Raw genomic sequence first — 115,343 nt, 5'->3', positions numbered from 1 at the left:
TTTTCTGGATGACGATGCATCGCCGTCACCGGACGCCGATCATACACCAATTCATCTGCCGGATACGACTCATTCGGTGGATGTGATGCAAACAGCTCTCGCCTAAAAACAAAAAGAATGCGTGGGGGGACGCGGGATAATGAAATATGATGAACAGACTGACTTGCGGGTTATCTCGCAACAGTCACGGCAAGCGATGACTGCACGCGAGCAGGATCGAATCGAGTTTGATGCATTGCTTGCGGAAATGGAGAAGTCCATTTCACAAGTTGCTGTAGCGAGGATCTTTACTGATAGGGGGGTGCGGGAGACCCAACCGCCTGCAAGTATCGGCCTTGGCGAAAAAACGGCGCCTAAACCCGATCTGGGAAAGCCAGCTGAACCATCCAGCCGCAATGACACCAGCCCCAAGCCCGTCATACTCGATCCTGGCCTCGGTAAGGTCATAGAGGGGGATCGCGGCGTCCCGGCGCGGAAAGAAGTCGGCCCCGGCGGTAATGCCCCCAGCAATAATAATGCAGCTGGCAATGGCGGAACTTTTCACAAGCGCGTAGCGGCGGCGAGTTTTGCCGATAGTTTCAAGAACGGTGTAAATGCCGTTCGCCGAAACCTGATCATCGCCATGGGGTTCACAGTCTTCCTGAATGTGCTTGTCCTGGCTATTCCAATCTATCTGTTCCAGATATCAGATCGGGTTCTTACCAGCCGCTCGACCGACACGCTTGTCATGCTTACGGTGGTGATCATCGGTGCCGTGCTTGTGCAGGTAGTTCTTGATGCTATCCGGCGGTTCATTCTTATGCGCACAGCGGTCGAAGTTGCCGTGCAGCTTGGAGCGCCCATCTTGAGCGCCGCCGCGCGCGCATCCCTGCATGGAAATGGCAAGGATTATCAAGTGCTTGGTGATCTCCAGCAATTGCGGTCATTTCTGACGTCTGGCACTTTGCTGTCATTCTTCGATGCGCCCATTTCCCCTATATTCCTGCTTGCTGTATTCCTGATACATCCGCATCTCGGCTATATCGTTATTGTCTCCTCCCTGCTGCTGATCGTCATTGCCTTCATCAATCAGCGCGCTACTGCAGCCTCGTTCGCTGAGGCGACAAGCTTCCAAAGCCGGGCAATGCTTCATCTCGACTCCATGTCGCGCAACTCGCAAATCATCAATGCCCTCGCAATGATCCCGGAGGCCGTGCGCATATGGGGCCGCGACATGGCAGGCTCCTTGAAATCGCAGGTTCGCGCGCAGGACAGGAACATCATTTTCGCAACGATTTCCAAATGTTCCCGATTGCTGACACAGGTCGCCATGTTGGGATGGGGAGCGCATTTGGCTATTGACGGACAATTGACTGGCGGCATGGCGATTGCCGCCTCGATCATTGCCGGACGCGCTCTGGCACCCATCGAAGGAGCGATCGAAGGCTGGAACAGTTTCATCCAATTCCGCTCGGCCTTTGGCCGCATCCGAAACCTTCTCCAGAACTCGCCGCTGAATCTGGAACGTTTGCGATTGCCGGACCCGCAAGGCCGACTTGATGTGGAGCGAATTCTCTATGTTCCGCCGCCCAACAAGAAAGTTATCCTGAACGGGATTTCTTTCACATTGTTGCCCGGCGAATCCATGGCTGTCATTGGCAATTCGGGCGCTGGAAAAACGACACTGGGCAAGATGCTCGTTGGGTCGATCCTGCCGACTTCGGGGAGCGTTCGTCTGGACCTTATGGATCTGCGCAATTGGGATCAGCGTCAGTTCGGCGAGAATATCGGTTATTTGCCGCAAGATGTTCAGCTTTTCCCGGGCACCATCAAGGCAAATATCGCTCGAATGCGCGAAGATGTCAGTGACCAGGCCATTTTCGACGCGGCCGTGCTGGCGGATGTGCATGAACTCATCGCGACCTTTCCACAAGGCTATGAGACCGTTGTTGCGGCGGATGGCGCACCTCTTTCGGGAGGCCAAAAACAGCGCATTGCTCTGGCACGCGCATTCTTCGGCAATCCCAAGCTTGTGGTACTCGATGAACCAAATTCCAATTTGGATCAGCAGGGTGACGTCGCACTGACCAAGGCTTTGTTTCACGCAAAAAAACATAAAATAACCGTGGTCACCATTACGCAGCGTCCTGCGCTCTTGAGCTGTGTCGATAAGATCATGGTTCTGAATAATGGCACTGTTACAATGTTCGGCACGCGGGAAACCGTGATGGAAGCACTCTCCAAAAAGAGCAAACCCAAAGGACCTGTTCAGACAATTCAGGCCGGGGAAATAAAAGTGGGAGCAATGACATGACGACCGCCAATATTATGAACAGTCTCGAATGGTATGACGGTGTTCCGCGATCGATAAAACCATATAGCAAGTTTGGAATTGCCCTGGTTTTCGTTTGCTTTGGTGGCTTTGGAACATGGGCTGCAACAGCACCCTTGGCCGCCGCCGTCATCGCGCCCGGCAGTTTCGTTGCGACGGGAAAAAACAAGATCGTACAGCATTTGGAAGGCGGCATAATCAAGGAACTTTTGGTGCGTGAAGGAGATCACGTCCACGAAAACGATGACCTTGTCCGCCTTGACGAGACCTCTGCCAAGACCAACTCCCAGCAGCTGTTTTTACGCCAGGCGCGCCTGGAAGCTATCTTGGCGCGGCTGCATGCCGTCGTCAAAGGCGCCGAAAGGTATCAACCGCCCAAGATCATTCTGGATAATATGGGCAACCCGGAAATACGGGCCGTAAACGAAAGCCAAAGCGATAATTTCGATGCGGCCCATGCCAAATATGCCAATGAATTACAGATGATGGAGCGCAATATTTCCGCTCTTGAGTTCAGGCGTATCGGCCGGACAGCTCAAATCGAGGCGACACAGACTCAGGTAAGGCTGTTGAAAACCGAGTATGTATCAAAATACTCCCTTTTCAAGAAAGGTTTGATGGCGCGGTCCGAGGTCAGTGTGCTTGAGCGGGCTGTTGCCGATGGCGAAGGCAATATTGCTCGTCTGAACGCGGAAATCATGGAAGTGAACGCCCAGATCGAGAAATTCCAGAAAGAAATCATCCAGACCAAAGACACTGAGAAACAGGCAGCACTGGATGAAATTCAAAGTGCGGAGGCCGAGCTTGACACAGTTCGGGAACAGACCCGCCAGGCCGAAAGCGTTCTTAACCGGACCTTGATCAAGGCGCCCGTTTCAGGAACAATTATCCGGCTATATTACCATACGGCTGGCGGCGTTATTGAAAGCGGCAAGCCCATCGTCGAAATACTGCCAACGGGTGTCCCGCTCATCATCGAGGCGCAGATACCGCGCATGCAGATCGATGAAGTGAAAGAGGGACAGGAGGCTCATATTCGCCTCAGTGGCCTCAATCAGCGCACGACACCTATTATCAATGGGCGAGTGGATTATGTATCTGCGGATTCTATGGCCGACACCACGCCCGGCCAGAAGCAGGACATCTATATAGCCCGGGTCAGCATACCTGCTGATGAATTAAAGCGTATCCATGGATTTACCCCGACGCCGGGCATGCCGGCAGATATTCTCATTCAAACTCATGAGCGCACATTCTTTGAATATCTGGCCAAGCCGGTTATCGATAGTATGTCGCGGGCTTTCAGGGAATCCTGATCAGGAGCTGGGGATCATTTGCTTGGCACGTTGCGACTCCGATCGCGTGACTTCCTTATCGACATTTGTTTGCACCCGCCGTTTTGCCACCGGAAAGACGGCAACGGCTGCCGCGCCTGAAAGCACATAAAAGAGCATTCCCAGATCATAGACGGTGCTTACAAGAAAAGCGGCGATCAAGCTTGCCCCGAGACCCGAGCGTATGGCCCGTACGACGTGGCGCTCGACGGTGCCATTGCGGAAGACCGACCGGCGAAATAACGTCGAAAGAGTGAACACTGCGAAACACAAAAACCCAGGCAAACCGACATTGGAAAGCAGTACAAACAGATAGCTGGAAGCTCGCGCTCCACCGACCCCGACGCCCAAACCATAACTGTCGATGAAGTTTGACCAGGCCACCTCATTCCAGTGGCCACGCTCTCTGCCTGAAGCGCTATCCAGTTTGCCAAGAAGACTCTCATCCAGAAATGAGCCTATGGCTTCAACGAGGGTGGGGGACAATACGGCCACAAGCAGGATTACGGCGAGGGCGCTCAAGCCGCCCGCATATAATAGCAGAGGCTTGCGCATCTTCCCGCCCCATAATGTGGGGAGAACCGATTGGACCGTGAGCATGAAAAGAACAAAGATCAGTCCGACATAAGCAGTGCCCGATGTTGAAAGAGCGAGCAAAATCAGAAATGCCACGGCAAATAAGCCGGATGCAAGCGGCCGGACATGATCGAGATAAAGACTTGCAGATATGGCAAACAGAATGAGCGTGAAGCTAGCAAAGCTGGATGATTCCGGAAAGCTGGCCGAGATGCGCTTTAATCCACCCATCTCGACATTGGTCATCAATGAGTAATTGGCCGTATGGATGAAATTGAGGAAATCGATTGGTCCAGTGGCAAATGTGATGAGATCCGCCATGGCAAACAACACATTCAAGCCGCAGAGTATAAAGAATGCCGTGAGAAAATGCTGGTAAGCATCGCGCGTACAAAAATAGGCAAATGAGGCTGCAAAACATGCAATGCCGCCCAGCGCATAGACAGTTTGCGTGATGTGGGTACTGGAAAAGCTGAGCGGGTTGAGCGCAATCCGGCTAAGGCCAGCGGGCAATCTTTGCACCACCATCGTTTCGGTAATACCCGCCATCAGTCTTGGAAAGAACAGCGTGGCGATAAGACCATAGATGATCAGCAGTAGAAGCCAGAAGCCGGTGCTGGGATAAAGCAAGCTGCTGATTGCCGGATTTAACCCGGTGACGCGCGTGATCCGCAAAGCGAAGAATACCATGAAGGCATTGGCGACTAGAATGGAAGCTCCGCCCAATGCAGGCAGCGTCACGGCAGCGGCCGCACCAAACAATGTAAGAATAACCATGCCGTACAAGGCATAGCGATGGTGCATGAACTGTACCAGAACGCCAAACAGAATGACGCAAACACCGAAAAAATTGGTTGCCATGCTTATCCTTCGCCCGCCACGGTCACTGGCTCTGGGTTCCTGTTAGTCGGTCCTGCCCGATAATATCTTGAACGACTTTAAAGGCGGCTTTCGGCTCTCCGGCGCGCCAGCCATTCTTTTCGTCGCCGTCCAGACGAACAAGGCCCATATAGGCTTCAAAATCCGGCGCCCAGTATGTTTCGTCCATCAATTCATAAACATGAGCCGCTTCAATCGGGTAGAGCTCACGGAGGCGCTGGAGCATTTCCATCATCGTCTTCAAACCAGCGGCCTGGGCAGCCTCGCTTTCAATGCTGCCTTTGGGATGATTGAACTCTGTTACCCAGATAGGCTTCCCATATTCGGCCAATGCCTTGAATGCCCATTCCGGATCTTGACCATAAAGATGCCAGACCGAGATATCCCAGCTGATTCCGCTCTGCTTCATACGTTGAAAGGCGCCGATATGGCCCCAACCGGCGGTGCCCATGGCGGTACGATATTTTCCGCCAGCCTGCTTCATGCCAGCGTCAAGGCCATGCATGACGGCGGCGACTTTTTCCCAGCGTGGCCCGTAATAATCGAGCGGGTAGAGTCCTCCCGCAGGTCCCCAGTTGCAAGGATATTGCGTGCCGTCATCTCGCATTTCGCAAGGCTGGATGATTGCGAAATTTTCAAGTTCATTGCCCAGTTCCCATACTTTGATCTTTGCCCCCAGCATGGTCGCCGTTTCATAAGCAAGTGTTTTGGAGGTTGAATGGATTTCTTCGATTGTTGCAGCATTCAAATCTATCTTGGGGGTGAAGACGGGAAGGATCTCCACATTGTTCGCTTCAGCGAGATCAACCAAGGCTTTCAACTTTGGAAGCTGATCGATGCTTTGGACATCGACGCGATAGGAGCGCGCGCCCAAGGTCACAAGTGATGCCACCTGTTCCTCCAATGTAACGCCATGATAAGACGCAAGCGGATGACCGTTCACACCCCAGATGAAGGCTTGCTCATCTGCTCTTGTGACCAATGCCGTCCAGGCAAAAAATGCCGACACAACAACCACCATTGCGAGAAAAACTTTCTGCATCATGATGGTCCTTTCCGGGCTAGCCGCCTTGGAGTTCTGCTATGGGCATTACGAGTTGCGGTCCGAGGTGCAGATAGCGTGTCGCTTTGCGTTTTGCGCGAATATCACGCCAGACGCGAAGTACTTGATCCTCGCTCAGATGGGCGGATGCGGCGATTACCGCAGCGGGCAGTGATTCATTCAAACCGTAAAGGCACTGGTCCATCTGGTGATAAGGTAATGCAAAATAGAATTCTTCCTGGGTCTGCGCCAATTGGTAGGTATCCGTCGTTGGCGGCCGCGACGTGATCTCCTCCGGCACACCGAGATAGGCTGCCAGCTGGTAAACCTGTGACTTGTAGAGATGGGCGATCGGCTTTAGATCAGCCGCACCATCGCCATTTTTAACAAAGAAACCTTGATCATATTCCAACAGGTTTGGCGTGCCGATGACGGCATAGTTCATGCGATCCGCATGGTAATATTCGATCTGTTTGCGGGTCCGCTGTTTCATATTGGTTGCCGCGACAATCCCAAGATAGACGGAGCTTGGCATGCGCAGCTTTTCGGTTGTGCCGTCCGGGCGCTGCAACACAAGTGAGGAAATATTATAGCCTTCATTCGCCAATGCATTGGCAATGACGATCTTCGACGCCCATCCGGGGCCAAATTCCGGCTCGATTTGCTTGATGAAAGCGTCGCGCCGTTCGTAGCAACCCATTGCTTCAAGCGATGGGCCGATATCCTCAACGATGCTAGCCAGACCAAATGTTTCCGCCACCAATCGGCCCAGCGTCAGACTTTCAGGATCGGAGTCATTTTCAGGCATGAAAATGCATAGGACATTTTGTGCGCCAACGGCTCTTGCGGCAAGCGCAGCGCATACACTGGAATCCACACCTCCTGACAGACCTAAAACAAATCCGCGGCGGCGCAACGTGTGGCGGAGCTGCTCGCGCATTGCGGCAACGATCCGCTCTGTCTCAGCCGCAGGATCAATGGTCAGCGATATGGGTGAAACAGCACTGATTTCAGGGTTTATATTGTTCATGTCAGCTCTCCTGAGGCTCGGCGGCCAATCTACGGCTCACCTTGCCAGTGTCCGTTTTGGGAAGACTCGGACGAAACTCAACGGATTTCGGAACCATGAAATCTTCAAGGTTTTTTGCGCAAAAACGGATGATTTCGCGATCGGTCAGAGCCGGGTCGCTCAGGACGACGATTGCCCGTATGGCCTGTCCCAAAACAGGGTCATCCACGCCAATCACAACGGCCTCGGCAATGCCGGGGCAAGAGTGCAGCACGGCTTCGACTTCTTTGGGAGCAACTTTTTCGCCCCGCGTCTTGATGATGTCGTCCTTACGGCCGACAAAGTAGAGATAGCCGTCGCGATCCTTCGAAAAGAGATCGCCAGTATAAAGCACTTTTTCCCACGGATTGGGGCCGGGCCGCAGCATTCGGGCGGTTGCTTCCGCATTTTCCCAGTAGCCTTGCATGACGTGAGGACCGCGAATGACAAGCTCCCCCACAACGCCCGGTTCAACGATAGTGCCGTTGTCGTCGACGATAAATGCTTCAGTGTTAGGAATTGCAATACCCACGGAGCCGGGTCGTTGGTCCAGCTGTTCCGGCGGAAGATAGGTACAGCGCTTGCATTCCGTGAGGCCATACATGGAGTACAGTCGTACGCCCGGGAAGAGTTCGCGCAAACGCGCAATATGCGCGGGCGGCAAGGCAGCGGCGGTGTTGGTGATATAGCGCAAATCCGGCAGAAATCCGGGCTCTATGTCCCGCATCTGCAGGATCAGCGCTGCCATGGTTGGCACCAATGGAAAGCCAGTTACATGTTCACGTCGCATGACATCAAAAATTGCCTGCGGAAAGCCAAAGGACGCTTCCAGCACGAGCGTGGCTCCACTGCGTATTGTCATGAACAGCTGATAAAGCCCGTAGTCGAAAGCGAGGGGCAATACATTGAGAATTATGTCGTCTTCGCTGTTTTGCACATAGGTCGTGATCGAGGTGGCCGCCGCTTCGATATTGCGATGATTCATCATCACGCCCTTGGGACGTCCCGTCGATCCGGACGTATAGATCAGCATCGCCAGGTCGACATCAATGCCGCCATGAAGAATCGGATGCCGCGCCACCTGCAACATCTGCGTGAAGGAATGTGTTCCCGGTTGAGCGGCTTCTTCGCCGCGGCTGGCCACGATCAGCTCGCAGCCCGTATTTGATCCGATCGCTTCAACAGCAATGGGTGCCAGTTTTTCCTGTGCGATGACCATTCTGGCGCGGCAGTTCTCGATAATGTAAGCCAGCTTGTCCGCTTTTGTGGAGGCGTTAATCGGACTGAAAACAGCGCCAGCCTTCAGGATCGCGTAGATGGCAATCGTTGCTTCCCAGCAATTGCCCATAAATACCAGAACACGATCACCACGCATCACGCCCTGCGACCAGAGCGAAGCCGCGAGGCGATCCGACAGGTCGTCAAGTTCAGCATAACTCAGTCGCTTGTCGCCTGCGATGAGAACAGTCTTGTTGTCCAATCTTTTCGCCGTTTGACGAAGAATGTCCTCGATCCGCATGATTGGCTGCTCCTCGTTCGCTTAAGCAACCGACCGTTGAAGAATAGTCTTGCTTGCTACGTAGCTGGCTATGCTGGCGATTGAATCGAGGTTTGCCGGGACAATTTCGGAGTCATGCACACTGATCTGAAACGTGTCTTCCAGATATGTCACCAGTTCGAGGACCCCGGTTGAATCGATAATATCGGTTTCAATGAGCGATGTTCTGTCATCAAGTGGATGGCTTGTGTCGCCGAAGAGATAATTTTCGACAATGAAGGCTCTGATCTGTGTTGCGAATCCCGATGTCATTTTTCTTCCCTTTCATTCTGCGGCGACAGCGTGCCGCTGTATTTGTGTTGTGAATATCTGGTGCCATAGCTGTGTTGAAAGGATTCCAACGAAGGCCGAGTTGTCGCGATATCCCACGGGATTATCGCGCGCGCATTTCCCAACCAGTTTTTCGACAGCTACCGGGTTAAACAGGCCCGTATCGGATATGGCTGCCGCACTCATGGAATCCCGAACGTAATCCGGCATTCCACCCGCCGTAAACGAACGGCTGTCAGGTGCGCGATAGGGCTGTTTCAGTCTTGCAGTGATCGTTTGCGGCACGAGGTCGCGAACGGCCCGTTTCAGAATGTGTTTTTCAGCAAGGCCCTTTAGCTTCATCCCAACTGGGATGCGTGAGGCAAACTCGACGAGGCGATGATCCAGAAATGGGAAGCGCCCCTCAAGGCCATGCGCCATGGCCATGCGATCACTCTGACAGTTCAGAATATATCCAGGCAATAGCAGCGATGTTTCCAGATACTGCGCTTGATGCAAGGGGTGCCAGCGCGTGAAATCTTTTGGAAGCCCGGAAACGAGATCGGCGGTTGCGTCATAGCCGTTCAGCGCGGTTTGCAGGTCCTGGGAGAAAAACATCTTCGTTGCCGCAGTACCCCTAAAACGTGGGCGATGCGAATATAAGGGATCACGGATATCGTCGGCACCGGCGCCAAAAAATGCCGACAGATATTCTGGAGACTGCTGCTTCAGTCCACTGAGATAGGGGTATAGTTTTCGAAACAGTTGTGGGCGGATCCGCGACGTCGGCTGTGCGGCACAGAAGCGGCGCACTTTCGCTTCGCGAAACAGATCATATCCAGCAAAGACCTCATCAGCCCCTTCGCCAGTCAAGACCACTTTGTACCCTTCACTGCTGGCAAGACGCGATAGAAGATAGAGTGGCGCTGGAGCTGTACGAAGAACAGGCCGCTCCGTATGCGCAATCACCGAGGGGAAGATGTTTGCGATGTCGTTTGTGCTACAGGTTAATGCGGAGTGATCGGTGCCAAGTGCTTCGACCATCTGCATCTGGAATGCAGTCTCGTCATGTTCGGCAGATTCAAAACCGATTGAAAATGTTCGCAGGCGGTCCGGCACAATTTTGGCTGCAATTGCTGACACGGCGGAGGAATCCAATCCGCCTGAAAGATAGGATCCCACAGGCACATCAGCCCTTAGACGAATGCGCGTGGCATCAGTCAGGAGATGCAGTAATTCCTCGGCAACGTGATCTTCAGACCGTGGGGAGGCCGCACTATCGCGATCGGGGTATTGCAGTTGCCAATATGTCGCTGTCTTGAATGTCTCACCCTCAAGCAGCAGGAAATGCGCCGGCTGCAATTCAAAGATGTTCCTGAAGATCGTACGAGGCGCAATGGGTGCCCACAGCGTGAATATCTGGTCCAAAGCATATATATCGACTTCAGCTTCGATACCGGGAACGGTTAAAAGTGATTTGGCTTCCGAGGCAAAGAACATAGTGCCCTTGTGCCAAGTATAGAATAATGGCCGCACACCCATGCGATCCCGCGCAAGCATCATGCGGCGGCGCCTTTGGTCCCATATCGCAAAGGCAAAATCACCATTGAGTTTCTTGACGCAATCCGGGCCCAGCTCATCGTAAAGATGCAGGATGACTTCGGTGTCGCTTGATGTCTGGAAAACATGCCCCTGCGCAATCAAATCATCGCGCAACTCAACATAATTGAACACTTCGCCATTATAGCTGATGACGACATCACCACGGGCATTCTTCATAGGCTGCTGGCCGTCTTCCAGCCCGACGATGGAGAGCCTCATGTGCCCCAAGCCAGCATTCTGATCGACGTAGATGCCGTTTTCGTCAGGTCCGCGATGTGCAATTGCACCAATCATCGAGCTCAACACAGACTGACCGTCCTGAAGTGAGCCTTTTGAGGCGAAGTAGCCTGCAATTCCACACATAGTTGCCCCCAAACCACTGCAACTGCGGAGTATATTCCCCGCTTGGATACAGCTGTTGAAGCCTATAATATGGCCCTCAGGGGTCAATAAATAATTGGATTTAAAGGGCAGGGCAATACTAGTTACGTGTGTATCTAGGAGGGTATATTATGTTTTCCTGTGACGGGAATATTGGTAATCATGTATAATTTACAGATATGCTTATCTATCCCGCAAGCATGACTTTAAATTGTGGAAAAGTACCGTGGATACACCGAATTTATTACAATAAATCCATGATTGATTAATTGCCACCTACCCGCAGCTCCACGATAATAGTGCAAAATAATAAATTGTGGGATAGCAAATGGGCGTGAAATTTCCGTGGGCAATCAAGAGGTTTGTGCGCACAATAGCAGCAACGGCCATGGCGTTTTCATGTCTCGCTTTGCCCTTTTCCGCTTACGCCAATGGCGATTACAAGCTCGCTCCCTACACCCGGTTAAGATTGACTGTTCTTGAGTGGATTGCCTCGCGCGGAGAATATAGAGAGTGGACCGCGCTGAACGGCGAGTATGTTGTGTCAGATAGTGGAACTGTGCTTCTTCCACTCATTGGCACAATGGAGATAGCAGCCCTTGATGCCTCATCGGCGGCGACCGAAATTTCAAAGCGCATCCAGAAGGCGACCGGCTTGGTTACCATGCCGAATGTCGCCGTGCAGGTCGTGGAGTATCCTGCAATTTTCCTCGTTGGAAATGTTGAGCGGCCTGGTGAATACAGGTTCAGACCCGGCCTTACAGTCTTGCAGGCCGTTGCCTTGGCTGGCGGCAGATATCGCCCGCGAGAAGAAGCAAGGACGGTTGAACAGATTCAATATCTTGGAGAGCTGCAATCTGTCCACGGCGAAATGGTGCGGACGCTTGCTCGTGTGGCGCGCCTGAAGGCAGAGGTTGCCGGGACAACGGAGATTCAATTTCCGAGCGATCTTTCTGAGTTGGCCGACGGCATGAGCATTCAATCCATCACTGCTGAAGAGCGGGCAATCTTCGATACGCAGTCGAATGGTTTAAAGCGCCAGCTTGCAAACCTTGATGAACTGCGTGCGCTTTTCGCTTCCGAAATCGAGGTTTTGCAGGAAAAAGTAGCTGGCCAGGAAAAACAGATCAAGCTGATGGATGCGGAGCTTGAGACGGTCAAGCCGTTGGTGGAGCGCGGCATCGCCACAACATCCCGCCAATCAGATTTACAGCGGATTATCACAACCTTGCAGGCTGATCGGCTTGATCAGGTTACCGCCATCATGCGTGCCCGGCAGAATATCAGCCAGGCGAGCCGCGATGCCCAAAATTTGGTTAATCTCCGTCAAACCACCGCTACGACAGAGCTTCAAACAGCGCAGGCTGCGCTGGATCAGCTCAAGATAAGGCAGGACACAGCTGAAAGGCTGCTCGTTGCTGCGGGATCAATTTTGTCGGGCAAGGCAAAGCCCGGAGAAAAACAGGAGCCTGATCTCGTATTCACTATCACCAGGGCAACGACCGCCGAGCCAATCGAGATTGCAGCAAACGAGGATACCGTCCTGGTGCCTGGCGATGTTGTGCGGGCGGCACTCAACGTGCGGTTTTCCAAGAAGACAGCCGGTAACAGCCCGACAGAAATACCTGCTGAACCGGGCACGCCTGCGTCGCTACCCGTTCCGCTCAACGCCGCTGCCGCGCAAGTCAAAACGACCCAATAAGAACATTGTGGATAATAAAGATGGTCAGACATAAACATCACTCGACACGGACTGATGAACTTCATGCCGATGCCCATTTGATCGGTATGGCCGATATTGTCGGTTTCTTGCGGCGCAACTGGCGCTTTGTTGGCGCTTCCATTCTTGGATCAGTACTAATTGCCGTGGCCTATCTCCTGGTAGCGGAGCCGATTTTCACGGCCACGGCCCGAATAGTCATTGATCCCGAACAGGCCAGAATTGCCTCGCAGGATGCGGTTTCGGGGACGATCGTGATCGAAACCGGTGAGGTTGAAAGCCAGGTTGAAATCATCCGCTCTGAAGCCATCGCCAAAAGCGTCATCGAGCAGCTTTCGCTCACGGAGGACCCCGAGCTTCAAGGCGGCGATAGCCTCTTGTCCAGCCTTGCATTCTGGCGTTCGGACAAAGGCAAGGTGGCTGAACCTGAATTGATCATGCGCAAGACAGTTGCGGGCTTTCTGGAGCGATTGCGCGTCTGGCGTGTCGGGCAATCCTATGTGCTCGACGTTGCATATAATTCCACGGACCCGGCCAAGGCTGCAACGGTGGCAAATGCCACGGCGTTGGCCTACATCAAAGCGGGTCTTGATGCAAAATCATCGGCGGCAAAAAGCGGCGCCGGTTGGCTGGAAAGCAGACTTGCGGAGATTAGCGGGCAAGCGAATGCATCCGCTCGTGCCGTGGAGGATTTCCGTAACCAGAACCAGATATCGCAAGCTGGTGCAACTTCGCTGGATGAACAGCAACTCACCGAGGCGAATATCCAGCTTTCCAGAGCAAAAGCTGATACTTCGGCGGAGAAGGCAAAGCTTGCGATGATCAACAAGTTTCTCCAATCGGAGACTTATGTCGACGGATATGTTGACGAAGCACTTCGCAATCCGCAGATAACAGCGCTTCGTGAACGGCTGAATACGGCTTCCACCCAGCTTGATGAGTTGAAGGGGCGCTATGGCGAAAATGGAGCGGCGGTGCAAGCTGCCCAGCAGGAGATCGCACGCCTGAAGGGTGAAGTACGCCAGGAAATCGTTCGTATCGGGCAGGTTTATAAATCGAATGTCGAAGCGGCCGAGCGTCGCGAGCAATATGTCAATGACCAGCTGCAAGCGACGATTCAATCCGGTCTCAGCAAGGGCATGGCCCGCGTTCAGCTGGGCGAGCTTGAAAGCCGCGCAAATACCTATCGGCAAATGTATCAAAGTTTGATGCAGCAATTAATCAGTGCCTTGCAGCAGGAATCTTTCCCTGTAGGAGATTCCCGTCTGGTCTCCGCTGCTGCGATCCCGCTCGGCAAGACCTGGCCCAAGGGGTCGCTGGTACTCGCGCTTGCGAGCGTGCTTGGCGGACTGGCGGGGCTTGCCTATTCTGCCGTTCGAGAGGTTAGTGATCGTCGCATCAAAACAGAGAGCCGTTTGCGACGCGAACTTGGGTTGAACAGCCTTGGCACATTGCCATTTGTTTCGGCCAGAGCGATTTCAAAGGGCAATCCGCAAGAGCAGTATCAATTGCTGAATTTCGTACTGGATCATCCCAATCACCTCTTTTCAGACGCTGTTCGCAATACCAAGGCCTCGCTGGATCTGATAATGCGTCGGCAAGGTGCAAAAGTCGTGGGTATTACATCGGCGCTGCCGGGCGAGGGCAAGACAACAGTCGCCAGCAATTTGGCACAGCTTTATGCAGCGACGGGTTCAAGAACGATGCTGATCGATACCTGTGCCGCCAACCCGACGCTTACCCGGCTGTTCACGACAATGACCAAGCCCCATCAGGCTATCTCAACCGATGTTGTAGAAAACCACAGGAAAATTGAAGCAACCGAGGGCTCAAGCCGCCGCGACGCACGAACTATTCGGAAGGTCGATGAAATTCGGGCGGAGGAACCCTATGCTTCCGTATCCGTAATAACGCCGCCAGCTCTCATGAGCGTAGACGAGATAACCCATAGTTCGAGCCAGGCATATCGCTATCTCAATCTTCAGGCTCTGGAGAGCCACCTCGACAGATTGCGCGATCAGCACGATATCATCATCCTCGATCTGCCGGATTTGACGACAAGTGCAGATGCTCGAATAGTCAGTGTGATTGTCGACTGCGTTATTCTCACCGTGGGTGACCGGCAGAATGTAACGCTCGATGTCCTTGGCGCGGCGATTGCAAATTGCAGTGGCATCAACTCGGATGCGGTCGGCGTTGTTTTCAATACACCTCTACATCCCCGCACAGCCGCGCCGCTCGCTTTCCCGCCATCAAGCCTTCGGGCAGAAAGTTACAGCCGCTCACTTCAAAGGCGTTTCTCCAAATTTGCAGGTTCATTGGCAAGTTTCCGGTGGAGCAGGTTATGACGCGCGAACCAAAACAACGGCTCAAGATTGCAGTCGGCATACCGTCAACCGGCAGACCGAAAATACTGGCCGCCACGGTTCCCTTGATTGAACAGCAGAACCGGCTGCCCGATCAGATTGTTATCTGCACACTCAAGCCAAGCGATACTCCGGAAAATCTGGAGGCAGGGATGAGCGTTCCGCTGCTATCGCTGCAATCGACTTCCGGGCTGGCCAAGCAACGCAACGACATCATTCGAGCATTGCCGGATTTCGATATATTATTGTTTCTCGACGACGATTTTCTGATGGCTCCGAACTATATAGCCGAGGTCGAAAAGCTGTTCCTCGAACATGATGATATCGTCATATCAACGGGTAACGTTCTTGTAGATGGCATAGGAACAGCCGGAATACAGGTGAAAGAAGGTGCAAGTCTGTTGCAGGCTCTTCTGGATGATCCATCTTCGCGCCCCGACCTGTTGAAGGATGTCTATAACGGGTATGGCTGCAATATGACTTTGCGACTTGACGTGATGAGACGCAACGATATCTGGTTTGATGAAAACCTTCCACTTTACTGCTGGCTTGAGGACGTTGATCTGAGCCGGTCGCTTGCCAAACATGGCCGTATCGTCAAATCAAACAAGCAGCGCGGTATTCATCTTGGCGTGAAGAGTGGTCGGACCTCCGGGATAAAGCTCGGCTATTCCCAGATTGCCAATCCATATTATCTGGCCAGGAAAGGCACCATGGCTTTCTCCAAGGCTATCGCCATGGCATCCAAGAATTTGATTGCCAATATTTTTGGAAGCATTTCGCCGGAAGCGTGGATAGACCGGAAAGGACGATTAAAGGGAAATGGATTGGCTCTCTTCGATCTTCTCCGCGGAAGGATTTCGCCGTCGGGCGTATTGGATGTTGAAAAGGCTGATTGATTACCCGGCGTCGCATCATGCCCTTGCCTGGGTGCTATTGCTATTAATCATGGTGATGACAGTGGGGCCGATTACCTTGCGTCCGGCAACCTGGATCGGGCCAAATGTCGAGCGATTTTCGGCATTTCTGCTGCTTGGCATCACATTCAGCCTGACCTATCCGAAACGGCTGATTTTTGTGGCGATTATTATAATAGTGTCATGCGGACTCTTTGAATATGCGCAGCATTTCATGCAGAACAGACATGCGGATATTGCGAATTTTTTGGTAAAAATTGCGGGCGCCGCAATGGGTATGGCTGGCGTAAAACTGCTTCGTTAAAGTCAGTGTCTGCCGGATTGAAACATGGGCCCGCCGCGCCATGCGGGATAGCCATAACCATTGATAAGCACCAGATCGATGTCGGAAGCGCGCATGGCTATGCCTTCATTCATCAGCTTGTCACCCTCGGCAACAAGCCCGGCAATGATGTTCGTCATGATTTCATCCTGCCCGAACGAGCGACGGGTAATTCCCTTTTCATCCGAGATGGTTGCGATCAGGTCTGCAACGGTAGGGTCCACCGATTTTTTGCCGCCATCATACGCATAGTAGCCTTTGCCCGCCTTTTGGCCGAAGCGCCCTGCTTCACACAAACGATCAGCAATGGTGACATACCGTGCTGTAGGGTCGCGCTTGCCCGCATCACGCTTGCGGCGAGCCCAGGAAATGTCCAGCCCAGCCAGATCGGTTACAGCATAGGGGCCCATGGGAAAACCATATGCCTCGACGGCCGCATCAATTTCATGGGGCAATGCGCCATCTTCAAGCATGATGTCGCATTGATGCCGATAGGCCGTAAACAAACGATTGCCGATAAAGCCTTCGCAAACACCGCTGACGATACCAAGCTTGCCCAGACGCTTTGTGACGGCCAATCCCGCAGCCAGAACATCTGGCGCGATGTCTTTTGTTCGTACGACCTCAACAAGCCGCATGATGTTCGCTGGTGAGAAGAAATGCAGCCCAATGAAACGGCTGGGGTTCATGATCACAGAAGCAATGGCATCCGGATTCAGATAGCTCGTATTGGTTGCCAGAATGGCATCTGCCCGCACAATGGAAGAGAGCGATGCAAAGAGTTCCTGTTTCACATCCAGATCATCAAAGACTGCTTCAAGAACAAGATCGCATTGGGAAAAAGCAGCGCGATCAATATGAAAGCCAATACGGGAAAGCCGTTGTTCCTTGAGAGCAATATCAATCCGACCGGCCTTCACCATGCGATCGTAAATGGCTTCGATCCGCTTGCGGCCCAAATCCATAGACGGCTCATCACGTTCTACGATTGTGATATCATACCCAGCATCAGCAAAGGCGACGGCGATGCCAGCGCCCATGAGTCCGGCACCGGCAATGCCTACATTCTGTACAAAGCGAGGACTTATTCCCTCAAGATCAACGACTTTAGCCGCGAGACGTTCTGCAGCAAAAACATAACGAAGCGCAATTGCCTGTTCGGAATTGACCAGTTCGAGGAACTTTTCCCGCTCACGTTTCAAGCCTTGCTCGATTGGCAAACTGGCCGCAGAAAATGCGCTCCGCGCAGCTGCGCCCGGCGATATTTGCCCGCGTGCCTTGCGTTCTATCGCGGTGATCTGCGCGTCTACCGCCAGTCCATCGAATTCGCGCACAGGCAATGTCCCGGTTCGACGCGGCTCACGACCAGCAAGTATTTGTGCAAATGCAATTGCATCCTGGATCAGATCATTATCGGAGATGCGGTCAATCATTCCAAGATCAAGGGCCTGCGCTGCTGAAACCCGCTTACCGCTTGCAACCATATCGATTGCCTCTGGCATGCCAATCAACCGGGGTAGCCTCTGTGTTCCACCGGCGCCCGGGATAATTCCGAGCTTTACTTCCGGCAAACCAAGTTGGGTCTGTAGAGCCGCAATACGGCCGTGCGCTGCAAGCGCGATCTCCAAACCACCGCCCAAGACTGTTCCATGGAGCGCGGCAATAACAGGCTTTGCGGAATCTTCTATCAACTGCACCAGATCATTGAGGAAGGGCGCGCGCGGAGGCGTGCCGAACTCTTTCACGTCTGCACCCGCAACAAAGGTTTTGCCTTTGCACGCTATAATGATGGCTTGGATCGCCACATCCGCATTTGCTTCGGCCAGAGCAATAGCCAAACCCTCACGCACCGCATGGGACGTTGCATTCACCGGCGGATTATCGATCCAGATCAGACCGATATTGTCTTGGCGATTCCAGCTGACAGCCATGTTCAGTCCGGCACAACAGCGGTTGCCTGAATCTCGACAAGCGCTTCATCTTCGATCAGGCCCGACACTTGAACGACCGCCATTGCCGGGAAGTGCCGGCCCATGGTGGCTTTGTAGGCCGCGCCGATTTCCTTCAATGCTGCCGAATATTGCTTCCGGTCCAAAACATACCAGGTCATGGTGGTGACATGCTCGGGGCCAGCGCCGCCCTCACGCAATATGGCGAGGATATTCTCGAGAGTCTGCCGCACCTGACCTGGCAGGTCCTTTGCTTCAAATTTACATTGAGCGTTCCAGCCGATCTGTCCGCCGACAAAGACTGTTCGCCCGCGTGCTTCCATTCCATTGGAGTAGCCGATTGGTCGCGCCCAACCCTCTGGCTGCAAAACACGATTTGGGGTGCTCACGCTGATCTGTTCAACAGTTTTGGTCATGCTGCTTCCGGTCAATTGGAGAATGCCGCAATGCCGGTTATGGCGCGGCCAAGAATAAGGGCGTGGATATCATGCGTGCCTTCATAGGTATTGACGACCTCAAGATTGACGAGGTGGCGCGCTACCGGGAACTCATCGGAAATGCCATTGCCTCCCAGCATATCGCGGGCATTACGGGCAATTTCCAAGGCCTTCCCGCAGGAATTGCGTTTCAGGATTGATGTAAGCTCAACAGGGGGCGAGCCCTCATCCTTCATGCGACCAAGACGCAGGCAGCCTTGCAGTCCAAGAGCTATCTCGGTTGCCATATCGGCGAGCTTCTTCTGGATCAACTGATTTGCCGCAAGTGGGCGACCAAACTGTTTGCGATCCATCACGTAATCACGTGCTGTTTCGAAACATGATTCAGCAGCACCCAGTGCACCCCATGCAATTCCAAACCGCGCTGAGTTCAGGCAGGTGAACGGTCCTTTGAGCCCTGTCACATGCGGGAGCATGTTTTCCTCCGGCACAAACACATCGTCCATCACGATCTGGCCGGTGATGGAAGCGCGCAGGCCAACCTTGCCGTGAATAGCAGGCGCAGAAAGCCCTTTCCAACCCTTTTCAAGAATGAAGCCGCGGATCAACCCATCTTCCGTTTTTGCCCAGACCACAAAGACATCGGCAATCGGTGAATTGGAAATCCAGGTTTTGGAACCATTCAACAGATAGCCGCCATCCACCTTACGAGCACGACTTGCCATGGAACCGGGATCAGAGCCGTGGTCCGGTTCGGTTAGTCCGAAGCAGCCGATTTTTGTGCCTGCAATCAGACCCGGAAGATATTTCTGCTTCTGATCCTCGCTGCCGAAAGTATGAATCGGAACGATGACCAGTGAAGATTGCACGCTCATCATGGAGCGATAGCCGCTATCGATCCGCTCAATTTCCCGTGCGATCAAGCCATAGGAAACATAGTTTAGCCCCGCCCCGCCATACGCCTCCGGCACTGTCGGTCCAAGCAGTCCAAGCGCGCCCATTTCAGCGAATATGGACGGATCAGTCTTTTCATGGCGGAAGGCTTCCTGCACGCGGGGCAGCAATTTGTCTTCACCGTAGGCGCGTGCGGTATCACGCACCATCCGCTCTTCCTCGCTCAATTGTGCGTCGAGATTAAACGGGTCCTGCCAGTCGTAATATGCTTTTGATCCATGCATGGGAATTATCCTGCCTTCTTGCCAGCGCTCTTCATCAGCTCGCGGCCGATGATGAGTTTTTGAACTTCGGTTGCGCCCTCATAGATACGTAGGGCACGAATCTCGCGGTAAAGACGCTCGGTAATTTCGCCAACCCTTACCCCGCGCCCGCCAAAGAGTTGCAGCGCCTGATCGATGACCCATTGGGCATTTTCAGTGGCCGTCAGCTTTGCCATTGCGGCTTCGCTTGTTGTTGGGAGTTTCTGTATGTCCCGCCGCCATGCCGTACGGAATGTCAGCAGCGCGGCAGCGTCGATCGCCGTTGCCATTTCACCCAGTGTGCTTTGTGCTGTAGGCAGATCAGACAGGGTTGCACCAAACATCTTGCGGCTTCTGGCATGTGCTACGGCCTCATCAAGTGCCCGCCGGGCAAAGCCTATGGCGGCGGCAGCCACAGATGGGCGGAAAATATCAAGTGTTCGCATTGCGATCTTGAAGCCTTCGCCTGCCATTCCTAAAAGCTGGGAAGCCGGTATGCGGCAATTGTCGAAGCGAATGCGGGCCAGCGGATGGGGTGCAATGGTTTCAATGCGTTCGACAATGGAAAAACCTGGCGTATCAGCATAGACAATAAAGGCCGAAATACCGCGTGTCCCCGGCGCTTCACCGGTACGGGCAAAGACCGTATAGACATCGGCTATCCCGCCATTGGAAATCCAGATTTTTTCGCCATCCAGAATGAAATCTTCGCCATCGCGGCGGGCGGAACAACTGAGCGCTGCAACATCTGAACCGGCATCCGGCTCTGATAATGCAAATGCTGATATCAACTCGCCTCGCGCAATCTTGGGCAGGATTTGCTGCTTCAGCTCCTGAGAACCGGCAAGGCTTATCGCGCCAGTGCCAAGCCCTTGCATGGCAAAGGCGAAATCCGCTAGGCCATCCGTATAGGCCAATGTTTCCCTGATGACGCAAAGCGAGCGACTATCGATCTCTTGCGAAACGCCGCCAAAATCCTTTGGCACGCAATGGCGCAATATTCCGGCTGCGCCTAGCTGGGCGACCAGTTTTTTGCATGCGGAGTCGGCATCTGCATGATCGATTTCGCCCAACCCGCCGCCGGAGATGAAGCTATCGAGTTCGCTTGCCAGTATGTGTGCATCCTCGCCGAAAAACGGCCATTGCAAATGTTCGCGGGTCAGCATTCCTACGGGTTTAGCAACCATCCGCTAGTTCCCTTCGAACTGAGGTTTGGTCTTGGCCGCAAAGGCTTCGAATGCCCGGCGAAAATCGCCTGTCGCCATGCAGATTGCCTGCGCCTGCGCTTCGGATTCGATGATCTGGTCTATGCCCATGGCCCATTCCTGATCCAGCATCTTTTTGGTCATGGCATGGGCAAACCAGGGTCCATCCGCAACTGTGCGGGCAAAGCGCTGCGCTTCACCAAGCAAGTTGGGCCGCTCATGCAGGGCATTATAAAAGCCCCAGGCATGGCCTTCATTTGTCGTCATCGCACGGCCTGTAAAGAGCAATTCGCTGGCGCGGCCTTGCCCGATAATGCGCGGAAGAATGCTGCAAGCCCCCATATCGGCACCAGCAAGTCCAACACGGGTAAACAGGAAAGCGGTTCGCGTTTCAGGCGTTGCAATCCGGAAGTCAGCAGCCATGGCGAGAATGGCTCCCGCTCCAGCGCAAATTCCATCCACCGCAGCGATGATTGGCTGCGGACAGGCCCTGATCTGGCGCACCAGATCCCCGGTCATGCGTGTAAAATCCAGAAGGTCAGGCATTGCCATGCGCGTCAGCGGTTCGATAATGTCGAAGACATCGCCGCCGGAAGAAAAGTTATTATCCGCTCCCGTCAGCACCACCGCGCGCACATCACTTGCGCGGGCAAGCGAGCGAAACAGCTCGGTCAGTTCCTCATAGCTCTCGAAGGTGAGGGGGTTCTTCTTTTCCGGGCGATTGAGTGTAATCGTGGCAACGCGGCCGTCATCATCCGTCTCAAACAGAAAATGCTTGGCCTTGTGATCCTTGAAGGGACGCTTTTTATCCTGCATTGGATTGCTCATTCTGTTTAGCCTCCCATCACTTCGCCGCCGGCAACAGGGATTGCCTGGCCAGTTATTGCGCTTGCTTTTTCAGATGCCAGCCAAAGCACCGTATCGGCGACTTCCTGCGGTGTGACGAGCCTGCCTTGCGGGTTGGAACGGGCAAGGCTGGCGCGGGCATCATCAATTGAACGACCGGTTTTGCCGCTGATCATTTCGACCGCATTGTCGAGCAGGGGCGTATCGGTAAAGCCGGGGCAGACGGCATTAACCGTGATATCGGTTCGCGCCAGTTCCAGCGCAAGCGATCGTGTCAGGCCAATCACGCCATGTTTGGCTGCACAATAGGCCGAAACATAAGGATAGCCGGTTAGCCCTGCCGTGCTGGCAATATTGATGATCCGGCCATTGCCGGAAAGGCGCAGTGAGGAAAGTGCCGCCTGTGTTACGATAAATGTACCTGTCAGATTTACGCCGAGAACCCGGTTCCAGAGATCAAGGTCTGTCTTGTCAAAAGGTGCTGAGGGCGCTTCACCGGCGCAGTTAACAAGCACGCCGATTTCACCCGCAAAAGAAATGGATTTTGCGATGTTCTGCTCGACTGAGGCAGCCTCCGTCACGTCGAAACCGTCAAGAACCAAGGCTTCACCGCCCTTATCGACGATCAGGTTTTTGACCTCTGCAAGCGGCGCATGCCGCCGCCCGGCGAGCGTTACACGCATACCTTCCGCAGCCAAGGTCAGAGCTATGGACCGGCCGATGCCAGTGCCAGCGCCTGTGATGAATGCGTGCTTCTTTGCTTGGCTCATGGCTTGGCTGCCCGCGCCAGATTGTTCACATATTGCGCCTTGGCCGAATAATATTGCTTGGGCCAAGGCTGATCGGCATAGCCGATCTTTGCAGCCTCATGGATGACGAAGGATGGATCAGCCAGATGCGGACGAGCCACAGCGCATAGATCCGCACGCCCTGCGGCGATAATCGAATTGGCGTGATCGGCTTCGGAAATTGCGCCAACCGCAATTGTAGGAATTTGAATCTCATTGCGGATTTTGTCTGAGAACGGTGTCTGGAACAGGCGGCCATAGACCGGCTGTTCTTCCTTAACGACCTGACCGGATGAGCAGTCAATCATATCTGCTCCGGCCTTCTTGAACATCTGCGCAAAGATTGCGGCATCTTCAGGCGTATTACCGCCTTCGAACCAGTCATTGGTCGAAAGACGCACTGATATTGGCTTGTCTTCAGGCCAAACCTGCCGGATGGCGTGAAATATTTCTAACGGGAAACGTGCGCGACCTGCGTGGTCGCCGCCATACTCATCTTCACGATGATTGGTGAGGGGCGAAAGAAAGCTCGATAGAAGGTAGCCATGGGCTGCATGCAGTTCGAGCATATCGAAACCAAGATTACGTGCTCGTTGCGTTGCTTGCACAAAATCTGCCTTAACGCGATCCATATCATCCCTTGTCATGGCGCGAGGCGTATCGGAATTTTGCAGATAGGGCAGGGCTGACGCAGAGATAAGAGGCCAGCCGCCCTCGGCGACAGGCTGGTCAATGCCTTCCCATGCAACTTTGGTGGAACCCTTGCGGCCCGCATGGCCAAGCTGAATGCCGATCTTTGCTGACGTCTGTTGGTGCACGAAGTCAACAACCCGCTTCCATGCGGTTTCCTGTTCGTCGTTCCAAAGGCCAAGGCATCCCGGAGTGATACGCGCATCGGCGGAAACGCAAGTCATTTCCGGGAAAATCAGCGCTGCTCCACCCATGGCACGCGCGCCAAGATGCACCAGATGGAAATCATTGGGCAGGCCATCAGTGGCCGAATACATCGCCATGGGCGATACCATGATGCGATTATGCAGGGTCAGGCCGCGAATTTTGAACGGCGTAAACATAGGCGGGGGTACTGAACCGTTCGACGAGGGGTTGACCCCCGCGCGTTCTGCAAACCAGCGCTCGAAACCTTCCAGCCAGTCCTTGTCCCGCAGCCGCAGGTTTTCGTGGCTGATGCGCTGCGAGCGGGTCAGCATGGAATACATGAATTGTTCTGGTTCAAGAGTATCCGCATAGCGTGTGCCGACCACCTCGAACCATTCCATCGCATTGCGCGCGGCATTCTGGATGCGCGCGACATCAACACGGCGCACATCCTCATAGGCGGCTAGAACCGCAGGAATATTGGCCTTGTCATGGCCAGCAATATCAAATTGCCGGGTAAGCTCGATAGCATCGTCAATGGCAAGTTTAGTGCCAGAGCCAATGGCGAAATGGGCCGTATGGGCGCTGTCGCCCATGAGAACGACATGGCTTTTGCCGTTAAAATGGCTCCATTTCTCGCAGATCAGGCGGCCAAAATTAAGCCAGGCGGAACCGCGCAGATGGCGCGCATTGGTCATTAATTTGTGACCATCAAGCGTCTCGGCAAACAGGTTTTCGCAAAAGGCAATGGATGCGTCCTGATCCATCTTGTCGAGGCCATGGGCCTTGAATACTTCATCTGTCGTTTCAACGATAAAGGTGGATGTGTTCTCGTCGAACCGATAGATATGCGCCTGAAACCACCCATGTTCGGTTTTCTGGAAATCGAAGGTGAAGGCGTCAAAACGCTTATCCGTTCCCAGCCAGACAAAGCGATTGGGCCGAACCACCATATCGGGGCGGAAGATGTCGGTATATTTTGTGCGAATGCGCGAATTCACCCCATCAGAGGCGATGATCAGATCGGCGTCAGGAAATTCTTCGTCGCCATTTACGTCTTTTTCGAAGAGGAGTTCCACACCAAGTTCAAGGCAGCGATCTTGCAGGATGTTCAGCATTTTCTTGCGGCCGATACCGACAAAGCCATGACCGCTGGTGCGAATCTTCCGGCCTTTGAAAACCAGTTCAATATCGTCCCAATGATTGAATGCTACTTCAATTGTCTCCGCTGTCTGTGGGTCCCATTGGCGCATTGATTGCATGGTTGCATCGGAGAAAACGACACCCCAGCCGAATGTATCAAACGCACGGTTACGCTCCACGACAGTGATGTGGTGTTCGGGATGCTGGCGCTTCATGAGAAGAGCAAAATAGAGGCCGGCAGGGCCGCCACCAATACAGACAATCCGCATGCTTGTTCCTCCAAAAGACTGGCGATGCTTTCCCGCTTATGCGTTTGCGCTTCTCGTCAGCCGTTAAAACCCAAAATGAACCGGTTACAAATAAATTTCAAGCTTAAAATATATTTGTATGAGATGACATTCGTGGTCGCGATTTCACGCGCCAATCAAACGCCGAGAAATCTGTCTTGAAGTGCCGGTGTGAGTTGCTCGGGCGCGCCTGCAAAAACCGTCGTGCCTTTTTCCAGAACAAAACACCGATCTGCTACGGGCAGAAGTTCGGCAAGCGTTTTGTCAACGACGAGGATCGACTGTCCCGCAGCCTTCAGCTTTCTAATGGCTGACCATATGTCCTGCCGGATGACCGGGGCAAGACCCTCCGTTGCCTCATCCAGCACCAGCAGGCGCGGATTTGTCATAAGCGCCCGACCGATGGCGAGCATCTGCTGCTCGCCGCCCGACAATGTATTGGCAAACTGGTCGCGGCGCTCATTCAATCGCGGAAATAATTCGCCAACTTTCTGTACAGTCCACTCATTGCCTCTTGCCGCAGCTAAAAGGTTTTCAAGCACTGTCAGATTGGGAAAGCAGCGCCTGCCTTCCGGCACCAGTCCCAGCCCGAGCCGGGCTATCTTGTGCGGTCGCAGACTGGTTACCTGTTTGCCAGCAAAGCTGATGGTACCGGAACGCGCTTTGACAAGACCAAAGATCGAATTGATCGTTGTGGTCTTTCCCATTCCGTTGCGGCCCATCAATGCGACGACTTCGCCTTCATTCACGTCCAGATCAACACCGAACAATGCCTGCGAAGCGCCATAGAAAGTCTCAAGACCTTTGATGCTGAGAAGTGTCATGCGGCTTCTCCGAGATAGGCCCGGCGCACTTCGGGATCGTTGCGAATGTCATCAACTGTTCCCGACGCGATAATGCGCCCGTAAACCAGAACAGATATGCGGTCGGCAAGGGCAAATACGGCGTCCATATCATGTTCGACGAGCAGGATCGGTGCCTCGTGACGCAGGGCGTCGAGAAATCCGGTCAAGGCCTTGGAGCCTTCCGGACCCATGCCCGCCATCGGCTCGTCGAAAAGGAATGCTTTTGATCCAAGTGCCAGCGCAATGGCAATTTCAAGCTGGCGGCGTTCACCGTGGGATAGTTCAGCCGCAGGCAGGTTTGCACGCTTGGCCAAGCCAACGCGCTCCAGCATTGCCATAGCAGGCTCCTTCAAACTCTTGTCAGTCATCACGGGGCGGAAGAAACGAAGGCTTGAGCCCTGCCGCGCCTGCACGGCCAGCATAACATTGCGTAAAGCGGAAAATTCCGGAGCAAGCGACGATATCTGGAAACTGCGACCAAGGCCGCGACGGGCGCGCTCGGGCATGCCGAGCCCTACCATATCCTCACCGAGAAAGCGGATCGTGCCGCTATCCTGCCGGATGGAGCCGGATATCTGGTGGATGAGTGTGCTCTTGCCAGCGCCATTGGGTCCAATCAGGGCATGGATTTCGCCGGGGCGCAGATCAAGGCTCACGCCATCGGTCGCTTTCAAGGCACCGAAGCTCTTGCGTAACTCTCTAATTTCGAGGATTGGCTCAACCATGACGCGCCTTTCCTGCAAGAAGCCCAAGCAATCCGCCGCGCGCGAAAAGCACTACGCCGAGAAGAATGAGTCCGAGAAAGAATTGCCATCTCTCTGTAATGCCGCCGAGCGTATATTCGAATAGGACATACAGCATGGCACCGGCAAGGGGGCCAAAGAGCCTGCCTTTGCCGCCCAAGATAATAAGCACGATCAACTCGCCGGACATGTGCCATGACAGCATTGAAGGGCTGGCAAACCGGTTCAGATCCGCAAATAGTGCGCCTGCCAGACCGGTCACCATGGCCGAGATGATAAAGGCTATGAGCCTGATATTGAAGGGTGCAATGCCAACCGCAGCAAGCCGCGTATCATTCTGCCTTGCTGTTTGCAGCGCTGCACCGAAACGCGAGCCGCGGATGAGCGCAAATAGGCCCATCGCCAGAAGCAGCAATGCGTAACAGATGAGAAAAAAGGGCAGGGGCTTTGCCGTATTGATCAGCGGAAATGAGTTGCGAACGGATAGGGATAAGCCATCCTCGCCGCCATAGGCGGGCCATGAAATAGCGAAGTAATAGATCATTTGCGCGAAGGCGAGAGTGATCATGATGAAATAAACGCCTGAAGTACGCAGACTGATCGCGCCGATAGGCAGTGCCACCAGTCCACAGACAGTGAGCGCGATCAGCCATATCCATGGCATTGAAGTGGTGCCCTCAAAGCCAAAGAGCATGGGTTCCGCGTTGAAGGCGTGGGTGGCCAGAATACCGGCCGCATAGCCGCCTATCCCAAAGAAGGCCGCATGTCCGAAGGATACCAGTCCGCCAAGTCCAAGCGCTATATTCAATCCGACAGCGGCAAGGGCCAGAATGGCAACACGGGTCGATAGTGTGACGTAGAATGGTTCGCCGACAGCAATGGCGATCAGCGGGACAGCCAGCAATATCCCTGCCAAAACTAAATTAATGATGGTTTCGCGTGCGATCATGAGCTTGTGATCCTTACGCGGCAAACAGGCCGCGCGGCCGGAATGCGAGGATCAGGGCCATGACAATATAGATCAGCATGGAAGCGAGTGCGCCACCGACCATTCCGGCCTGTGCAGCGGGAAGGATCAATGCGAGAGTCTTGGGCAAGAGAAAACGCCCCATTGTATCAATGAGGCCGACAAGAATAGCGCCGATCAGTGCGCCCTTGATGGAGCCGATACCGCCGATGACAATGACCACGAAAGCGAGGATGAGGACGGGCTCCCCCATGCCGACCTGAACTGACTGCAAAGCACCGACCAATGCGCCCGCCAGTCCGGCCAATGCTGCTCCAAGCGCAAAGACGATGGTATAGAGCGTCTGGATATCAATTCCGAGCGCTGCGATCATCTCGCGGTCAGACTCGCCCGCCCTTATGCGCATACCAAGCCTGGTGCGCGAAATGAGGAGATAAAGTCCAAGCGCGACAGCAACGCCAACCGCGATGATGGCAAGGCGGTAAAGCTGATATTGCCCGCCACCGGGCAGAGAAACAGCTCCCTGCAGAACCGGCGGAATATCCAGATAAAGCGGAAAGGATCCAAAAATCCAACGCGAGCCTTCCGAGAAGATCAGGATCAGCGCAAAAGTCGCCAGGACTTGATCGAGATGGTCACGGTCGTATAGTCGCCTGATGACCACCACTTCCATAATAGCGCCCGCCGCTGCTGCCGCGGCAAGACTGGCAATGAGCCCCAGCCAAAACGAACCTGTGGCCGAGGCTACAACCGCGCAAGCGAAAGCTCCGATCATATAAAGCGAGCCATGGGCGAGATTTATCAGCCCCATCACGCCGAAAATCAGCGTCAGGCCAGCCGCCATGAGGAACAGCATCACTCCGAGCTGTAGCCCGTTGAGAAGTTGCTCGATGAGAAGTGCAGTGGACAAGGCAGCGTTCCCGGATTCAGCGCAGGGTTAAACAGGACACCCGCCGCAGCGCGGCGGGCTCAATGTGGCAGATGCGGATTACATCTTGCACTTGTCTGCGTAAGCATCCTTGTGGTCTTCAAAGGCAGTCGCCACGATCTTGTTGGTCAAAACGCCGTCTTCCTTCACCACTTCGCGCACATAGACGTTCTGGATAGGATGGTTGTTGTTGTTGAATACGAACTTGCCACGCACCGACTTGAAGTCTGCCGCTTTGAGCGCCGCCTTGAAAGCTTCCTTATCCTTTACGCTGGCTTTCGACAGGGCTGCAAGAATGAGGTTTGCCGTATCCCAGCTTTGTGCCGCATAGATCGAAGGCAAGCGCTTATATTCGGTCTTGAAGGCTTCGACGAACTTCTTATTGGCGTCATTGTCGAGATCTTTCGACCATGTCGCCGAATTCTTCACACCCAGCGCCGCATCGCCAATGGCCCTCAGCACATCCTGGTCGAACGAGAAGCCCGGTCCCATAACAGGCGTCTTGACGCCGGATTGCGCATATTGCTTCATGAAGGAAATACCCATGCCGCCGGGCAAGAAAAAGAATACGGAATCGGCACCTGAATCACGGATCTGTGCGATTTCAGCCGCATAATCTGTCTGGCCGACCTGGGTATAGACCTCGCCGGCAAGTTCACCCTTATAGAAGCGTTTGAAACCAGTTAGTGCATCCTTGCCTGCAGGATAGTTGGGCGCAAGAATGAAGTTCTTTTTGTAGTCCTTGTTGGCGTACTGGCCCATGGCTTCATGAAAATTGTCATTCTGATAGGCCACGTTGAAATAGTTCGCGTTGCAGTTTGCGCCCGCCAGTGCCGAGGGCCCGGCATTTGGCGAAAGATAGATAATATCCTGCGCAACAGTATTTGGCACAACGGCCATGGCAAGGTTGGACCAGATAATACCTGTCAGCAGGTCAACCTTGTCGCTCTGGATCATTTTTTCTGCCAGCTGTACTGCAATTTCAGGCTTCTGTGCATCGTCCTCGATAACAAGCTCGATATCCTTGTTTCCGGATTGCTTCATGGCCAGAGTGAAGGCATCGCGCATGTCGATACCAAGACCGGCTCCACCACCGGAAAGCGTGGTTATAACGCCGATTTTTACCGGTTCTGCATAGGCAGCACTGGCCAATGCAAGGCTTAACAAACTGGTTGCCAGAATTTTCTTCATATCATTCCCCTTTATAGGTGTTCCCGTTATTTGTTGTTGTTTGGTCGTGGAGCGGTGAGCGAACTTTCCAGAATTCCAGACAGAGTTCAACCTCTGATAAGAGCCCTTACGGTGCCTCTCCTGTTCGCAGCCTGAATCGTTGTACTTTGCCGGTCTGGGTCTTTGGTAGACTGTCAATAAACTTCACCGAACGCGGATATTTATAGGGCGCAATCAGCGTCTTCACGTAATCCTGCAAACGCTTGATAGTGGCATCATCCCGCGTCGTTCCCTCGATCAGAACGACGAATGCCTCGACGATCTGCCCACGCTCATTGTCCGGTTGGCCAACGACCGCGCATTCGAGAACTTCAGGGTGCGATAGCAGGGCCGCTTCCACCTCGGGACCGGCTACATTATAGCCGGCCGTCAGGATGATATCGTCCGAGCGCGCCGCGAAGTGGAAGAATCCGTCCTCATCCTGATAAAAGGCGTCGCCGGTCAGGTTCCAGCCGTCGCGGACATATTCGGTCTGACGGTCGTCGGCCATATAGCGGCATCCCGTCGGTCCGCGCACTGCAAGTTTGCCGATTGTGCCCCGAGGTACCTCGCGCATGTCCTTGTCCACGATCCGGGCGGTATAGCCGCTCACCGGCTTTCCGGTGGAAGAGGGCATCAGGTCGGCAAATCGATTGGAAATGAAAATGTGCAACATTTCCGTAGCGCCAATGCCATCGAGAATCGGCCTGCCGGTCTTTTTCGTCCATTCTTCAAAGACAGGGCCGGGAAGAGTTTCGCCCGCCGAAACAGCCACTCGCAGGGAGGAAAGATCCGCTCCCTCATCCATAGCTTTCAGCATGGCCCGATAAGCCGTTGGAGCGGTAAAGCTTATTGTTGCCTTATAAGTTTCAATGATTTCGATCATATTGGGTGGAGTGGCATTCTCCAGCAAAGTTGCGGCTGCTCCGAACCGCAGCGGGAAGATTGCAAGACCGCCGAGACCGAAGGTGAAGGCCAAAGGTGGCGAACCGACGAATACATCGTCCGGTGTAACACCCAGTACTTCCTTTGCATAGGCATCGGCGATGATAAGAAGATCGCGATGGAAATGCATGGTGGCCTTGGGCACACCGGTGGTGCCCGAAGTAAACCCGAGCAATGCAACGTCGTCTCGGCCGGTCTGCACGGCAGAAAATTCGTGAGGTTTGCCCAAGGCGGCGCGATCAAGCTCTGCGTCATGGCTGGCGGTGCCGTCAAAGCCGATCACTTGCTTGAGAAATACGCTGTCCTTGGCGCAGGCAATCAACTCATCCATCAGGCGCGTGTCGCAAAGCGCCAGCGATATTTCTGCCTTATCGATGATTTTAGTCAGTTCTCCGGAACGGAGCATGGGCATCGTATTGACGACAACGGCACCGGCTTTGGTGGCCGCAAGCCAGCAAGCCACCATCGCAGGATTGTTGGCAGAGCGGATTAACACCCGGTTGCCCGGCTTTATACCATAATTGGCAACGAGCGCATGAGCCAACTGGCTGGTCCACTCGGAAAGCTCCCGATAGCTACGCCTGCGGCCATTGCCGATCAGGGCAGTGCGGTCACCAAAGCCTTTTTCCACCATGCGGTCGGTCAGCTCGACCGCGGCATTGAGATAGTCGGGATAGTCAAATCCATCGAGACAGAATTCCGGCCACAGTTCTGGTGGCGGAAGATTATCCCGCGTAAATGTATCGGTATGAGCTGTCGGTCCTAGCATTCTGCGGCTTCCCCTGCCTGCTTTCGGTCATGTCCCGGCTTCTTTGTCCGGTCATGTTGCCTGGTTCATGTTTCCCAATTGCTGCGAAATGATTTGAGCATGACAGCAAGATGGCGCGCGTCTTCATCGCCAATGCCGCCAAGCAGTTCACCCACCCATTTTTCGTGTTCCGTTGCGATCTGCCGAAAGAGGGTCAAACCTGAATCGGTCAATCTGACAATCGATGTGCGGCGATCACCCTCGCGGCTGGATCGAACCACAAGTCCGTCCGTTACCAACCTGTCGACGATCACCGTGACATTGCCGTTCGAGACCAGCAGAAAGCGCGAAAGGTCGCTCATCAGCAGGCCTTCAGGCTCGCGATTAAGCGCGGCCATCACGTCAAAGCGGGGCAGCGTCATGTCAAATGCAGATTTCAGCCGCAGGCGTAATTCGTTTTCAATTGTTCTCGATGCGCGCAGCAAGCGGATCCACAAACGGAGCCGATCCTTGTTGCCGAGGCCCGTATGTTGTGCGGTTTTCGAAGCGCCAGTATCGTTCATCGGTCACCACTGTTGGAGGCGAAGTTAATTCCAGACGTGCCATGCTTTGCTTTGACCACTGTGACTTCTCCAAGCTGACTTTATGCAGCATGACACAGCTCAAAATTATTTCAAGTATGAAGTTTTAAGGTTGAAATAATTTCAGCCGATTGAGACGGAGAATATAACGAATGTAGCAAGCCCGTTTGGAGCAATTCGTATATAATATGACTTGAATGCTCATATTATATACGCTAGTCAACCCGCTCATAAACGATTGTTTCCCTCTGAGGTCGGGCAGGATTTATAATGCAGAATACCCGTTTGACAGCAACCGCGCGGGTCAATCTCCCCACGCCGCTACACTATCTCAATCAATTGGCAGATCACTTTGCTGAGCATGGCGATGTTGTGCGGACGGAACGCACGGGCCAGATAGAGTTAAGCTACGGCACAGCAACAATCGAAGCCGACGAAGAATCCTTGTTGCTTCGCGCGGAAAGCGTCGATGAAACCGGCCTTGCATATATGAAGTATGCCATCGCCGACCATGTTATCGAATTTGCGCGTAAGGAAGACCCCAAAATCATATGGGCTGGTCATGGTGCAGCAGGAAGTCAGTTGCCATACTTTCGCGAGATGCGTGTTCTATCGGCAAAGAACATTTCCCCGAATATGAGGCGGGTGCGCTTGTGCGGCAAGGATATGCAGAGGTTTGCCTATGGCGGCATGCATGTCCGCATTCTTATTCCACCGGCGGACATAGAGGTTCCGCAATGGCCTGTAACCGGTGAGGATGGCCGCCCGGTCTGGCCAGAAGGCGATCACAAGCTGATTTCCCGCGTTTATACCATTCGCGAGATCAATCCCGAAAGCGGTGAGGTTGATATTGATGTGGTGATACATGACGGCACGCCGGGGTCCGAATGGGCGCTGGGTGCGGCTGAAGGCGATGTCGTCGGTATGACGGGCCCAGGTGGCGGCGATGCTGATGACGCGGATTGGTATTTGCTGGCAGGCGATGAAACGGCTTTGCCTGCCATTGGCCGGATCATTGAGCGGTTGCCCCGGAACGTGAAAGTTGTTGCGCGCATCGAGGTGGATAGTTCTGCGGACGAGCAAATTTTCAATTCTCAATGCAGCCTTGATCTGCAATGGCTGCATCGCAACGGTGCTGCAGCCGGAACGGTGACATTGCTTCAGGATGCCGTAAAAGCCGTCGCGCTACCTTCAAATGGCGAGCGGATATTTGTATGGTCAGGTTGTGAATTTAATGGCTTCAAAGCTATTCGCAATTATGTGCGCAAAGATCTGAAGCTTGCAAGAACGCAACATTTGGTTGTTTCCTACTGGCGACGCGGCGTTGCCGACGAATAGTTCGCTGTTTGATACAGCGACCTAAATCTTTGTAACTACGCAATTCCAGATGCAAAACCGCTTCACACTTTTGCTGGAATTGCTCTAGGGGCCGGAATGACATTCCATCCACGCATGACAAGCCGGGTAGAAGGTATTTCGCTGGTTGAGGAACTCAAGTGGCGTTCCTGGACTGGCGTGATCGCCGATGTCTGGTCTGTCAGGTGTGATCCCGACGCCAATGGTGAATATGTCTCCGAAGACCCACGCCTGTTTGTCATCCTCGACAAGTCCGGTCCCGGCAATTTCAACCTGTCTCTTGACCCGGCAATCCGGTGGGTCAGCCAAGCATGTACACCGCATTCCATGAGTTACATTCCAGCAGGATTGCCCATTTGGGGGCACCTTGAGAATGTACAATATTTGCGGCACCTGGATCTGCATCTTGACGTAGGTACTTTGCGGCGGCGTTTTGCCGATGAATTCATCGGCGACAGGCTCTCCATCCCCCGCATCATGTTCTCCAATGATAAAATAGCATCTCTTTCCCGGCTGATAGCTGACGAATGTGTCAGCGAGCGACCGCTCCACGCTCTCTATGGCGATGGTTTGACGATGGCTCTTTTTGTCGAACTTTTTCAAATAGGCGAGATAAAGAAACGTCAACGCAGTCAATTATCGCCGCGGCAACTGCGCGCCGTCACAACTTATATCGAGGAACATTGCCTGCGAAATATCCGCTTGCAGGAACTTGCTGATCTGGCCGGTCTTTCCCAATCCTATTTCAGCCACGCGTTCAAAGCGTCCACGGGCGTTGCACCGCATCAATGGCAAATGAGTGCGCGCATCAGGAAAGTACAATTGCTGTTGAGCAAATCAAATGCTTCTTTGACGAATGTTGCCTCAGCTACCGGTTTTTCTGATCAGGCGCATCTGACGCGCGTGTTCAAGCGCTTGGTCGGCGTGACACCAGCCGTATGGCAGCGAGAGCGTAGCTGATACCACCACGCTGAATAACGGACCAAAAACATTCAAATTACAGCAGAAAGCATCAATCCTGCGGCAATAAGTTGATATATGAACTCAACTTATATTATACGCGATAAATGACTGGTTCATCCACCGGCAGGTCGCGTTGGCGGTCATTTGCAGGGGCTTATCATGCGCAGTACATACAAATCATCACTTATATTGTTGTTGGGCAGTTCGGCTGCTTTGTTATCCTTGTCGGCGGCGAATGCTCAAACAGCCGACTCTGCTATCCGCTTGAATGAGATCGTTATCGAAAGCGGTGGGGATGGCTCCGCTACCGGCCCGCTAACAGGGTTCGTGCCAAAGCGTACCGCGACCGGCTCAAAAACCAGCACGTCGATTGAAGACATACCCCAGTCTGTTTCGATTGTTGGACGAGACCAGATTGACGCGCAGGGCGCCCAGAAAATCGATGAGGCATTGCGCTACAGCGCAGGTGTATTTGCGCAACCATTCGGTGTCGATAATGATACGAACTGGATTTACATTCGCGGTTTCGATGCGACCGCGAAGGGCACTTATCTCGATGGTCTACAGAACTTCAGCTATGGCTTTGGAGGCTTCCTCATCGACTCCTTCGGGATCGAGCGCATTGAGGTTTTGAAGGGCCCTGCGTCTGTTCTTTATGGCGGGAGCAATCCCGGTGGTATCGTCAATTATATCAGCAAGCGACCGAATGGTGAGCGTATCCGTTATGTCGAAACCGGCATTAATAGCTATGGAAACGGATATATTGGCTTTGACATTGGCGATAAAGCTTCAGACGCGGTTGACTACCGCATTAACGGCAAGATTGGCGGCGGCGACAATTACACGGATTTTTCCGAAGAATTTCGTGGCGTCATCAATCCAAGCATTACCTGGAAGCCGGATGATGCAACCAAGCTGACACTGAGCGCCAACTATACCCACCTTGATGCTACCCATGATGGTGGCGGTTTCCTGCCCTATTACGGCACCGTGGTACCCACCAAATTTGGAAAGATCGACCCGAAATCAAATTTCACGGAACCGTCAATTGATCGATACGATCGAGAACAAGCCTCGATCGGCTACGAGTTTGAGCATGAATTCGACAATGACTGGACGTTTCGTCAAAATGCCCGCTACGGCCATAGCAGTGTCAAAGAACACTCGCTCTACGCATTTGGCTATGCAAGTGGTCCATTTGGTTTTGCAGAACAACCAGACCTCACCGATAATCTGTCGCGGATAGATTTCGAACACGATACGACTGTAAACAATGTTCTGATCGACAATCAGCTGGAAGGGGTTGTTAATACGGGTGCGATTGAACACACCCTGCTGTTCGGCGCTGAGTATAAATACTTTAATATCGATCAGGTGCAGATAAGCGGTAGCGGTACGCCGATCAGCGCAGGCGATCCGGTCCACGGTGCTCCACAAGCTTCTCTTGGAGAGCCCTATATCGATCAGGTGATAAAGCAGCATCAGGTCGGGATTTATGCTCAGGATCAGTTGCGGTTCGGCGACGGCTGGCTGGTTACGTTGAACGGGCGTTATGATTATGTAGACACAGAAGCTACCGGGCTTCCAACCTATAAGGGCAATGAAGGTCGGGCGAGTGGACGGGCTGGGATTGCCTATGATTTCGCCAATGGCATTACGCCCTATGCCAGTATTGCAACTTTTTTCAGTCCTGAGATTGGCGTTACCGGCAATCTCGAATTTTTCAAGCCGGAAACGGGTCAGCAATATGAAGTTGGCGTGAAGTATCGTCCTGAATGGTTTGACGGGCTAATTACCGCGTCGCTATTCGATCTTACGAAGAAGAATGTTGTAACGGGCGGTTTCCGGCAGGAAACACAGATAGGCGAGGTAAATTCTCGCGGCTTTGAGATCGAAGCCCAGGCAAATATCAATGATGCGTGGAAAGTAACAGCAGCTTTCACCGCTTATGATCTGGAAGTGAAGGATGATGCCGATGAAAGCATTATCGGCAAGCGTCCATATCTTCTGCCAGAGACTCAAGCCTCTGTTTTTGCTCAATATACGGTTCCAACCGGGAAACTTGCAGGGCTGGCGCTCGGCGCTGGTGTCCGTTATGTAGGCTCGAGCTACGCAGACAAAGCCAATACGCTTAAAGTTCCGGACGTAACTCTGCTTGACCTGAAGATCGGCTACAAGAAAGACAATTGGGGCGTTGATCTGAATGTCACCAATGTTTTCGATAAAGAGTTTGTTTCAGGCTGTCAGGGTGTAAATGTCTGTGCCTATGGTGAGGGACGCAAAGCACTTCTCAAAGCTCACATGACCTGGTGAGCGTCGTTTATAATTGCTTGCGGGATCACCAGATGGCCTGGTGATCCGATTTCAGACAAAGTACTTTGATGATTGTCATAAACCGACGTGCCGTACTTGCTCTATCGATGGCAGCGATTTTGCCTGACCGGTCGGCGTGGGGGCAGGAAAAGCGCATCGCCATCGTCGATTGGGCGATGCTGGAGACGGCTCTTGCCATCGGCATCGTCCCTGTTGCTGCCACTGAGCTTCTCCAGTTTCGATCCATTGCGGTCGAGCCGCATGTACCCGAAAGCGTCGCTGATCTTGGATTGCGTGGCACGCCTAACTTCGAAATGCTGCGCATGGCTGCGCCGGACATTATTCTCAGTTCCAATTTTTATGAATACCGGCGAGCCAGCCTGGAGAAGGTTGCGCCTGTATTTTCAATGACAGTTTATGAGCCGGGAACGCCGCCCTACGGGCTTGCCGAAAAAGTTGCATTGGGGCTTGGTGACAAACTTGGCCGCAGGGAAGAAGCTGCCGCTTATGTTGCAGAGACATCGGCGCTGATCTTGGACCTGCGGATGCGCTTGAAGTATCATGCTACCCGCCCGCTTTTCATTATCAATATTGGCGACGCCCGGCATTTTCGGGCGTTTGGGGCTGATAGCATGTTCGGCGACGTCGCCGGGCGGCTGGGTTTTACCAATGCATGGGGACAGGAAAGCAGCTATTCCGCTGCCGCACCCGTTGGAATGGAGGCACTCGCTGGTGTGCCGGAAGCGTCGATCCTTATTGTGGGGCCTGTCCCGCCGGAAGCGGAAAACCTACTGCCGCAAAGCGGTTTATGGAATGCTCTTCCCGCTGTGAAGGCGGGCAGGGTGGCAACGCTTGACCCGATCAACCATTTTGGCGGCTTGCCCGCTGCCCGGCGTTTCGCGAGGCTGTTTGCGAGCTCGTCGCTTTTTTCAGGCAGTGCCAGCAATGATTGAGCCTAAAGCGCTTAATAGAGGGCTGCTGCTCTGGGGTGCATTGCTGATTGTTGCCGCATCGCTTTTTGCCGGGCAGATCGCCGCGCAGTTTAGCCTCGCCACACGTGTCGCGCCGGAATTTGCAGGATTGCAAAAGCTCATTTTGATGGATTCCATTTTGCCTCGCAGCGCAATGGCAATTCTTTGTGGTGCGGCGCTCGGCTTTTCGGGAGCCTTGCTCCAGAGGGTATTGCGCAATCCCTTGGCAGAACCCTCGACCCTCGGGATTTCGGCGGGCGCGCAACTGGCGATGGCGATAGCCATGCTTTACTTCCCGGCGCTTATGGAAGGTGGACGAGAAGCCGTTGCCCTGGCAGGCGGACTTATCGCCGTTGCGCTCATTCTGTCGCTGACATGGCAGCGCGGTCTCGAACCCGTTTCCGTGGTTCTGGCCGGGATGATGGTTTCGCTGACCGCGACAGCGGCAAGTGCGGCACTTATCCTTGCCAATGGCGAATACATGTTTTCACTATTCATTTGGGGCGGGGGATCGCTGGCTCAGCAAAGTTGGGTGCCCGTATCGGGAATTATCTGGAAAATTCTGCTTGCGTGTGCAGCATCCATTGTTCTGCTGCGCCCATTATCCATTCTCGGTCTGGATGATGCCAGCGCCAAAAACCTTGGTGTAGCTCTTCATGGTACGCGTTTTCTCGTTATTGGACTTGCCGTCTGGCTTGCAACAAGCGTTACTGCCGAAGTTGGTATTATCGGCTTTGTCGGACTGGCCGCGCCAGCTCTGGCACGACTGACAGGCGCGCGCTCACCACGGCAAATGTTGGCGGCCGCCCCGCTGGTTGGCGCGATCCTGCTTTGGTTGGCGGATGGGTTTGTGCAACTGGCTGCTGGCTCCGGCGGCGAGCGTATTCCAACAGGTGCTGCGACAGCACTGCTTGGAGGCCCATTGCTTCTTTGGCTGTTGCCGCGATTGCGCATGTTTGAATGGCCTTCGCTCAATGCCAAACCTGCCCCATCCCCGCGCGCACGCAGGCCAGCATGGACGGTTGCCGTGCTTGTCATCCTCACGGGTTTAGCTGCCGGGATCGCACTCGTGCTGGGGCGCGGCCCGGAAGGCTGGGTAATCGCGCGCGGCGAACTCCTTGCCGATCTTTTGCCGTGGCGCTGGCCGCGGACGGTGATAGCTGCAGCATCGGGTGCGATGCTTGCCGCCGCAGGGCAGGTCATGCAGCGTGTTACCGCCAATCCTCTCGCCAGCCCCGAAATTTTGGGCGTTGGTACAGGCGCGGGCGTCGGGATCGCCGTGCCCCTTATGTTGCTTTCGGCCCCAAATCAGATTGTTCTATTGGCCGGCGCCATGGCGGGTTCAATTATCGTTTTAGCCTTCATGCTGGCAATGTCAGCGCGCAGCGGCTTTGGGCCTGAGCGCCTCTTGCTTTCCGGCATAGCGATGGGTGCTTTGTGCAGCGCCATATTGACTGCAATTATTGCCACGGGAAGCCCGCAGGCTTTCATGCTGCTCGGATGGGTTAGCGGTTCATCCGCAGAGCGCCTGCCGGAAGAAGTGTGGGTGGCGTTGGTTGCGCTTGTCCTTCTGGTGTTGCCGCTTGTTTTCACCACGCGCTGGCTTGATATGCTGCCATTGGGGCGGCCTGTCGGTTTGGAAACGGGGCTGCCTATTCGGATGAGCCGCGGCATATTGATCATATTATCGGCGTGCCTGACCGCAGTTGCATCGCTTTTCGTTGGCCCTTTGAGTTTTGTCGGTCTGATTGCACCGCATCTTGCGCGTCTGATCGGACTGCATAGACCATTGACAGGCCTCATCGGAGCCATGCTTATCGGAGCTGGTCTGATGGTTTTGTCGGATTGGCTTGCCCGCATGGTGGCATTCCCCTATCAGCTGCCGCTCGGGCTGTTCGCATCGCTGATTTCGGGACCGTATTTGATATGGTTGCTAAGCAAAGGCGGTCGAAACTGATCAGCCGCGCATAATCATGTCAGCGGCTTTTTCGGCAATCATGATTGTCGGCGAGTTCGTGTTGCCGGAAACTATCGATGGCATGATCGAAGCATCGGCAATACGAAGTCCCTGAATGCCGCGCACCCGCAATTGCGGGTCCACAACGGAGTCCGTATCAGCCCCCATCCGGCATGTTCCTGCCGGGTGAAAAATTGTGGTCCCGATTGCACCGGCAGCCTCAAACAATTCGGCATCGGTCTGATATTGTGGCCCCGGTTTGAATTCTTCCGGCTTGAATTTTTGCAGCGGTTTTTGCGCGACTATGTTGCGCGTGATGCGAATAGAGTCGGCTGCGACCTGCCGATCGCTTTCAGTGGTCAGGTAGTTCGGCCGTATCGCCGGATGGGCGCGATGATCAGGCGATTTGATATGGATCGTTCCCCGGCTGTCCGGGCGCAGATTACAGACACTCGCCGTAAAGGCTGGGAATGCATGGACATTTTCGCCGAATTTTTCCAAGGAGAGAGGCTGGACGTGATATTGCAGATTGGCAGTGGCGAATGACGGATCTGAACGGGTGAATACGCCAAGCTGACTGGGTGCCATCGACATGGGCCCCGATTGGCGCACAAGATATTCCAAAGCAATTGAAGCCTTCCCCATCAGCCGGTTGGCCTTCTCATTAAGCGTCGGAATACCCGTTACTTTGTAAGCACAGCGCAGTTGCAGATGATCCTGCAAATTCTCCCCTACGTTGCGGCGCTCCAACACCGTCTCAATACCGGCTGCCTGCAAAATGTCGCCTCGGCCTATGCCGGATAGTTCCAGGATTTGCGGCGATCCGACCGAGCCTGCGGAAAGAATGACTTCGCGCCGGCACTGCACCGTGCGCAACATGCCAGCCTGTTCGAACTCAATGCCTTTGATGCTTAAACCATCAAGAATGAGCTTGCGAACATGCGCGCCGGTCTTGACCGTGAGATTGGAGCGGTTCTTAGCGGGGCGCAGGAATGCTTTCGAGGTATTCCAGCGAATGCCACGTTTCTGATTGACCTTGAAGTAAGAAGACCCTTCATTGTCGCCGCGGTTGAAATCGTCGGTTCGCGGTATTCCCGCCGCCTCCGCCGCGTCCCTGAAAGCATCCAGAATATCCCAGTGAAGCCGCGCTTCTTCCACGCGCCATTCGCCGCCTGCACCATGAAATTCATCTGCGCCAAGATAGTAATCTTCCGATTTTTTAAAATAGGGAAGCACATCATCCCAGCCCCATCCGGTGCATCCGTCCTGCCGCCAAAGATCATAATCGCGGGCCTGACCGCGCATATAAATCATGCCGTTGATGGATGAACATCCGCCAAGAACCTTTCCGCGAGGATAAGCGAGGGAACGCCCGTTCAATCCCGCTTCGGCCTCGGTCGAAAAGCACCAGTCGGTGCGCGGATTTGAGATACAATAGAGATAGCCCACGGGAATATGGATCCAGTGATAATTATCCCTGCCGCCTGCTTCCAGCAACAATACGGAGACATCTTTGTTTTCCGATAGACGGTTTGCAAGGGTACACCCCGCCGTGCCGGCACCGACAATGACGTAATCATAGAGGTCGCTCATGATCAGTTTTCCGACTTGCCTTCCAGCCTTTTGCCGAAACGCGAAGCATACAGCTCACCGATAATCCCGCGGCGGAACACGAGGACACATATCATGAAGATGATGCCGGTGATTACGGTGACTGGGAATTCGGAAGTTGCCAGATAGTTCTCAAGCGCCGAGATGAGGGCAGCACCAAATACCGGGCCGACCAAAGTACCTATCCCACCAAGCAGGGTCATGAGCACCACTTCACCCGACATTTGCCAGCTGACATCGGTCAGTGTTGCGAACTGAAAAACAATCGCCTTGATGCCGCCTGCCAGCCCCGTGAGCGCCGCTGACATGACAAAAGCTGCCAATTTATATCGAGCGACAGAATAACCAAGCGAGATGGCGCGAGGCTCATTCTCCCGGACTGATTTGAGGATCATGCCGAATGGTGAATTGATGATGCGCCAGATGATGAACATGCCCAATAAAAAGACGGCAAGCACGAAGAAATACATATTCAGCGACTGGTTCAAATCGATGAAGCCGAACAGATGGCCGCGCGGCACGCCCTGAATGCCGTCTTCGCCGTGTGTAAATGATGCCTGCAGACAGAAGAAGAAGAACATCTGCGAGAGGGCGAGGGTGATCATCGTGGAGTAGATGCCCTGACGCCTGATGGCGAAAAAGCCGATAATCAAACCTAGAAACGCAGCCCCTGCAACGCCAACGAGAATACCCAGTTCGGGCGAAAATCCCCACTCCTTCACCGAATGGGCAGTGAAATAGGCAGCGCCGCCAAAGAAGGCGGCGTGGCCGAACGAAAGAATGCCGGTATAGCCAAGAAGGAGATTAAAAGCGCATGCAAACAGAGCAAAGCACAGCACCTTCATCAGGAAAACTGGATAGAAAAAGAAGGGCGCAAGCACGAGAAGCGCAATGCCTGCAACGATCAGCGTAACTTCCAACGACAGATTTTTTTGTCTTGGTGCGGTGAGGGCGGATTGTGTCATGTCACGCATCCTTTCCGAAAAGACCTGCGGGACGCACAAGCAGCACGATTGCCATGATCACGAAGATGACGATGTTGGAGGCTTCCGGGTAGAAGACCTTTGTCAGCCCCTCCAATATGCCGAGCATATAGCCGGTTATGATGGCGCCCAATATGGAGCCCATGCCGCCAACGACAACAACCGCGAACACGATGATGATCAGGTTTGATCCCATGAGCGGACTGACCTGATAGATTGGTGCCGCCAATATTCCGGCAAGACCGGCAAGCCCAGCGCCAAGGCCATAGGTAAAGGTGAGCAGCAAAGGAACATTGATACCGAATGCGCGGACCAGCGTTGGATTTTCTGTCGCCGCCCGCAGCTGTGAGCCCAGTCGGGTCTTCTCAATGAGCAGCCACGTTCCAAGGCAAACAACCAAGGATGCCAGCACCACAAAGCCACGATATTTCGGCAGGAACATGAAGCCGAGATTATAACCACCTGTCAGAGCGCTTGGAACGGCATAGGGCTGACCTGCTGCGCCATAATAATAGCGGAACATGCCTTCCAGAACGAGCGCGAGGCCGAAGGTGAACAGCAAGCCATAGAGGTGGTCGAGATTATAAAGACGCGAGAGTGCGACGCGCTCGATGAATGCACCAGCGAACCCGACAATAATGGGAGCCAGTATCAAAGCTGGCCAATAACCAATGCCGAGTTCTGCAAGAAGCAGGTAACCAACGAATGCGCCGATCATATATTGCGCGCCATGAGCAAAATTGATGACGCGCAGGAGGCCGAAAATGATCGCCAGTCCAAGGCTGAGCATTGCATAGAAGGAGCCGTTGATGAGGCCGATCAACAATTGCCCGAGAAAAGCCTGAAGGGGTACCCCAAAGATCATTGTCATTTCAAACTCCCAATGCTTCGTTGAGCATGGTCATGCGATCCGGTAATTCCTGAACCGGAAAATTGTCGATGATCTTTCCGTGATCAACAACGTAAAAACGATCAGCTACCTTGCTGGCAAAACGGAAGTTCTGCTCAACGAGCAAAACTGTCATTCCCCTCTGCTTCAAGGTAACGAGCACCTCGCCTATGCGTTGAATGATGACGGGCGCGAGGCCTTCGGTTGGTTCGTCAAGCAAGATCAGTTTTACACCGGTGCGCAGAATGCGCGCTATTGCCAGCATCTGCTGTTCGCCGCCGGAAAGCTTGGTGCCGGGGCTGTTGCGGCGCTCTTTAAGGTTTGGAAAGAGATCGTAAATCTCTTCGATCGACATCCCGCCATTGGCAACGACGGGCGGAAGACTCAAATTCTCGTCAACCGATAGCGTTGCGAAGATGCCGCGTTCTTCCGGCACAAAACCAATACCGGCATGCGCTGCGCGATGAAGCGGCACGCGCATCATGTCCTTGCCGTCGAAAGTAATCGTGCCCGTGCGCTTGCGTATGATGCCCATGATTGAACGCAAGGTCGTCGTTTTGCCAACGCCGTTGCGTCCCAGCAGGGTTACGGTCTCGCCCTGATGAATATCGAGATCAATGCCATGCAACGCATGACCTTCACCGTACCAGGCATGAAGATTGCGGACTGTGAGAAGAGGTTTTTTGTCAGTCATGCTCGGTCCCCATATAGGCAACGCGCACGCGCTCATCCTGGCTGACAGTCTTGTAATCGCCTGAAGTCAGTATTTCGCCGCGCTGAAGCACGGTGACCTGATCGCAAAGATCCGCGACGACTTTCAAATTATGCTCAACCATAAGAATGGCGCGGTCCTTGGCGACCTCGCGAATAATATCGGAAACGATGTGCACATCCTCATGGCCCATGCCCGCCATTGGCTCATCAAGCAGCAGCACTTTCGGGTCAAGCGCTAGTGTCGTTGCGATTTCAAGAACTCGTTTACGGCCATAGGAAAGATCTGCCGCAAGCCTGTTGCGCGCATCTGTCAAACCAACCGCATCGATAAGTTCGTTGGCGCGCTCGTTCAATTTGTTCAGGGCGCTCATCGGAAGCCAGAATTGCGTCGATAGATGTCCTGGCCGCTGCAATGCGACACGAACATTATCCAATACGGTCAGATGCGGAAAGACGGCCGATATCTGAAAAGAACGCACCAATCCCATGCGCGCCACACGTGCCGGATCGGTTTTCGTTATATCATGATCAAGCAGCATGATGGTGCCGCTCGAGGGCTGCAAAAACTTTGTCAAAAGATTGAAGACCGTGGTTTTGCCAGCTCCGTTTGGTCCGATCAAGGCATGGACTTTGGCATGATGGACATCAAGGTCAACATTGTTGACAGCAATAAATCCACCGAAATCACGGCGCAGGCCACGGGCGGAAAGAACCACCCGTGACGTCTGATTATCGGGTGTGCCGGGAGAGGATTGTCCTCCCCCGAACGCAGTTGCGGCAGAACTGGTCATGCTTGCTACTTGACCAGATTGCAGCCGCTTTCGGCTGGTTTGATATAGGCTTCGTCGCCTGGTACCGTGGCCAGAACCTTGTAATAATCCCAAGGTGCCTTGCTTTCGTCCGGCTTCTTGACTTCCATCAAATACACATCGCTGATCAGGCGGCCATTCGCGCCGACCTTCGCGCCCCGTCCGAATACGTCATCGACCGGCATTTCATGCATCGCGGCAGCGACTTTTTCCGTATCGTCCGTCCCTGCCTTCTGGATGGCCTTGAGATATTGCGTTACGCCGGAATAGGTGGCGGCGTGAATCATATTGGGCATGCGGCCGGTGCGGTCGAAGAACTTCTTGCCGAAAGCACGCGATTCATCATCACGATCCCAATAGAAGCTTTCGGTCAGGGTCAGGCCCTGCGCCGCTTCGAGGCCGAGACCGTGAACTTCCGCCAGTGTAAACAGCAGGGCTGCGAGGCGCTGGCCGCCTGCAACAATGCCGAATTCAGCAGCTTGCTTGATGGCATTGGCAGTATCAAGACCGGCATTTGCGAGGCCGATGACTTTTGCGCCCGAGGACTGCGCCTGGAGAAGGAATGAGGAATAATCACTGGTTGCCAAAGGATGGCGGACCGAACCCACGACCTTGCCGCCCTTGGAGGTAACATATTTGCTCGTCTGTTCTTCCAGCGAATAGCCGAATGCATAGTCAGCTGTCAGGAAAAACCAGCTATCACCGCCAGCGCCCACGAGCGCGCCGCCAGTGCCAACGGCCAGCGCGTGCGTATCATAAGCCCAGTGGAAGCCGTAAGGTGAGCATTGCTTGCCTGTCAGTTCTGCAGTTGCAGCACCGGTAACCAGATCGATCTTCTTTTTCTCTTTGGAGATGCCCTGAACGGCGAGAGCCACCGAGGAGGTTGTCAATTCCATAATGGAATCGACCTGCTCTGTATCGTACCACTGGCGGGCAATATTAGAAGCAATATCGGCTTTGTTCTGGTGATCCGCTGAAATGATCTCAATTGGTGCATCAAGAACCTTGCCACCAAAATCTTCAGCCGCCATCTTCGCAGCTTCAAACGACCATTTGCCGCCGAAATCCGCATAGACGCCGGACTGATCATTCAGAATGCCGATCTTGACCTTGCCATCGGAAATTTCGGCGCTGGCTGCCGGAATCACTGTAGCTGCCATCAAAGCAGCGGTTACGACGGTTAAAAGCTTCATTCTTCTCTCCTCCCAAAGATTAATTGTCTGGCTGGGCATCAAATGATGACCGCCATTGGTGAACTGGATATAATTGTCATGTGCTGATCGCGAACCAGCGATTAGCTCGCCTTCGCTTGGTAGTTCCCTCCCTCGATCCAGCCCATTCTTGCTGAACATTCTTCTTCCCATGATTGCGCCGTTTCTCCCGACCGGCAACCATGTTGTTGAAAAAAGTCTAGCATTGACAAATAAGTACACAAACATCTAATTTTGCACATATTCCGTACAAAAATGTACATGAAGGCTTTGCACACAAATGCGACAGTTCACATGGGATGATCTCCAGTATTTTCTGGCTGTCGCCCGCACCGGCCAATTGACCACAGCAGCGCGGCGTCTGCGGACAAATCACGTGACCGTTTCGCGCCGGATCGAGCGATTGGAAGAGGCGCTGTCGGCCCGCCTGTTTGAGCGAAATCCGCGCGGCTATATTGTTACCGCGCTTGGGGAAAAACTGATTGAATCTGCGGAGGTCATGGAGCGCGAAGCAGAGCGTTTTCAGAATGAAGCATCGGGAGGAACTGTATCACTTAGCGGTGTGGTCCGGCTGAGCATCCTTGAGGGGTTCGCCAATTTCTTTCTGGCAGACCGTTTGCCGCTGATGACACAATCATACCCGGGGCTATCCGTGGAAATGGTGACAATCCAGCAGATCGTATCCTTGTCGCGGCGTGAAGCGGACCTATCAATAACGCTCAACGCCAGCCGGACAGGACGCTATCATCAAGAAAAGCTGATGCCATATCGATTGTTCGTCTACGGTTCGGCAGACTACCTGGCGCGGCACGCAACAATCAAACGACAGGCGGATCTCTCAGAACACCGATTTATCGGTTATATTGAGGACATGATATTTACGCCCGGTCTCGATTATATGCGCGAGATACTTCCGGGTTTGCGTGCATCCTATCAAAGCTCTAGCATTTTCGCCCAGCTTAGCGCGGCGCGCACCGGTTTTGGCTTGTGTATTTTGCCTTATTACATTGCTTGCAACTATCCCGAACTCGTTCCGGTCCTTCCCAAGGAATTGCACCTCAATCGCGACTATTGGCTCATTTGTCATGAGGATATTGTAGGTACGCCGCGCATCAGAGTGTTGAGCAATTTCATTAAATCTGAACTCGAAAGCCAAGCCGCCGATTTTGCCGGTCAGCCGCTTATGGATGGCTCGTAAAACGAGCCGGCGACAGGCGTGAAAGCAGGGGTTCCACATTGGCGTCGGGAGCACGTCCCCGGATCAAAGCTGCTGCAAGCGCCGACAAGGCAGGCGAAGTCTGGATACCGTAACCGCCTTGTCCTGCAAGCCAAAAGAAGTCATCCACCGTATCATCAAAACCCGCGACAGGAGTCCTGTCCGGCGCAAAGGTGCGTAGGCCTGCCCAGCTACGCTCGACCCGATTGACTGGAACGGTGACAGCCTGCTCGAAGCGATAGAGACCTTCGGCGAGGATCATATCGTCAACATAGGCATCATGCGGCTCGACGGGAATTTCGTCGGCGGGCGAGACAAACATGCGTCCGCCATCGGGCTTCAGATACCAGGCTTCGTTGACATCATCGACAAGCGGCCAATTGCGGGTGTCGTGACCATCGGGCGCTGGTAGAACTGCAATCGAGCGGCGCAGCGGCGTTAGCCCAAGAGGCTTGGCGCCAAATATTGAGGCTGTCAGATCTGCCCAGGCACCAGCGGCGTTGATAATGATCCGGGCGCTGAAAACCTTGTCGGATGCATTGACGATCCAGCCACCGGCAACGCGATTGGCGCTGGTGACTTCGGTATTGGTAAAAAGTCGGACGCCCAGCGCCGATGCCTTGCGCAACCAGCCCTGATGAAGAGCGTTGACGTCGATATCTTGTGCATCCTCTTGATAAGCGGCGGCTTTGACGTAGTCGCGACTGAGGATGGGTACCAGAGAAAGCGCTTTGTCGACAGAAATAGCTTCTACGCCAATGCCGTCTCGGACAAATTCTTCGCATGTCGCGACGCCATCTTCATCGGCGACCGTCAATGATCCCCGCGCTGTCAGCAATGGTTCGGGAAAAAGGCCCGTGTCTCGATGGTGAAACATCGGTGCACTGGCTCGGTTTAGCCCACGAATGACTTCATTGCCATAATTTGGAATGAAGATTGCCGCCGACCGTCCGGTAGAATGATATCCGGCCTGACTTTCGCGCTCTACGACAACAACACTGTGCGTGTCAGCCAAGGCGGCCGCGACACCAGCGCCAGCAATGCCTGCGCCGATTACAAGGACGTCGGTCTCAATAGTTTCACTCATCATTGTCTCTTACTTGTTTTGCTTTTGCACAAATGGACTGAAAACCATCAGACTCAGGATTTCGAACAGCACTTGTGCGCCCGCATGTGCAGTGTTGGTGGTAGCGTCATATTGCGGAGCGACCTCAACCACATCGCCTCCCACGAGATTAATGCCTTTAAACCCTCGAATGAGTTCGAGCACTTCCCGAGTCGTCAAACCACCAACTTCCGGCGTCCCGGTGCCCGGCGCAAAACTTGGATCAAGACTATCAATATCGAATGACAGATAGGTCGGGCCATCGCCGATTATGGCCCTGGCCTTTTCGATGATTGCCGGGATGCCCAGTCCGGTGACTTCTTCCGCATGAATGACGGTCATGCCGGACTCATAGGAAAACTCCCACAAATACTCGGCAGAGCCACGAATGCCGATCTGGATTGTTCTTGTTGGGTCAAGGACCCCATCCAGAACCGCATTGCGGAATGGACCGCCATGATGGAATTTGGTCTGGTCGAACGCGCCACCCGTATCACAATGCGCATCGATATGGATCATCCCGACAGGGCCATTCTTGCCGACGGCTTTCAGGATAGGGTGGCTGATCGAATGATCGCCGCCGACAGCCAGCGGCAGGACACCGGCATCAACAATCTGGTTGAAGCGCCGTTCAATATCATCATGGCTTTGCTCCAACCTGTAACGGCTGGCAAATGGCACATCGCCAATATCGGCGACGCGAAGGTCGAACACCGGTGCGCATTCCAGAACGTGATTATATGGGCCAATACGCTCGATCGTGCGAACAGCACGCGGGCCGAAACGCGAACCAGGACGATTGGTTACGCCAAGGTCCATCGGCACGCCGACAATGGCTACCTGGAGATTGCCAAAGTCAGGATTAACGGCGTCAACCGGCATATAAGGTGCCGTGAGAAATGTCGGTATACCCGCATAGGGTGCAAGGCGAGTGCCGCTCTTGGAAAATATTTTGTCAGCTACTTTCCGGAATCGTTCATCAAACAACTCACCGCCATGGCTCTCGCCATATTTGGCGCGCAACTCGCTCAGTTTGTTTTCATCCCACGATGGCATAATGCTGGCTTCCCGAAATGTTCATGTCGTTGCAGAATGGTCAGCACACCCTAAAGTGGCAGGGAAATCAATCATCATTCTGTGAACAGGTCATGCGAAATGGTCACAGATGACTTCAATCCGATTGGCTATTAAGAACTTGCTGGACGTGGAAGAAGCGATACAGGAACGAATGATGACTGCTGCAATGCTCAATACCCTTGTAACCCGCCTATCGCCGCCGCCGATACCGGCAGTTCAAGCCTGGGGAAAGTCCTATGATGGCAGCCAGGGTTCGCTGATTGATTTATCGCAAGCTGTCCCGGGCTATCCGGCGCATGAGAAGATGCTGCAATGGCTTGGCGAAGCCGCATCCTCATTGGCTTACACCAATTACGGTCCCATCGAGGGCGAAACAATATTACGCGAAGCCTATGCCACTCATGTGTCCGAGATCTATGACGCAAAAATCAGTGCCGACAATATTCATATCACATCGGGCTGCAATCAGGCCTTTGTCTGTGCTTCCATGGTTGCCGCTTCTGCAGGCCATACCATTCTTGTGACCGATCCATTTTATTTCAATCACGAGACGACTTTGGCGATGCTTGGCATCAAAACAGGCAAAGTGAATTGCACTGCGTCGGAGGGTTTTGTTCCCACTATCGACGACATCAAGATGGCGATGACGCCGGATGTTCGTGCACTTGCTCTTGTAACGCCGAACAATCCGACGGGAGCGATTTATCCTGCCGACAGGCTGCAGGTGATCTTTGATTTTTGCAGGGACGCTGGCATTTGGCTCATTCTTGACGAGACCTATCGGGATTTTTTGCCAGATGGCGCCGGTGCCCCGCATGGCTTGTTTGCTACAGCAGATTGGCAGGAAAATCTGATCGAGCTCTACAGTTTTTCCAAATCCTTTTGCATCCCCGGACATAGGCTGGGCGCAATAGTGGCAGGTGGGGCAGTGGTCGAGCAAATTGCCAAAATCATGGATAATTTACAGATATGTCCGCCCCGAGCCCCACAAGCTGCTCTCGCTCGCGCCTTGCCTGCATTGACGGAATGGCGCGCAGGAAACCGTCTGGAAATTGAAGTGCGGGCAAAAGCTCTTCGCGACGTGATGGCCGAGCTGGACGGATGGGCGCTGGAATCGATAGGCGCCTATTTCGCATTTGTCAGGCACCCATTCGATGGCATGGCGTCAGAGATGGTGGCAGAACAATTGGCAAAACGTGCTGGAATCCTCGCCATTCCAGGTGAGTATTTTGGCGAAAGGCAAACCCCATTTCTGCGGTTTGCCTTCGCCAATGCCGATGCTCAAACCATCCGCGAGCTGCGGGGAAGGTTGGCTGGATTTGGGCTCTAGTAGCCGCGCGCTGAACCGGAACCGGAACGGCTGTCCATGGCCCCATTATATCGGGCGCCACTGCCCTTGGTAATTTCACCAAGGCTCTTGCCGCCGACAAGAATGCCTGCAGCCTGTCCCCAAATGGTCCAGTCCTGATCGATTCCGACATTATGACCCATTTCCGTCAGAATTTTCATCGTATCGCCGGAAAGCGCGTAAGGCTCCATATAGACCCGGTCAGGCAACCACTGGTGATGAATGCGCGGCGCATCTATTGCCTCTTGTATGTCCATCCCGTGATCAATCACATTGATGATCGCTTCGAGCGTAATAGTGATAATGCGCGCGCCGCCGGGACTGCCAATGACCATAAAGGGCTTGCCATCCTTGGAGATGATTGTCGGACTCATTGAAGAAAGAGGCGTCTTCTTCGGTTGAATCGCATTGGCTTCGCCCTGCACCAACCCGTAAAGATTTGGAACGCCGGGCTTAGAGGTGAAATCGTCCATTTCATTGTTAAGCAATATGCCAGTGCCAGCAGCAACAACACCTGCGCCGAATGAACCGTTCAGGGTATAAGTCACGGCAACGGCGTTGCCCTCATCATCGACAATCGAATAATGCGTCGTCTCTGTACTTTCGCCGAATCCCTTTGGTGTCAGCTCTTTCGACACGCCGGCTTTATAGGGGCTGATCTTGTCACGGATATCTTTGGCGTATTTTTTATCCAAAAGTTTGGAGACGGGATTATCAACGAAATCAGGGTCGCCAAGCGATGCGTTGCGATCCACATAGGCGTAGCGCATTGCTTCTATCATGGCATGAACCGTTTCGGCGGAACCGTAACCCAGATATCCAAGAGGGTAGTTTTCAAGGATATTCAGTATCTCGCAGATGATGACACCACCTGAACTCGGCGGCGGCGAAGAGACAATATCATAACCGCGATAATTGCATTTCACAGGTTCAAGCTCGCGAACCTTGTACTGTTCAAAATCGGCCTTGGCCAAAACGCCGCCACCGGCCCCGCTCGCTTTGACAATGGCATCTGCAATGGGACCTTTGTAGAATGCATCGGAGCCTTTATCGGAAATCGCTGCAAGCGTTGCGGCTAAATCAGCTTGAACCAATGTTTCGCCGATCGCATAAGGCTTCGCGTCCGCCTTCAGGAATATTGCAGCCGCGGCCGGATCGGTGGATAGTTTCTTGGTGCCATTTTGTAGCGATGCGATGTCACCTTGGTCGAGCACAAAGCCATCGCGAGCAAAGCGTATAGCTGGCCCGATAAGTTCCTCGCGCGATTTCGTACCATATTTCTCCCGGGCCATTTCAAAGCCGGCGACAGATCCGGGCACGCCCACAGCCAGATAGCCATTTGTGCTTCGACCTTTGACGATGTTGCCCTGATCGTCGAGATACATGGTCTTGGTTGCTGCAAGCGGAGCCCGTTCACGGAAGTCGAGGAAAGTGGTCTTCCCATCCTTCAGACGGATCGTCATAAAGCCACCGCCGCCAATATTACCGGCCGTTGGATAAACCACAGCCAGAGCATACCCGACTGCGACTGCGGCATCGACAGCGTTTCCGCCGCTCTTGAGGACTTCGACGCCGACTTCGGATGCAAGGTGCTGAGCTGTGACCACCATTCCATGTTCTGCTGCAACAGGATCCGGCGATGCGGCATAAATCTGCGTCACAGGTGCAAGAGCCAGCCCGAGCGCTGTGACAAAGACTCCTGCCTTCATGAAACGAGTATCCATGACTTCCTCCTATGATTTGAGTGAAGTCAGTGGAGCCTCTTCAGCGGATCAAGTCCAGCGTAAATTGGAAGGCAATTATAAATATAGCGCCCTTATGCGCTCTGATCGAGCTCCGGGTAATGTCTGAAAATGCCGGATGTATTGAAGTCGAGGCGACGTTCCGAACGGAGATAAGCCTTGATATTGGGCCGATTGCCGACCGTGTCATGCAAAGCCTGTAAAGCCGGATAATCTTTGGCCAGATTTGCCGTGGCTCTGGGGAAAGCATAACGAAGTCCCTCGAAAATCTGGAACAGGGAAATATCGACATAGCTCAGTGATTTGCCGATCGTGTGAGTCTTGCCATCAGGATTCCGGTGCAGAACCCGATCGAAGTAATCCAGGAATTTAGGCATGCGATGTTCGATAAAGTCTTTGGAGCGCAGTTTGGCTGCCTCTTTCTGATCTTCATAATATTGCGTTGTGGCGATGGGATGGTGCGTATCATGCACCTCCGCGACAAAGTCCGTTATGGTCAGCTGCAGTCCATTTGCGAATATACGCTGGTTTTCATCGCTGGGGGCGAGGTTGAGTTTAGGCCCGAGATAAAACAGGATATTCGCGACATGCGATATGATCAGGTCGCCATCTTTCAGAAAAGGTGGCGCAAAGGGCAGGTGGCGTTCACTCTTGCTTTTGAGCACCTTCATCATCGCGTCAATGCCCCGCTCGGGACCATCCTCGCGCGCGATGTCGATATAATCGGCTCCCGCGTCCTCCAGCGCGAGCCGGATAAATTCACCTCGTCCTTGTAACCCGTCCCAATAATATAGCTCGTAGGGCATAAGCGTCTCCTGCTGCTTCCGTTTTTCCATTTGAGCATGGGAATGTGGCAGAGAGCGACTTATTTCCTCCGGCGGCGCAACTGGTCAAAATAGACGATCACTATGATCAGTACGCCTGTGATAACCCGTTGCCAGAACGAATTGACGTTGAGGAGATTGGCGCCGTTGTTAATGGTGGCAAGGATGAAGGCTCCAAGCAATGGACCTTGAACAGATCCTACAGCTCCAAAAAGACTCGTGCCGCCGATGACGGATGAGGCAATGGCTTGCAGCTCCCAGCCTTCCGCCTGCGTAGGGTTGCCAACTCCGATGCGCGTAGCAAGCAGAATGCCGACGAAGGAAGCGCAAACGGCTGACAGAGTATAGGCAAGGTAGATGGTGCGATTGACGTTTACGCCGGAGAGACGGGAAGCTTCGGCGTTTGACCCAACTGAAAAGAGATATCTGCCCCAACGCGTGTGCTGAAGCAGTATATAGGCAGGGATACCCACGAGGATAACCATCCAAAACAGGTTTGGAACTCCCAGAAAATCATTTCGCGAGAAGTTTGTGAACTCGTCATTATTGATGGAAATGGTTGCACCATTGGTAATCAAAAGACCGATTCCGCGAAGCGATGTGAGTGTTGCCAGAGTGATGATGAAGGGTGGCAACCCCATCTTTACAATGCCGAACCCATGGAAGAGCCCGATGCCAAGACCAATGCCAAGGGTAATGAGCACGGCTGCCCAGATTGGAAATCCATTGGCCAGAAGCAATGCAACAATTGTGCTGGCAAAGCCCGCGATTGCGCCAACAGATAGGTCTATCCCGCCGGTGATGATGACAAAGGTCTGACCCACTGCGAGGATCGCAATCATGGCGCCTTGGCGCAGCAAATTGGCAATGTTGTTTGTCGTCCAGAAGGTCGTGGTTGACAGGCCGAGGATGAGCCATAGAACAAGCAGGAGAGCGAGTAATGTCAGCCCGAAGAGGATGTTGTACCGCTTCTTGGGTGAAATAACTGGTTCCTTGGTATCAACACTCATGATCAGGACTCTCCGGATAAAATTGGGTTGGCCGGGGCCGAACCAAGCGCTTTTGTTAGAATATCTTCATGGCTGGCGGATTTGAATTGATGGGATGCAACCATCTCGCCGCGCCGGAAAACATGAAGTTTATCAGCCAGTTCATAGACTTCCGGCAAATATGAAGAAATCAGGATGATCCCGGCTCCTTGCGATAGCAACGCCGAGAAAAGGCGATAAATCTCAGCCTTGGTGCCGACATCGACACCGACCGTGGGTTCGTCAAAGATGAAGAGCTTTGCACCGTGATTAAGCCATTTGCCAATGACGATCTTTTGCTGATTGCCGCCTGAAAGGCTTGCAGCACTTGCACTGCGTGTCGATGTCTTGATGCGCAGGTCGGCGATTTGGCGATCCGCCTGGGCTGACTCCTTGCTCTTTGATATAATTCCGCCACGGCTAAGTTTCGGATAAACCGGCAGGTTGAGATTCAGGCTTACAGGAAGTGACAGGCAAAGCCCCTGATCCCTGCGGCTTTCCGGGGCGAGCGCGATGCCGAGCTTGATCGCATCCTTCTCGCGGCGAATATCGACCTCCTCGCCTTTCCACAAAATTGAGCCGGAGGACTTTGGATGCCGACCAAAGACAGTGGTGACAAACTCGCTGCGCCCCGCGCCGATCAATCCATAGAGACCGACAATTTCGCCTTCCCGAACAGTCAGCGATATATTTTCGAAGCCTTTGCCGGAGAGATTTCGGGTTTCCAGGATGGGTTTGCCGAACTCGAAACCATCCTTGTGATAAATCTGCTCGATGGAGCGATTGATCATCATGGCAATCAGTTCGTTTTCATTAGTGTCGGCGATGTCTCGCGTACCTACCAAGGTTCCGTCCCGTAATACCGACACCCGGTCGGCAAGTTCAAAGACTTCTTCCATCCGGTGGCTGATATAAACAATGGTTACGCCATTTGCCTGCATGCGCCGGATGAGGGCAAAAAGCTGCATACCCTCTTTTCGTGTCAGATAGGCAGTAGGCTCATCAAATATGAGAAAACGCGCGCCTCTTGTCGCCGCACGTGCCGTTGCAATCAATTGCTGCTGGCCGATTGTCAAATCACTGAGCGTGGCATGTGCGGGAAGGTCGAAGCCGAGATCGTCAAGAATCTTCTGTGCGTCCCGCACCATGTTTCGATGTCTAAGCAGCCCGAAACGCAGATGTTCTTCACCCAGAAAAATATTGGCGGCAACGCTGAGATGCGGACAAAGAACAACTTCCTGGTGCACGGCATTAATGCCATGCTTGATAGCTTCGATAGGGGTGCCCAATGCCACGGGTTCGCCGCGCCAGTAAACATCGCCGCCCGTGCGCGGAATGACGCCGGTTAAAAGCTTTATGAGGGTTGATTTGCCTGCGCCATTTTCGCCAACAATGGCATGTATTTCACCGGCCTTAAAAGCTAGGTCGGTCGGTTTCAGGGCATGCGTACCAAAATACTGCTTTTCCAGCCCTTTAAGTTCAAGGATAGGTGAATCGGCCGCCATGATCGCAGCGGTTGCATGTGTTCCGTTGCCGGACTGTGATGCAAAGTTCTGAGTTTCCATGGCAGCCTCTTCGATTGGAGAGCAGAATTCCGATTAATCAAGCTTCGGATTCAGCAGCTCCTGCGCGCGTGGCTCGCTCATGTTCGCCTTGGTGATCAGATTGGCACCCGTGTCGACATTGGCTTCGACTTTCTCGCCCTTTGAAGCAGCGAGCGCAGTTTTTACGCCGTCATAACCCATGCGAAATGGATCCTGGACTACCAGAGCGTAAAGCACGCCATCGCTGAGGAATTTCACCAGCTTTTCATCACTGTCAAAGGCGATGACCTTGATCTTGTCCTGGGCCTTGTTTTCGGCAATCGCCTGGCCTGCGCCCTGACCCATGATCAGGTTGGATGCAAAAATTCCACGTAGTTCAGGATTGGCGGTGATCAGGTCGGTTGTGATATTCAGGCCTGTTGTTGCCTGACCATCTGCAACCTTATCTGCTACCAGCTTGAGCCCTGGATATTTTGCCGCCAATTGCTCTTTAAAGCCCTTGGCCCGTTGATCCAGCGAACCAACGCCGGGAAGAGCGGTGATGATTGCAACATCGCCTTCTGCCTTGCCGTATTTTTCAGTGATTGCAGCAGCCAGACCATCGGCAGCGACACGGCCACCTTCAACATTGTCAGTCGTCAGGAACGATGTGAAAGCCTTGGAGTCCGCAGCAGAGTCGATCCCGATGATCTTTACCGATTTTGCTGCCTCGTCAATCGGCTTGCCAAGTGCTTTAAACTCTGTTGGCGAAATCACAATTGCTGCCGGTGAGCCGGAAACTGCATTCTCCAAAATGGATATCTGGCCGTTAATATCCGACTCAGCCTGCGCTCCGAGTTCTGGAACTTTAACGCCGAGATCTTTGCCAGCTTTGCGTGCTCCGGCCAGAACGATCTGCCAATAAAAGGACGTCGTGTCTTTAACGATGATAGGAATGGTGACGTCCTGCGCCCGCACAGGTGCTACACCCATCATGCCCGCCATGATCGCAACGCTGGTTACGCCAAGCATGGTTCTACGATTTATGCTTTTTCCAAAAAGTATCATTTCAGGTTCCTCTCCAAGCGCCTTTCTTGTTTGATTGTCGTTAGGGCTGTGGCGCACTCAACCCCGCTTTGTAGCCATTCTACTTGATTGTGAACTGTTCCACTTCAGCAAAAAATGCCTCGGGTATCGTCACATTCAAAAGATCCATGTTTCTGGTCAGACTAGCAGCTTTGGCGGTTCCGATAAGAACATTCGCAACGACAGTCTCACGCAGAGGAAATTGCATCGCGGCAGCAGCGAGCGGGATGGAATGAGATTTGGCAACGGCCTCCATGGACCGGACACGACTCAAAATATCTTCCGACGCTGGCCCATAATCAAAATTGGCTCCCGGCACCGGCCCTGTTGCCAATATGCCGGAATTGAACACGCCCCCAATGACCAGGGAAATCTTCTTCTTGCGGCATTCTTCCAGCAATCCGCGTTCCGCCGAACGATCCAGAAGCGAGTAGCGTCCGGCCAAAAGGATGCAGTCTATATCGCTTTGTGCGATCACATCCATGCACACCTCAACCTCATTTACCCCAAGGCCGTAAGCGGAAATTGCGCCTGACGATTTCAGCTCTTGCAATGCCCTCATGCCGCTATCCAGAAGTTGCTTCTGATAGACCGCATTCTTTTCAGGACCGTGGGTATATGCGCCGATGTCATGCACATAGAGAATATCTATGCGGTTCAGCCCAAGACGGGCAAAGCTGAACTCGAAAGACCGCATGATACCGTCATAGCTATAATCATAGTCGACGGCGAAGGGCAGGGGATTGACGTAGGAATGGTCCGGGATTTGGTTGTCGGGCGCTGGCCTGAGCAAACGTCCAACTTTCGTTGAAAGCACATAGCTGTCGCGTGGTTTCGAGCGCAGGAAATCACCTGTGCGGCGCTCCGAAAGACCAAAGCCGTAAAATGGTGCGGTATCGAAGTAGCGCATACCCGCATCCCATGCCGTTTGCAGTGCTGCAATGGCATCGTCGCGGGGGCATTCTCTATACAAGCCACCTATCGCCGCGCCCCCAAATCCAAATTGGGTTAAGGCCAGCGGCGTTGCACCTATTGTACGAATTTCCAAGCGTTCCTCCCAGACACGCAAAGTCTATATTGTCTTTTATCGACAAAAAACCTTTGCAGTCAATCGTTCTTGTGCCTAAATAATTTAGGGAACGCTTGTTTTGGCAAGCGGGGAGGGGCGGGATGTCAAAACAGAATACGGTTTTCAAGGAAGGCTACAATAGATGTCTTCATCTGTTGCGCGATGTGGAAACTGTGCCATCCGAATCCGAGCTTGGCGCGAGACTGGGCATAAGTCGAACAACCGTGCGGGCTATCCTTAAAAAGCTGGCGGAGTCCGGCCTGGTTGAAATGGAAAAGCCGGGCAAGGCCGTGCTGCGTAAACCCAGGCCCAAAGATTACTTTCCCGAGGATCAAACGGATTCCCTTTCCGAAATTATCGAACGTAGTTTCATGAAAAGGATTCTTGCCGGTGGCGCGCAGCCGGGCATGCAAATTAATGAACTCGAGCTTGCACGTGACATCGGGGTAGGCACATCGAGCGTTCGCGAGTTTCTTATACGCTTCAGTCGATTTGGGCTGATCGAAAAACGCAAGAACAGCCATTGGATATTGAAAGGCTTTACGCGGGCCTTTGCGCTGGAGCTGTTTGAAGTTCGTGAAGTGTTCGAGCTCAGGTCGGCAGTTGCATTTACCAAGCTGCCAGATGATCACCCGGCGCGAGGAAAACTTGATGATCTGGAACTTGAGCACCGAACGCTTCTAAGCGAAATTGATAGCCGGTATACCGAATTTTCCGAACTCGATGAGCGTTTTCACAGGTTGATCCATTCGGCTTCTCACAACCGCTTTGTGGATGATTTCTACGATATTATCGCGATTGTTTTCCACTACCATTATCAGTGGAACAAATTGCACGCGCAGCAGCGCAACACCCGCGCTCTTGAAGAACATTTAGATTATATTGATGCTCTTCGCTCCCGAGACCAATCCAGGGTCAACAAAGCGTGCCGCGCGCATTTGAAGTCCGCGCGCGACACATTGCTTCAATCCATAATGCCGAAGGAAAGGGAGCAGGAGCCGGGATGATTATTTTTTGCGCATAGCATCTGCCAATGCCGCACCGAAAGCGCCCTGCGATGCAGGGATTTGCGGCTTGGGCGATGGTTTGCGGAGCTGAGAAGCATTGTCCGATGAATGTGGCTTTCTGGGACCTTCATTGCCGCCGCCATCTTTGCGCATCGTCAGGCTGATGCGATTGCGTTTGGGATCGACATCGACAACGCGGACTTTGACAACATCCCCCGCTTTGACGATCTCGTGGGCATCCTTGACAAACCTGTCGGCCAATTGGGAAAGGTGCACGAGGCCGTCCTGATGGACGCCAATATCGACAAAAGCGCCGAATGCGGCGACGTTGGTCACTGTCCCTTCGAGCAACATGCCGGGCTTCAAGTCTTTGATGTTGTCAATGCCATCAGCAAAAGCAGCCGTCTTGAACTCCGGTCGGGGATCGCGACCGGGTTTTTCCAGCTCAGCAATAATATCGCGAATGGTGGGCAGACCAAAGCGCTCATCAACGAAGACCCGCGGATCAAGCGCTTTCAAAGCGGTACTGTCATTCATCAATGAGCGCACATCCCTCCCGCAGGCGCTGACGATTTTCTTTGCAACTCCATAAGCTTCCGGATGAACGGCAGATGCATCAAGCGGCTCGCTGCCGTCGCTGATACGCAAAAATCCCGCGCATTGCTCAAAAGCCCGGGGTCCGAGCCGCGCAACTTTTAGAAGTTCGCGGCGGGTTTTAAACGGACCGGTTTGATCGCGGTGAGCGATAATAGCTTCCGCGAGCGACGCGCCCAAACCGGAAATACGCGCCAGCAATGATGCTGATGCGGTATTGAGATCGACACCGACAGCATTGACGGCATCTTCGACGACGCCTTCGAGCGACCGCGCGAGGCGATATTGGTCAACATCGTGTTGATACTGTCCAACACCAATGGATTTCGGCTCGATCTTGACCAGTTCGGCAAGTGGATCTTGCAGGCGCCGGGCGATGGATACGGCGCCGCGTAACGAAACGTCCAGCGTGGGAAACTCGGCAGCGGCGGTGGCGGAGGCTGAATAAACGGAAGCGCCAGCCTCGCTGACAATGACCTTCAACGGCTTTGGTGCAGGCATGTCACCGAGCATATCGGCGACGAGTTTTTCGGTTTCGCGACTGCCTGTTCCATTGCCAATGGCGATGAGTTCGACCTTGTGCTTCGTGACCAGTCTCGCCAGTTCGGTTTGCGTGCCTCTTACATCATTGCGCGGCGGAAACGGATAGACGGTCGCCGTATCGAGAAGCTTCCCCGTGCCATCAATGACTGCAACCTTTACGCCCGTGCGAATGCCAGGGTCGAGACCCATTGTTGCCCGCGACCCTGCCGGCGCTGCCAGCAGCAGATCCTTGAGGTTTCGGGCAAATACGCGAATTGCTTCTTCTTCGGAACGCTCGCGCAAGGCCGTCATCAGATCGACGGAGAGGTTGAGAGAAAGCCTGATGCGCCATGTCCAGCGCACGACATCCATCAGCCATGTGTCTGCTGCACCATTTCCTGAAATCGAATAGGCTTCGGCAATCATCCGCTCCACGGGCTTGATTGCTGACGTATCATCGGCATCAATCTCGATATCGAGGGAAAGCACCTCTTCATTGCGACCGCGCAACATGGCAAGTGCGCGATGGCTGGGCGTGGTTGCCCAACGTTCGAAATGATTGAAGTAGTCAGAAAACTTTGCGCCAGCCTCTTGCTTGCCGTCCACAACCTTCGCACGCAGTACTGCTCTATCTTTCATGTAATTGCGCAAGCGACCGATAAGGTCGGCATTTTCGGAAAACTTCTCGACAAGAATATCGCGTGCGCCATCAAGAGCGGCTTTAACATCAGCAACGTCCGAGGTGAGGAAGTTCTTCGCGATTTCCAGCGGAATTGTCCGTCGATCAGATATGATGGCTTCCGCCAAAGGCCCAAGACCTCTCTCGCGGGCAATCTCTGCCTTTGTTCGCCGCTTGGGCTTATATGGCAGATAGATATCTTCCAGTTCGGCTTTGGTGATCGCTGCGGTGATCTTGCCTTCCAGCTCCGGTGTAAGCTTTCCCTGACTTTGGATTTCGTTGATGATCGTGTCACGACGCGCTTCCAGTTCGCGCAGGTAGATCAACCGCTCGTCGAGGGTACGCAACTGTGTATCGTCAAGTCCGCCGGTCACTTCCTTACGATAGCGTGCAATGAAAGGAACCGTAGCTCCGCCGTCCAGCAGCTCTATCGCGGCATTTACCTGATCAGGACGCGCATTGATTTCGGCCGCGATAAGACGGGGGATGCTGGCAGTATTGGTAACAGTCACGTTGTATCCATAAAATCATGATCGGGCGACCAACATAGTGGCGCCCGACCATGACCGCAATCGCTTGGGAGCGATGGTTTATTGCTTTTTCAACAGCGATTTGGCTTCCTTGATGCCCAATGCTTCAGGACGCGAACAGCTTGTTTTGATATCGATAAATTTCTTTTCCTCACCCGATCTGAGGATCGAAACCATGACGTCGACACCATGCAGTGCGCGCTCCAGCGAACAGCGGATGTCCCGGTCTTCGAGGATTGCCACGGCCATATCGGCAAGACCTGCGGTGCGATAATTCGCCATCATTCCTTGGGAGTGTTTCTGATTGGGCGTACCCAGAGGATGAGCCCAAGCCTTGACCGCCTTGGCTTTCTTGCCCGGCTTTGCAAGTTTTACCTCGCCGCCGAAGAAGTTCGGATCTGGGAGGAACAACGACCCATCCGTGCCATAAAGTTCCATATTGGGGTGGTTATGCGCCCAAACATCCCAGCTTGCCGACAAGGTAATGGATGCGCCGCTTTCGAATTCAAGCAATGCCTGAATTGTCGTCGGTGTTGTTACGTCGATTTTTTCGCCAGCGCGCGGTGCGCTTGAGATCGTGCGCGTCGGACTGGCCATTGACGTGAGTGCAGCAACACGACGTACCGGTCCTATAAGATTGATGAGGTTGGCGATGTAGTATGGACCCAGATCGAGAATCGGCCCGCCACCCGGGCGGAAGAAAAAGTCGGGGTTTGGATGCCAATGCTCCATTCCATGACTCATGACATGGGCCGTCCCGGAAGTTATCGTGCCCACTTGTCCGTCATCCACCAGTTTACGCGCAAGCTGATGCGCGCCGCCGAGAAACGTATCGGGAGCGCACCCGGCTTTGAGGTTTTTCCTGGCGGCAAGTTTTTGAAGCTCCAATCCGTCGTTCAATGAAAGCGTCAAAGGTTTCTCTGAATAGAGATGCTTGCCTGCCGACAATATTTGCTTGGATACGTCAAAATGCGCGTCGGGAATGGTCAGGTTTACGACGAGATCAATATCTTCGCTTTCAAGCAATGCATCGATGCTCCGTGCCTCGACGCCAAATTCGGAAGCCCGGGCCGTTGCTGCTGCTTCGTTGATGTCGGCAACAGCGCGAATTTCGATGCCTTTGAACAGGGGGGCCAATTTGAGATAGGCCGCAGAAATATTCCCCGAACCGATAATGCCGACGCCTAGTGTTTTGGCCATTTTCTTGGTCTTTCTTCCTGGTGCCTAAACTTTAAAGTGCTTTAACAGTGGCGATAGACCGGCGGGCAAATCGCTCATCATCCGCCGGCTTGTCGTGTTCCATCACGAAATATTTGACGGGTGTTGCCTTCAACGCGGCTATCAAAGCTTTCCAGTCAACGGTCCCGTGTCCGACATCGGACCAGCCATCCTCGCTCGTATTTTCTCCGGCTGGTGCGATGTCCTTGACATGCACGGCACCGACGCGAGAGCCATAATTCTTGATCCATTCAAAGGGATCACCGCCGCCACGTATGATCCAGGCGATATCTGCCTCCCAGCCTATGCTCGGCGCAGCATCAAAGATCAGCTTCTGGGGAATGGAGCCATCAGCAAGGGCCACGAATTCGAAATCGTGATTGTGCCAACCGAAGGTAAAGCCAGCCTTGCTATAAACACTATGGGCGGCTTCAAGCCGCTGCCCGAACGCCGACCAGCCGGCAGCATCCACAGGTCGCTGTTCTACAGCCAGATACGGACAATAGATCGCTTTGATGCCAAGCGTCTCAGCGATGTCGATCACCTGTTGCGGATCGCTTTCAAGCAAATCAATGCTGAAATGTCCTGTTGGCATTGAGAGGCCATTTGCATCCAGCGCCGCCTTGGTAGCCTCCACGTCGGTATAGACGCCACCATAGCCTTCAACCTGCGCATACCCAAGGCGCTTCAACATTTCCAACGTCTTTTCAAGTGGCGGAAACTCGCGGGAACTGTAGAGCTGGTAAGAAAAATCGGTCATTATATTCTCCGTAATTTATGTCGTCTTGGGATTAGGGTCAGGGCCCTAGACACGGTTTTCGGTCGTGGCATCGAACAGCGAAGCCATAGCGGGATTGAAGTTGAGGTGGACCTTTTCGCCCGGCAAATAGCGCCGGCTGGAATCAACGCGCACGGATATCGGCTTGCCGGCAACTGTCAGCCAAACCAAGCTGTCGGCCCCCATTGGTTCGTCGAGATCAACCGTCGCTTCACAGGACAATCCTGCCGGGCCGGGTTTGTCATTGATCGTGATATGCTCTGGCCGGAAACCAAAAATAACGTCCCGCTCATTTGTCAGCGGTTCCTGCGCATCGTATGTGGCCAGCGAGACTGTGAGATCGGCTGCCGTGAAGGCTTTATCTTGGTTCGCCCCGGTAATTTTACCTCTTAGAAAGTTCATCGCAGGCGAACCGATGAAACTTGCAACAAAGAGATTGCGCGGCTTGTTGTAGATGGTCAGCGGCTCATCGAGCTGCTGGATCAATCCGCCTTTCATGACCGCAATGCGATCGGCAAGGGTCAATGCCTCGATCTGATCATGGGTTACATAGATCATCGTGTTGGCAAGCTTGTGGTGCAGGCGTTTGATCTCCACACGCAGCTCGGAGCGCAGCTTGGCGTCAAGATTGGAGAGCGGCTCATCGAACAGGAACACATCGACATCGCGTACAAGCGCACGTCCTATGGCTACGCGTTGGCGCTGCCCGCCGGAAAGGGCGGCAGGCTTTCGTTGCAATAGTGGTTCCAATTGCAAAATATCGGCTGCATTGGCGATGCGCTGCTGGATTTGGGCCTTTGGCAGCCCGGCGACACGCAAACCGAAGGAAAGATTTTTCTCGACAGTCATTTGGGGATAAAGCGCATAGGACTGAAACACCATGCCGATGCCACGGTCCTTCGGCTCCTCCCACGTTACGTTCTTGCCTTTAATGAATATTTGCCCTTCCGAGATATCGAGCAAACCCGCAATGCAATTGAGCAGGGTTGATTTTCCGCATCCGGACGGGCCGAGCAATACGAGGAATTCGCCATCGGCCACCTCAATATTGAGGTCCTTCAGAACATTGACCGAGCCGAAGCTGACAGACAGATCCTTGATTGAAACACTGTGCACGGTAATCACCCTTTAACAGCGCCAGCGGCTATGCCCCTGACGAAGTATTTGCCTGAGAAAAAGTAGACCAGGAGCGGAACGGCGCCGGTCAAAATGGTGGCCGCCATGTTGACGTTGTATTCCTTCACGCCCTGCGTCGAGTTGACGATGTTGTTCAGTTGCACGGTCATGGGAATGTTCTTGGAGCCTGCAAAAATGACTCCGAGGAGGAAGTCATTCCAGATACCGGTGACCTGTATGATGACCGCAACAATGAAAATCGGAGCTGAGAGCGGCACCATGATCTGGAAGAAAATACGCCAGAAACCGGCGCCGTCGACACGTGCGGCCTTGAACAGTTCGGTGGGGAGAGAAGCGAAGTAATTGCGGAATAGGAGCGTTAGAATCGGCATGCCGAAAATGGTGTGGATCACGATGATGCCGGTCAGTGTCCCGAAGATTCGCAGCTCACGCGTAATAATAACGAGCGGATAGAGCATTACCTGATAGGGTATGAAGGCCCCGAAGAGCAGGACGCTGAAGAATATTTCAGACCCCTTGAAACGCCAATTCGCCAGCGCATAACCGTTTACGGACGCAATCAGAATTGAAATGATCACGCTCGGGATAAGGATCTGGACCGAATTCCAGAACCCGACTTTCAGACCTTCGCAGTAGAGGCCGGTGCAGGCGCTCGTCCATGCTGTGCTCCAGGGCTGGAACGTGATTTCAACGGGCGGCGAGAAAATATTGCCAAGCCGAATTTCGGGCATGCCTTTCAGCGAAGTGACGATCATTACGTAGAGCGGCAGCACGTAATACAGCGCGGCGACCGCCAGGACTCCGTAGATCATGATCTTCGCTGGAGTGAATGTTCGTGTCGGCCGCCTGCCGTGCGGTTCGGTAGATATGGTATTGATCGCGGTCATTTGCGTTTTCCTCCGCGATATTCCATCAGAGCCCAGGGAATGATGATGATGAGAACGGTGGTCAGCATGATCGTAGAGGCAGCCAGACCCTGTCCGAGATTGGCGCGCCGGAACATGAACTCGTAGACATATTTGGCCGGCACCTCACTGGCGTTGCCGGGTCCCCCGCCTGTCAGAGCGACGACGAGATCATAGACGCGTACAATTCCGGTTGAGACCAGCACTATGGTTGTGATGAAAACAGGACGCATCATGGGAATGACAATGAAAAGATATGTCTTCCAGATGGGGATGCCGTCCACGCGTGAGGCTTTCCAGATATCCTCATCAATCCCTCGCAGACCCGCCAGCATAAGCGCCATAACGAGGCCCGTACCATGCCAGAGACCGGCAATAACGACGGCGTAGATGGCAAAGCGCTGATCATTGAGAATTGAGAAAGTGAAGGTTTCAAATCCCAGATCGCGAACCACGCGCTGTATGCCGAATGTGGGTGTGAGAATCCACTGCCAGACAAGGCCCGTGACAATGAATGACAGGGCGTAGGGATAAAGGAAAACAGTTCGAAAGGCCCCCTCAAAGCGGATTTTCTGATCCATGAGGGCAGCAAGAATGAAGCCGATCACAGTCGAAAACACGAGGGTAAACACGCCGAATATGCCGAGGTTTATAGCCGAAACATTCCAGCGAGGCGTGTTGAAGAGCCGCGTATATTGATCAAATCCAACGAATGTGAGCTCGGGAAGAGATCGCGAGGACGTAAACGACAGCACGACCGTCCACAAAGTGCAACCAATGAAGACAATAAGAACCGTCGCAATCATTGGCACGGCTGCGACCTTGGCATTCAAGTTCTTGAAAAGAGTGTTGGGGCGCGCTGCGTGACTCATTATTTTCTCCGTCAGGCCGGGCCGCTCACTGCCATTTGTTTTGAGCAAATGGCAGTTTGGGCGGGGATGACTATTGGGCCTGTTCGATGATGCTGACGAAGCGAGCCTGCGCGTCCTCGACTGTCATGCTGGCATCGGCAAAGAACTCTTTGGACAGGTCTTCAACTTCCAGCTTTGTGTCTGGCGAAAGCAGCTGATTGACAGATGGCACTACATTGTCGAGTTTGTTGAGAACCTCGACGCCTTTCTTCATGCAGGCATTTGCTGCGGCCAGATCGACATCGCCGCGGATCGGAAGCGATCCCTTGGCAAGATTGAATGCCACCTGCGTTTGCTTGGAAACCATCATGCTGGCGAGCTTAAGCTGCGCTTTGGTCACTTCCGGGTTTTCATTCTTCGGGAAGTAGAAAGCGTCACCGCCAGTATTGAGGACAGGATTATTACCGAGGCCAAGCAGGCAATCATAATCTGTACCGGCTACCTTTCCAGCGACGCCAAATTCGCCTTGCGCCCAATCGCCCATGATCTGAGCGCTTGCTTTCCCGCTTATGACGAGACTTGTAGCCTCATTCCAGGAACGTCCGACATAGCCGGGGTCGGCTAACTCACGGGCTTGGGCATAGGCCTCAAAAACCGCCTTCATCTCGGGGCTGGCCGCTGCCACGGCATCCTTGTCACGATATACTTTGAGAAAAAGCTCCTTGCCGCCGATGGAAGAAACCATGTCGTTGAAAATGAGGTTGACCTGCCATGCATCGCCGGTCGCCAAGGGAATGATGTCTTTTTCTTTGAGTTTTGGCCCAGCAGCAACAAACTCTTGCCAATTGGCCGGGACGGATACGCCGCCCGCTTTGAACGCAGCCGGATTTACCCACATCCATTGTTCCGTATGAATATTGACGGGGACGCAGTAAATCTTGCCCTCATATTTGCAGGCATCGAAGAGTTTTGATGGCCGGATAAAATCTGCCCAACCTTCCTTGGTAGCAATCTCGGTAAGGTCGGTCATAAGCCCGGCTTTTACGAGGTCTTCGGCGTCCCGGCCCGTATTGAGCTGCGTCGCACCCATTGGATTGCCGCCAAGAATGCGGCTGACAATGATGGGGGTGGCTGTGCTGCCGCTTCCGGCAATAGCTCCATCGACCCATTTATCACCGCCCAGCTTATTGAAGGATTCCGCAAGCACCTTTGCAGCAGCGGCTTCACCGCCTGCGGTCCACCAATGGGTGACCTCAAGGTCTGCGGCTTTGGTATTGTTGATCGTAAGCAGGAATGTTGAAGTGGCTAATACGGCAAGAGCTGTACTGTAACGCATCTTTTCCTCCCAAATCTGAAACGTTACAGGTAGGCTAGACTAAACTTTGCGTGGGCGCAATTCCCCGCGTTTATTTTTCTTGTGCAGGCGTCTCTGTGTTGAAAACCAAGCAGTTTTAGAGGCTTTTGTCATACTTCATGCAAGTTTTTGTCGTTGCAACGCACGCTTACACCAGTTTAAGTTGTGCAATAGAATGTCAGGGAGCTATACTGCAGCAACAAGGAAACGTAATGTTTCTGAAACGATACAGAAGCGCTGCATGGTGAAGGATGGCCTTGACGGGCCAGCAAGATATGAACGCAAAAGATTTGAGACGTGGTTCGAGCAGCGAAGCAGTGGAGCTTCCCGAAGGAGAGCGTCCAACTTTAAAGACGATAGCCTTCATGGCTGGGCTGGGTGTGACAACTGTTTCGCGCGCATTGAAAGACGCGCCAGAAATTGGCCGCGCAACCAAAAACCGCGTGCAACTCATCGCAAAACAGATTGGCTACCGGCCCAACCGTGCTGGCGTAAGGCTGCGAACCGGCAAGACGAATGTTATTAGTCTTGTGCTCAATGCGCAGTCGGAAATTATGGGCCTGACGTCAAACATGGTCTATGGCATTTCCGAGATATTATCGCAGACGCCGTATCATCTGACCGTTACGCCCTATTCGGCTGAAAATGATCCCATGCAGCCCATTCGCTACATCGTGGAAACAGGGTCTGCCGATGGCATTATCATGTCACGTACGGAGCCTGACGATGCGCGCGTCCGTTATCTTACCGAGCACGGCATCCCATTTGCTACCCATGGGCGGACAGAAATGGGGATCGAGCATCCGTTCCATGATTTCGACAATGAAGCATTTGCCTATAAATCCGCGAGAAGCCTGCTGATCAAAGGACGCAAGAAAATTGCGATGATGGCCGGCCCCACCTCTGCGGTAACCTACCATAGGCATCTGGAGCGGGGGTTCTCCCGGGCAATCGAGGAGGGCGGTGCGCAGGCTATTCTGGTTCCTGATATTGACGTGGACACATCGCTTGGGCGCATTCGTGATCGAACGGAAGAAATAATGTCCGGCCAAAATCGCCCGGATGGAATTGTCTGTTGTAGCGGGAGCGCAGCCATTGCTTTGGTTGCAGGAATTGAAGCGGCTGGCCTCAAAATTGGCAGGGATGTTGATCTCGTATCGAAACAATCGAGCGACGTGCTGAAATGGTTCCGACCGGAAATAATCGTGTTTAACGAAGATGTTCGCCACGCCGGGCGGGAACTGGCACGCGCCGTGTTACGCCGCATCGAAGGAGTGGATGCGCGGGAGTTGCAGAGCCTGAGTTATCCGGATGAATAGTGGTGGGGTGCCCATCGGCAAATGGGTGGTGCGTGTCAAAGCACGCACCACATTCATGCCTGATCAGTTATTCTCGTTCAGGATTTCACGCTTGCCGACATGATTTGCTGGCCCAACCAGTCCTTCTTTTTCCATGCGCTCCACAAGGGAAGCGGCGCGGTTATAGCCAATTTGAAGGCGGCGCTGGATATAGGATGTTGAGCATTTTTTATCGCGCAACATGATTTTTACCGCTTGATCATAAAGCTCGTTTCCGTCTTCGGAAGCCATATTGCCTTTGTCGAAAACTGCGCTGTCCTCGTTTTCGACTTCTTCTTCCTCGGTCTCGTCGGCAGTGACCGTATCGAGATAATCCGGCTGACCTTGCGCCTTCAGGTGTGTAACGATCTGTTCCACTTCTTCATCAGAGACGAAGGGGCCGTGAACGCGGGCGATCCGGCCGCCGCCGATCATATGCAGCATGTCGCCTTGGCCCAAGAGCTGTTCGGCACCCTGCTCGCCCAAAATGGTGCGGCTGTCGATTTTCGATGTTACTTGAAACGAAATACGCGTCGGGAAGTTGGCCTTGATGGTGCCGGTAATGACGTCGACGGAAGGACGCTGCGTTGCCATGATCAGGTGAATGCCAGCCGCACGTGCCATTTGCGCCAAACGCTGTATCGCGCCTTCGATATCCTTGCCGGCGACCATCATCAGGTCGGCCATCTCGTCGACGATGATGACAATGTACGGCATTGCCGTCAGATCCATTTCTTCCTGTTCATATTCAGGTGTGCCCGTGCCCTTATCGAAGCCCGTTTGAACCGTGCACATCACGGTTTCGCCTTTTTCACGGGCGCTGGCAACGCGAGCATTGAAACCATCAATATTGCGGACGCCGAGTTTCGACATTTTGCGATATCGATCTTCCATTTCGCGAACCGCCCATTTCAATGCCATGACGGCTTTCTTGGGATCGGTAACAACAGGGGTAAGCAGATGCGGAATGCCATCATAGATCGACAGTTCCAGCATCTTCGGATCGACCATGATCAAGCGGCACTCGTCGGGGGTGAGCCGGTAGAGCAGAGACAGGATCATCGTATTTATCGCAACGGATTTACCAGAACCCGTGGTACCAGCCACCAGAAGATGGGGCATCTTGGCGAGCTCAGCGATCACCGGCTCGCCGCCGATGGTCTTTCCAAGGCAGAGCGCCAGTTTGAACTTTGTCTTGTCGAAGCTGTCAGATTCGATCATTTCCCGCAGGAACACCGTCTCGCGTGTCGTGTTGGGCAGTTCAATACCAATAACATTGCGCCCTGGAACCACTGCAACGCGTGCTGACAATGCAGACATGGAACGCGCAATATCGTCAGCAAGGCCAATGACGCGCGAAGATTTTACGCCCGGGGCAGGTTCGAACTCATATAATGTGACCACCGGTCCTGGACGAACATGAATGATCTCGCCGCGAATGCCGAAATCTTCCAGGACACTCTCAAGCAAACCAGCATTCTGCTCCAGCGTTTCCTGCGAAATGGTGATCGTATCCTGCGCAGTATGTTCCTGTAACAAGTCGACCGGCGGCTTCTCGTATCCGACGTGGGTTGGCGGCGCCATGCGCGTCTCGATGCCACCGACAATGGCAAGCCGTCTTTGCGGTGTAAGCGTTTGCGCAGGCGCAGGTGCTGGCTGTGGAGCAATCTCACGCCGCTGCACGACAACTTGCTGTTGGGCGATAGGAGCCGGAGACTCCTCCACCGAGGCCTCGACGACCGTCTCTATCGTGTCATTCCCGGTCAATGCGGCGTTTAGCTGATCTTCTGACTTTTCGGGCGCAGAAGGAGCCAAAAGCTGCGGGTCGATAGCTTCCGCAGCAAGAGCCTTTTTATATTCCACGATACGAAAACGGGCGGTGATCTCATCAGGGCTATATTGTATCTTTTTTGGGCGCACATAAGCGCTGGTGACCGGAGCTACATCAGCGATCACGCCCATGCTGTCCCAGAATGCGAAGTCTGACACATAGGCATAAGCCGAGCTGGCTGCCTCTTTGGCCGGGGACGATGCCGCGACTGTATTTTCGTGTTTCTCTTCGATGGTCGGAACCTTGCCCGCTAAAACCGGTGAACGTTCTGGTTGCGCAGGGGCTGCCTGCACGACGGGCGGGCGCGGCGGAGCCACAGGTGCCTTGAACCCGACAGGGGCGGCTTTTTGCGCCGTGGAAACCTGTACAGGTGTTGGAGCTGGCTGCTCTTTGCCCTTTTGCAATTCACTGTCTGGCGTCCGTGTGAAACGGACATTCTCAGACAAGGAGAACATGCGCTTTGAAATTGGTGCCGTCGCAGCATCCGGCAACACATAGCCCGCGCTTTGCAACCGCTCCATGGGATGCGCAGAGGCTTGCGCGACAGGCGGCGCCGAACGGCGAACGTTTACAGGTGCATAGGCCGGAGCCGGGGCTGGATTGGGGGCGGGGGCACTTGCAGGAGGTGTCTGATTTGCCTCTGTTGTCTCGTAGTCATCTGATTTTATTGGGAAATTTGTTCTGGAAATATGCATGATGCCTGCGAACGAAACGGGATGAGGTGACCGGATTTGTGCTGCTCTAGGAATAGAAAATGAAGGTTAACAACTCTCTACCGAGCACCACTTTCTCACCGTTCCATTCGCAAAAAAATATCCCGGGATTTGGTCCCGGGATGATAATAATTATAAATATATGTTGCGGGCGATGGGCCGATTGTCAGGCTTGGCGTTGCAGCAATGCCCCAGATGCGTGGGCTGCGTTGTTGACGCCATCAATACCAGTCGCAACGACGGAAACGCGGAAAACACCTTCCAGAGCATCGTCAAATGTAGCGCCGAGAATGATATTCGCCTGATCGTCAACTTCCTCCCGAATGCGGGTGGCGGCTTCGTCAACTTCAAACAGTGTCATGTCGCGGCCACCGGAGATGGAAACGAGAACGCCTTTGGCACCCTTCATCGATTCCACATCAAGCAGCGGATTGGCGATTGCTGCTTCCGCAGCGGCCTGAGCGCGCCCTTGGCCCGTGCCTTCGCCGGTACCCATCATGGCCCGGCCCATATCCCTCATCACGGATCGCACATCGGCAAAATCCAGATTGATGAGGCCTTCGCGCACCATCAAATCGGTGATGCATGCGACGCCTGAATAAAGAACCCGGTCAGCGATGGCGAAGGCATCGGCGAATGTTGTGTTGGCGCTGGCGACGCGGAAAAGGTTCTGGTTGGGAATGACGATCAAAGTATCGGCGCTCTCGCGCAGTGCTTCAAGGCCTTCTTCAGCCATCCGCATGCGGCGGGTTCCCTCGAAGGAAAACGGTTTTGTGACGACGCCAACGGTAAGGATGCCTGCGGAACGCGCTGCGCGTGCAATTACCGGGGCTGCACCTGTTCCGGTGCCGCCGCCCATGCCAGCTGTAACGAAACACATATGTGTTCCTGTCAGATGGTCCATGATTTCGTCGATGCTTTCCTCAGCAGCAGCGCGGCCGATTTCCGGATGCGATCCGGCACCCAGGCCCTGCGTGACATTCGCGCCCAGCTGTATAAGCCTGGTCGCCTTGGACATCGACAGTGCCTGCGCATCTGTGTTTGCAACGATGAATTGCGTTCCTTGCAGGTTTTCGCGGATCATATTGTTGACCGCATTACCGCCGCCACCTCCAACACCGAACACGGTAATATTCGGCTTCATCTCGGAAATTTCCGGTTTTTGAAGGTTGATCGACATGGTGCAATCCTTGTTCCGCGCCGCTCACTATCATCGGCGTACAGGTCTAAATCTCAAAATATCGCGTCCGTGAGAATCAAAACTGAAAATATCCCGGAGCGGCGGCAAAGAATCAGAAGGAGGTTTGCGGCGCAAGCCCTGAAATGGTCACTTATCGTATCGCTTACGTTTTTCTTTGCATTCCAACAGAGTGCGGCTCCCTAGCATTGGGTCCGAAAAGCGCAGTCAACAGACGTTCATGTTGATCCTTTACGGATGCATTTCTCACTGAACCATTCTAGTCTTTTTTGGATTCGGCCACATAGAGCTTATGAAGGAATTTTCCATGTCTGATACTTCTGCCATGCATCCGATTTCGCGTCGTTCTCTTTTGAGTGGCATGGCCGCAACATCGGCGCTCTTATTGCTACATCCTTTTTCCGCGCGCGCAGCACCCAACCAGGCTCATTTACGGCTGATGGAAACGACCGACATCCATGTGAATGTTTTTCCCTATGATTATTACGCCGATAAGCCAAACGACACGATGGGGCTGGCCCGCACAGCGACGATCATGGATACAATTCGCGCTGAAGCCACCAACTCGCTCCTCATCGACAATGGCGACTTTCTCCAGGGCAATCCCATGGGAGATTACATGGCTTATCAGCGTGGAATGAAAGAAGGCGATGTCCACCCTGTTATCAAAGCCATGAATGTCTTGGGCTATGATGTCGGGACGCTCGGCAATCACGAGTTCAATTACGGTCTTGACTATATGTTCAATGTGGTCGGTGGGTCGAATTTTCCTTATGTCTGTGCAAACCTGACCAAAGGAAACCTGGCCAGCGATCCCAAGCAGGATGAGCTCTTCTTCAAGCCCTATGTCATCATTGAAAAGATTATCAAGGACGGTTCTGGCGCAGAAACTCCGATAAAGATCGGATTTATCGGTTTTGTGCCTCCTCAAATCATGTTGTGGGATGTCAAAAACCTCGAAGGAAAGGCTCAAACGCGCGATATCGTTGAAGCCGCAAAAGCTTGGGTGCCCGCGATGAAGGAAGAGGGTGCCGATATTATCGTTGCGTTATCTCACTCCGGCATCGATGGGGCACCTCTCGCCGATCGCATGGAAAATGCCTCACTCCACCTCGCGGGCGTGGAAGGCATCGACGCAATTTTTACCGGGCACCAGCATCTGGTTTTTCCGGGTCCGAAAAGCTGGGACGGTATTGCGGGTGTTGATCCAATCAAGGGAACATTGTCTGGAAAACCGGCTGTAATGGCGGGTTTCTGGGGTTCGCATCTTGGGCTGATCGACCTGCTGCTTGAAAAGGACGGCCAACGCTGGCGGATTGTTGATTTTACTGCGGAGGCTCGTCCAATTTACCATCGCGATGAGGCGAAGAAGGTTGTGGCGGATGTTGCCGATAAGGCCGAAGTTATTGATGCAGCCAAAGCAGAACATGAAGCAACGCTGAATTACGTTCGCACCCCGGTGGGTAAAACCTCCGCTCCGCTCTATTCCTATTTTGCCTTGGTTGCCGATGATCCTTCGGTTCAAGTCGTATCTCAGGCTCAGACCTGGTACATAAAGCAGATGCTCAAGGAAACGGAGTATAAGGACCTGCCCGTTTTATCCGCTGCCGCCCCATTCAAGGCAGGCGGGCGTGGTGGTGCAGACTACTATACCGATGTTCCTGCCGGAGATATAGCGATCAAGAATGTCGCTGATCTCTATCTTTATCCCAACACGGTGCAGGCGGTCGCAATCACTGGCGAGCAAGTCAAAAACTGGTTGGAAATGTCGGCGGGCATGTTCAATCACATACCGGCAGGATCGAAGGATGCGGCCCTGCTCAATGCGAACTTTCCGTCTTACAACTTCGATATTATCGACGGCGTTACTTATGCAATCGATTTGTCGCAGGAACGCAAGTTTGACAATGATGGCTTGCCGGTCAATCCGCAAGCCAACCGTATCCAGAACCTTCAATTTGACGGCAAGCCAATTGATCCGGCGCAGAAATTTGTTGTTGTCACGAATAATTATCGCGCAGGCGGAGGCGGAAAGTTCCCCGAGATTGCTGCAGATAAGGTGATCTTTGTAGCCCCGGATACAAACCGCGATGTCATTGTGCGTTATATCGTTGAAGAGGGGACGATCAATCCGTCAGCGGATGCCAATTGGACATTCAAAGCGCTTCCCGGCACCACTGTCACCTTCGAAAGCGGCCCCAAGGCGAAACAATTCCTTGGCGATCTGAAAAGCGTCAAGATCGAGGATGCCGGAGATGGTGCCGAGGGATTTGCCAAGTTTCGGCTTATTTTATGAGTGTATTCACAGATGCAGTTGCGTTGATGGTTACAAAATGAGCCGTTAGAACCCTCCCGCTTTAACGCTATCGGGAGGGTAGAATGCACCAAAATAATTTCGGAAAACGGGCGCGGCTTCTGTTTGCCAGTTCTGTAGGCACCATTATTGAATGGTACGATTTCTTTATCTTTGCCACCTGCGCGGTGCTGGTTTTTGACAAGGCATTCTTTCCGACAGCTGACCCAATGATAGGGGTTTTGCTCGGCCTCAGCACTTTTGCCATAGGTTTTATCGCCCGCCCGCTGGGTGGCATAATCTTCGGAGTTCTTGGGGATCGCATAGGACGCAAAAACGCGCTGGTTGTAAGTCTTGCCATGATGGGCGGAGCAACTTTCGCCATGGGTCTTCTGCCGACCTATGCGTCAGTTGGCGTTCTGGCGCCGGTCTTGCTGGTTGCGCTGCGTATCGTGCAAGGTGTCGCAGTGGGTGGCGAGGCAACGGGTGCCTTGTTGATCGTTGCTGAATCGATGCCCGGCAAACAGCGCGGGTTCTGGACAAGCTTTCCCATGGTTGGTGGTCCTGCTGCCAATGTGCTGGCGGCAGCCACGATAAGCTTCCTCACGATACGTTTTGGCGAACAGGCTTTTATCGATTGGGCCTGGCGGCTGCCCTTCCTCTTCTCGATCGTGCTGGTCATTCTGGGTTTCTGGATGCGCCGCCGGGTCGAAGAATCTCCTGCTTTCATCGAACTCGTCGAAAAGCGAAAGACGATACCGGCTGCGCCTTTTTCCGAAGCATTCAAGCACTTTAGCAAACCAATGGGACAGGTCTTTCTGGTCAAGACGGCCGAGAACACATTGTTTTACCTGTTCACGACATTCTTCCTGGTGCTGACGGTTCAGTTTCTTGGTTTAGCGCGATCAGTTGGCGTTGGAGCCCTGTTCTGGGGATCTGTTGCTGAAGTCATCGTGATTATGGTCGCGGCATATGCGTCGGATTTGTTTGGACGCAAGCCCCTGATGTTTATCGGCCTACTGGGCGGCCTGGCCGCAGGCGCTTATCTTTTCAGTCTGCCGCATGGTGCCGATCCGCAAACAGTATTGATGGCAACGCTGCTAACGCTCACATTCCACGGGATTATAGTTGGAAGCATGGCTCCGTTTTTTACCGAGTTGTTTCCGACGCATGTTCGCTACTCAGCCATGTCGATCAGTTATCAGGTCGCCTCGGTTGTCGGTGGCTCTGTTGCGCCCTTGATTGCAACCCTCTTGCTTAACGCAACAGGATCGCCGCATGCAGTCATTATCTATGCAGCAGTGATGGTAATTCCCGGCATTATTTGCGTGCTTTTGTCACGTGAGACGCGAGGGGTGGACCTGACGACGCTTTAGTCATCATCGGTCGAAGTGACTGCCGCATATTGCCCGTAATATGTTTCGAGCGCGGTGAGCCCGGCTTTCAAGTCGCGCGTTCCGTGCTCGCCCAGTCTGGCAAACAAGTCGGCCTCAAAATCGTAAGCGAGCTTGGCCAAATGCTCATAGGCTTTGAGGCCGGCAGCGGTGAGTTCCAGATGTTCGGTTCGCCGATCGGCCTCATCCCGGCGACGCTTCAGCCAACGGCGTTGCTCAAGAGAGAAAACCGCGCGACTGACTTTTGTTTTATGCATTGAAGAATGCAGCCCGATAGCAGTGGCAGTTTGAGCCCCAAATTGGCCAAGTGTCGCCAATGTGCGCCATTCAGGGCGCGTTAGGCCATATTGTTCACGGTACTGGCTGGAGAAACGTCTGCTGATCGTCTCTGCGGCCTTATTCAGCCTGTACGGTGTAAACTCCTCCAGAATGAGGGGAATGCGGTCCACTACTTTATTCGTCATGAGCAAAAAGCCTCTTTGTGATTGATAGTTACAAAAAATATCGTCACAAATGCAACTAAATTGATGGAGGTTCAACATGACCCTTGGTTACATGCCTGGCTTTGGAAATGATTTTGAAACAGAATCGCTTGCCGGGGCACTGCCTCAAGGACAAAACTCGCCGCAACGTTGCGCTTATGGTCTTTATGCAGAGCAATTGTCCGGTTCTCCATTCACTGCGCCGAGGGGCATCAATGAGCGCTCCTGGCTTTATCGCATTCGCCCCTCGGTCAAGCATAGTGGTCGGTTCACACCCGTAAAGCGCGAGCATTGGAAGACAGCTCCCAACCTTGATGATCATGAACTGCCGATCGGCCAATTGCGTTGGAACCCGACACCGATGCCGGGAAACGCTGTAAACTTCATCGATAGCATTCGCACCATGACGACGGCGGGCGATGTTCATGGGCAGGCGGGTATGGCCGCACATGTCTACGCCTTCAACCAAGACATGGTGGATGACTATTTTTTCAATGCCGATGGAGAATTATTGCTCGTACCCGAGCAGGGAATGCTGAGCATCTTTACGGAAATGGGTATTATAGAAATAGAACCGAGCGAAATCTGCATCATTCCCCGCGGTATGATGTTCAAGGTTGCCGCACTCGACGGTGAAGCGCGCGGCTATATTTGCGAAAATTATGGCGCAAAGTTTTCACTGCCGGATCGCGGACCTATCGGCGCCAATTGTCTCGCCAATCCACGGGATTTTAAAACACCGATTGCCGCTTTCGAAGAGAAAGAAACACCGTGCCGCCTGCATGTAAAATGGTGCGGCAAATTCTACGAAACATTGCTTGGTCATTCTCCGCTGGATGTCGTAGCGTGGCACGGAAACTACGCGCCATATAAGTATGATCTGCGCACCTTTTCGCCCGTTGGTGCAATTCTATTTGATCACCCGGACCCATCCATATTTACTGTGCTGACAGCGCCTTCCGGTGAAGAGGGAACGGCGAATGTTGATTTTGTAATATTCCCCCCACGTTGGCTTGTCGCGGAACATAGTTTCCGTCCCCCTTGGTATCATCGGAATATAATGTCGGAATTCATGGGGCTTATTTATGGGCAATATGATGCGAAGGAAGAGGGGTTTGTAGCGGGTGGCATGAGCTTGCATAATATGATGTTGGCGCATGGGCCGGACGCCATGGGCTTTAACAAGGCATCCACCGTCGAGTTGAAACCGCAGCGGTTGGAGAACACCATGGCGTTCATGTTCGAAACCCGGTTCCCGCAGCATCTCACGCGTTTTGCCGCAGAATTGGAAACGCTGCAGGATAATTATGCCGATTGCTGGTCGGGGCTTAAAAAGCGCTTCAACGGGACACCTGAAGGGGATTGGTCGGAATGAAATTGGCATCAATCAATAATGGCACGCGTGATGGCAAACTCGTTCTCGTGTCAAAGGATTTGGCGTATTATACTGACGCTTCCTTTCTCGCTCCGACATTGCAAGCGGCACTGGATGATTGGGCGCGAATTGCCCCGCATCTGCAAGCGCTCGCTACAAGTCTGGATCATGGCGCAGTGCCAACGATAAGATTCCATGAGCATGAGGCATTATCCCCGCTGCCTCGTGCCTATCAATGGGCGGATGGCTCAGCCTACGTCAATCATGTTGAACTGGTCCGGAAGGCTCGCTCTGCAGAAATGCCGGAAAGTTTTTGGACCGATCCGCTCATGTATCAAGGCGGATCAGACAGCTTTCTCAGCCCTCGGGATCCAATTCGAATGGCGGATGAGGCCTATGGTATCGACATGGAGGGTGAGGTTGCAGTCATCGTTGATGACGTGCCCATGGGTGCAACCATTGATGAAGCGCGTGATGCAATTCGCCTTTTGATGCTGGTCAATGACGTCAGTTTGCGGGGTCTGATACCGGCTGAACTGGGCAAAGGATTTGGCTTCTTTCAATCAAAGCCCTCTTCTGCCTTTTCTCCTGTAGCGGTGACGCCGGATGAATTGGGCGATGCCTGGGATGGAGGCAAAGTGCATCTGCCGCTGAGCGTTGATCTTAACGGCAAACCTTTTGGCCGCGCAAATGCCGGGATCGACATGACATTCGATTTTCCAAAATTGATTGCTCATGCCGCAAAGACGAGACCATTATCTGCCGGCGCAATCATTGGTTCGGGTACCGTATCAAACAAGCTCGACGGCGGTCCGGGGAAATCGGTCGATGAAGGTGGTGCCGGATATTCATGCATCGCAGAGGTCCGCATGATTGAAACCATCAATAGCGGAACGCCACAAACGCCGTTCATGCGATTTGGCGATATTGTCCGCATCGAAATGCGCGATAGTCAGGGGCACTCCATTTTTGGGGCAATCGAGCAAAAGGTCGAAAAGTATGAGCACTGAGGCAACGCTTTACGATTATTGGCGCTCATCGGCCAGTTACCGTGTTCGCATTGCCCTCAACAGCCTCGGAATTCCTTACACAAGAATTTCGGTTGATTTGCTTCAGGCTGAACATAAGAGCGCTGAAAACCTGAGCCGGAACCCTCAAGGACTGGTGCCCACATTGGTTCTGGACGGTCACACGTTTACCCAATCACTGGCTATCATCGAATATTTGAACGAGATTTTCCCGGAAGCCGGGTTTCTCCCCGCCAATGCGTTGGGGCGGCAGCGCGTTCGCGCCTTGTCTTACGCAATTGCCATGGAAATCCATCCGGTTTGTAACATGAACGTCGCTGCGCACATTGTGTCTTTAACCGGCGGGGGTGACGACGCACGTACAAGCTGGATGCGAAAGTTTATTTCCGAGGGGCTGACCTCGTTTGAGCGGATGCTGAACCATTCGGAAACTGGCATGTTCTGCCATGGTGACAAACCCGGAATGGCTGATTTCTGCCTTGTGCCCCAGGTTTATAATGCAAAACGCTGGGGAGCAGATATAGGCAATCTCGTACGCATTAACGAGATTGCCGGACGCTGCGGTGCATTACCGGCTTTTGCTGGCGCGCATCCTGATCAGGTGGAATAGGCGCGGCTATTCGGCGGCGTCCATCTTGATGACGCCGCGCCGGATCTGGTCCTCCTCGATCGATTCGAAAAGCGCCCGGAAATTGCCTTCGCCAAAACCTTCATCACCCTTGCGCTGGATGAACTCGAAGAAGATCGGACCGATCACTGTTTTAGAGAATATTTGCAGCAATATCTTTGTCATGCCGCCATCGACAACGCCTTCGCCGTCGATGAGGATGCCGTGCTTTCTCATCCGGTCCAATGGTTCATCATGGCCGTTCACGCGTTCATGCGATTTTTCGTAGTAAGTATCCGGTGGGCCCGGCATGAACTTCAAGCCATTCTGGTCGAGCCGGTCCGTAGCGTCATAAATTGCTTCCGTGCCAACAGCGATATGCTGGATGCCTTCGCCTTTATATTTGCGCAAGTATTCCTCGATCTGGCTCTTGTCATCGGTAGATTCATTCAATGGAATACGGATTTTACCGCAAGGCGATGTGATCGCCCGCGAGACAAGGCCCGTAAACTTGCCCGCTATGTCGAAGAAATGAATTTGCTTGAAACCGAAAAGCTCGCGATAGAACGCCCACCATTTATCCATATTGCCGCGATAGACATTATGGGTCAGGTGATCGAGATAATAAAAACCAACGCCTTCCGGTTTTGGATCGCGCTCATCCAGCCAGTTAAACTCCGCATCATAGACCGAGCCGCTTTCCCCATAAGTGTCGACAAAATAGAGCATCGAACCGCCAATGCCGACAATGGCTGGCACGTCAATTGTCTTGTCGTCTCCTTCATAAGGAGTAGCGCCCTTCGCGACCGCATGATCAAAGGCGTGCTGTGCATTGACCACGCGCCAAGCCATGGAGGGCGCGCAGGGGCCATGTTCTTCGACAAATTTCATCGCGTGTGATCCGGGCTCTGTATTCAGCAGATAGTTGATATCGCCCTGACGCCAGACGGTGATGTTCTTGGTTTTATGCCGGGCAACAGGCACATAGCCCATGCGTGTGAACAGCTCTTCGAGCTTTTCAGGTTCCGGATGTGCAAACTCCACAAACTCAAACCCGTCTGTTCCTGCCGGGTTTTCATTGCTGATTGTTGCCTTTGGCGCATCGTGCGGAAACGGACCCATTTTATCCTCCATTTGTTGCGAGGATTATCGCGCAAATCACCCGCAATGTGTTTGCATTTTTACGCTTGAATAGGCTATGATATGCAAGATATGTGCATACTAACTAAAAATGGTGCATGATTGGAACATATTGATACTGCAGACCGCAAAATACTCTCCTGCCTTCAGGAGGACGGGAGACTCACGAATAATGAATTGTCGGAGAGAATTAATCTGTCTCCCTCGCAATGTTCACGCCGACGAACGCGGCTGGAGGAGGAAGGATTTATTCGTGGGTATCGCGCTGAAATTGATCGTGAAAAACTTGGGCTTGGGATCGTCAACATAATTTCAGTTACGCTTGCCACGCATAATCGTGACAATGCCCGGCGCTTCTCTGATCTTATTTCCAGGCTGCCGCAAGTAATGGAAGCCCACGCGCTGACCGGTGAGATGGATTATTTCATTAAGGTCGTCACGCCGGATTTGCGGGCATTGTCAGCATTCGTCAATGAAGTATTGCTGCCTCATGAATCGGTGCAGAATGTAAAGACGGCGATCGTTCTGGAAACGCTTAAGGAAGACGGGCGTCTACCCATATAGGCTTATCGGCTGATTGCAGTCGTCATCAGTTTGCTGCATCATCCTTATGACGGATCATAACGTTAAGGACGGGAACATCACCTGACAGAATCGCAAGGTTTTAGCGCATCATTTCGTATTCTTCATTGGCTTATTGCGATGCTGGTCTTCGCAGTATGGCCTCTCGGTCTGCTGCTCAAATATTTCAAGGATGATGTAAAACTCGACTTCTACCTTCTGCATGAATCCTTCGGGTTTCTGGTGCTTTGGCTCATGCTGCTGCGGTTGGGAATACGGTTGATCCAGGGCCGACCCGCGCACGAGACAGATTGGACGGCCACAGTATCAGCAATTGTTCATTGGTTATTGTACTTTGCGCTGATCCTCATGCCCATCAGTGGTTTTCTTGCCACCAATGCGCACGGCTTTCCGCTCCGTTGGTTTGGGTTTCTTCCGGTGTGGAGTCCAATCGGCCGCGAGCCGCAGATCGCCCCTGTTTTTAGTGTGATCCATGCGGCGACCGCGTGGTTAATTCTGATACTTGTCGCCCTTCATATTGCGGGCGCGCTTTTCCATCGAATGATCCGCAAAGACGATGTTTTTCAGCGCATGCTTTGAGGCAGCGCAAGCACATCGGAATGCCCGACACGACATTTTGCTGTCGTCGTTTGTGCGACACGGAATTCACGCCATTGGTTGATTTTGGTCAGGCCTACCATGCCGGTCTCGGCGACTGCAGAGGCCATTCCATCGACGAATAGTCGGTGTAGTTCGGTGGCAGTTTTGTCGATAAGCCAATCGCTTTGTGCAATTTCAACCCTGTAGCCCGACCTGCTGAGCGCCGCTGCAAGAGCGTGTGTCGAGCGAGGACCGAGGGCAGGGCCAAATCCCTTGTCTAAATTTTGGTGATGATTGAATGACCGGACCATCAGTTCGTCATCGGTATGAGAAATGCTGAACGAAATCTCTCCAGTATAATTCAAGGCAGCGTATAGTCCGCTTCTCAATTTGACGAGGCGGTCAGCCAGATCGTCTACGAATTCTTGTGAACATAAATCAAAGAGCGCTGACGCACTGACAAGATCGGCTTTATCAAGTGACAGCGATGCCAGATCGTTCAGGTTGCTATGCTGATACGCAACGTTGTTGTCTTGTGCGTGACGCCGGGCGGCTTCCTGCAATAATTTTTCGTCAAGATCGATCAAGCGCCATTGGGCGTCAGGTGCGTATGGCGCCATGGCACGAAAGGTCGATCCTGTCCCGCTGCCAAGGTCCAGTATTGTTCGCCGCTGTGCACCTTGAACAAATCTCGCGGCCTTTTTCAGCAAGGTTTGATCACGAGCCTGTTGGTCCAAAGGCTCGCGCAGATCGAGCCAGTTGAGATCAAATCCGCTCATCCGCCGCCTTTATCAGTGCTGCCGAGATCAATTTTGCGGTGTCGGCCCATTCGGGCAGCATTTTGCCATGGCCGTATGCAGCCTCTGCCATTTGATCTGACAGTTCCTTGTCTTTGAGCACCAGCCTCAAAGCATCAGCAAATGCGTCAGGATCGTCTGCAGGCACGAGTATACCAGCATCGCTGGGCACAACCTCCGGTACAGAACCGGCATGGCAGGCAATGATGGGAAGGCCATGCGACAAAGCCTCGGCAAAGACCATGCCGTAGCCTTCATAGCGGCTTGCCAGCGCGAAAATATCAGCACGTGCCAGTTCGCTACGCGTGTCATCGACCTGTCCGGCCAAGATAATTCGATCTGTAAGCTGGTTGTCAATTATCTGCTGTTGGAGCGCCGCGTCATAGTCAACATCCATGGTCTGGCTGCCAATAATTTTGCATTCCCAAGCAAGGTCCGCAATTTTCGCCAGTGCGCCTATAAGCACGTCATGGCCTTTGCGCGGTATCAGGGAACCGACACTCAAAATTTGCGGAACTTCGGAGTTTCGTTTCGCACGAATGCCCCGTTCTGTGCCGGGAATAGCGACCACGATGCGATCAACGGGAACGTCGTAATCGCTGACAAGTTGCTGTCGCGTCGCCGAGGACGTTACCACTACGCTTTTCGCATAAGCTAAAGCGTCTCGCTCAGATTTCATGAGTGAGATCTGTTTTTGCGGCGGCATATTGCCTTCGGACGCAAGCGGGTGATGGACGAGCGCCACTAGATTGAGTTTCGTTGCCAGTCGCGAGGCAATCCGGTCGAAAGTGCCATAGGCCAAACCATCGATCATCACGAGCGCGTCTTTTGCCAATGCGCCGAGGGTCTCTTCAGCCTGCCGAAGCGTTTCATTATTCGGAAAAGGAAAGCTGTCCCCAAGTGGAACGGGGTTGACCTGCCATCCAAGCTTTTGCAATTGCGAAATTATCTGGCGATCATAGCCGTAGCCGCCGGTCTTTGCCTCAAGATCGCCTGGATAGGCAAAATGGACCGAACGGGTCAAAGCTCTGCCTCATACCATCCGCGAGCGACATGCGACTCATTGAGAAGCACTCGAATCTTGCAGATACGAGCACTTCCTTTGCCGAATTCTCCCGATTGAACTGCCACTGAAAGCTGGTCGAATATATGTTTTGCGAGAACCTCGGTCGTTGTAATCTTGCCGGAAAAGACCTCCATTTCGTCAAGGTTCTGATAGTTGAGAGGCTTCAAAATCTTTGACAATACCGACGTGGCCAATCCGATATCGACTGCCAGACCATCCTCATCCAGTTCCTTGGTAAAAAATGCAGCATCAACAACGAATGTTGCACCATGCATTGCTTGAGCCGGGCCGAAAACCGGTCGCGGCAGACTATGAGCAATCATAATGTGATCGCGAACTTCAATGGCAAACATGGATATTCCTTCTGGAAAGTTCAGTAGACGATGCGATGACAAAGGGTGGAAGGCGAGGCGATAATTTCGGCATAATTTCGATCAAGCGCATCGAACGCAGTTTCTCCTGAGAACAACGCGTCGAATCTGTGATCTGTTAGCAGCGACATTGCAGCATTGAGACGCCTTGCAAAGGTCCAGCGCGATCGCCGTGCATTGCTTATGCCACCAACTTGAGAGCTGGTAATGGAAAGACGCTTGGAGTGGAATTGCCTTCCGAGATTGATCTCGACTTTTTTGTCGCCATACCAGCTGGCTTCCACAATTCGCCCTTCATATCCAGCGCATTCAAGTGCTTGGTTAAGAGCGGCAGAAGAGGCAGAAGCGTTGATCACGACATCGCAATCGCGGGGCGCGGCATCGGGGGAAGCGAAAGTTATTCCAAGGTTCGTAGCGACCGTCTTTCGCTTGGGATTTATGTCGAGGAGCGTGGTTTCAGTTCCAATAATTCCAGTGGCAAGATAAGCAGCAAGCATGCCAACGACACCGCCGCCAAATATGGCGACGCGATCTCCCGGCAAAATTCCGGCATCCCAGATTATGTTGAGAGCAGTTTCCATATTGGCTGCGAGCACAGCCCGTTCGGCAGGTACAGTGTGCGGAATAACATGTATGTCCGCTGACTTTGCCAAAAAATGCGTTTGGTGTGGGTGGAGACAAAACACCGTACGACCGAGCAATTCCTTTGGCCCATCTTGAACATCGCCAACGATGGAATATCCATATTTTATGGGAAAGGCGAACGACCCTTCCTGGTGCGGGCAGGTCATATTCTGATATTCACTTGTCGGCACCTGACCATTGAACACAAGCGACTCCGTACCACGGCTTATCGCGCCAAAACGCGCTTGTACGAGCACTTCGTCGCTCTTCATCGGTGGCAATATTTCGGTTCGAAATGCGCAAATGCCCTGTCGTTCAATCCATAAAGCACGGGACGTTCCGTGTGGGCAGTCTTGCTTCATGGTGCTTGTCCATCCCTCTGTGTCCGCTCAAATTAGTCATTCGCAGTTCCGGATAAAAGGCTGTAACCGCCAGATCGTCACTTTTTATTGAAGGTTTTAAATTTGCCCTGATGTTGCAGATTAATCGTAGTCAGCTAATGCTGAGTGCGGAGCGTATAATGACAATCTTATCGGAAGACAGTTTTCAGAAGACGTATCACGGAAACGACAAGCTTCCCAAGACATTAGGCGTGGCACACAGCGTCAACCCTGCGCAATTTCCGCAACTTCTGAGAAGCGCGATTATTACCCTGATGCTCGTTGGAAGCTTCGTGGCTGGAACCTCTATCTGGTTAGTGTTCAACAGTGATCTCGACTGGATTTTTTGTCTGTTTGCCATTGCTGCTTATGTCTTTTCCGGCACGCTTGTACTGACCAAATTGAAAACTCACCCTTACGCGCATTTTGGTGCGGCCAATGCCATAACCACCATAAGAGCAGGGATAAGCTGTTTGATAGGCGGGGCTTTGTTTGAAGCGGAGTGGCTGATGGAATCAAGGATGATCCTAGCATTGCTTGCCATTGCCGCCGTCGCATTATGTCTCGATGGAATTGACGGCTACATTGCTCGCCGCTCCCGCATGAACTCCGAATTCGGCGCGCGCTACGATATGGAAGTCGATGCAGCGCTGATCCTTTGCCTGTCAATCCTGGCATTCTTGTTCGGCAAGGCAGGCTGGTGGGTCATGATAATTGGCGGCATGCGCTATGTGTTTGTTGCGGCACAATATTTGGATGGCCGGCTTCGGGGAGCGCTGATGCCTTCGCTGAGAAGGCAGGCAATTTGCGTGTTACAGATAGTTTCTCTTGGCATAATTCTTTTGCCGGCCATTCAACCGCCCATTTCAACGGCAATTGCAGCGCTTAGCCTTGCAGCGTTGAGCTACTCTTTCGGTTACGATGTTCTGCATCTATTCCGGCAGGCGCAAGCGCCCTCTACCTTCGTCGAGAGGTCGACCAGATGAACAATGCCAGACCGGGCAAAGTTCCCAATGTTACAATTGCACCATATAAAACACTTGCAGCAATGCCTTGATCGCCAGTCAATCCGAGTAGTGGCCATAGGACAGCTGCGGCTGCCTCCCGTGTTCCCCAGCCACCGACCGTTATAGGAAAAACCATGGTCAAAAGGCACAGCGGGATTGCTGTAATCAAACCGATAAGCGGTAGTGGAGCGCCGATAGCGACAGATGCCATGGCAAAGACTGCAATATAGCTGATGACGATCGTCAGGCTGAGAACACCCTGAACCAGCCACGCATAGGGAAGACCATAGCAGACGGCGATACTTCGGCCGATTTTGCGAATGAAATTGCGCCACCACAATGATCCGGAAAGCCATATCAGCAACGAAACGGCGGCTACGACAATCAAAGCGCCAATAGCCGCAAGCACCAATGCCAACGCCTCGGACGGTCTCAGCTCTGCATCAAGGAAAGGCCATAGGATGAAACCTAATCCGCCTACGAAAAACAGCGCGATTTGACCCGAAAATCGTTCGAGCAGAACCGCCAGAACCGGGATGCTCCATTTCCTGTCTGCCGAACGGCTGCGTGCGGCGCGCATCATGTCGCCCACAACGCCGCCGGGCAGCACCATATTCAGGAATGATCCAAGGTAATAGTCAGCGATGGCGCTGGCTGGTGGAAGCGGATGATCCAATTGAGCCGCCGTATAGCACCAACGAAGCGCAGACAATATTATCTGGATTTGTATGAGGCAGAGTCCGAGAAAAACGAGTTCCAGCCTTGCATTGCCAAGGCTGGCAAGGATTGCATCCGTGTTAGATACGGAAAACACCGTCACCAACAATATTATGCCAAATATCGGTGTGAAAAAATTTCTATATTTGCCGGACGTCATGAGCCAGTATCGCCCTCAATCAAGATGGTCGTGGCCGGACACCTGCATAAGAGGAAGGCTCGTATTGAATTTATGAAGTATCGCACGATTATCGGGTTCATGTACAAAGCTGCGGAACGGCTCCGGATGGTGTTCGCAATTGCCGGCCTCCTGCTCATATTAAACTTGCCCGACAATCCCGCAGATTTGGGCGTGGAGCACTTCATCAAACTGCCAATCGAATTGTTGGGCGTTGTCCTTTTATTGACCGCCACGCGAGGCAAATATTTCCAGTCTGCCCGGTTGGCGGTTACAATGATTTTGGCATCGGTGCTGGTGCTTAAACTCGCAGACATGGCAACTTATACGGCTTTTTCACGCCAATTTAACCCGTTGTTTGATGCAAAACTATTATTTGACGGCTGGATTGTGCTTAACGCAACATTGGGAGCGATTCAGGCTTTTTTCCTGGTGTCTGCAACTTTGCTCTGCCTGATATTGACCATCGCTCTTGTTTATTGGTCATTAGGTGCGTTCCAATCAGCAGGTGACCGCCGCCCGATGGCGCTCGTATCAGGCCTATGTCTGCTGGTGATTCCCGCTATTGCCTCATATCATCCGAACAATAAGTTCATCGAAACACGAACGATAAAGCTGATCGTAGATCGTGTCGCGCTTGTCGAAAAATCTTGGAGGGACAGGCACGAATTTGCAGCTTTGCTCGGCAGCGATCCCATAGCGGATATTCCGCAAAATGGGCGCTTTGAGGCATTGAAAGGCAAGGACGTAGTTGTAATCTTCATTGAGTCCTATGGTGAAAGCGTAATACGCGATCCGAATTACTCGAAGTCGACAGAAAAGCGATTGGCACAGGTTGAGCAGCAGATTTCGGCTGCGGGATTGACGTCGAGGAGCAGTTGGCTGGTGTCACCAACATCGGGTGGGTTGAGCTGGCTCGCCCACGGAACGTTGCTGTCCGGTGTTTGGGTCGACAGCCAGCAACGTTATGACCAACTGATCGCCAGTGAACGGCCAAGTTTGAATTTGCTCTTTAAGCAGGCAGGTTGGCGCAGTGTCGCCGTGATGCCAGCCATTACGATGGATTGGCCGGAAAGCGATTATTTCCGCTATGACAAGGTCTATGCTGCAAATAATCTCGGCTATCATGGCAAGCCATTCAATTGGGTGAGCATGCCGGATCAATACACACTTTCAGCCTTTCAGAAATTTGAGCGTGCCGGTCCACACAGCCCTGTCATGGCTGAGATCGCGCTTATTTCCAGTCATGCACCTTGGACCCCGATCCCAAAATTGATTGATTGGTCTGCAATCGGCGATGGGTTGATCTTCAATGAACAGGCGGTCGCGGGCGATGCGCCGGAAGTTGTCTGGCAGGATCAGGAGCGGGTTCGAACGCAATATGCGAGTTCGATCGACTATGCGCTCGAAACATTGGGGTCTTACATGGCGAAGTATGGAAGCAATACAGTTTTCATATTGCTTGGCGATCATCAACCGGCGCCGATTATCACGGGAAATGGTGCTTCTCGCGCGGTGCCTGTTCACATCGTTTCCGATGATCCAGCTTTACTGGAAAGGCTCGATCCGAAAAAATGGAATCCGGGCATGACCCCGGGAAATCAGCATGCGGAGCCTATGGATGGATTTCGTCAGGAGTTGCTCCGCGAATTCAGCAATCCAGCTTAGCGTGTATCAGAATGTACTGCAGAGATTAGCCAGCAATACTGCAAGGGCGACACCCACACCCAAGACTGTCAGATATCTGATTGGACATGAGTTACATGACCAAGCGGATTCATCATCCTCGTTCAGGTCTTCATATTCCGAGATATTGCTCGTTTTTTCCATTCTGCGTTCCCCGTGCAGTTCTGGCTTGGCTCTACCTTAGCTGCACAACAGGTTTATGACGAGAGCTGTTGTTTCATTTTTTTGTGGGAAGTAGATTTGGATTCTGATCCGTTGCTGCAAAGCAACGTTGAACCAATTCTGCCTAAGGAGCCGCCTTGATCGCCCACTTATCAATAATAACAGCTGCAAAGCCGGGTTAGACAGGTTTTCTTATCCAAAAATAGCATTGAGCGCGAAACAATCCCATTGCTGGCTTGACGAAGGCGTCTTTTCCTTTGCACGTCACTCAGCGTAAGCAATTAATGTGGTGATGAAGAAATGCCTCGAATACTCTGCGTCGGCGCTCTGACTTTGGATACGATTTTTCAGCTTGAGCAATTGCCTCCTGGACCGGGCAAATTCATTCCTGTCCAAGCGGTTGAAGTTGCTGCCGGGATGGCCTCAAGCGCTGCTGCGAGCATTGCCCGGCTTGGCGGAAACGTCTCGCTCTGGGCATCAGCGGGGCAAGACGCTGTTGGTGATCGCATTGTCGCTGAGCTTGAATCAGAAGGGGTGGATTGCACCCACGTGCGCCGGATTGCGGGCGCTCGCTCAGCCTTTTCATCAATTTTTGTGGATCAGGATGGGGAGAGAATGATCGTACCGTTTTACGATCCGGCTTTGCTGGCAACGCCAGATGTTTTGCCGCCTCTTTCCCGTGAGACCTTCGATGTCGTCATGACAGATGTTCGTTGGCCCTTGGGTGCTGCACTGGCGTTAAAAACTGCGCAATCTGCTGGTGTTCACGCCGTGCTGGATGCCGATACTGCACCCCTTGAAACGCTGGAAATGCTCCTTCCGCTCGCCACCCATATCGTTGCTTCGGAACCGGCAGCAGAGCTGGTTACGGGTGAAAGCGATCTGGAAAGCGCAGTCATAGCGCTGGCTGCGCGCTATGGTCGAGCGGGTGCTTTCATCGCAGTTACCGGCGGAAACAAAGGTTCTTTCTGGTTTGATAGTGTAAGCGGGACCGTTCGTAGCCAGCAGGCGTTCAAAGTGCCGGTTGTTGATACATTGGCCGCTGGCGACGTTTTCCATGGCGCTTTCGCCTGGGGGCTCGCGCAAGGCTGGCAAATCGAAGCGGTTATGCAATTTGCAAGCGCGGCAGCCGCAATCAAATGCACCCGATTCGGCGGGCGGCAAGGTGCTCCAACCCGTGCGGAAATTCAGACCTTTCTATCTCAGACCACATGAATCAGCTTGCATGGCCTCTCATGTTGATAGTGATTACTGGTTGACTATCAACTAACATGTTAGTATGTGTCTACCCCTGTTCTGGGGAGAAGGTACTTGGCTAAACTCGATAGATTTGGACTTTCAGCTGCATTGGCAACGCCGTTTGATGCCGACATGCGCATTGATATTGATGCGGCGATCAACCATGCCAGGAACTGTCTGGTAAATGGATGCAGCAGCGTTACACTATTCGGCACGACGGGCGAGGGATCGTCGATCAGCAATGAAGAAAGATCGGCAATGCTCGGCGCTTTTCTCAAGTCCGATATAGCGCCGGAACAAATTATTGTCGGCGTTATGGCAAATTCCTACATAGACGCGGCGCTGCAATCACTTGAAGCGCTGGACGCAGGCTGCCGCAATGTTTTGCTGGCGCCCCCGTCTTACTTCAAAAATATAAGCGATGACGGATTGTTCAATTGGTTCTCCGCAGTTTTTGCCGAAATCGGCAGTTCTGCACGGGGCGTCATCCTTTACAATATTCCGTCCGTAACGGCAGTTGAGATCTCGGTTGATCTGGTTTCGCGTTTGCGCGAGGCTTTCCCGGGCGTAATTGCTGGCGTCAAAGATTCATCGGGAAATTGGCCATTTACCGAATCCCTGCTGGCAAAGCACAATGATCTGGCCATCTTGATTGGTGATGAGCGGGGATTGGCTGCGGGCGTTCGGATGGGCGGACAGGGCGCGATATCCGGTCTTGCCAATATTTATGCCCACCGGCTTTTGCCCATGGTGTTTGAGGGGCGGGATGATGCCGATGTGGTTGAGGCTGTAAACCAGATTGTGGCATTTCCGGTCATTCCGGCCGTAAAGGCTCTTATTGCTCACCAGAGTGGCGATGAAAATTGGCGCAGGGCGCGGGCTCCGCTTCGTAGTTTGTCCGACTCAGACTATGGACGTTTGATCTCAACCTTGGATCGATTGTTTAAATCTGCGGCAGCATAATAAAGGGGTAGTCCAGATGGATGATGGCGACGAGCCGGTAAGATTGCGGGAGAAAGCTTATGTCAGCTTTACGGAGCATCTGCTGGCGCGCGACATCAGCCCGGGGCAATTCGTTTCACAACGGCAGCTCGTTGCAATGACCGGCATGCCCTTGGGCGCTATCAGGGAGCTCGTTCCTCGCCTTGAGGCGGAAGGCTTGGTCAAGACCATCCCGCAGCGCGGCATTCAGATCGCACATATTGATCTTAATTTGATCCGGGAAGCATTCCAGTTTCGTCTTTTTATGGAAAAGGAAGCGGTTGCCATTTTCGCGGTCACCGCATCGGATGAGCTTTTGGCGCGGCTGAGGAAAGAGCACGAGGATACGCTTGAGGAAGCGCTGCAAGGGCAGGAAACACCCGAGCTGGAATTGCGTGCGCAAGCCATCGACTGGAATTTGCATGAGACGATCATCGACTCGCTCGGCAATGGCATTATCGGGCGGGCCTACCGGATCAACGCTATCAAGATGCGGCTGATCAATCAGGAGCGTTTCCGCATCACAGGGCGCGTCATACCGGTCATGCGGGAGCATCTCGCAGTTCTGGCAGCCATTGAGACACGCGATCCGCAAACGGCAATGGATGCAATTGCGGTTCATATCAATAATGCGAGAAATCTGGCTCTTAAGATCTAGAACCGGCTTCGCAATGGGAGTTGTACCGCCGGAAACACAAAAGGGAGGAAAACCATGAGCATGAATTTTGTCAAACCGACGCGTCGGCAGTTTCTGGCGGGTACAGCAGCGCTGGGCGCTGCGAGTTTCGCCGGGCTCAAGCCCGCTTTTGCCAATGTGGACTGGAAAAAGTTCGCTGGAACAACGCTTGAAGTTAATCTGATCAAAAGCCCACGTGGCGATATCCTGCAAAAATATCAGAAAGAATTTGAAGAACTGACCGGCATCAAGGTCAATTCGGAACAGACGCCAGAACAGCAGCAGCGCCAGAAAGCCGTTATCGAACTGACGTCAGGCAAGCCAAGCTTTGACGTCATCCATATCAGCTACCATGTTCAAAAACGACAATTCGAAAAGGGTGGCTGGCTTGCCGATCTTACGCCATTCCTGAAAGATCCAAGCCTCACCGAGCCTTCCCTTACCGAAAGCGATTTTGCGGAAGCTGGCCTCGCCTTCGCCAAGGACAAGAATGGCCGCTTTGGCGGACTTCCATTCTCGGTGGATTACTGGATGATCTACTGGAACAAGGAGCTTTTCGCCGCCAAGGGTGTCGAATATCCAACAACATTCGAAGAGTTGGTTGCAGCAGCTGAAAAGCTCACCGACCGCGATAATGGCGTATATGGTTTTGTCGCGCGCGGAATGAAAAACGCCAATACGCCTGTCTGGGCCAGCCTCATGCTTGGCTATGGCAAAAGCACGGTTGAAGATGGCAAGCTGGAAACAGCGACGCAGGAATCAATCGATGCGGCAACGCTTTATCAGCGCTTGATGACCAAATCGGCACCTCCCGGTGTCACCGGGTTTAACTGGGCAGAGTGCCAGTCGAGCTTCCTTCAGGGCAAGGTTGCCATGTGGCTGGACGGCATTGGTTTTGCTCCGCCACTGGAAGATCCGAAAAAGTCGCGCGTTGTTGGCAAAGTCGGTTACGGCCTGATGCCGAAGGGGCCAGCTGCCCAGGCTGCACCAACCTTTGGTGACGGTATCGGCGTAACAGAGGGTTCGGCGAACAAGGAAGCCGCCTATCTTTATTGCCAGTGGGCTATATCGAAAGAAATGGGTGCTCGATTGTTACAGTCCGGATCGGGCGTTCCTTTCCGTAATTCCATTGTCAATGATCCTGAAGTTCTAAAGGGCGTTACCATGCCTCAGGAATGGGCAAAGGTCCTGTCTGAGTCGGCCAAAGTCAGCCAATTATGTCTTCCGGTTATCGTTCCCGTGACGGAGTTCCGTGACGTGATGGGGGTCGGATTGACCAATATTATTGGCGGCGCTGATCCGGCGACCGAAATGAAGCGGGCGACGGAAGAATTCGCGCCTATCCTCGCACGTAGCGAAGGCTGAGTATTATGACTGCGACCGTCCCGATAACCGACATAGCAAAGCCGAAGGCCGGCAAAAGCCGGCTCACGCCCAGTTATTGGCCATTCGTCATTCCGGCATTGGTCATTGTTGGGGCGGTCATCATATTCCCCTGGGCGTTCACATTGTGGATGAGCGTCAATGAATGGCATCTTGGCGGCGAGCAAAGCTTTGTCGGCATGGCAAATTTTGTCCGTCTCGCCGGTGATACCAGATTCTGGCAATCCATGAGCAACACTGTGCTCTACACGGTTTTGTCGGTTGTCGCGCCGCTCATCCTGGGTACGATTGCCGCCCTGGTTTTCGATAGCAAGCTTCCCATGCGCGGCCTGCTGCGCGGTATTTTCGTCATGCCGATGATGGCGACGCCAGTGGCAGTCGCTCTGGTCTGGACAATGATGTACCATCCGCAACTTGGCGTTTTGAACTATCTCCTGTCTCTTGTCGGAATAGGCCCGCAGGAATGGATCTTCAACCAGAACACGGTGATACCGTCACTCGTGCTGGTCGAAACCTGGCAGTGGACGCCCCTGGTTATGCTCATTGTTCTGGGCGGTCTTGCGGCGATGCCACGCGATCCGTTTGAGAGTGCGGAGATTGATGGCGCAAATGGCTGGCAGAAGTTTCGCTATATAACATTGCCGATGATCCTTCCATTCATGATGGTCGCCGTGATCATCCGCTCCATTGATGCTTTGAAAAGCTTCGACATCATTTTCGCCATGACGCAGGGCGGTCCGGGGACAGCCTCGGAGACCATCAACATCTATCTCTATAATGTTGCCTTTGCCTATTACGACATTGGCTATGGCTCTGCGATAGCCGTCGTTTTCTTCATTGTAATCATCACCATGTCTCTCGCGCTGCTCTATCTGCGCCAGCGAACAAAGTGGAATAGTTGAGGAACGAAAATGGCACGTCGCAATCCTTTGAAAATTCTTGGTACGGCCTTCATCGTCTTCGTGATCGTATCGCCGGCAATCTTCTTCTTCCTGTGGATGCTGTCCCTGTCGCTGAAATATGAAATCGACAATGGAGCCTATCCGCCGATCTTCATTCCGGAGCAATTTGCCTGGTCGAATTATAGCGATATTTTCGCCACCAATGATTTCCTCCATTACTTCTGGAACAGCCTATTGGTAACGGGAACAGCGACCTTGCTTGCGCTGCTTGTCGGTGTGCCTGCTGGCTATGGGATTGCACGGTTGCGTGCCGACAAATCGGCAATCGTCATCATGATTGCACGCATGACACCGGGGCTATCATACCTCATTCCGCTGTTTCTTCTGTTCCAGACACTGGGTCTGCTTGGCACCTTATGGCCGCAGATCATTATCCATCTTGTGGTGACGGTTCCGATCGTTATCTGGATTATGATCGGCTATTTCGAGACAACGCCGATGGAGCTTGAAGAGGCTGCCATGATTGATGGGGCAACCTCATGGCAGGTGTTCCGCATGGTCGCTTTGCCGATTGCCAAGCCCGGAGTGGTCGTCGCATTGATTTTGGCAGTCATCTTTTCATGGAACAATTTTGTCTTCGGCATTGTGCTGGCGAGCCGTGAAACGAGAACCTTGCCGGTGGCGGTCTATAACATGTTGTCTTTCGAGCAGGTCAGTTGGGGTCCGCTGGCGGCCGCTGCTTTTGTTGTGACGCTGCCTGTTTTGTTGCTGACAGTTTTTGCGCAACGTCAAATTATTGCCGGTTTGACTGCCGGTGCCGTCAAGGGCGGCTAACACATGCGAACGGAGTATTAAATGGCCACGGTTTCCATCAGGGACGTTAGAAAAACCTATGGCAGCGTCGACGTTATGCACGGCGTTTCGGTTGATATAGATGATGGCGAGTTCGTCATTCTGGTCGGCCCGTCAGGATGCGGTAAATCGACATTGCTGCGGATGATTGCAGGACTGGAAGAAATCACCAGTGGTGAGATTTCCATAGGCTCGCGTGTGGTCAATGATCTGCCTGCAAAAGAGCGGGATATCGCAATGGTCTTTCAGAATTATGCGCTTTATCCGCATATGACCGTTGCTGATAATATGGGCTTCGCGCTGATGCTGAAAAAGGCCCCTAAAGAAGAGAAAGCCAGCCGCGTTGGTCGTGCGGCCGAAATCCTGGGTCTTGAAAAGCTGCTTGACCGCTTTCCACGCCAGCTTTCCGGTGGTCAGCGCCAGCGTGTTGCCATGGGCCGCGCTATTGTACGCGATCCTCAGGTATTCCTTTTCGACGAACCCCTGTCCAATCTCGATGCAAAGCTGCGTGTCCAGATGCGCAGTGAAATCAAGGGTCTGCATCAACGTCTGGGAACGACCATCGTCTATGTGACACATGATCAGATCGAAGCCATGACAATGGCCGACAAGATTGTCGTGATGAAGGATGGGCTGGTCGAGCAGGTAGGAACGCCGCTGGATCTTTACGACTATCCGGCAAATCTGTTCGTTGCCGGTTTCATCGGTTCTCCTGCCATGAACTTTATCAAGGGCAACGTGAAAGCCGGTATTTTCGTCACTCCGGATGGTATCGAATTGCCTTTGCCGGGCGGCATTTCACCCACCACCGAAAATTCGGCAATCTATGGTATCCGGCCAGAACATATGAAGATTGCTGAGAGGGGCATAAAGATCGACGTCGAGGTAGTCGAGCCAACGGGTTCGGAGATTATGGTCGTTGGCAAACTTGGCGATCAGGAAATTTCCTGTCTCTTCCGGGATCGTTTGTCGATAAAGCCGGGCGACACTATTCAAGTGGCAATTGATCCGAAAACCAGCCATTTGTTTGACGCGGCGAACGGCAAGAGAATGGACAATAGTCGGAAGAATTAAGCATCATAACTCTATCAGGCCGTTGCGGCCTGATAGAGCATTATATTACGCGTTACACAGCGCCAAGAACGACGAGAACGAGCCAGGCGATCACAGGGCCGATAATGGCAATGAGCGCGCTGTAGATCAGAAGTTTACGCAGAACATTTTCACGCTCTGCCTCTGGAGCATTGGCTACAACCAGAGCGCCATTTGTTGAAAATGGGCTCGTATCCACAATCGTCGTCGAGATCGCGATTGCCGCAACCACGCCAATGGCGCTGATGTGACCTTGCATCAAAAATGGTACAGCCAGCGGAATGATGGCGCCAAGCAGGGCTGTTGAGGATGCAAAGGCGGAGACGATTGCGCCCGTAAAGCACAATAATAGCGCTGCAAGAAGCGGCATGCCTAAGCTCGAAATGCCTGACGCAACGTAATCCACCGTTCCCGCCTTTTGAAGCACCCCGACATAGGTGATGATACCTGCGATCAACAGCACCGTTGACCAGCTCACTTTATCAATCGCAGCTTTTTGCGTCTTCGGTGATAACAGAGCCAAGGCAACCGCCACAGTCATTGCGACCAGTCCAACATTGAATTTGAAGACAAGAGCGCCGATGGCGAGAGCTGTCAGACCCACCAGTGTCATAAGGCGCTCGCTTGTGAGGCCTTCGCTTGACGGAATATGTGCACCGGAAGGCGAAACATCACTGCGGTGATAGGCAGGAGAAGCAGGCGTGCCGCCATGGCCAACAATGGCGCGTGATACGCCGGCTGTATGTGTATCAGGATCTGGACCTGTAGCCGTTGCATGTTCACGCAGGCTTTTCCAACCACCAAAGACAAAGAAGACGACAACGGCAATCGCCAGGTTGAAAAACAGGCTGGACAGGAACAACGAGGTTGGACCATAGGGCAAGCCAGCCTTTTCAACGATCTGATTGGTTATGCCGCCATAGACGCTGATGGGGGAGAACCCACCACCCTGCGCGCCATGAATGACCATCAATCCCATCATGACCGGACTGATGCGGTATTGTGTGGCAAAGCGCAAAGCGACTGGCGCAAGAATGGCTACCGCCGCCGGTCCGAGTGCTCCAAACCCGGTGATGATCGCAGCGACCAGGAACATCACCCACGGTATCAGCGCCATATGTCCACGCACCATGCGGACGGCCTGCTCGACCAGCCAATCTATGGTTCCGTTGTTCTGGGCAATGGCAAACAGATAGGTGATGCCCACAAGCGTGAGAAACAAATCGCTCGGAAAGCCGGCAAAGATGTCATTGGGAGTCATCCCCATGATCAGCGAGCCGACGATAAATGCGGCGGCAAAGGCCAGCGCGCCCATATTGATCGGCAATATCGTTGCAATAACGAACATCCCGATCAGGACAAGAATAGATAGAATCTCAATGTTCACAGCAATATCCTCCCTCTATGACGCACCGCTGGTGAGCCATATTTTCATCGTTGTTTTGGCGTGAGCTCCCCCCGACGCCTTTGAGTCAATTCCCGGAAAAGTTTCAGCGGTTTTCCAGGCGGAATTGCATAAAATAACTAGATCAATCAGGCATTGGTCCGAGCTGCATAGAGATCGCTATATTGCTCGCGCAGAATATTCTTTTGCACTTTGCCCATGGTATTGCGCGGTAGATCCTCGACAAAGATGATCTGCTTTGGCTGCTTGTAACGGGCAAGGCGATCCTTCAGGGCATCAAAGATTGTTTGCTCGTCAATCATGGCGTTCGCGCGTTTGACGACAATGGCCGTCACACCTTCGCCGAAGTCTGGATGAGCTATGCCGATAACCGCGCTTTCAATGACGCCGGGAAGCATATCAATCTCGCTCTCGACCTCCTTTGGATAGATATTATATCCGCCCGAAATCACGAGATCTTTGCCGCGGCCAACAATATGAACATATCCCTCAGGATCGATCTTGCCCAAATCGCCCGTGATGAAGAAACCATCATCGCGGAATTCTGACTTGGTCTTTTCCGGCATGCGCCAATAGCCTTTAAAAACATTGGGGCCTTTGACTTCGATCATGCCCGTCTCATCCTGGCCAAGCGGCACTCCAGTTTCCGGATCGGTAACCCTTATGCTCACGCCCGGGAGCGGGAAGCCAACGGTTCCGGCTATCCTCTTCCCATCATAGGGATTTGACGTGTTCATATTTGTCTCAGTCATTCCATAACGCTCAAGGATGGCTTGACCCGTTCGTTCCTGAAAAGCGCGATGCGTGTCGGCCAAAAGCGGGGCAGAACCGGAAATGAAAAGTCGCATGCCGGCTACCGCGTCGCGGGTCAATCCTTCATTTTGCAGCAGCCGAACATAAAAGGTTGGAACGCCCATCATGGTTGTGGCGCGGGGCATCAGGGACAGGACTTGCGCCGGGTCGAATTTTGGCAGCAGGAACATTGATGCGCCGGAAGTGAGGGTAACGTTGGTGGCAACAAAGAGCCCGTGTGTGTGAAAAATGGGCAATGCGTGGATTAGCCGATCCTGTGGCGTAAAGCGCCAGAACGAACGCAAGGACAGAGCATTCGACAGCAAATTATCATGGGTCAGCATCGCCCCCTTGGAGCGTCCTGTGGTGCCTGATGTGTAGAGAATAGCGGCGAGATCGTCTGGGCCCCTTGTTGCATCGATGAAGTCTTCCGGTTCATCTTTTGCAAGGTCAATCAGCGAGCCCTTGCCGTTTTCATCAAGAGTTTCGACCAGTGCATCATATTTTGAAGTAATCGCGGCTATCCCGTCGGCGGCTTTGGGTGAAACGACGACAAGGCGAGGTTCCGCATCACCGATGAAATAGTCCAATTCCGCCAATGTATAAGCGGTGTTGAGCGGCAGATAGACCGCGCCGCAGCGAATGCAGGCCAGATAGAGCATCAAGGCTTCGGCGCTCTTCTCCACCTGAACAGCAACCCGGTCACCGGGACGCACACCAAGCGTATCAATGGCACCGGCAATCTTTCCAGACCACAACAGCATATCGCCATACGTCCAGCACCGGCCATTTTCCGTTTCAATGAAAATAGCGTCTTCGCTTGTGATCGTTCCGCGTATGGCATCGAATAGATGATTGCTCATGCACTCAGTTCCTTGCTGGCTTGTTCATTTTGGATTTGTGCCACTTTTGGCTGGAGCGGAGTTCTTTGCCGGTTTGTCGTGGCGCAGCAGTTTGCGTATGGGCGGTGCTGATACAATCTCATTGCGCTGGGCAAATGCCTCGTGATTGGCTTCAATATCATTAAGCTTGTAGAGATAATTGACCATGAGTCCGTATGCTTGCCGCATTGCCCGATCAGAGCGGTCAGCCAGGAAGTTTATTCGTTCCAGCCGTGCGCCATTGCCAAGATGAAAACGCGACACAGGGTCGAGAGGTCGCCCATCTGGCGTCTTGGCGTTTAAGAAATACCGTGCCGCAAGTGGCAGCAAAATCTCTTTGGCAGCTGTTTCAAGCACTGGGTCATTCGCCCAGCCTGGCTCGTCCAGTATCTCAAGGGCTTTTTTATCTTCGGTCGTCAGTAATTCGGAGTGCTCGGATTGTTTTTCCTTTGACAGCCAGTTTGCAAATCCCGGCACTGGCGAGAGGGTGACAAAGGTGTCAAGGTTCGGGAAGTCGCGGCGTAAATCTTCAACCACTTGCTTGATCAGGAAATTCCCGAAGGAAATTCCCCGCAATCCAACCTGACAATTGGATATGGAATAGAAAACAGCGGTTTTCGCATCCTGCGCCGGGATAGGTGCGCGCGTTTCATCAAGAACGTCAGATATCGCCTCGGGGATGGTCTTTGTCAGAGCTACTTCAACGAAGATCAAAGGATCATCGGAAAGTTGCGGGTGAAAGAACGCAAAACATCTGCGATCGGCAGGAGCCAGGCGTCGACGCAGTTCATCCCAGTCGCCGATCTCGTGCACCGCTTCATAACGGATGATTTTCTCAAGGATGTGGGCAGGCGTTGACCAATCAATGGGCCGCAAAATCAGGAAGCCACGATTAAACCATGACGCGAATAGATGGGAAAAATCGGCGTCGACTGCCTCTAGTTCGGGAGTTTTGACCTTGAGGGCCAGCAGGCATTCGCGCATGTTGACGAGTGTGGAAATACCATTAGGCGCGAGATTGAGACGGCGTATCAGCTCTTGTCTGCGAGGCTCGGCGGCCTGATGCAATTCCAGCACAGCGCGTGGCGTGCGGTCTGTCTGGTAGGTTTGAATTGCCGCGTCGAGCTTCGTTTCATCCGGGCCGAACTTTTCGAAAAGCAGCAGCATGAAATCGCGCTGCCCCTTTTCATCCAGTCGTGACCAATGTTGGAGAATTTGCGCGGCCAGTGCCATGCCCGAGGCTTCACCCCGGCTTGTGAGAAGCAATTCGCAGAGACGATCAATATTGGACGATCCGGAAATTAATGGCGTGCGGGGTCCAAAGGACAATAATTTGCGACCCCGATCGGTTATGGTTTGCAGCATGTCGCTAAAAAAGGATGTGCCACTCATTGGAATTTCCATTGATCGGATTTGTCCTGTTGCAACTCAGATGATCGCATTTGCGTTGCCATCCTTGGCGATGAAGATCGTTTATTTTCATCTCATTGGCGCGGTGTTATATATAAACCTATCGATCTTGTATGAGATGTCAATGTTTTTGTATACAAGATAGCAATTGTTGCATTTTAAGGGGCGGGTATGGCCGAGAACATTGTGCAGGGGCTAAGAGATGAGATCGAAAATGGAATTGTAACCAACCAGTACTCGCCGGGTGAGAGGCTGGATGAAATGCAACTGGCCAAGCGTTTTGGCGTATCCAGAACTCCCGTGCGGGAGGCGTTGATGCAGTTGAGCGCCATTGGTTTGATTGAGATCAGGGCACGCCGCGGCGCTGTTGTCATTGATCCTGCGCCCCACCGCATTTACGAAATGTTCGAGGTTATGGCGGAACTGGAAGGTATGGCAGGGTCTCTCGCCGCACGTCGTCACACGGATGCGGATCGCGAGGAATTGCTGGCCGCTCATGCCAAATGCGAACGATCAGCCAATGCAGAAGACAGCGATACCTATTACTACGACAATGAGCTTTTTCATCACGCCGTTTACGCGGCCAGTCATAGCGGTTTTCTGATTGAGCAATGCACGGCGCTTCATCGCCGTCTGCGTCCCTATCGCCGTCTGCAGTTGCGGGTTCGTAACCGCATGAAGACTTCCTTTAGTGAGCACTCAGCTATCGTGGAGGCGATCTTGTCGGGCGAGCCGGAAGTCGCGCGCAACCTTCTACGTCAGCATATTGCCGTGCAGGGCGATCGTTTCAGCGATCTTGTTGCAACACTTGCTCAACGTGGCGCGGAACGGCAATAGTTTGAGGCGTTAAGCTTCAGAACCCGATTTTGCCGAAAGTTCAGCTGCAACCTTCAGCACCAGTTCTTCAGGAATCGCAACTGTAATATCCTCAACGTCATCGACAGTCTCCGTATCGGCGATCCGAATTGGGTTATGCGTTCGAGACAGCGTTGTGATCAGTCGGCGAGGGATTGCGGGAATCAAGTACCGCTTGACGCATTCGACCAGTACGGCGCGCTTGTCTGGCGCGAACTTGCCCAGCTTTTCCTGCAAGAGATGGCCGAACATATTGCCATCGGCAAATCCCCGCCTGCTGGCGAGGTCGAAAGCGTGAAGTCTGTATTCAATGTGAGTCATTGGATTTTCCTTCAAAACTTTTCTTTAGCTACCATGGCATAAAGCCATGACCTTAATGAGACGGATGCGCGTGATTTTTGAGAATCCGAAAATAATGTTCCGCGTGCTGATAAAAATTCTCTGCGTCCACGAGATTTCCCGAGCGCGCCGCGGCCTGAGCCTGGCTGAGATAGCTTTCATAACTCAGCTTTGGGCTTTGATTATGGGAGCTTTGGTTGCGGGGGAGAGGCACCTGCGAACGGCGCTTGCCCGGTGATTTGGTTGAGTTCTTGTCGATTTTATTGCTGAGCCGTTTGCGGCCCACTCCTGATTGGTATTATCTGGTTTTTTCGCCAACCGAGCGATCAATCGATCTGCTCGGCGACAATCCGGCGGAGCTCTTCCCGGGTAAATCCCGATGATTGATGCTCGTATTGATGGTCCGGCGATTTTGATTTTATAGAGTCTCGATAAATGTCCGGCCGTTTATATACGGATGACTTGTTATGTTTTTCGATAATGATGTGCATTTTAATCCATTGGCCACGCAGAAAAACTCCGCAGCTTTGTGTGTTGAAATATGCCGATGTGAATATTCCGGATCGCCATTAAGGATGACAATGGCCATCAGCGATCCTGGAAGTTACCCGCGCTCCGTTGAGCTGCGGTATTGCCCGGTTAATCGGGTCGACGAAACATATATGGGAGTTGCTGAAAATTTATCAAGAGGACGCTCCAGCGGACGCGCCGCTGAAGCATTGGTCAGGCGTGTCCGGCCTTACTTCTTTCCAAACCCGCCGCCGGTCGGCGTCGTGACAATGAAAGCCTCTCCCGCCTCAAGAACCGTATGAGCGCAGCCGCCAAGCATTTCGATCTGCCCATTATTCCGGCGCACGGCATTGGCACCAAGCTGGCCGGGTTCACCGCCATTCAGGCCAAAGGGCGCAATGCGCCGGTGTCCGGAAAGTATCGCAAAATCCAGTTTTCTTTGCGCTCGAATGGTCCGTTTTGTGCCATTGCCCGCAGACCATTTTCCTTTGCCGCCTGAATCTGCACGGATGTGAAAATCCTCAAGCACAACAGGGAAGCGGGTTTCCAGAATTTCCGGATCTGTCAGGCGCGAATTTGTCATGTGGGTGTGAATTGCATCCGCACCATTGTAACCGGGCCCAGCCGGCGCGCCGGAACATATGGTTTCGTAATACTGGTGTTCGTCATTGCCAAAAGTAAGGTTGTTCATTGTGCCTTGCGCTGCTGCTTGCGCGCCCACAGCACCAAACAGGCAATTCGTTACGGCTTGGCTGACCTCTACATTGCCTGCAACAACCGCAGCAGGGTATTCAGGCGAGAGCATTGTGCCGTCTGGAACAATGATACGGATCGGGCGCAGGCATCCGGCATTCATGGGAATGTTGCTTTGTACAAGCGTGCGGAAAACATAAAGCACAGCAGCGCGTGTAACAGGGCGGGGGGCGTTGAAATTGTCAGCCCTCTGGTTTGAGGTGCCGGTAAAATCGACAGTTACTTCACGCGCTGATTTGTCGACAGAGATGCTGACGACAATGCTGCATCCTTGATCCATCTCATAGGTGAATTTACCATCCTGAAGCTGGTCCAGGACGCGGCGAACACTTTCCGCCGCATTGTCTTGCACATGGCCCATATAGGCCTCAACCACATCCTCGCCGAAATGGGCGATCATTTTGCGAAGTTCGGCCACACCCTTTTCATTGGCTGCCACCTGGGCTTTCAGGTCATTGACGTTTTGCAGCAGTGTGCGCACGGGATATTTGGCGCCCGTCAAGAGTTCCGCCAGTTCATCTTCGCAGAATCGTCCTTGATCCAGAAGTTTGAAGTTGTCGATATAGACGCCTTCCTCTTCGATCGTCGTCGCCAAGGGGGACATGGAGCCCGGCGCGATACCGCCAATGTCGGCATGATGTCCGCGGCTTGCTACCCAGAAACGGATCGTCTTGCCTGTATCTTCAAAAACCGGTGTGCACACCGTCAGATCGGGAAGATGCGTGCCGCCATTATAGGGCGCGTTAATAAGGAAAACATCGCCTGGACGGATTACGGGATTTTCACGGATTGCTGCTGCTACAGAAGCATCCATTGAGCCCAGATGCACGGGCATATGCGGGGCATTGGCAACCAGATTGCCTTCCGCATCGAAAACAGCGCAGGAGAAATCCAGCCGCTCTTTGATATTAACCGAATAGGCGGTGTTTTGCAGCGTCACGCCCATCTGTTCTGCAATCGACATGAACAGATTGTTGAATATTTCCAGCATCACCGGATCTGCCTTTGTCCCGATAGCAACCTGACTGGGCAATGCTTTGATGCGATTAAGAACGATATGGTTCTTTGCTGTCAGTTGGGCCTGCCAGCCATCTTCGATGATGATCGTCTGGTTTGGTTCGATGATGATGGCAGGGCCTGTCAACTGCTGGCCTGGCTTCATCGCATCACGCAAGATCACGGGCGCATCATAGGCTTTGCCTTGCGAGAATATGCGATTATGTCTGATCGCTTGGGGTTCGCCTGTCGCTTGAGGTTCGACACTCTTTTCAGTTTGTTCGCTACCGCCGCCGACAGTTTCAACCTCAACAGCCTCAATAAAAAGGGCCTTGTTTTCAGCAACGAAACCGAAGCGGCGTTTGTGCAGAATCTCGAATTCCCGGCGCAGCCGTGTTGTGTTGTCAGAAGCGGGATAAGTCGCCTCTACACTGAGCACTGTATCCGTACCGGCATAGCGAATATGGGCGCGAACAAAACTGGTGATCGCATCACGCGCAATCCCTTGTGCCTGAAGCTCCGCAATGCATTCGTTTTCCAATTCCCGGCCCATCTCAGCAAGTTGGGCAGGGGCATTTTCATCCAATGATATGCCCAACGCCTTTTGCCGCGTCGCTCTTATATCGGCAAGGCCCATCCCATAAGCCGAGAGCAAGCCCGACATGGGGTGCACGAGAATACTCTTCATGCCGAGCGCATCGGCAACAAGGCAGGCATGCTGGCCGCCTGCACCGCCAAAACAGCTCAAGGCGTAGCGTGTCACATCATATCCACGCTGCACTGAAATCTTCTTGATCGCCTCTACCATATTGGCGACAGCAATCCGTATGAAGCCGTCTGCCACGTCTTCCACGCTTCGCCCATCGCCAATCTTCTCAGCAAGTTGCGCAAAGCCACGGCGTACGACTTCGATATCGAGAGATTCATTTTGTCCCGGACCAAAGATCGGCGGGAAGAATTCAGGGATGAGTTTGCCGACCATGACATTTGCATCTGTGACTGCCAGCGGGCCGCCATTGCGATAGCAGGCGGGGCCGGGATTGGCACCTGCCGAATCCGGCCCGACGCTGAAGCGGCCATTATCGAAGTGCAGAATGGAACCACCGCCTGCGGCCACGGTGTGGATGAGCATCATCGGAGCGCGCACTCTCACGCCCGCGACTTCCGTTTCGAAGGCTCTTTCATATATGCCATCATAATGCGCCACATCGGTGGATGTGCCGCCCATGTCAAAGCCGATGACATTGCCAAAGCCTGCCTCTATGCCAGTTCTGGCAAGGCCCACAACGCCGCCTGCGGGTCCAGATAGAATGGCATCCTTGCCCTGAAACATATCGGCAGCAGTCAATCCGCCGGATGACATCATGAACATGACACGCGCACCGGTACGGGTCACATCAAGCTCTCTGGAAACCTGTTCCACGTAGCGCCGCAAAACGGGGGAAAGATAGGCATCGATAACCGTTGTATCGCCGCGTCCAACCAGTTTGATCAAGGGCGAGACTTCGTGACTGACCGACACCTGCGAGAAGCCGATATCCCGCGCAATTGCTGCAACCGCTGCTTCATGTTCTGGGAATTTGTAGGCATGCATGAAGGCAATGGCGAGGGCGTCATATCCCTCGTCCTTTAATAAGTTCAAAGCTTTATGGACTTCATTCATATTGGGGGGAACTTCGACCGTTCCATCGGCAAGCACACGCCCATCAATTTCCAAAACCTGGTCATACAGCGCTTCGGCCTTGATGATTTCGGTTGCAAAGATATTCTTGCGTTCCTGATAGCCGATGCGTAACGCGTCTCTGAAACCTTTGGTCGTTACCAGTGCCAGACGCTCGCCTTTGCGCTCCAGCAGGGCATTCGTTGCGACGGTGGTGCCCATGCGAACTTCGCCAATAAGCCCCGCCGGAATGGCGTCATTTGGTTCCAGTCCCAGATGCTGTCGAATGCCATTCACCGCTGCATCGCTATAAGCTGCCGGATTTTCGGAAAGAACCTTTTTGGCATGCAGCGTTCCTGCCGGGTCACGACCGATCACGTCAGTAAAGGTGCCGCCACGATCTACCCAGAAATCCCAGCTACTCATGTGTATTTCCTCTGTTCGAACGCATGGCTGCCAATACGGACAACTACATTGATAATATATAGATAAAATGACGATATAAAATTGTTAAGTTGGAGGCAAGCACAATGACACTCGCCCATGGCCTGAGTCATGGGCGTGCAAAAAACGGGAATGTCTTGCAGAATTGGTGGTCTGGCTCGTCAGCGCAGTCAGAACCGGCTCTAAAGATCAATATTTGCTGAAGAATGCGAATTCAGCCTTGGCTGTTGTCTGCCAGAATTCTATCGACAACATGTTCCAGCGATTGCGGCCATTCCGGCGCCCGCCAGCCAAAAGTTTCAAAGAAGCGATCAGTCGACAATTGCGAGTTCAAAGGCCGTTTTGCTTTTGTCGGATAATCGGCAGTCGCGATGCCGGCCACATCCGCATAAGGTCCGTTACGCGCCCGGCTATACTCGAAGATTTTTTGAGCAAAACCGCTCCAGTTGGTACTTCCTGTACCAGCCAGATGATAGACGCCAAAACTGTTAAATGAAGGGTCGGTTTGAAGCCGCTCTGCCATATGCAAAATTGCATCGGCTATATCCAGCGCTGAGGTTGGATTTCCCCATTGATCGGAAACGACCGACAACTGGTCACGTGTTTCAGCCAGGCGCAGCATCGTCTTGACGAAGTTTTTGCCAAAGGGGCTATAGACCCATGCGGTCCGTAAAATAAAATGGCGTTTGTTTGCTTGGATAACACCCAACTCACCATTGAGTTTGGTCTGTCCGTAAACGCCTTTTGGTCCAGTTGGGTCTTCTTCTTTGTAAGGTTCTCTGCCTTCGCCTGAAAACACATAATCTGTAGAAAGGTGAATAATCGGCGCGTTGATATGTGCTGCCGCCTCCGCAACAGCGGTAGCGCCGGCTGTATTGATCACTGAAGCGAGTTCAGCTTCGTCTTCCGCCTGATCGACAGCCGTGTAAGCGGCGGCAGAAACAACGAGATCCGGCGCAGCGTCCACAATTGCCTGAAATATCGTTTGTGGTTGCGCCAGATCGAGTTTTGGCCGTCCCAGAGCAACAAGCTCAATGGAGGGATGCAAGGCTGCTCTCTCCATCAGGCTGAGAACAACTTGACCCTCGTGCCCTGTGACGACAATTTTCATACTGCACTCTTTGCTGTTGTAGAACCGAGCCGCTCGCCCGCATAACGTTCGCCGCGAATAGGCTGCCACCACCAATCATTGTCCAGATACCATTGAATGGTGCGTTCCAAGCCTGACTGGAACGTTTCTGACGGGGTCCAGCCGAGTTCCCGCTCGATCTTTGATGCATCGATTGCATAACGACGGTCATGGCCCGGCCGGTCGCTGACAAAACTGATCAGGTCCCTGTATCGCCCGCCATTGGCACGCGGCCGCTTCTTGTCGAGTATATCGCAGATCGTTTCAACAACGCTCAAATTCGTTTGTTCGGCTCGGCCTCCGATGTTGTAGCTCTCGCCCGGTTTGCCCTTTGTGACGACGAGTTCCAGCGCGCGCGCATGGTCCTCGACATAAAGCCAATCGCGGACATTTGCTCCTGTGCCATAAATCGGAAGCGACTTACCGTCCAAGGCGTTGAGGATCACCAGCGGGATCAGCTTTTCCGGAAAATGGAACGGACCGTAATTGTTTGAACAATTGGATAGAACGACCGGCAGGCCATAGGTCTCATGCCAAGCGCGGACCAAATGGTCTGATGCAGCCTTTGATGCCGAGTAGGGCGAAGAAGGTGCGTAGGGCGTTTCTTCCGTAAAGATCCCGCTGTCAAAAGGCAGGTCGCCAAAGACCTCATCGGTGGAAATATGGTGGAACCGAAACGCTGATTTGGCTGGCTCCGACAATTCGCGCCAATAGGTCAGCGCTGCATTGAGCATGCGGAACGTACCGATAATGTTTGTTTCGATAAAGGCTGCTGGCCCGTCAATGGAACGATCGACATGGCTTTCAGCGGCGAGATGCATGATCGCATCTATTTTCTCGTCGCGTAAAATACCCAGAATTGTTGCATCATCGCATATATCCGCCTGGATAAAGCTGTAATTTGGGTAATTCTCGATCTGTCGTAGCGATGCAAGATTTCCAGCATAGGTTAGCTTGTCAACATTCACGACCCGGTTTTGCGGGTTGGCCGCCAGTTGTCTGCAAACTGCAGAACCAATAAAGCCGGCGCCGCCGGTAACTAGAATATTCATGAACCAAATTGCTCCTTAAGGGAAAATATCAGCGCCATCGAGCACAGGGGCGTTTCGATCTTTATCGGACAGTTGTAGGACGGATTTTTCGAAAGGCCATGCCACGCCAATTGACGGATCGTCAAATCGTAGCGACCTATCATGTTCGGGAGAATAGTAATCCGTAACCTTGTAGACCACCTCGGTATTTTCTTCGAGTGTCACAAAGCCATGTGCAAATCCCTTGGGCACCAATATCTGGTTCCACTTCTTTGCAGAGACTTCCAAGGACAGCCACTTCATGAAGGTTGGCGAGCTTTTCCGGATATCTACTACCACATCCAGAATGGACCCTTTGACGACGCGCACAAGCTTGTCTTGAGCGCGTGGCGGTAGCTGATAATGCAATCCGCGCAAGACGCCCTTAGCTGCAGACAAGGAGTGGTTGTCCTGGACGAATTGCAAGGGAATGCCCGCTTCGGCAAAACTTTGCGCATTATACGTTTCTGAAAAAAATCCGCGATCATCACCGAATTTTTTGGGCAGAATTTCCAGAACACCTTCAAGTGCGAGAGGCTTTACTTCGATCATTATTTACCGACCTCTTCAGCTCTGCGGCGCAGATAGGTTGCGTATTCGGTTTTGCCCATTTTTGCTGCTCTCTCGAGGACTCGGTCGGCGTCGACCCATCCCCATTCCAACCCTATTTCCTCGGGGCAAGCAATCTTAATGCCCTGCCGATGTTCAATCGTTCTCACAAATGATGATGCCTCGTGCAAGCTGTCATGGGTACCGGTATCGAGCCAGGCATATCCCCGGCCCAATTGCTGTACGCGCAAATCGCCACGTTCCAGATAGATATTGTTGATACTCGTGATCTCAAGCTCGCCTCGTTCGGATGGCTTGATAGATTTGGCAATGTCGACCACTTCATTATCGTAAAAGTAGAGTCCAGTAACAGCCCAGTTCGATTTTGGCTTTACCGGCTTTTCTTCAATGGAAAGTGCTTTCCCCGTGGCTTTTTCAAACTGCACCACACCATATCGTTGAGGGTCCTCAACGTGGTAAGCAAAGACAGTGCCCCCCCTGTCACCGCTCGCGGCTTCCTGACAAAGCCGCGACAGACCATCGCCAAAATAGATGTTATCCCCAAGGATCATGGCAACGCTGTCATTGCCGATAAACTCACGTCCGATAATAAATGCTTCGGCCAAACCGTTTGGTTGAGGCTGTTCAGCATAAGAGAAGCTGACGCCAAAATCTGACCCATCGCCCAATAATTTTTGAAAGAGCGGCAGATCATGCGGCGTCGAGATGATGAGAATTTCCCGTATACCCGCAAGCATCAACACGCTTAGCGGGTAATAAATCATGGGCTTGTCATAGATTGGCAACATTTGCTTGGAGACGGCAATCGTCAATGGATAAAGGCGTGTACCACTTCCGCCTGCCAGAATAATGCCCTTCATTCAACGTTTCCTTATTACCATCGTGACAACCGGAACTCGATTGCATTTGTCGCAGACATTTGGCGGCAAGAGAAACACATGTCAATCTTCATAAGTGTTTTGGTTTTCCTTGCAACGCGCTATCTGCTAGCTAACCCGTCAGTTGAACTTTAAATGGAAGCTTTTAAAAATGCGGGTTGATAACCGGTCTGTCACAGGAATTATCGTTACATATAATCCTGATCTGGATGGCCTGAAGAGCCTGCTTGAGGCAATAATTCCCCAAGTTGGAAAGCTGATCATCGTCGACAATGGCAGTGGAGAAGACGTGGAAAACCGACTGGCTTCGCTGTATCCAATGGTGGATATTGAGAAGCTCGGACAAAATTTTGGAATCGCAAAAGCTCAGAATATCGGTATCGCGAAAGCCCGAGTCCATGATGCAGCTTACGTGCTTCTGCTTGATCAGGACAGCATCCCCGCAGGAGATATGGTTGCCAGGCTTTTGAACGCCGCTGAGGCGCAATTGGCGAAAAATCTTCGAGTGGCGTGTGTCGGACCTCGATATGAGGACCCACGGCAGAAAAATCCTCCGCCCTTCATCAAAGTGACGGGCCTGCGGCTTGAACGGCAAATCTGTGCGGAGAATGATTCGATAGTGGAGGTGGACTATCTCATTGCTTCCGGCTGCCTCATTCCACTATCGACCCTCGATAGTGTAGGCGGAATGCGGGAAGAACTTTTTATCGACTATGTTGATATTGAATGGGGTTTGCGGGCAAAGCAGATGGGCTATCAATCTTATGGCATATGCAACGCCCATATGAAGCACGATTTGGGCGATAGCCCCGTGCTTTTTCGGGGCAGGCACATACCTGTGCATAGCCCGTTGCGGCATTATTATCATTTCAGAAATGCGATTTGGCTCTATCGCCAAAAATGGCTGCATTTAAATTGGAAAATGGTTGATATGGCCCGTTTGGTACGAAAATTTGTATTCTACAGTCTGATTACAGCCCCTCGAGCAGAACATGCAAAAATGATGACCCTTGGTGTCTGGCATGGTCTAACGGGGAAAATGGGAAAGAAAGTCGGTTAATGGTCGAGAGTGCATATCCCGGTGCTGAGACGTATGAACTGACCATTGCCATTGTCATATTCAAGCCCGACCAGGAAACGGTCCTGAAAACCATCCAAAGTCTGCGGCATGCGCTTCAATTGAGCGGTCTGACGCAAGTCAAGATATTCGTGATCGATAATACCCCGGCGGCCTCTGGCTATGACTGGCTGTTGGAGGCGATGGAGGGCCTGCCTTTTGAGATCATGAGCGGGCAGGGCAATGTCGGGTTTGGCAGGGCAAATAACATCGTCACAGATGCCGTTGGCAAATATCATTTGGTCCTCAATCCTGATGTCGAAATGGAGCCGGAAGCGCTCGCCAATGCCATTGCCTTCATGACGGATCACAAAAACTGCGGGCTCTTGACGCCAAAAGCGTTTAATCCGGACGGAACGCGGCAATATCTTTGCAAGAACTATCCGGCGGTGTTTGATCTTTTGCTTCGCGGCTTTGCACCGCGCGCCATCAAACGGCTATTTGCTAAACGCTTGAATCGCTACGAAATGCGCGATCAGATTGGTGATGTCGTTTTTTGGAGCCCTCCCATCGTAAGCGGCTGTTTCATGTTTTTTCGTGGCGATGTTTTTAAAAAGCTGGGCGGTTTCGATGCTCGTTATCTGCTCTATTTCGAAGATTTCGATATATCGCTGCGAACGGCAAAATTTGCGGAAATCGCTTATGTGCCGACAGTCAGAATTGTCCACGAAGGCGGAAATGCTGCGCGCAAGGGATGGTGGCACATTCGCCAGTTCGCCCGCTCTGCGTTGATATTTTTCTCCACGCATCCGTTGAAACTTATTTAGCGCGGCGCCCGTAATCCCGATTGGAGTGGAACGTCGTCATGACCCAAATGCCACACCAAGCGAAGATAGATGCACCGCTGCACAGAATGCCTTTAAAATGTCCTAATGGCCGTTGAACTGTGGGCCGTCTGTTATCGCGCCTTCACGTATGGATACGTTTCGTTGCAACCTTTCCGGACTGGAATCGTTGGACCAACGTTCTATCGCCGAGTTTGCGGACGGGACAATCCGGCATGGTGTGCCGGTCAAGATTTAGAGCAACTCCGGAAAAGCGTGCAGCGGTTTTCCGGAATTGCGCGAAATAAATAAGTAAGGAGAGAAGCATGAACAAGACTCTTACAATGGCGCTTGCCGTAGGGTCGCTGGCAATAGCCGGAACAACAATCGCCAAAGCGGCCGATATGCAATTGCCAACATATGAAGAGCAAGATGTGCGCAATGGCGTAAAGATCGGCTATCTCGATTGCTCAATCGGCGGCGGCGTCGGTTATGTGCTTGGTTCAGCCAAGGAAGTTGAGTGTTCGTTCCGGTCCACAATGGGCGGAGAGCGTATCGACAATTACTCGGGCGCCATCAAGAAGCTGGGTGTTGACCTTGGTTTTACCACCCGCAGCCGTCTGATTTGGGCAGTGTTTGCACCAACTGCAGGCTATCATCACGGTTCTTTGAGCGGCCTGTATCGCGGTGCGACTGCTGAAGCCACGGTCGGTGCCGGTATTGGTACGAATGTCCTGTTTGGCGGGACATCGGGTTCCATTCATCTTCAGGCAGTAAGCGTGACCGGCCAGCTCGGTCTCAATGTCGCAGCTACCGGAACATCAATGACGCTGACATCTGTCAACTAATTGCATCTGCCCCGTCCGCAAAGGCGGGCGGGGCACACATTCGGCACTGGTCGAATCGTTACAACTGTGAACATGCTCCAGCTCGTTGCTGTACATCGTTTGCAGCATCAGCGAGGCCAGATTGAAACGACCTATCTCATTTTCTTTCTTGCTGTCATGTCTCCTGGGTTTGATGCCGGGAGCGGCAGCGGCTGAATGGACCGCAACCGAAACTGTCCAGCCCTATGCAATCGCGGGAAAGTCCGGCGCATCGCTCTATGCCTCCATCGGCGAGAGAGGCCCGCAACTGGGCGGCAGAGTCCGCACCATTGCGCATACCAATTTCAAGCTGACATGGACCAGGAAATATGAGCGGCAGGCTGACAATGCTTGCAAACTCGTCTCGGCCCGGCCCAAGCTGATAATCACCTATACGCTACCAAAGCCTTCAGATCGCTTGCCGGATGCGGTGGAAAAAAGCTGGAACGCATTCATCACGGGCGTCAGAAATCATGAACTCGTGCATGGCGAGCAGATCAAGGAAATGGTGCGCGCGATAGAGGCATCGACAATTGGCCTGTCCGTTCCCGACGACCCTGATTGCCAAAAAATCCGGTTGGAAATGCAGCCTCGGCTTTCCGCTCTTTCAATAGCCCAGCGCCAGAAAAGCCGCGATTTCGACCGTGATGAAATGAGTGATGGAGGCAATATCCAGCAGCTTATTCTCAAGCTGGTCAACGGACCCTGATCCCGCTGACTGGGGGGAAAAGCCACCCGCTTTCAGGCGGATGGCTTTTGTCTTTTAGTAAATGTCGAAGGGGAAATATTTGGCAACTATTTTCTTATGCGTTCCGTTTGCCACGATGGCATCGATCGCCTTATTGAATTTCTCCCTCAGCGCGTCGTCGCCCTTGCGGATACCGATGCCTGCTTCGGTCTCGGTTCCGGGAACGTCACCCAGCATCTTGCAGCAATCTTTTCCGGCATTATTAAGCCAATCCACGACAACGAATTTGTCTGAGATCAGCGCATCGATACGACCATTTGTCATATCTGCTGCCGCCTCATCCTGTGTGGGATAGAGCTTCACATCCACACCGGCCTTGCCGTAAACATCAGTGGCGTAGATCGCCTGGGTCGTACCAGCCTGTGCGCCAACGGTCTTGTCTTTCAGGTCGGCGATAGCGACGCCCGCCAGGGTGCTGTCGTTTGGAACGGCAACGGCCAGCGGTGTGGTGTAATATTTGTTGGTGAAATCGATCTGTTTTTTACGGTCTTCCGTAATGCTCATTGATGCGATGATGGCATCATATTTTTTAGCCATTAGCCCCGGAATAATGCCGTCCCAATCCTGCGCAACGATTGTACATTTTGCTTTCATTTCTTCGCACAGCGCATTCGCCATATCGACGTCCAGCCCTGCCAATGTGCCGTCCGCGTTCAAAGTATTGAACGGTGGGTAGGCGCCTTCGGTAGCTATGCGTATGGTGGCTTCTTGAGCGCCTGCAGCCGACGTTAATGCCACGATGACAGCGGCACTGAATAAAAGCAGTTTCTTCATGTTCCATCCTCTGATTTGGCGAAGGTTCAACTCCGCAAGATCAAAGTAATGCAATCACAACGATTAGAAAGCGCTTTCTGCAATTTGCACCTAAAATCGAAAACCGCTTTGATCCCTTGTTATAAATCAAGCGAGAAGGTAAATCCGAAGCTTGGTAGCAAGTGCTTATGCGGTTTGCGAAATCTGTCTTGGCATGTCCAATTCGCCCAAACAGCCCGATGAGTTGAAAGCTGACCGCAAATATGGGTTTGTCCGTGTGATCGCTTATCTTTCAGGCATGTTCGAATATGCTGCAAAACCCTGGAAAAGACTAAGTTTCGGGCTGCCGTTCTCACTCGCCTTGCATCTATTGATAGGTTTGTTGCTATGGACCGGGCTTTCATTTGAAATAATGCCGGCACCAAAGGAAACGATTGATGTTAAGCTCGTTCCGCCTCCTTCTCCAGCCCCTTCACCCGAACCGGCAGAAAAAACGCAGCCCAAGCCCCAGCCGGCGCCTGCGCCGCCACCCGCAGCAGGCAGTCCTGCATTCGCGGCTGCCACTGCAAAAACCGAGCAGAAGACAGAAGAGAAAGAATTGCCACCGGTGACTGCTCCAGAGACATCGCAATCAGACAAGACCGAGGAAAAGCCGGAGCCGGAAAAACCCGCAGAAACGGAAAAGCTGCAGGAGCAGCAAAAAGCACCAGACGGGATGAAGCCCGCCTCTGAGGCCAAGCCGCAACCGGAACCGAAAAAGGCGGCTGCCGAGCCTGCAAAACCCAAGGCAAAAGAGACGGCAAATCCCACTCCCGCCAAGGAGCTTTTCTCGCAAGAGTCGCTCTCGAGCTTTCGGGTGAGGCAATCGGCGCGTAAAATGTCGGCCAGAGATCGTATCATGCAGCTCTGCACAATCGAGGCTTTGGAGCAGGTGCGACGTCAAAGACCGGGCTCTTTCCCGGATCTGCTTGTGCCATTCGGTCGCTCAGGCGGGCGAATTTCGGAATACGCATTGGATGCGAGAGGGGGTGCATTTCGCAGCAGGGGAGATTGGTACAACATCAACTTCCAGTGCACGGTTGACAATAGCAGGAGCAAGGTTGTCTCGTTCAGCTTTGCGGTTGGAGGCAGTATTCCCAGAAGCGAGTGGAATGACCGAAGGCTGCCTATAGATTAGTGAAGTGAAATTGTTTGGGAGGCGCAGCATGACAAAAAGTAAGAACCCGAAGGTCGACGCTGTTTTGAACAGGGAGACAAATTGGCAAGAGGAGTTCGCGGAGCTTAGGTCCATTGCATTGGAATGCGAACTGGCCGAAGAGCTGAAATGGGGTGTTCCATGCTATACGTTTCAAAACAGCAATAT

At 53.0% G+C, this 115,343-nt stretch carries 98 protein-coding genes and 1 pseudogene (1 of these 99 running past the window's edge); 38 read left to right on the top strand and 61 right to left on the bottom strand.

Annotation, left to right across the window (positions count from 1 at the left end; genetic code table 11):
- The 3 genes in view from ACTJI9_RS13525 to ACTJI9_RS13515 are tightly spaced (at most 33 nt apart) and all read left to right on the top strand, a layout consistent with a single transcriptional unit that may run on beyond the window.
- On the top strand, positions 1 to 106 hold the final stretch of the coding sequence (locus ACTJI9_RS13525) for a hypothetical protein (protein WP_440808619.1). The gene continues 1,886 nt to the left of window position 1, outside the view; the window shows 106 of its 1,992 coding nt (coding positions 1,887-1,992); its start codon lies off the left edge, out of view; its stop codon occupies positions 104 to 106.
- Positions 107 to 139: 33 nt separating this feature from the next.
- Positions 140 to 2,293, top strand: a complete 2,154-nt coding sequence (locus tag ACTJI9_RS13520; RefSeq protein WP_440808616.1) for a type I secretion system permease/ATPase — start codon at positions 140 to 142, stop codon at positions 2,291 to 2,293.
- Positions 2,290 to 3,627, top strand: a complete 1,338-nt coding sequence (locus ACTJI9_RS13515) for an HlyD family type I secretion periplasmic adaptor subunit (RefSeq protein WP_354345248.1) — start codon at positions 2,290 to 2,292, stop codon at positions 3,625 to 3,627. The genes ACTJI9_RS13520 and ACTJI9_RS13515 overlap by 4 nt, the downstream gene beginning before the upstream one ends.
- Here the strand turns inward: ACTJI9_RS13515 and ACTJI9_RS13510 are convergent, their stop codons facing one another.
- From ACTJI9_RS13510 to asnB, 6 genes are read right to left on the bottom strand one after another with little or no spacing between them, the layout of a single operon-like run.
- Positions 3,628 to 5,082, bottom strand: coding sequence for a hypothetical protein (locus ACTJI9_RS13510; RefSeq protein WP_440808614.1), 1,455 nt, complete (start codon positions 5,080 to 5,082; stop codon positions 3,628 to 3,630).
- A 22-nt stretch (positions 5,083 to 5,104) separates the two neighbouring features.
- Positions 5,105 to 6,145 carry a glycosyl hydrolase gene (locus tag ACTJI9_RS13505; protein ID WP_440808611.1) on the bottom strand — a complete coding sequence of 347 codons (1,041 nt, stop codon included), beginning with the start codon at positions 6,143 to 6,145 and terminating at the stop codon, positions 5,105 to 5,107.
- Between the two features lie 16 nt (positions 6,146 to 6,161).
- Positions 6,162 to 7,172, bottom strand: coding sequence for an NAD(+) synthase (gene nadE, locus ACTJI9_RS13500; RefSeq protein WP_440808608.1), 1,011 nt, complete (start codon positions 7,170 to 7,172; stop codon positions 6,162 to 6,164).
- Between the two features lies 1 nt (position 7,173).
- Positions 7,174 to 8,709, bottom strand: a complete 1,536-nt coding sequence (locus tag ACTJI9_RS13495; RefSeq protein ID WP_440808605.1) for a class I adenylate-forming enzyme family protein — start codon at positions 8,707 to 8,709, stop codon at positions 7,174 to 7,176.
- A 21-nt stretch (positions 8,710 to 8,730) separates the two neighbouring features.
- Positions 8,731 to 9,000 carry an acyl carrier protein gene (locus ACTJI9_RS13490; RefSeq protein WP_115053352.1) on the bottom strand — a complete coding sequence of 90 codons (270 nt, stop codon included), beginning with the start codon at positions 8,998 to 9,000 and terminating at the stop codon, positions 8,731 to 8,733.
- Positions 9,001 to 9,012: 12 nt separating this feature from the next.
- Positions 9,013 to 10,962, bottom strand: a complete 1,950-nt coding sequence (gene asnB / locus ACTJI9_RS13485) for an asparagine synthase (glutamine-hydrolyzing) (RefSeq protein WP_440808602.1) — start codon at positions 10,960 to 10,962, stop codon at positions 9,013 to 9,015.
- A 346-nt stretch (positions 10,963 to 11,308) separates the two neighbouring features.
- Between asnB and ACTJI9_RS13480 the strand changes: the two genes are divergently transcribed.
- From ACTJI9_RS13480 to ACTJI9_RS13465, 4 genes are read left to right on the top strand one after another with little or no spacing between them, the layout of a single operon-like run.
- Positions 11,309 to 12,682: a polysaccharide biosynthesis/export family protein gene (locus ACTJI9_RS13480; RefSeq protein WP_337354885.1), complete on the top strand. Its 1,374-nt coding sequence runs from the start codon at positions 11,309 to 11,311 to the stop codon at positions 12,680 to 12,682.
- Between the two features lie 20 nt (positions 12,683 to 12,702).
- A complete protein-coding gene (locus ACTJI9_RS13475; RefSeq protein WP_336442144.1) occupies positions 12,703 to 15,048 on the top strand; it encodes a GumC family protein in 2,346 nt (781 codons plus the stop codon).
- The gene (locus ACTJI9_RS13470; RefSeq protein ID WP_336442145.1) at positions 15,045 to 15,965 is read left to right on the top strand and encodes a glycosyltransferase family 2 protein; all 921 of its coding nucleotides are present in this window, start codon (positions 15,045 to 15,047) and stop codon (positions 15,963 to 15,965) included. Before ACTJI9_RS13475 ends, ACTJI9_RS13470 begins: the two co-directional genes overlap by 4 nt.
- Complete coding sequence (locus tag ACTJI9_RS13465; protein ID WP_162802520.1) at positions 15,946 to 16,287, top strand: VanZ family protein; 342 nt, start codon at positions 15,946 to 15,948, stop codon at positions 16,285 to 16,287. The genes ACTJI9_RS13470 and ACTJI9_RS13465 overlap by 20 nt, the downstream gene beginning before the upstream one ends.
- A 2-nt stretch (positions 16,288 to 16,289) precedes the next feature.
- Here ACTJI9_RS13465 and ACTJI9_RS13460 read toward each other — a convergent pair whose 3' ends face one another.
- The 14 genes from ACTJI9_RS13460 to ACTJI9_RS13395 all read right to left on the bottom strand — a co-directional run bounded on the left by ACTJI9_RS13460 (position 16,290) and on the right by ACTJI9_RS13395 (position 31,980).
- Entirely contained in the window at positions 16,290 to 18,236 is a 1,947-nt protein-coding gene (locus tag ACTJI9_RS13460; RefSeq protein ID WP_440808597.1) for a 3-hydroxyacyl-CoA dehydrogenase NAD-binding domain-containing protein, read from the bottom strand.
- A 2-nt stretch (positions 18,237 to 18,238) separates the two neighbouring features.
- Entirely contained in the window at positions 18,239 to 18,670 is a 432-nt protein-coding gene (locus tag ACTJI9_RS13455) for a RidA family protein (RefSeq protein ID WP_115053359.1), read from the bottom strand.
- 11 nt (positions 18,671 to 18,681) lie between these two features.
- Positions 18,682 to 19,869 (bottom strand): acyl-CoA dehydrogenase, encoded by a 1,188-nt coding sequence (locus ACTJI9_RS13450; protein WP_440808595.1) that lies wholly within the window; start codon positions 19,867 to 19,869, stop codon positions 18,682 to 18,684.
- A gap of 5 nt (positions 19,870 to 19,874) precedes the next feature.
- Positions 19,875 to 21,074, bottom strand: coding sequence for an acyl-CoA dehydrogenase family protein (locus tag ACTJI9_RS13445; protein WP_440808593.1), 1,200 nt, complete (start codon positions 21,072 to 21,074; stop codon positions 19,875 to 19,877).
- Between the two features lie 3 nt (positions 21,075 to 21,077).
- Positions 21,078 to 21,920, bottom strand: a complete 843-nt coding sequence (locus ACTJI9_RS13440; RefSeq protein ID WP_440808591.1) for an enoyl-CoA hydratase family protein — start codon at positions 21,918 to 21,920, stop codon at positions 21,078 to 21,080.
- Positions 21,921 to 21,925: 5 nt separating this feature from the next.
- Positions 21,926 to 22,708: an SDR family NAD(P)-dependent oxidoreductase gene (locus tag ACTJI9_RS13435; protein WP_440808589.1), complete on the bottom strand. Its 783-nt coding sequence runs from the start codon at positions 22,706 to 22,708 to the stop codon at positions 21,926 to 21,928.
- Positions 22,705 to 25,014: a bifunctional salicylyl-CoA 5-hydroxylase/oxidoreductase gene (locus ACTJI9_RS13430; RefSeq protein ID WP_440808587.1), complete on the bottom strand. Its 2,310-nt coding sequence runs from the start codon at positions 25,012 to 25,014 to the stop codon at positions 22,705 to 22,707. Before ACTJI9_RS13430 ends, ACTJI9_RS13435 begins: the two co-directional genes overlap by 4 nt.
- Before the next feature lie 155 nt (positions 25,015 to 25,169).
- On the bottom strand, positions 25,170 to 25,856 hold the full coding sequence (locus tag ACTJI9_RS13425; RefSeq protein WP_440808584.1) for an ABC transporter ATP-binding protein: 687 nt from the start codon (positions 25,854 to 25,856) through the stop codon (positions 25,170 to 25,172).
- Positions 25,853 to 26,602, bottom strand: coding sequence for an ABC transporter ATP-binding protein (locus tag ACTJI9_RS13420; protein ID WP_440808582.1), 750 nt, complete (start codon positions 26,600 to 26,602; stop codon positions 25,853 to 25,855). Before ACTJI9_RS13420 ends, ACTJI9_RS13425 begins: the two co-directional genes overlap by 4 nt.
- A complete protein-coding gene (locus tag ACTJI9_RS13415) occupies positions 26,595 to 27,569 on the bottom strand; it encodes a branched-chain amino acid ABC transporter permease (RefSeq protein ID WP_440808579.1) in 975 nt (324 codons plus the stop codon). Before ACTJI9_RS13415 ends, ACTJI9_RS13420 begins: the two co-directional genes overlap by 8 nt.
- Positions 27,570 to 27,582: 13 nt before the next feature.
- Complete coding sequence (locus ACTJI9_RS13410; protein ID WP_440808577.1) at positions 27,583 to 28,497, bottom strand: branched-chain amino acid ABC transporter permease; 915 nt, start codon at positions 28,495 to 28,497, stop codon at positions 27,583 to 27,585.
- Between the two features lie 78 nt (positions 28,498 to 28,575).
- Complete coding sequence (locus ACTJI9_RS13405; protein WP_440808574.1) at positions 28,576 to 29,706, bottom strand: ABC transporter substrate-binding protein; 1,131 nt, start codon at positions 29,704 to 29,706, stop codon at positions 28,576 to 28,578.
- A 106-nt stretch (positions 29,707 to 29,812) separates the two neighbouring features.
- Positions 29,813 to 31,438 carry an AMP-binding protein gene (locus tag ACTJI9_RS13400; protein WP_307275565.1) on the bottom strand — a complete coding sequence of 542 codons (1,626 nt, stop codon included), beginning with the start codon at positions 31,436 to 31,438 and terminating at the stop codon, positions 29,813 to 29,815.
- Between the two features lie 65 nt (positions 31,439 to 31,503).
- The gene (locus ACTJI9_RS13395) at positions 31,504 to 31,980 is read right to left on the bottom strand and encodes a MarR family winged helix-turn-helix transcriptional regulator (protein WP_307275560.1); all 477 of its coding nucleotides are present in this window, start codon (positions 31,978 to 31,980) and stop codon (positions 31,504 to 31,506) included.
- Positions 31,981 to 32,268: 288 nt separating this feature from the next.
- Here ACTJI9_RS13395 and ACTJI9_RS13390 point away from each other — a divergent pair, with 288 nt between their 5' ends.
- From ACTJI9_RS13390 to fhuB, 5 genes are all read left to right on the top strand, one after another.
- Positions 32,269 to 33,336: a siderophore-interacting protein gene (locus ACTJI9_RS13390; RefSeq protein ID WP_336442154.1), complete on the top strand. Its 1,068-nt coding sequence runs from the start codon at positions 32,269 to 32,271 to the stop codon at positions 33,334 to 33,336.
- A 96-nt stretch (positions 33,337 to 33,432) separates the two neighbouring features.
- Positions 33,433 to 34,314: a helix-turn-helix domain-containing protein gene (locus ACTJI9_RS13385; protein WP_115053373.1), complete on the top strand. Its 882-nt coding sequence runs from the start codon at positions 33,433 to 33,435 to the stop codon at positions 34,312 to 34,314.
- Between the two features lie 162 nt (positions 34,315 to 34,476).
- Positions 34,477 to 36,630: a TonB-dependent siderophore receptor gene (locus ACTJI9_RS13380; protein WP_440808569.1), complete on the top strand. Its 2,154-nt coding sequence runs from the start codon at positions 34,477 to 34,479 to the stop codon at positions 36,628 to 36,630.
- Positions 36,631 to 36,698: 68 nt separating this feature from the next.
- The gene (locus tag ACTJI9_RS13375) at positions 36,699 to 37,583 is read left to right on the top strand and encodes an iron-siderophore ABC transporter substrate-binding protein (protein WP_440808566.1); all 885 of its coding nucleotides are present in this window, start codon (positions 36,699 to 36,701) and stop codon (positions 37,581 to 37,583) included.
- Positions 37,576 to 39,558, top strand: coding sequence for a Fe(3+)-hydroxamate ABC transporter permease FhuB (gene fhuB, locus ACTJI9_RS13370; protein ID WP_440808564.1), 1,983 nt, complete (start codon positions 37,576 to 37,578; stop codon positions 39,556 to 39,558). Before ACTJI9_RS13375 ends, fhuB begins: the two co-directional genes overlap by 8 nt.
- Here fhuB and ACTJI9_RS13365 read toward each other — a convergent pair whose 3' ends face one another.
- From ACTJI9_RS13365 to ACTJI9_RS13340, 6 genes are read right to left on the bottom strand one after another with little or no spacing between them, the layout of a single operon-like run.
- On the bottom strand, positions 39,559 to 41,151 hold the full coding sequence (locus ACTJI9_RS13365; RefSeq protein WP_440808561.1) for a GMC family oxidoreductase: 1,593 nt from the start codon (positions 41,149 to 41,151) through the stop codon (positions 39,559 to 39,561).
- Between the two features lie 2 nt (positions 41,152 to 41,153).
- Positions 41,154 to 42,134 (bottom strand): branched-chain amino acid ABC transporter permease, encoded by a 981-nt coding sequence (locus ACTJI9_RS13360; protein WP_115053378.1) that lies wholly within the window; start codon positions 42,132 to 42,134, stop codon positions 41,154 to 41,156.
- Between the two features lies 1 nt (position 42,135).
- Positions 42,136 to 43,023: a branched-chain amino acid ABC transporter permease gene (locus tag ACTJI9_RS13355; protein ID WP_115053379.1), complete on the bottom strand. Its 888-nt coding sequence runs from the start codon at positions 43,021 to 43,023 to the stop codon at positions 42,136 to 42,138.
- Between the two features lies 1 nt (position 43,024).
- Positions 43,025 to 43,735: an ABC transporter ATP-binding protein gene (locus tag ACTJI9_RS13350; RefSeq protein WP_115053380.1), complete on the bottom strand. Its 711-nt coding sequence runs from the start codon at positions 43,733 to 43,735 to the stop codon at positions 43,025 to 43,027.
- Positions 43,728 to 44,546: an ABC transporter ATP-binding protein gene (locus ACTJI9_RS13345; RefSeq protein ID WP_307275531.1), complete on the bottom strand. Its 819-nt coding sequence runs from the start codon at positions 44,544 to 44,546 to the stop codon at positions 43,728 to 43,730. Before ACTJI9_RS13345 ends, ACTJI9_RS13350 begins: the two co-directional genes overlap by 8 nt.
- Before the next feature lie 5 nt (positions 44,547 to 44,551).
- A complete protein-coding gene (locus ACTJI9_RS13340; protein WP_115053809.1) occupies positions 44,552 to 45,757 on the bottom strand; it encodes an ABC transporter substrate-binding protein in 1,206 nt (401 codons plus the stop codon).
- Between the two features lie 298 nt (positions 45,758 to 46,055).
- On the opposite strand from ACTJI9_RS13340, the gene ACTJI9_RS13335 reads away from it, so the two are divergent.
- Positions 46,056 to 46,973 (top strand): LysR family transcriptional regulator, encoded by a 918-nt coding sequence (locus ACTJI9_RS13335; protein ID WP_115053382.1) that lies wholly within the window; start codon positions 46,056 to 46,058, stop codon positions 46,971 to 46,973.
- Here the strand turns inward: ACTJI9_RS13335 and ACTJI9_RS13330 are convergent.
- Complete coding sequence (locus ACTJI9_RS13330; RefSeq protein WP_440808558.1) at positions 46,957 to 48,078, bottom strand: NAD(P)/FAD-dependent oxidoreductase; 1,122 nt, start codon at positions 48,076 to 48,078, stop codon at positions 46,957 to 46,959. The genes ACTJI9_RS13335 and ACTJI9_RS13330 overlap by 17 nt on opposite strands.
- Positions 48,079 to 48,087: 9 nt before the next feature.
- A complete protein-coding gene (speB, locus tag ACTJI9_RS13325) occupies positions 48,088 to 49,152 on the bottom strand; it encodes an agmatinase (RefSeq protein ID WP_440808556.1) in 1,065 nt (354 codons plus the stop codon).
- A 175-nt stretch (positions 49,153 to 49,327) separates the two neighbouring features.
- On the opposite strand from speB, the gene ACTJI9_RS13320 reads away from it, so the two are divergent.
- The gene (locus ACTJI9_RS13320; protein WP_440808892.1) at positions 49,328 to 50,503 is read left to right on the top strand and encodes an aminotransferase; all 1,176 of its coding nucleotides are present in this window, start codon (positions 49,328 to 49,330) and stop codon (positions 50,501 to 50,503) included.
- Here ACTJI9_RS13320 and ggt read toward each other — a convergent pair.
- The 6 genes from ggt to ACTJI9_RS13290 all read right to left on the bottom strand — a co-directional run bounded on the left by ggt (position 50,500) and on the right by ACTJI9_RS13290 (position 57,772).
- Positions 50,500 to 52,230 (bottom strand): gamma-glutamyltransferase, encoded by a 1,731-nt coding sequence (gene ggt, locus ACTJI9_RS13315; protein WP_440808889.1) that lies wholly within the window; start codon positions 52,228 to 52,230, stop codon positions 50,500 to 50,502. The two genes, ACTJI9_RS13320 and ggt, sit on opposite strands and share 4 nt — an antisense overlap.
- 107 nt (positions 52,231 to 52,337) lie before the next feature.
- The gene (locus tag ACTJI9_RS13310) at positions 52,338 to 53,069 is read right to left on the bottom strand and encodes a glutathione S-transferase (protein ID WP_440808554.1); all 732 of its coding nucleotides are present in this window, start codon (positions 53,067 to 53,069) and stop codon (positions 52,338 to 52,340) included.
- Between the two features lie 59 nt (positions 53,070 to 53,128).
- Positions 53,129 to 54,097: an ABC transporter permease gene (locus ACTJI9_RS13305; RefSeq protein ID WP_115053385.1), complete on the bottom strand. Its 969-nt coding sequence runs from the start codon at positions 54,095 to 54,097 to the stop codon at positions 53,129 to 53,131.
- Positions 54,098 to 54,099: 2 nt separating this feature from the next.
- Positions 54,100 to 55,620 carry a sugar ABC transporter ATP-binding protein gene (locus tag ACTJI9_RS13300; protein WP_440808887.1) on the bottom strand — a complete coding sequence of 507 codons (1,521 nt, stop codon included), beginning with the start codon at positions 55,618 to 55,620 and terminating at the stop codon, positions 54,100 to 54,102.
- Between the two features lie 93 nt (positions 55,621 to 55,713).
- Positions 55,714 to 56,670, bottom strand: coding sequence for an ABC transporter substrate-binding protein (locus ACTJI9_RS13295; RefSeq protein WP_336442201.1), 957 nt, complete (start codon positions 56,668 to 56,670; stop codon positions 55,714 to 55,716).
- 115 nt (positions 56,671 to 56,785) lie between these two features.
- Positions 56,786 to 57,772 carry an aldo/keto reductase gene (locus tag ACTJI9_RS13290; RefSeq protein ID WP_440808552.1) on the bottom strand — a complete coding sequence of 329 codons (987 nt, stop codon included), beginning with the start codon at positions 57,770 to 57,772 and terminating at the stop codon, positions 56,786 to 56,788.
- A 122-nt stretch (positions 57,773 to 57,894) separates the two neighbouring features.
- Here ACTJI9_RS13290 and ACTJI9_RS13285 point away from each other — a divergent pair, with 122 nt between their 5' ends.
- On the top strand, positions 57,895 to 58,800 hold the full coding sequence (locus ACTJI9_RS13285) for a GntR family transcriptional regulator (RefSeq protein WP_336442162.1): 906 nt from the start codon (positions 57,895 to 57,897) through the stop codon (positions 58,798 to 58,800).
- Here the strand turns inward: ACTJI9_RS13285 and ACTJI9_RS13280 are convergent, their stop codons facing one another.
- The 7 genes from ACTJI9_RS13280 to ACTJI9_RS13250 form a co-directional block, all read right to left on the bottom strand.
- Complete coding sequence (locus tag ACTJI9_RS13280) at positions 58,801 to 61,107, bottom strand: Tex family protein (RefSeq protein WP_440808550.1); 2,307 nt, start codon at positions 61,105 to 61,107, stop codon at positions 58,801 to 58,803.
- Positions 61,108 to 61,185: 78 nt separating this feature from the next.
- Entirely contained in the window at positions 61,186 to 62,325 is a 1,140-nt protein-coding gene (locus ACTJI9_RS13275) for a Gfo/Idh/MocA family protein (protein WP_336442164.1), read from the bottom strand.
- A 31-nt stretch (positions 62,326 to 62,356) separates the two neighbouring features.
- Positions 62,357 to 63,103, bottom strand: a complete 747-nt coding sequence (locus tag ACTJI9_RS13270; RefSeq protein WP_440808548.1) for a sugar phosphate isomerase/epimerase family protein — start codon at positions 63,101 to 63,103, stop codon at positions 62,357 to 62,359.
- A 45-nt stretch (positions 63,104 to 63,148) separates the two neighbouring features.
- A complete protein-coding gene (locus tag ACTJI9_RS13265; protein ID WP_115053391.1) occupies positions 63,149 to 64,246 on the bottom strand; it encodes an ABC transporter ATP-binding protein in 1,098 nt (365 codons plus the stop codon).
- A complete protein-coding gene (locus ACTJI9_RS13260; RefSeq protein ID WP_115053392.1) occupies positions 64,243 to 65,145 on the bottom strand; it encodes a carbohydrate ABC transporter permease in 903 nt (300 codons plus the stop codon). Before ACTJI9_RS13260 ends, ACTJI9_RS13265 begins: the two co-directional genes overlap by 4 nt.
- Positions 65,142 to 66,035 (bottom strand): carbohydrate ABC transporter permease, encoded by an 894-nt coding sequence (locus ACTJI9_RS13255; protein ID WP_307275504.1) that lies wholly within the window; start codon positions 66,033 to 66,035, stop codon positions 65,142 to 65,144. The genes ACTJI9_RS13260 and ACTJI9_RS13255 overlap by 4 nt, the downstream gene beginning before the upstream one ends.
- Positions 66,036 to 66,105: 70 nt before the next feature.
- Positions 66,106 to 67,350, bottom strand: a complete 1,245-nt coding sequence (locus ACTJI9_RS13250) for an extracellular solute-binding protein (RefSeq protein ID WP_115053394.1) — start codon at positions 67,348 to 67,350, stop codon at positions 66,106 to 66,108.
- A gap of 293 nt (positions 67,351 to 67,643) precedes the next feature.
- Between ACTJI9_RS13250 and ACTJI9_RS13245 the strand changes: the two genes are divergently transcribed.
- On the top strand, positions 67,644 to 68,687 hold the full coding sequence (locus ACTJI9_RS13245) for a LacI family transcriptional regulator (protein WP_115053815.1): 1,044 nt from the start codon (positions 67,644 to 67,646) through the stop codon (positions 68,685 to 68,687).
- 63 nt (positions 68,688 to 68,750) lie between these two features.
- Here ACTJI9_RS13245 and ACTJI9_RS13240 read toward each other — a convergent pair whose 3' ends face one another.
- Positions 68,751 to 71,057, bottom strand: coding sequence for a DNA translocase FtsK (locus tag ACTJI9_RS13240; RefSeq protein ID WP_440808885.1), 2,307 nt, complete (start codon positions 71,055 to 71,057; stop codon positions 68,751 to 68,753).
- 406 nt (positions 71,058 to 71,463) lie between these two features.
- Positions 71,464 to 72,429, bottom strand: a pseudogene (gene ftsZ / locus ACTJI9_RS13235) (cell division protein FtsZ); the annotation flags it as partial.
- Between the two features lie 325 nt (positions 72,430 to 72,754).
- Between ftsZ and ACTJI9_RS13230 the strand changes: the two are divergent.
- Complete coding sequence (locus ACTJI9_RS13230) at positions 72,755 to 74,743, top strand: bifunctional 2',3'-cyclic-nucleotide 2'-phosphodiesterase/3'-nucleotidase (protein ID WP_440808544.1); 1,989 nt, start codon at positions 72,755 to 72,757, stop codon at positions 74,741 to 74,743.
- An 83-nt stretch (positions 74,744 to 74,826) separates the two neighbouring features.
- Positions 74,827 to 76,116, top strand: a complete 1,290-nt coding sequence (locus tag ACTJI9_RS13225) for an MFS transporter (protein WP_115053397.1) — start codon at positions 74,827 to 74,829, stop codon at positions 76,114 to 76,116.
- Here the strand turns inward: ACTJI9_RS13225 and ACTJI9_RS13220 are convergent.
- A complete protein-coding gene (locus tag ACTJI9_RS13220) occupies positions 76,113 to 76,598 on the bottom strand; it encodes a MarR family winged helix-turn-helix transcriptional regulator (protein WP_115053398.1) in 486 nt (161 codons plus the stop codon). The two genes, ACTJI9_RS13225 and ACTJI9_RS13220, sit on opposite strands and share 4 nt — an antisense overlap.
- A 76-nt stretch (positions 76,599 to 76,674) precedes the next feature.
- Between ACTJI9_RS13220 and hmgA the strand changes: the two genes are divergently transcribed.
- From hmgA to maiA, 3 genes are read left to right on the top strand one after another with little or no spacing between them, the layout of a single operon-like run.
- A complete protein-coding gene (gene hmgA, locus ACTJI9_RS13215) occupies positions 76,675 to 77,991 on the top strand; it encodes a homogentisate 1,2-dioxygenase (protein ID WP_440808542.1) in 1,317 nt (438 codons plus the stop codon).
- Positions 77,988 to 79,001 carry a fumarylacetoacetate hydrolase family protein gene (locus tag ACTJI9_RS13210; protein WP_440808540.1) on the top strand — a complete coding sequence of 338 codons (1,014 nt, stop codon included), beginning with the start codon at positions 77,988 to 77,990 and terminating at the stop codon, positions 78,999 to 79,001. The genes hmgA and ACTJI9_RS13210 overlap by 4 nt, the downstream gene beginning before the upstream one ends.
- The gene (maiA, locus tag ACTJI9_RS13205) at positions 78,991 to 79,629 is read left to right on the top strand and encodes a maleylacetoacetate isomerase (RefSeq protein WP_440808538.1); all 639 of its coding nucleotides are present in this window, start codon (positions 78,991 to 78,993) and stop codon (positions 79,627 to 79,629) included. Before ACTJI9_RS13210 ends, maiA begins: the two co-directional genes overlap by 11 nt.
- 6 nt (positions 79,630 to 79,635) lie before the next feature.
- Here maiA and hppD read toward each other — a convergent pair whose 3' ends face one another.
- Complete coding sequence (gene hppD / locus ACTJI9_RS13200) at positions 79,636 to 80,748, bottom strand: 4-hydroxyphenylpyruvate dioxygenase (protein ID WP_440808536.1); 1,113 nt, start codon at positions 80,746 to 80,748, stop codon at positions 79,636 to 79,638.
- A gap of 120 nt (positions 80,749 to 80,868) precedes the next feature.
- Here hppD and ACTJI9_RS13195 point away from each other — a divergent pair, with 120 nt between their 5' ends.
- Together ACTJI9_RS13195 and ACTJI9_RS13190 are read left to right on the top strand one after the other, a co-directional pair.
- On the top strand, positions 80,869 to 81,330 hold the full coding sequence (locus ACTJI9_RS13195) for an Lrp/AsnC family transcriptional regulator (protein ID WP_115053403.1): 462 nt from the start codon (positions 80,869 to 80,871) through the stop codon (positions 81,328 to 81,330).
- A gap of 138 nt (positions 81,331 to 81,468) precedes the next feature.
- A complete protein-coding gene (locus ACTJI9_RS13190) occupies positions 81,469 to 81,927 on the top strand; it encodes a cytochrome b (protein WP_440808533.1) in 459 nt (152 codons plus the stop codon).
- Here ACTJI9_RS13190 and ACTJI9_RS13185 read toward each other — a convergent pair.
- From ACTJI9_RS13185 to ACTJI9_RS13170, 4 genes are read right to left on the bottom strand one after another with little or no spacing between them, the layout of a single operon-like run.
- Entirely contained in the window at positions 81,912 to 82,706 is a 795-nt protein-coding gene (locus ACTJI9_RS13185) for a class I SAM-dependent methyltransferase (RefSeq protein ID WP_440808530.1), read from the bottom strand. The two genes, ACTJI9_RS13190 and ACTJI9_RS13185, sit on opposite strands and share 16 nt — an antisense overlap.
- Positions 82,693 to 83,748, bottom strand: coding sequence for a glycosyltransferase family 4 protein (locus ACTJI9_RS13180; RefSeq protein ID WP_440808528.1), 1,056 nt, complete (start codon positions 83,746 to 83,748; stop codon positions 82,693 to 82,695). Before ACTJI9_RS13180 ends, ACTJI9_RS13185 begins: the two co-directional genes overlap by 14 nt.
- On the bottom strand, positions 83,745 to 84,143 hold the full coding sequence (locus ACTJI9_RS13175) for a 6-pyruvoyl trahydropterin synthase family protein (protein WP_115053407.1): 399 nt from the start codon (positions 84,141 to 84,143) through the stop codon (positions 83,745 to 83,747). The genes ACTJI9_RS13180 and ACTJI9_RS13175 overlap by 4 nt, the downstream gene beginning before the upstream one ends.
- 20 nt (positions 84,144 to 84,163) lie before the next feature.
- Complete coding sequence (locus tag ACTJI9_RS13170; RefSeq protein WP_440808526.1) at positions 84,164 to 85,147, bottom strand: zinc-dependent alcohol dehydrogenase; 984 nt, start codon at positions 85,145 to 85,147, stop codon at positions 84,164 to 84,166.
- Positions 85,148 to 85,305: 158 nt separating this feature from the next.
- Between ACTJI9_RS13170 and ACTJI9_RS13165 the strand changes: the two genes are divergently transcribed.
- Positions 85,306 to 86,151, top strand: a complete 846-nt coding sequence (locus ACTJI9_RS13165; protein ID WP_440808523.1) for a CDP-alcohol phosphatidyltransferase family protein — start codon at positions 85,306 to 85,308, stop codon at positions 86,149 to 86,151.
- Here ACTJI9_RS13165 and ACTJI9_RS13160 read toward each other — a convergent pair.
- Entirely contained in the window at positions 86,123 to 87,049 is a 927-nt protein-coding gene (locus tag ACTJI9_RS13160) for a lysylphosphatidylglycerol synthase transmembrane domain-containing protein (RefSeq protein WP_440808520.1), read from the bottom strand. The two genes, ACTJI9_RS13165 and ACTJI9_RS13160, sit on opposite strands and share 29 nt — an antisense overlap.
- A gap of 72 nt (positions 87,050 to 87,121) precedes the next feature.
- On the opposite strand from ACTJI9_RS13160, the gene ACTJI9_RS13155 reads away from it, so the two are divergent.
- From ACTJI9_RS13155 to ACTJI9_RS13120, 8 genes are all read left to right on the top strand, one after another.
- A complete protein-coding gene (locus tag ACTJI9_RS13155) occupies positions 87,122 to 88,735 on the top strand; it encodes a sulfatase-like hydrolase/transferase (RefSeq protein WP_440808518.1) in 1,614 nt (537 codons plus the stop codon).
- Positions 88,736 to 89,215: 480 nt separating this feature from the next.
- Positions 89,216 to 90,130 (top strand): PfkB family carbohydrate kinase, encoded by a 915-nt coding sequence (locus ACTJI9_RS13150; protein ID WP_354345330.1) that lies wholly within the window; start codon positions 89,216 to 89,218, stop codon positions 90,128 to 90,130.
- A 96-nt stretch (positions 90,131 to 90,226) separates the two neighbouring features.
- Positions 90,227 to 91,117 (top strand): dihydrodipicolinate synthase family protein, encoded by an 891-nt coding sequence (locus ACTJI9_RS13145; RefSeq protein WP_354345332.1) that lies wholly within the window; start codon positions 90,227 to 90,229, stop codon positions 91,115 to 91,117.
- Between the two features lie 16 nt (positions 91,118 to 91,133).
- Positions 91,134 to 91,793, top strand: a complete 660-nt coding sequence (locus ACTJI9_RS13140; RefSeq protein ID WP_115053414.1) for a GntR family transcriptional regulator — start codon at positions 91,134 to 91,136, stop codon at positions 91,791 to 91,793.
- A gap of 54 nt (positions 91,794 to 91,847) precedes the next feature.
- The gene (locus ACTJI9_RS13135; RefSeq protein ID WP_336442180.1) at positions 91,848 to 93,176 is read left to right on the top strand and encodes an ABC transporter substrate-binding protein; all 1,329 of its coding nucleotides are present in this window, start codon (positions 91,848 to 91,850) and stop codon (positions 93,174 to 93,176) included.
- A 5-nt stretch (positions 93,177 to 93,181) separates the two neighbouring features.
- A complete protein-coding gene (locus ACTJI9_RS13130; protein WP_307275449.1) occupies positions 93,182 to 94,096 on the top strand; it encodes a carbohydrate ABC transporter permease in 915 nt (304 codons plus the stop codon).
- 9 nt (positions 94,097 to 94,105) lie between these two features.
- Positions 94,106 to 94,930 (top strand): carbohydrate ABC transporter permease, encoded by an 825-nt coding sequence (locus tag ACTJI9_RS13125; protein WP_115053416.1) that lies wholly within the window; start codon positions 94,106 to 94,108, stop codon positions 94,928 to 94,930.
- Positions 94,931 to 94,951: 21 nt separating this feature from the next.
- Positions 94,952 to 96,022 (top strand): ABC transporter ATP-binding protein, encoded by a 1,071-nt coding sequence (locus ACTJI9_RS13120; RefSeq protein ID WP_440808512.1) that lies wholly within the window; start codon positions 94,952 to 94,954, stop codon positions 96,020 to 96,022.
- 52 nt (positions 96,023 to 96,074) lie between these two features.
- Here ACTJI9_RS13120 and ACTJI9_RS13115 read toward each other — a convergent pair whose 3' ends face one another.
- The 3 genes from ACTJI9_RS13115 to ACTJI9_RS13105 all read right to left on the bottom strand — a co-directional run bounded on the left by ACTJI9_RS13115 (position 96,075) and on the right by ACTJI9_RS13105 (position 100,510).
- On the bottom strand, positions 96,075 to 97,427 hold the full coding sequence (locus ACTJI9_RS13115; protein WP_440808511.1) for an SLC13 family permease: 1,353 nt from the start codon (positions 97,425 to 97,427) through the stop codon (positions 96,075 to 96,077).
- Between the two features lie 146 nt (positions 97,428 to 97,573).
- Positions 97,574 to 99,100, bottom strand: a complete 1,527-nt coding sequence (locus ACTJI9_RS13110; protein ID WP_440808509.1) for a malonate--CoA ligase — start codon at positions 99,098 to 99,100, stop codon at positions 97,574 to 97,576.
- A gap of 24 nt (positions 99,101 to 99,124) precedes the next feature.
- Complete coding sequence (locus tag ACTJI9_RS13105; RefSeq protein ID WP_440808506.1) at positions 99,125 to 100,510, bottom strand: malonyl-CoA decarboxylase; 1,386 nt, start codon at positions 100,508 to 100,510, stop codon at positions 99,125 to 99,127.
- 189 nt (positions 100,511 to 100,699) lie between these two features.
- Between ACTJI9_RS13105 and ACTJI9_RS13100 the strand changes: the two genes are divergently transcribed.
- A complete protein-coding gene (locus ACTJI9_RS13100; RefSeq protein ID WP_115053421.1) occupies positions 100,700 to 101,365 on the top strand; it encodes an FCD domain-containing protein in 666 nt (221 codons plus the stop codon).
- Between the two features lie 9 nt (positions 101,366 to 101,374).
- Here the strand turns inward: ACTJI9_RS13100 and ACTJI9_RS13095 are convergent, their stop codons facing one another.
- From ACTJI9_RS13095 to rfbA, 7 genes are all read right to left on the bottom strand, one after another.
- Positions 101,375 to 101,704, bottom strand: a complete 330-nt coding sequence (locus ACTJI9_RS13095; protein ID WP_336442184.1) for a hypothetical protein — start codon at positions 101,702 to 101,704, stop codon at positions 101,375 to 101,377.
- Positions 101,705 to 101,756: 52 nt separating this feature from the next.
- Positions 101,757 to 101,936 carry a DUF4167 domain-containing protein gene (locus tag ACTJI9_RS13090; protein WP_307275957.1) on the bottom strand — a complete coding sequence of 60 codons (180 nt, stop codon included), beginning with the start codon at positions 101,934 to 101,936 and terminating at the stop codon, positions 101,757 to 101,759.
- A gap of 525 nt (positions 101,937 to 102,461) precedes the next feature.
- Positions 102,462 to 106,067 (bottom strand): hydantoinase B/oxoprolinase family protein, encoded by a 3,606-nt coding sequence (locus ACTJI9_RS13085; protein ID WP_440808502.1) that lies wholly within the window; start codon positions 106,065 to 106,067, stop codon positions 102,462 to 102,464.
- A gap of 232 nt (positions 106,068 to 106,299) precedes the next feature.
- On the bottom strand, positions 106,300 to 107,196 hold the full coding sequence (rfbD, locus tag ACTJI9_RS13080; protein ID WP_307275423.1) for a dTDP-4-dehydrorhamnose reductase: 897 nt from the start codon (positions 107,194 to 107,196) through the stop codon (positions 106,300 to 106,302).
- Positions 107,193 to 108,266: a dTDP-glucose 4,6-dehydratase gene (gene rfbB / locus ACTJI9_RS13075; RefSeq protein WP_115053426.1), complete on the bottom strand. Its 1,074-nt coding sequence runs from the start codon at positions 108,264 to 108,266 to the stop codon at positions 107,193 to 107,195. The genes rfbD and rfbB overlap by 4 nt, the downstream gene beginning before the upstream one ends.
- Before the next feature lie 15 nt (positions 108,267 to 108,281).
- A complete protein-coding gene (gene rfbC, locus ACTJI9_RS13070) occupies positions 108,282 to 108,836 on the bottom strand; it encodes a dTDP-4-dehydrorhamnose 3,5-epimerase (protein ID WP_162802525.1) in 555 nt (184 codons plus the stop codon).
- A complete protein-coding gene (gene rfbA, locus ACTJI9_RS13065; protein ID WP_440808499.1) occupies positions 108,836 to 109,714 on the bottom strand; it encodes a glucose-1-phosphate thymidylyltransferase RfbA in 879 nt (292 codons plus the stop codon). Before rfbA ends, rfbC begins: the two co-directional genes overlap by 1 nt.
- A 169-nt stretch (positions 109,715 to 109,883) precedes the next feature.
- Between rfbA and ACTJI9_RS13060 the strand changes: the two genes are divergently transcribed.
- The 4 genes from ACTJI9_RS13060 (at position 109,884) to ACTJI9_RS13045 (ending at position 113,188) form a co-directional block, all read left to right on the top strand.
- Positions 109,884 to 110,792, top strand: coding sequence for a glycosyltransferase family 2 protein (locus ACTJI9_RS13060; RefSeq protein ID WP_115053428.1), 909 nt, complete (start codon positions 109,884 to 109,886; stop codon positions 110,790 to 110,792).
- Positions 110,792 to 111,616 (top strand): glycosyltransferase, encoded by an 825-nt coding sequence (locus tag ACTJI9_RS13055; RefSeq protein ID WP_440808496.1) that lies wholly within the window; start codon positions 110,792 to 110,794, stop codon positions 111,614 to 111,616. Before ACTJI9_RS13060 ends, ACTJI9_RS13055 begins: the two co-directional genes overlap by 1 nt.
- Positions 111,617 to 111,939: 323 nt before the next feature.
- The gene (locus ACTJI9_RS13050; protein ID WP_115053430.1) at positions 111,940 to 112,461 is read left to right on the top strand and encodes a DUF992 domain-containing protein; all 522 of its coding nucleotides are present in this window, start codon (positions 111,940 to 111,942) and stop codon (positions 112,459 to 112,461) included.
- 172 nt (positions 112,462 to 112,633) lie between these two features.
- Positions 112,634 to 113,188, top strand: a complete 555-nt coding sequence (locus tag ACTJI9_RS13045) for a DUF922 domain-containing Zn-dependent protease (RefSeq protein ID WP_307275954.1) — start codon at positions 112,634 to 112,636, stop codon at positions 113,186 to 113,188.
- Between the two features lie 54 nt (positions 113,189 to 113,242).
- On the opposite strand, the gene ACTJI9_RS13040 is transcribed toward ACTJI9_RS13045, so the two are convergent.
- Positions 113,243 to 114,001, bottom strand: a complete 759-nt coding sequence (locus ACTJI9_RS13040) for an ABC transporter substrate-binding protein (protein WP_115053432.1) — start codon at positions 113,999 to 114,001, stop codon at positions 113,243 to 113,245.
- A 193-nt stretch (positions 114,002 to 114,194) separates the two neighbouring features.
- Here ACTJI9_RS13040 and ACTJI9_RS13035 point away from each other — a divergent pair, with 193 nt between their 5' ends.
- Complete coding sequence (locus ACTJI9_RS13035; RefSeq protein ID WP_440808493.1) at positions 114,195 to 115,157, top strand: DUF930 domain-containing protein; 963 nt, start codon at positions 114,195 to 114,197, stop codon at positions 115,155 to 115,157.
- Positions 115,158 to 115,343 lie beyond the last annotated feature (186 nt).

The organism is Phyllobacterium sp. 22552 (genome assembly GCF_052044585.1).
GTDB lineage: Bacteria > Pseudomonadota > Alphaproteobacteria > Rhizobiales > Rhizobiaceae > Phyllobacterium > Phyllobacterium ifriqiyense.
This window is presented reverse-complemented; position numbering and strand designations above follow the sequence as displayed.

Bases quoted from the DNA above. Each gene is read 5' to 3' on its own strand.
- ACTJI9_RS13225 (WP_115053397.1), top strand. From the start codon at position 74,827: ATGCACCAAAATAATTTCGGAAAACGGGCGCGGCTTCTGTTTGCCAGT.
- nadE (WP_440808608.1), bottom strand. From the start codon at position 7,172: ATGAACAATATAAACCCTGAAATCAGTGCTGTTTCACCCATATCGCTG.
- ACTJI9_RS13060 (WP_115053428.1), top strand. From the start codon at position 109,884: ATGCGGGTTGATAACCGGTCTGTCACAGGAATTATCGTTACATATAAT.
- ACTJI9_RS13175 (WP_115053407.1), bottom strand. From the start codon at position 84,143: ATGTTTGCCATTGAAGTTCGCGATCACATTATGATTGCTCATAGTCTG.
- ACTJI9_RS13490 (WP_115053352.1), bottom strand. From the start codon at position 9,000: ATGACATCGGGATTCGCAACACAGATCAGAGCCTTCATTGTCGAAAAT.
- ACTJI9_RS13405 (WP_440808574.1), bottom strand. From the start codon at position 29,706: ATGAAGAAAATTCTGGCAACCAGTTTGTTAAGCCTTGCATTGGCCAGT.
- ACTJI9_RS13245 (WP_115053815.1), top strand. From the start codon at position 67,644: ATGAACGCAAAAGATTTGAGACGTGGTTCGAGCAGCGAAGCAGTGGAG.
- ACTJI9_RS13220 (WP_115053398.1), bottom strand. From the start codon at position 76,598: ATGACGAATAAAGTAGTGGACCGCATTCCCCTCATTCTGGAGGAGTTT.
- ACTJI9_RS13450 (WP_440808595.1), bottom strand. From the start codon at position 19,869: ATGCATGGATCAAAAGCATATTACGACTGGCAGGACCCGTTTAATCTC.
- ACTJI9_RS13445 (WP_440808593.1), bottom strand. From the start codon at position 21,074: ATGGTTGCTAAACCCGTAGGAATGCTGACCCGCGAACATTTGCAATGG.
- rfbD (WP_307275423.1), bottom strand. From the start codon at position 107,196: ATGAAAATTGTCGTCACAGGGCACGAGGGTCAAGTTGTTCTCAGCCTG.
- ACTJI9_RS13430 (WP_440808587.1), bottom strand. From the start codon at position 25,014: ATGCGGATTGTCTGTATTGGTGGCGGCCCTGCCGGCCTCTATTTTGCT.
- ACTJI9_RS13455 (WP_115053359.1), bottom strand. From the start codon at position 18,670: ATGACCAAAACTGTTGAACAGATCAGCGTGAGCACCCCAAATCGTGTT.
- fhuB (WP_440808564.1), top strand. From the start codon at position 37,576: ATGATTGAGCCTAAAGCGCTTAATAGAGGGCTGCTGCTCTGGGGTGCA.
- ACTJI9_RS13190 (WP_440808533.1), top strand. From the start codon at position 81,469: ATGCTGGTCTTCGCAGTATGGCCTCTCGGTCTGCTGCTCAAATATTTC.
- ACTJI9_RS13335 (WP_115053382.1), top strand. From the start codon at position 46,056: ATGCGACAGTTCACATGGGATGATCTCCAGTATTTTCTGGCTGTCGCC.
- ACTJI9_RS13360 (WP_115053378.1), bottom strand. From the start codon at position 42,134: ATGACACAATCCGCCCTCACCGCACCAAGACAAAAAAATCTGTCGTTG.
- ACTJI9_RS13330 (WP_440808558.1), bottom strand. From the start codon at position 48,078: ATGAGTGAAACTATTGAGACCGACGTCCTTGTAATCGGCGCAGGCATT.
- ACTJI9_RS13035 (WP_440808493.1), top strand. From the start codon at position 114,195: ATGTCCAATTCGCCCAAACAGCCCGATGAGTTGAAAGCTGACCGCAAA.
- ACTJI9_RS13155 (WP_440808518.1), top strand. From the start codon at position 87,122: ATGAAGTATCGCACGATTATCGGGTTCATGTACAAAGCTGCGGAACGG.
- hppD (WP_440808536.1), bottom strand. From the start codon at position 80,748: ATGGGTCCGTTTCCGCACGATGCGCCAAAGGCAACAATCAGCAATGAA.
- ACTJI9_RS13040 (WP_115053432.1), bottom strand. From the start codon at position 114,001: ATGAAGAAACTGCTTTTATTCAGTGCCGCTGTCATCGTGGCATTAACG.
- ACTJI9_RS13400 (WP_307275565.1), bottom strand. From the start codon at position 31,438: ATGCTAGGACCGACAGCTCATACCGATACATTTACGCGGGATAATCTT.
- hmgA (WP_440808542.1), top strand. From the start codon at position 76,675: ATGACCCTTGGTTACATGCCTGGCTTTGGAAATGATTTTGAAACAGAA.
- ACTJI9_RS13310 (WP_440808554.1), bottom strand. From the start codon at position 53,069: ATGCCCTACGAGCTATATTATTGGGACGGGTTACAAGGACGAGGTGAA.
- ACTJI9_RS13285 (WP_336442162.1), top strand. From the start codon at position 57,895: ATGTCAAAACAGAATACGGTTTTCAAGGAAGGCTACAATAGATGTCTT.
- ACTJI9_RS13260 (WP_115053392.1), bottom strand. From the start codon at position 65,145: ATGACCGCGATCAATACCATATCTACCGAACCGCACGGCAGGCGGCCG.
- ACTJI9_RS13295 (WP_336442201.1), bottom strand. From the start codon at position 56,670: ATGCTTGGCGTAACCAGCGTTGCGATCATGGCGGGCATGATGGGTGTA.
- ACTJI9_RS13140 (WP_115053414.1), top strand. From the start codon at position 91,134: ATGGATGATGGCGACGAGCCGGTAAGATTGCGGGAGAAAGCTTATGTC.
- ACTJI9_RS13305 (WP_115053385.1), bottom strand. From the start codon at position 54,097: ATGAGTGTTGATACCAAGGAACCAGTTATTTCACCCAAGAAGCGGTAC.
- ACTJI9_RS13150 (WP_354345330.1), top strand. From the start codon at position 89,216: ATGCCTCGAATACTCTGCGTCGGCGCTCTGACTTTGGATACGATTTTT.
- ACTJI9_RS13365 (WP_440808561.1), bottom strand. From the start codon at position 41,151: ATGAGCGACCTCTATGATTACGTCATTGTCGGTGCCGGCACGGCGGGG.
- ACTJI9_RS13085 (WP_440808502.1), bottom strand. From the start codon at position 106,067: ATGAGTAGCTGGGATTTCTGGGTAGATCGTGGCGGCACCTTTACTGAC.
- ACTJI9_RS13055 (WP_440808496.1), top strand. From the start codon at position 110,792: ATGGTCGAGAGTGCATATCCCGGTGCTGAGACGTATGAACTGACCATT.
- ACTJI9_RS13390 (WP_336442154.1), top strand. From the start codon at position 32,269: ATGCAGAATACCCGTTTGACAGCAACCGCGCGGGTCAATCTCCCCACG.
- ACTJI9_RS13460 (WP_440808597.1), bottom strand. From the start codon at position 18,236: ATGGCTGTCAGCTGGAATCGCCAAGACAATATCGGTCTGATCTGGATC.
- ACTJI9_RS13415 (WP_440808579.1), bottom strand. From the start codon at position 27,569: ATGATCGCACGCGAAACCATCATTAATTTAGTTTTGGCAGGGATATTG.
- ACTJI9_RS13185 (WP_440808530.1), bottom strand. From the start codon at position 82,706: ATGAGCGGATTTGATCTCAACTGGCTCGATCTGCGCGAGCCTTTGGAC.
- ACTJI9_RS13230 (WP_440808544.1), top strand. From the start codon at position 72,755: ATGTCTGATACTTCTGCCATGCATCCGATTTCGCGTCGTTCTCTTTTG.
- ACTJI9_RS13380 (WP_440808569.1), top strand. From the start codon at position 34,477: ATGCGCAGTACATACAAATCATCACTTATATTGTTGTTGGGCAGTTCG.
- ACTJI9_RS13170 (WP_440808526.1), bottom strand. From the start codon at position 85,147: ATGAAGCAAGACTGCCCACACGGAACGTCCCGTGCTTTATGGATTGAA.
- maiA (WP_440808538.1), top strand. From the start codon at position 78,991: ATGAGCACTGAGGCAACGCTTTACGATTATTGGCGCTCATCGGCCAGT.
- ACTJI9_RS13345 (WP_307275531.1), bottom strand. From the start codon at position 44,546: ATGACCAGTTCTGCCGCAACTGCGTTCGGGGGAGGACAATCCTCTCCC.
- ACTJI9_RS13105 (WP_440808506.1), bottom strand. From the start codon at position 100,510: ATGAGTGGCACATCCTTTTTTAGCGACATGCTGCAAACCATAACCGAT.
- ACTJI9_RS13240 (WP_440808885.1), bottom strand. From the start codon at position 71,057: ATGGAGCGGTTGCAAAGCGCGGGCTATGTGTTGCCGGATGCTGCGACG.
- rfbA (WP_440808499.1), bottom strand. From the start codon at position 109,714: ATGAAGGGCATTATTCTGGCAGGCGGAAGTGGTACACGCCTTTATCCA.
- rfbC (WP_162802525.1), bottom strand. From the start codon at position 108,836: ATGATCGAAGTAAAGCCTCTCGCACTTGAAGGTGTTCTGGAAATTCTG.
- ggt (WP_440808889.1), bottom strand. From the start codon at position 52,230: ATGAAGGCAGGAGTCTTTGTCACAGCGCTCGGGCTGGCTCTTGCACCT.
- ACTJI9_RS13255 (WP_307275504.1), bottom strand. From the start codon at position 66,035: ATGAGTCACGCAGCGCGCCCCAACACTCTTTTCAAGAACTTGAATGCC.
- ACTJI9_RS13160 (WP_440808520.1), bottom strand. From the start codon at position 87,049: ATGACGTCCGGCAAATATAGAAATTTTTTCACACCGATATTTGGCATA.
- rfbB (WP_115053426.1), bottom strand. From the start codon at position 108,266: ATGAATATTCTAGTTACCGGCGGCGCCGGCTTTATTGGTTCTGCAGTT.
- ACTJI9_RS13475 (WP_336442144.1), top strand. From the start codon at position 12,703: ATGGTCAGACATAAACATCACTCGACACGGACTGATGAACTTCATGCC.
- ACTJI9_RS13210 (WP_440808540.1), top strand. From the start codon at position 77,988: ATGAAATTGGCATCAATCAATAATGGCACGCGTGATGGCAAACTCGTT.
- ACTJI9_RS13425 (WP_440808584.1), bottom strand. From the start codon at position 25,856: ATGACACTTCTCAGCATCAAAGGTCTTGAGACTTTCTATGGCGCTTCG.
- ACTJI9_RS13300 (WP_440808887.1), bottom strand. From the start codon at position 55,620: ATGGCGGCCGATTCACCTATCCTTGAACTTAAAGGGCTGGAAAAGCAG.
- ACTJI9_RS13355 (WP_115053379.1), bottom strand. From the start codon at position 43,023: ATGACAATGATCTTTGGGGTACCCCTTCAGGCTTTTCTCGGGCAATTG.
- ACTJI9_RS13375 (WP_440808566.1), top strand. From the start codon at position 36,699: ATGATTGTCATAAACCGACGTGCCGTACTTGCTCTATCGATGGCAGCG.
- ACTJI9_RS13435 (WP_440808589.1), bottom strand. From the start codon at position 22,708: ATGAGCCAAGCAAAGAAGCACGCATTCATCACAGGCGCTGGCACTGGC.
- ACTJI9_RS13250 (WP_115053394.1), bottom strand. From the start codon at position 67,350: ATGCGTTACAGTACAGCTCTTGCCGTATTAGCCACTTCAACATTCCTG.
- ACTJI9_RS13275 (WP_336442164.1), bottom strand. From the start codon at position 62,325: ATGGCCAAAACACTAGGCGTCGGCATTATCGGTTCGGGGAATATTTCT.
- ACTJI9_RS13095 (WP_336442184.1), bottom strand. From the start codon at position 101,704: ATGACTCACATTGAATACAGACTTCACGCTTTCGACCTCGCCAGCAGG.
- ACTJI9_RS13130 (WP_307275449.1), top strand. From the start codon at position 93,182: ATGACTGCGACCGTCCCGATAACCGACATAGCAAAGCCGAAGGCCGGC.
- ACTJI9_RS13385 (WP_115053373.1), top strand. From the start codon at position 33,433: ATGACATTCCATCCACGCATGACAAGCCGGGTAGAAGGTATTTCGCTG.
- ACTJI9_RS13420 (WP_440808582.1), bottom strand. From the start codon at position 26,602: ATGGTTGAGCCAATCCTCGAAATTAGAGAGTTACGCAAGAGCTTCGGT.
- ACTJI9_RS13510 (WP_440808614.1), bottom strand. From the start codon at position 5,082: ATGGCAACCAATTTTTTCGGTGTTTGCGTCATTCTGTTTGGCGTTCTG.
- ACTJI9_RS13495 (WP_440808605.1), bottom strand. From the start codon at position 8,709: ATGCGGATCGAGGACATTCTTCGTCAAACGGCGAAAAGATTGGACAAC.
- ACTJI9_RS13470 (WP_336442145.1), top strand. From the start codon at position 15,045: ATGACGCGCGAACCAAAACAACGGCTCAAGATTGCAGTCGGCATACCG.
- ACTJI9_RS13515 (WP_354345248.1), top strand. From the start codon at position 2,290: ATGACGACCGCCAATATTATGAACAGTCTCGAATGGTATGACGGTGTT.
- ACTJI9_RS13110 (WP_440808509.1), bottom strand. From the start codon at position 99,100: ATGAGCAATCATCTATTCGATGCCATACGCGGAACGATCACAAGCGAA.
- speB (WP_440808556.1), bottom strand. From the start codon at position 49,152: ATGCCATCGTGGGATGAAAACAAACTGAGCGAGTTGCGCGCCAAATAT.
- ACTJI9_RS13135 (WP_336442180.1), top strand. From the start codon at position 91,848: ATGAGCATGAATTTTGTCAAACCGACGCGTCGGCAGTTTCTGGCGGGT.
- ACTJI9_RS13520 (WP_440808616.1), top strand. From the start codon at position 140: ATGAAATATGATGAACAGACTGACTTGCGGGTTATCTCGCAACAGTCA.
- ACTJI9_RS13350 (WP_115053380.1), bottom strand. From the start codon at position 43,735: ATGACTGACAAAAAACCTCTTCTCACAGTCCGCAATCTTCATGCCTGG.
- asnB (WP_440808602.1), bottom strand. From the start codon at position 10,962: ATGTGTGGAATTGCAGGCTACTTCGCCTCAAAAGGCTCACTTCAGGAC.
- ACTJI9_RS13270 (WP_440808548.1), bottom strand. From the start codon at position 63,103: ATGACCGATTTTTCTTACCAGCTCTACAGTTCCCGCGAGTTTCCGCCA.
- ACTJI9_RS13100 (WP_115053421.1), top strand. From the start codon at position 100,700: ATGGCCGAGAACATTGTGCAGGGGCTAAGAGATGAGATCGAAAATGGA.
- ACTJI9_RS13480 (WP_337354885.1), top strand. From the start codon at position 11,309: ATGGGCGTGAAATTTCCGTGGGCAATCAAGAGGTTTGTGCGCACAATA.
- ACTJI9_RS13440 (WP_440808591.1), bottom strand. From the start codon at position 21,920: ATGAGCAATCCAATGCAGGATAAAAAGCGTCCCTTCAAGGATCACAAG.
- ACTJI9_RS13120 (WP_440808512.1), top strand. From the start codon at position 94,952: ATGGCCACGGTTTCCATCAGGGACGTTAGAAAAACCTATGGCAGCGTC.
- ACTJI9_RS13395 (WP_307275560.1), bottom strand. From the start codon at position 31,980: ATGAACGATACTGGCGCTTCGAAAACCGCACAACATACGGGCCTCGGC.
- ACTJI9_RS13465 (WP_162802520.1), top strand. From the start codon at position 15,946: ATGTTGAAAAGGCTGATTGATTACCCGGCGTCGCATCATGCCCTTGCC.
- ACTJI9_RS13050 (WP_115053430.1), top strand. From the start codon at position 111,940: ATGAACAAGACTCTTACAATGGCGCTTGCCGTAGGGTCGCTGGCAATA.
- ACTJI9_RS13505 (WP_440808611.1), bottom strand. From the start codon at position 6,145: ATGATGCAGAAAGTTTTTCTCGCAATGGTGGTTGTTGTGTCGGCATTT.
- ACTJI9_RS13320 (WP_440808892.1), top strand. From the start codon at position 49,328: ATGACTGCTGCAATGCTCAATACCCTTGTAACCCGCCTATCGCCGCCG.
- ACTJI9_RS13165 (WP_440808523.1), top strand. From the start codon at position 85,306: ATGACAATCTTATCGGAAGACAGTTTTCAGAAGACGTATCACGGAAAC.
- ACTJI9_RS13045 (WP_307275954.1), top strand. From the start codon at position 112,634: ATGCCGGGAGCGGCAGCGGCTGAATGGACCGCAACCGAAACTGTCCAG.
- ACTJI9_RS13125 (WP_115053416.1), top strand. From the start codon at position 94,106: ATGGCACGTCGCAATCCTTTGAAAATTCTTGGTACGGCCTTCATCGTC.
- ACTJI9_RS13340 (WP_115053809.1), bottom strand. From the start codon at position 45,757: ATGAAGCTTTTAACCGTCGTAACCGCTGCTTTGATGGCAGCTACAGTG.